The sequence below is a fragment of the Clostridia bacterium genome, from assembly GCA_035628995.1.
Classification (GTDB): domain Bacteria; phylum Bacillota; class Clostridia; order Lutisporales; family Lutisporaceae; genus BRH-c25.
This window is the reverse complement of record DASPIR010000008.1, coordinates 57,672-146,268: the sequence shown is the minus strand read 5'-3', so window position 1 is coordinate 146,268 and position 88,597 is coordinate 57,672. Positions and strand designations below refer to the sequence as shown.

General features: G+C 40.3%; 88 protein-coding genes and 3 tRNA genes (1 of these 91 running past the window's edge). 22 read left to right on the top strand and 69 right to left on the bottom strand.

The features are described from left to right. The 16 genes from VEB00_02340 to VEB00_02265 all read right to left on the bottom strand — a co-directional run. On the bottom strand, nt 1-171 hold a 171-nt coding region (locus VEB00_02340; GenBank protein ID HYF81854.1), incomplete at its 3' end, for a GTP-binding protein. Nucleotides 172-349: 178 nt separating this feature from the next. After that, nucleotides 350-426, bottom strand: a tRNA-Thr gene (locus VEB00_02335). Nucleotides 427-436: 10 nt separating this feature from the next. Continuing rightward, nucleotides 437-510, bottom strand: a tRNA-Gly gene (locus VEB00_02330). A 3-nt stretch (nt 511-513) separates the two neighbouring features. Further along, a tRNA-Tyr gene (locus VEB00_02325) sits at nt 514-598 on the bottom strand. A gap of 201 nt (nt 599-799) precedes the next feature. Continuing rightward, on the bottom strand, nt 800-1,444 hold the full coding sequence (gene sigH, locus VEB00_02320) for an RNA polymerase sporulation sigma factor SigH (protein HYF81853.1): 645 nt from the start codon (nt 1,442-1,444) through the stop codon (nt 800-802). Nucleotides 1,445-1,510: 66 nt separating this feature from the next. After that, entirely contained in the window at nt 1,511-2,032 is a 522-nt protein-coding gene (locus tag VEB00_02315; GenBank protein ID HYF81852.1) for an NYN domain-containing protein, read from the bottom strand. 37 nt (nt 2,033-2,069) lie between these two features. Beyond that, the gene (gene rlmB, locus VEB00_02310; protein ID HYF81851.1) at nt 2,070-2,861 is read right to left on the bottom strand and encodes a 23S rRNA (guanosine(2251)-2'-O)-methyltransferase RlmB; all 792 of its coding nucleotides are present in this window, start codon (nt 2,859-2,861) and stop codon (nt 2,070-2,072) included. Nucleotides 2,862-3,320: 459 nt separating this feature from the next. After that, complete coding sequence (thyX, locus tag VEB00_02305; GenBank protein HYF81850.1) at nt 3,321-4,082, bottom strand: FAD-dependent thymidylate synthase; 762 nt, start codon at nt 4,080-4,082, stop codon at nt 3,321-3,323. Nucleotides 4,083-4,172: 90 nt separating this feature from the next. Then, complete coding sequence (locus VEB00_02300) at nt 4,173-4,586, bottom strand: Mini-ribonuclease 3 (protein HYF81849.1); 414 nt, start codon at nt 4,584-4,586, stop codon at nt 4,173-4,175. A gap of 92 nt (nt 4,587-4,678) precedes the next feature. After that, complete coding sequence (rmuC, locus tag VEB00_02295; GenBank protein HYF81848.1) at nt 4,679-6,001, bottom strand: DNA recombination protein RmuC; 1,323 nt, start codon at nt 5,999-6,001, stop codon at nt 4,679-4,681. A gap of 24 nt (nt 6,002-6,025) precedes the next feature. Further along, nucleotides 6,026-7,414: a cysteine--tRNA ligase gene (gene cysS, locus VEB00_02290; protein HYF81847.1), complete on the bottom strand. Its 1,389-nt coding sequence runs from the start codon at nt 7,412-7,414 to the stop codon at nt 6,026-6,028. A gap of 438 nt (nt 7,415-7,852) precedes the next feature. After that, nucleotides 7,853-8,170 carry a hypothetical protein gene (locus VEB00_02285; protein ID HYF81846.1) on the bottom strand — a complete coding sequence of 106 codons (318 nt, stop codon included), beginning with the start codon at nt 8,168-8,170 and terminating at the stop codon, nt 7,853-7,855. A gap of 113 nt (nt 8,171-8,283) precedes the next feature. Then, on the bottom strand, nt 8,284-8,766 hold the full coding sequence (gene ispF, locus VEB00_02280; GenBank protein HYF81845.1) for a 2-C-methyl-D-erythritol 2,4-cyclodiphosphate synthase: 483 nt from the start codon (nt 8,764-8,766) through the stop codon (nt 8,284-8,286). A gap of 193 nt (nt 8,767-8,959) precedes the next feature. Beyond that, nucleotides 8,960-9,649 (bottom strand): 2-C-methyl-D-erythritol 4-phosphate cytidylyltransferase, encoded by a 690-nt coding sequence (ispD, locus tag VEB00_02275; protein ID HYF81844.1) that lies wholly within the window; start codon nt 9,647-9,649, stop codon nt 8,960-8,962. A 66-nt stretch (nt 9,650-9,715) separates the two neighbouring features. Further along, on the bottom strand, nt 9,716-10,810 hold the full coding sequence (locus VEB00_02270) for a PIN/TRAM domain-containing protein (GenBank protein HYF81843.1): 1,095 nt from the start codon (nt 10,808-10,810) through the stop codon (nt 9,716-9,718). Between the two features lie 188 nt (nt 10,811-10,998). Next, a complete protein-coding gene (locus tag VEB00_02265; GenBank protein HYF81842.1) occupies nt 10,999-11,475 on the bottom strand; it encodes a CarD family transcriptional regulator in 477 nt (158 codons plus the stop codon). Nucleotides 11,476-11,673: 198 nt separating this feature from the next. Here VEB00_02265 and VEB00_02260 point away from each other — a divergent pair, with 198 nt between their 5' ends. After that, the gene (locus VEB00_02260) at nt 11,674-12,069 is read left to right on the top strand and encodes a DUF1573 domain-containing protein (GenBank protein HYF81841.1); all 396 of its coding nucleotides are present in this window, start codon (nt 11,674-11,676) and stop codon (nt 12,067-12,069) included. Between the two features lie 49 nt (nt 12,070-12,118). Here VEB00_02260 and disA read toward each other — a convergent pair whose 3' ends face one another. From disA to fusA, 9 genes are all read right to left on the bottom strand, one after another. Next, nucleotides 12,119-13,198, bottom strand: a complete 1,080-nt coding sequence (gene disA / locus VEB00_02255) for a DNA integrity scanning diadenylate cyclase DisA (protein ID HYF81840.1) — start codon at nt 13,196-13,198, stop codon at nt 12,119-12,121. Further along, nucleotides 13,179-14,567 carry a DNA repair protein RadA gene (gene radA, locus VEB00_02250; GenBank protein ID HYF81839.1) on the bottom strand — a complete coding sequence of 463 codons (1,389 nt, stop codon included), beginning with the start codon at nt 14,565-14,567 and terminating at the stop codon, nt 13,179-13,181. Before radA ends, disA begins: the two co-directional genes overlap by 20 nt. Before the next feature lie 229 nt (nt 14,568-14,796). Beyond that, a complete protein-coding gene (locus VEB00_02245; GenBank protein HYF81838.1) occupies nt 14,797-17,232 on the bottom strand; it encodes an ATP-dependent Clp protease ATP-binding subunit in 2,436 nt (811 codons plus the stop codon). A 203-nt stretch (nt 17,233-17,435) separates the two neighbouring features. Continuing rightward, complete coding sequence (locus VEB00_02240) at nt 17,436-18,458, bottom strand: protein arginine kinase (protein HYF81837.1); 1,023 nt, start codon at nt 18,456-18,458, stop codon at nt 17,436-17,438. After that, nucleotides 18,458-18,970, bottom strand: coding sequence for a UvrB/UvrC motif-containing protein (locus VEB00_02235; protein ID HYF81836.1), 513 nt, complete (start codon nt 18,968-18,970; stop codon nt 18,458-18,460). Before VEB00_02235 ends, VEB00_02240 begins: the two co-directional genes overlap by 1 nt. A gap of 22 nt (nt 18,971-18,992) precedes the next feature. After that, nucleotides 18,993-19,454: a CtsR family transcriptional regulator gene (locus VEB00_02230; GenBank protein HYF81835.1), complete on the bottom strand. Its 462-nt coding sequence runs from the start codon at nt 19,452-19,454 to the stop codon at nt 18,993-18,995. A 164-nt stretch (nt 19,455-19,618) separates the two neighbouring features. After that, nucleotides 19,619-19,783: a hypothetical protein gene (locus VEB00_02225; protein ID HYF81834.1), complete on the bottom strand. Its 165-nt coding sequence runs from the start codon at nt 19,781-19,783 to the stop codon at nt 19,619-19,621. Between the two features lie 21 nt (nt 19,784-19,804). Next, nucleotides 19,805-20,041, bottom strand: coding sequence for a hypothetical protein (locus tag VEB00_02220; protein ID HYF81833.1), 237 nt, complete (start codon nt 20,039-20,041; stop codon nt 19,805-19,807). A gap of 341 nt (nt 20,042-20,382) precedes the next feature. Beyond that, complete coding sequence (gene fusA, locus VEB00_02215; protein HYF81832.1) at nt 20,383-22,470, bottom strand: elongation factor G; 2,088 nt, start codon at nt 22,468-22,470, stop codon at nt 20,383-20,385. Between the two features lie 384 nt (nt 22,471-22,854). Here fusA and hisC point away from each other — a divergent pair, with 384 nt between their 5' ends. Next, a complete protein-coding gene (hisC, locus tag VEB00_02210; GenBank protein ID HYF81831.1) occupies nt 22,855-23,946 on the top strand; it encodes a histidinol-phosphate transaminase in 1,092 nt (363 codons plus the stop codon). Nucleotides 23,947-24,058: 112 nt separating this feature from the next. Here the strand turns inward: hisC and VEB00_02205 are convergent, their stop codons facing one another. Next, nucleotides 24,059-24,661, bottom strand: coding sequence for a TetR/AcrR family transcriptional regulator (locus tag VEB00_02205; GenBank protein HYF81830.1), 603 nt, complete (start codon nt 24,659-24,661; stop codon nt 24,059-24,061). 166 nt (nt 24,662-24,827) lie between these two features. On the opposite strand from VEB00_02205, the gene VEB00_02200 reads away from it, so the two are divergent. From VEB00_02200 to VEB00_02185, 4 genes are all read left to right on the top strand, one after another. After that, complete coding sequence (locus VEB00_02200) at nt 24,828-25,517, top strand: ABC transporter ATP-binding protein (GenBank protein ID HYF81829.1); 690 nt, start codon at nt 24,828-24,830, stop codon at nt 25,515-25,517. 17 nt (nt 25,518-25,534) lie between these two features. After that, a complete protein-coding gene (locus VEB00_02195; protein ID HYF81828.1) occupies nt 25,535-27,922 on the top strand; it encodes an FtsX-like permease family protein in 2,388 nt (795 codons plus the stop codon). 25 nt (nt 27,923-27,947) lie between these two features. Beyond that, entirely contained in the window at nt 27,948-28,070 is a 123-nt protein-coding gene (locus VEB00_02190) for a hypothetical protein (GenBank protein HYF81827.1), read from the top strand. 101 nt (nt 28,071-28,171) lie between these two features. Continuing rightward, on the top strand, nt 28,172-29,320 hold the full coding sequence (locus tag VEB00_02185; protein ID HYF81826.1) for an aldo/keto reductase: 1,149 nt from the start codon (nt 28,172-28,174) through the stop codon (nt 29,318-29,320). A 147-nt stretch (nt 29,321-29,467) separates the two neighbouring features. On the opposite strand, the gene VEB00_02180 is transcribed toward VEB00_02185, so the two are convergent. Together VEB00_02180 and VEB00_02175 are read right to left on the bottom strand one after the other, a co-directional pair. Then, nucleotides 29,468-31,141: a hypothetical protein gene (locus tag VEB00_02180; GenBank protein HYF81825.1), complete on the bottom strand. Its 1,674-nt coding sequence runs from the start codon at nt 31,139-31,141 to the stop codon at nt 29,468-29,470. Beyond that, nucleotides 31,134-31,859, bottom strand: a complete 726-nt coding sequence (locus VEB00_02175) for an ABC transporter ATP-binding protein (protein HYF81824.1) — start codon at nt 31,857-31,859, stop codon at nt 31,134-31,136. Before VEB00_02175 ends, VEB00_02180 begins: the two co-directional genes overlap by 8 nt. Before the next feature lie 262 nt (nt 31,860-32,121). Between VEB00_02175 and VEB00_02170 the strand changes: the two genes are divergently transcribed. Then, entirely contained in the window at nt 32,122-32,340 is a 219-nt protein-coding gene (locus VEB00_02170) for a hypothetical protein (protein HYF81823.1), read from the top strand. 1 nt (nt 32,341) lies between these two features. Next, nucleotides 32,342-32,647 (top strand): spore coat protein, encoded by a 306-nt coding sequence (locus VEB00_02165; GenBank protein ID HYF81822.1) that lies wholly within the window; start codon nt 32,342-32,344, stop codon nt 32,645-32,647. Between the two features lie 29 nt (nt 32,648-32,676). Here VEB00_02165 and VEB00_02160 read toward each other — a convergent pair whose 3' ends face one another. The 5 genes from VEB00_02160 to VEB00_02140 form a co-directional block, all read right to left on the bottom strand. Beyond that, nucleotides 32,677-35,604, bottom strand: a complete 2,928-nt coding sequence (locus VEB00_02160; protein ID HYF81821.1) for an insulinase family protein — start codon at nt 35,602-35,604, stop codon at nt 32,677-32,679. Between the two features lie 80 nt (nt 35,605-35,684). Further along, on the bottom strand, nt 35,685-37,508 hold the full coding sequence (locus tag VEB00_02155) for an FAD-dependent oxidoreductase (GenBank protein ID HYF81820.1): 1,824 nt from the start codon (nt 37,506-37,508) through the stop codon (nt 35,685-35,687). Nucleotides 37,509-37,645: 137 nt separating this feature from the next. Next, complete coding sequence (locus VEB00_02150) at nt 37,646-38,512, bottom strand: DegV family protein (protein ID HYF81819.1); 867 nt, start codon at nt 38,510-38,512, stop codon at nt 37,646-37,648. Between the two features lie 201 nt (nt 38,513-38,713). Further along, on the bottom strand, nt 38,714-39,412 hold the full coding sequence (locus VEB00_02145) for a cyclic nucleotide-binding domain-containing protein (GenBank protein ID HYF81818.1): 699 nt from the start codon (nt 39,410-39,412) through the stop codon (nt 38,714-38,716). Nucleotides 39,413-39,503: 91 nt separating this feature from the next. Further along, nucleotides 39,504-40,766 carry an MFS transporter gene (locus VEB00_02140; protein HYF81817.1) on the bottom strand — a complete coding sequence of 421 codons (1,263 nt, stop codon included), beginning with the start codon at nt 40,764-40,766 and terminating at the stop codon, nt 39,504-39,506. Between the two features lie 418 nt (nt 40,767-41,184). On the opposite strand from VEB00_02140, the gene VEB00_02135 reads away from it, so the two are divergent. Together VEB00_02135 and VEB00_02130 are read left to right on the top strand one after the other, a co-directional pair. Beyond that, nucleotides 41,185-42,174, top strand: a complete 990-nt coding sequence (locus tag VEB00_02135) for a tocopherol cyclase family protein (GenBank protein ID HYF81816.1) — start codon at nt 41,185-41,187, stop codon at nt 42,172-42,174. Nucleotides 42,175-42,251: 77 nt separating this feature from the next. Continuing rightward, complete coding sequence (locus VEB00_02130; protein HYF81815.1) at nt 42,252-43,622, top strand: MATE family efflux transporter; 1,371 nt, start codon at nt 42,252-42,254, stop codon at nt 43,620-43,622. 22 nt (nt 43,623-43,644) lie between these two features. Here VEB00_02130 and VEB00_02125 read toward each other — a convergent pair whose 3' ends face one another. The 7 genes from VEB00_02125 to VEB00_02095 form a co-directional block, all read right to left on the bottom strand. After that, complete coding sequence (locus VEB00_02125; GenBank protein ID HYF81814.1) at nt 43,645-45,390, bottom strand: aldehyde ferredoxin oxidoreductase C-terminal domain-containing protein; 1,746 nt, start codon at nt 45,388-45,390, stop codon at nt 43,645-43,647. Continuing rightward, nucleotides 45,380-45,799 carry a 4Fe-4S binding protein gene (locus VEB00_02120; protein ID HYF81813.1) on the bottom strand — a complete coding sequence of 140 codons (420 nt, stop codon included), beginning with the start codon at nt 45,797-45,799 and terminating at the stop codon, nt 45,380-45,382. Before VEB00_02120 ends, VEB00_02125 begins: the two co-directional genes overlap by 11 nt. 194 nt (nt 45,800-45,993) lie before the next feature. After that, the gene (locus VEB00_02115; protein HYF81812.1) at nt 45,994-48,327 is read right to left on the bottom strand and encodes a YcdB/YcdC domain-containing protein; all 2,334 of its coding nucleotides are present in this window, start codon (nt 48,325-48,327) and stop codon (nt 45,994-45,996) included. Nucleotides 48,328-48,553: 226 nt separating this feature from the next. After that, nucleotides 48,554-50,140 (bottom strand): DEAD/DEAH box helicase, encoded by a 1,587-nt coding sequence (locus VEB00_02110; protein ID HYF81811.1) that lies wholly within the window; start codon nt 50,138-50,140, stop codon nt 48,554-48,556. Nucleotides 50,141-50,244: 104 nt separating this feature from the next. After that, nucleotides 50,245-51,171 carry an SPFH domain-containing protein gene (locus tag VEB00_02105; protein HYF81810.1) on the bottom strand — a complete coding sequence of 309 codons (927 nt, stop codon included), beginning with the start codon at nt 51,169-51,171 and terminating at the stop codon, nt 50,245-50,247. Nucleotides 51,172-51,191: 20 nt separating this feature from the next. Continuing rightward, complete coding sequence (hflK, locus tag VEB00_02100) at nt 51,192-52,229, bottom strand: FtsH protease activity modulator HflK (protein HYF81809.1); 1,038 nt, start codon at nt 52,227-52,229, stop codon at nt 51,192-51,194. A 401-nt stretch (nt 52,230-52,630) separates the two neighbouring features. Beyond that, complete coding sequence (locus tag VEB00_02095) at nt 52,631-53,626, bottom strand: zinc-dependent alcohol dehydrogenase family protein (GenBank protein ID HYF81808.1); 996 nt, start codon at nt 53,624-53,626, stop codon at nt 52,631-52,633. Nucleotides 53,627-53,737: 111 nt separating this feature from the next. Here VEB00_02095 and VEB00_02090 point away from each other — a divergent pair, with 111 nt between their 5' ends. Further along, nucleotides 53,738-54,199 carry a YbaK/EbsC family protein gene (locus tag VEB00_02090; protein ID HYF81807.1) on the top strand — a complete coding sequence of 154 codons (462 nt, stop codon included), beginning with the start codon at nt 53,738-53,740 and terminating at the stop codon, nt 54,197-54,199. Between the two features lie 2 nt (nt 54,200-54,201). On the opposite strand, the gene VEB00_02085 is transcribed toward VEB00_02090, so the two are convergent. The 5 genes from VEB00_02085 to VEB00_02065 form a co-directional block, all read right to left on the bottom strand. Then, the gene (locus VEB00_02085) at nt 54,202-54,405 is read right to left on the bottom strand and encodes a DUF6465 family protein (GenBank protein HYF81806.1); all 204 of its coding nucleotides are present in this window, start codon (nt 54,403-54,405) and stop codon (nt 54,202-54,204) included. Between the two features lie 94 nt (nt 54,406-54,499). After that, nucleotides 54,500-55,339 (bottom strand): GNAT family N-acetyltransferase, encoded by an 840-nt coding sequence (locus VEB00_02080; GenBank protein ID HYF81805.1) that lies wholly within the window; start codon nt 55,337-55,339, stop codon nt 54,500-54,502. Between the two features lie 26 nt (nt 55,340-55,365). Further along, entirely contained in the window at nt 55,366-55,905 is a 540-nt protein-coding gene (locus tag VEB00_02075) for a hypothetical protein (protein ID HYF81804.1), read from the bottom strand. A 20-nt stretch (nt 55,906-55,925) separates the two neighbouring features. Continuing rightward, nucleotides 55,926-56,429, bottom strand: a complete 504-nt coding sequence (locus tag VEB00_02070; protein HYF81803.1) for a GNAT family N-acetyltransferase — start codon at nt 56,427-56,429, stop codon at nt 55,926-55,928. 160 nt (nt 56,430-56,589) lie between these two features. After that, nucleotides 56,590-56,946 (bottom strand): DUF2512 family protein, encoded by a 357-nt coding sequence (locus VEB00_02065; protein ID HYF81802.1) that lies wholly within the window; start codon nt 56,944-56,946, stop codon nt 56,590-56,592. A gap of 254 nt (nt 56,947-57,200) precedes the next feature. Here VEB00_02065 and VEB00_02060 point away from each other — a divergent pair, with 254 nt between their 5' ends. From VEB00_02060 to VEB00_02050, 3 genes are all read left to right on the top strand, one after another. Then, nucleotides 57,201-57,575: a L,D-transpeptidase gene (locus tag VEB00_02060; GenBank protein ID HYF81801.1), complete on the top strand. Its 375-nt coding sequence runs from the start codon at nt 57,201-57,203 to the stop codon at nt 57,573-57,575. 216 nt (nt 57,576-57,791) lie between these two features. Next, nucleotides 57,792-58,346, top strand: coding sequence for a hypothetical protein (locus VEB00_02055; protein ID HYF81800.1), 555 nt, complete (start codon nt 57,792-57,794; stop codon nt 58,344-58,346). A gap of 21 nt (nt 58,347-58,367) precedes the next feature. Then, a complete protein-coding gene (locus VEB00_02050) occupies nt 58,368-59,102 on the top strand; it encodes a TVP38/TMEM64 family protein (GenBank protein ID HYF81799.1) in 735 nt (244 codons plus the stop codon). Nucleotides 59,103-59,121: 19 nt separating this feature from the next. Here the strand turns inward: VEB00_02050 and VEB00_02045 are convergent, their stop codons facing one another. Then, entirely contained in the window at nt 59,122-59,364 is a 243-nt protein-coding gene (locus VEB00_02045; GenBank protein HYF81798.1) for a hypothetical protein, read from the bottom strand. On the opposite strand from VEB00_02045, the gene VEB00_02040 reads away from it, so the two are divergent. Together VEB00_02040 and VEB00_02035 are read left to right on the top strand one after the other, a co-directional pair. Further along, nucleotides 59,254-59,592: a LysM domain-containing protein gene (locus VEB00_02040; protein HYF81797.1), complete on the top strand. Its 339-nt coding sequence runs from the start codon at nt 59,254-59,256 to the stop codon at nt 59,590-59,592. The genes VEB00_02045 and VEB00_02040 overlap by 111 nt on opposite strands. Next, complete coding sequence (locus VEB00_02035) at nt 59,549-59,704, top strand: L,D-transpeptidase (GenBank protein ID HYF81796.1); 156 nt, start codon at nt 59,549-59,551, stop codon at nt 59,702-59,704. Before VEB00_02040 ends, VEB00_02035 begins: the two co-directional genes overlap by 44 nt. A gap of 58 nt (nt 59,705-59,762) precedes the next feature. Here VEB00_02035 and VEB00_02030 read toward each other — a convergent pair whose 3' ends face one another. From VEB00_02030 to VEB00_01995, 8 genes are all read right to left on the bottom strand, one after another. Continuing rightward, on the bottom strand, nt 59,763-60,650 hold the full coding sequence (locus VEB00_02030) for a radical SAM protein (GenBank protein ID HYF81795.1): 888 nt from the start codon (nt 60,648-60,650) through the stop codon (nt 59,763-59,765). A 64-nt stretch (nt 60,651-60,714) separates the two neighbouring features. Then, on the bottom strand, nt 60,715-61,812 hold the full coding sequence (locus VEB00_02025) for an NAD(P)-binding protein (GenBank protein HYF81794.1): 1,098 nt from the start codon (nt 61,810-61,812) through the stop codon (nt 60,715-60,717). 355 nt (nt 61,813-62,167) lie between these two features. Beyond that, on the bottom strand, nt 62,168-62,554 hold the full coding sequence (locus tag VEB00_02020; GenBank protein ID HYF81793.1) for a DUF1801 domain-containing protein: 387 nt from the start codon (nt 62,552-62,554) through the stop codon (nt 62,168-62,170). 81 nt (nt 62,555-62,635) lie between these two features. After that, nucleotides 62,636-63,289: an HAD family hydrolase gene (locus tag VEB00_02015; GenBank protein HYF81792.1), complete on the bottom strand. Its 654-nt coding sequence runs from the start codon at nt 63,287-63,289 to the stop codon at nt 62,636-62,638. Between the two features lie 41 nt (nt 63,290-63,330). Further along, nucleotides 63,331-64,215, bottom strand: a complete 885-nt coding sequence (locus tag VEB00_02010) for a nitroreductase family protein (protein ID HYF81791.1) — start codon at nt 64,213-64,215, stop codon at nt 63,331-63,333. 39 nt (nt 64,216-64,254) lie between these two features. Then, a complete protein-coding gene (locus VEB00_02005) occupies nt 64,255-64,593 on the bottom strand; it encodes a cupin domain-containing protein (GenBank protein ID HYF81790.1) in 339 nt (112 codons plus the stop codon). Between the two features lie 238 nt (nt 64,594-64,831). Further along, entirely contained in the window at nt 64,832-65,218 is a 387-nt protein-coding gene (locus VEB00_02000; GenBank protein HYF81789.1) for a hypothetical protein, read from the bottom strand. A 149-nt stretch (nt 65,219-65,367) separates the two neighbouring features. Next, nucleotides 65,368-66,015, bottom strand: a complete 648-nt coding sequence (locus VEB00_01995) for a hypothetical protein (protein HYF81788.1) — start codon at nt 66,013-66,015, stop codon at nt 65,368-65,370. Nucleotides 66,016-66,286: 271 nt separating this feature from the next. Between VEB00_01995 and VEB00_01990 the strand changes: the two genes are divergently transcribed. Next, nucleotides 66,287-66,925, top strand: coding sequence for a hypothetical protein (locus tag VEB00_01990; GenBank protein ID HYF81787.1), 639 nt, complete (start codon nt 66,287-66,289; stop codon nt 66,923-66,925). 373 nt (nt 66,926-67,298) lie between these two features. On the opposite strand, the gene VEB00_01985 is transcribed toward VEB00_01990, so the two are convergent. From VEB00_01985 to VEB00_01965, 5 genes are all read right to left on the bottom strand, one after another. After that, nucleotides 67,299-67,637: a HepT-like ribonuclease domain-containing protein gene (locus tag VEB00_01985; protein HYF81786.1), complete on the bottom strand. Its 339-nt coding sequence runs from the start codon at nt 67,635-67,637 to the stop codon at nt 67,299-67,301. Beyond that, nucleotides 67,627-67,914 carry a nucleotidyltransferase domain-containing protein gene (locus VEB00_01980; GenBank protein ID HYF81785.1) on the bottom strand — a complete coding sequence of 96 codons (288 nt, stop codon included), beginning with the start codon at nt 67,912-67,914 and terminating at the stop codon, nt 67,627-67,629. Before VEB00_01980 ends, VEB00_01985 begins: the two co-directional genes overlap by 11 nt. A 223-nt stretch (nt 67,915-68,137) precedes the next feature. After that, entirely contained in the window at nt 68,138-68,581 is a 444-nt protein-coding gene (locus VEB00_01975; GenBank protein ID HYF81784.1) for a flavodoxin family protein, read from the bottom strand. Between the two features lie 92 nt (nt 68,582-68,673). Next, nucleotides 68,674-69,327 carry a hypothetical protein gene (locus VEB00_01970; GenBank protein HYF81783.1) on the bottom strand — a complete coding sequence of 218 codons (654 nt, stop codon included), beginning with the start codon at nt 69,325-69,327 and terminating at the stop codon, nt 68,674-68,676. 244 nt (nt 69,328-69,571) lie between these two features. Further along, complete coding sequence (locus tag VEB00_01965; GenBank protein ID HYF81782.1) at nt 69,572-69,754, bottom strand: hypothetical protein; 183 nt, start codon at nt 69,752-69,754, stop codon at nt 69,572-69,574. Between the two features lie 790 nt (nt 69,755-70,544). Between VEB00_01965 and VEB00_01960 the strand changes: the two genes are divergently transcribed. Both VEB00_01960 and VEB00_01955 read left to right on the top strand, forming a co-directional pair. Then, on the top strand, nt 70,545-71,177 hold the full coding sequence (locus VEB00_01960; GenBank protein HYF81781.1) for a 4Fe-4S binding protein: 633 nt from the start codon (nt 70,545-70,547) through the stop codon (nt 71,175-71,177). Between the two features lie 87 nt (nt 71,178-71,264). Then, nucleotides 71,265-71,834, top strand: coding sequence for a hypothetical protein (locus VEB00_01955; GenBank protein ID HYF81780.1), 570 nt, complete (start codon nt 71,265-71,267; stop codon nt 71,832-71,834). A 39-nt stretch (nt 71,835-71,873) separates the two neighbouring features. On the opposite strand, the gene VEB00_01950 is transcribed toward VEB00_01955, so the two are convergent. The 5 genes from VEB00_01950 to VEB00_01930 form a co-directional block, all read right to left on the bottom strand. Next, nucleotides 71,874-72,632: a transposase gene (locus VEB00_01950; GenBank protein HYF81779.1), complete on the bottom strand. Its 759-nt coding sequence runs from the start codon at nt 72,630-72,632 to the stop codon at nt 71,874-71,876. 262 nt (nt 72,633-72,894) lie between these two features. Beyond that, nucleotides 72,895-73,893, bottom strand: coding sequence for a hypothetical protein (locus VEB00_01945; GenBank protein ID HYF81778.1), 999 nt, complete (start codon nt 73,891-73,893; stop codon nt 72,895-72,897). 16 nt (nt 73,894-73,909) lie between these two features. Beyond that, complete coding sequence (locus VEB00_01940) at nt 73,910-75,802, bottom strand: DUF3696 domain-containing protein (GenBank protein HYF81777.1); 1,893 nt, start codon at nt 75,800-75,802, stop codon at nt 73,910-73,912. An 809-nt stretch (nt 75,803-76,611) separates the two neighbouring features. After that, entirely contained in the window at nt 76,612-77,484 is an 873-nt protein-coding gene (locus tag VEB00_01935; GenBank protein HYF81776.1) for an AraC family transcriptional regulator, read from the bottom strand. Between the two features lie 183 nt (nt 77,485-77,667). Then, nucleotides 77,668-81,963 carry an acyl-CoA dehydratase activase-related protein gene (locus tag VEB00_01930; protein ID HYF81775.1) on the bottom strand — a complete coding sequence of 1,432 codons (4,296 nt, stop codon included), beginning with the start codon at nt 81,961-81,963 and terminating at the stop codon, nt 77,668-77,670. Between the two features lie 237 nt (nt 81,964-82,200). On the opposite strand from VEB00_01930, the gene VEB00_01925 reads away from it, so the two are divergent. Next, the gene (locus VEB00_01925; GenBank protein HYF81774.1) at nt 82,201-82,833 is read left to right on the top strand and encodes a TetR/AcrR family transcriptional regulator; all 633 of its coding nucleotides are present in this window, start codon (nt 82,201-82,203) and stop codon (nt 82,831-82,833) included. A 53-nt stretch (nt 82,834-82,886) separates the two neighbouring features. Here the strand turns inward: VEB00_01925 and VEB00_01920 are convergent, their stop codons facing one another. From VEB00_01920 to VEB00_01900, 5 genes are all read right to left on the bottom strand, one after another. After that, nucleotides 82,887-83,144 carry a hypothetical protein gene (locus tag VEB00_01920; protein HYF81773.1) on the bottom strand — a complete coding sequence of 86 codons (258 nt, stop codon included), beginning with the start codon at nt 83,142-83,144 and terminating at the stop codon, nt 82,887-82,889. Nucleotides 83,145-83,243: 99 nt separating this feature from the next. After that, a complete protein-coding gene (locus VEB00_01915; protein ID HYF81772.1) occupies nt 83,244-85,469 on the bottom strand; it encodes a UvrD-helicase domain-containing protein in 2,226 nt (741 codons plus the stop codon). Further along, complete coding sequence (locus VEB00_01910) at nt 85,459-86,091, bottom strand: TetR/AcrR family transcriptional regulator (GenBank protein HYF81771.1); 633 nt, start codon at nt 86,089-86,091, stop codon at nt 85,459-85,461. The genes VEB00_01915 and VEB00_01910 overlap by 11 nt, the downstream gene beginning before the upstream one ends. A gap of 201 nt (nt 86,092-86,292) precedes the next feature. Then, nucleotides 86,293-86,652, bottom strand: a complete 360-nt coding sequence (locus tag VEB00_01905; protein ID HYF81770.1) for a DUF4363 family protein — start codon at nt 86,650-86,652, stop codon at nt 86,293-86,295. A gap of 18 nt (nt 86,653-86,670) precedes the next feature. Further along, nucleotides 86,671-87,384: a DUF421 domain-containing protein gene (locus tag VEB00_01900; protein HYF81769.1), complete on the bottom strand. Its 714-nt coding sequence runs from the start codon at nt 87,382-87,384 to the stop codon at nt 86,671-86,673. Between the two features lie 191 nt (nt 87,385-87,575). On the opposite strand from VEB00_01900, the gene VEB00_01895 reads away from it, so the two are divergent. Beyond that, the gene (locus tag VEB00_01895; protein ID HYF81768.1) at nt 87,576-87,782 is read left to right on the top strand and encodes a DUF1657 domain-containing protein; all 207 of its coding nucleotides are present in this window, start codon (nt 87,576-87,578) and stop codon (nt 87,780-87,782) included. Between the two features lie 13 nt (nt 87,783-87,795). Continuing rightward, nucleotides 87,796-88,597: the 5' portion of a DUF421 domain-containing protein gene (locus tag VEB00_01890; protein ID HYF81767.1), read on the top strand. The gene runs 59 nt beyond the window's last position; only the first 802 of its 861 coding nucleotides appear in the window; the start codon lies at nt 87,796-87,798; the stop codon falls past the right edge of the window.

The window sequence follows — 88,597 nt, the reverse complement described above, 5'->3', positions numbered from 1 at the left end:
CTTTTCTTCCGGTGCCTTGTCTATTTCATCATACTTTGTAGCTGTTGCACCGCCGAACTTTGAAAGTACTGTTGTTATTGCTGCTGTAAGTGTTGTCTTGCCGTGGTCAACGTGACCTATTGTCCCTATGTTTACATGGGGCTTGGTCCTTTCGTATTTTGCCTTTGCCATTTTTACTTCTCCTCCTCCAAGTTTCAAAATTGTGAGTTAAATGTATAGCTAGTCTGTAACTCTCTATACATCCCTCTAAATCACTTATATATTCGGGATATTCATTAGCGACCAGTTGGTCGCTTAATAATATCTCCGTAGAGTCCAGCAAACTCACCCGTGTGTGTCTTTTATAAGATGGAGCTCACGAGCGGGCTCGAACCGCCGAACCTCTTCCTTACCAAGGAAGTGCTCTACCTGCTGAGCTACGTGAGCATATTAAAATTGGAGCGGGCAACGGGAATCGGACCCGCATAGCCAGCTTGGGAAGCTGGTATTCTACCACTGAACTATGCCCGCAAATGGTGGAGAGAGATGGATTCGAACCATCGAAGTCTGAGACAACAGATTTACAGTCTGCCCCCTTTGGCCGCTCGGGAACCTCTCCATACAATATGATATTATAATGTTTATCATTGATTTTGTCAATATAGTTGGAGCCTTGTGCTATGTCAAATTTATTGGAATATCTGGTTCAATTTTTACATCTTCTCGTATTTTTCACCTTATGGTGCTTGTTTATGTATGTTTCATTTAAAGCGCCCTGCAATAGATAAAAAAGAATCTCTTCGAGATTCTTCTTGCTTTTTTATATATCTTTGATTTCCAGATACTTTTCAAGCTTCCTTTTTACTCTCTGGAGAGCATTGTCGATGGATTTCACATGCCTGTCCAAGTCACATGCAATCTCCTGATAGGATTTCCCTTGAAGATATGACATAAGTACCTCAAGTTCGAGGTCACTTAGTATCTCACCTATCTTGGCTTCGATTGATGCTAGCTCTTCCCTGCTGATTATAAGCTCTTCCGGATCTGTAATCTTACTGGCTGTGAGTATATCTAGAAGTGTTCTGTCTGATTCTTCGTCATAAATTGGCTTATTAAGTGAAACGTATGAATTGAGCGGAATATGTTTCTGTCTGGTGGCAGTCTTTATTGCTGTAATTATCTGCCTGGTGATGCATAGCTCTGCAAAAGCTCTGAAGGAAGACAGCTTATCGTTCCTGAAGTCCCTGATTGCCTTATATAAGCCTATCATACCCTCTTGTACTATATCTTCCTTGTCAGCGCCGATTAGAAAGTACGATCTGGCCTTTGCTCTGACAAAGTTTTTGTACTTGTTGATTATGTACTCGAGGGATGTCAAATTACCTTCTCTGGCACTAAGTACAATTTCTTCATCAAGCATGGTATCATAGCTTTCAACGAATCTTTTTTCTGCATTAGCTTCCACTCTATCGCCTCCAAGTATTTGACATAGAAAACCATAATATTATTATACATACATATATGGGCTTAGTCAAGTTTCGGTGTCCTCACGCCGCCATTTCTCTAGGGCGCTGCGGATTTTTGGATTTATACTGTTTTCAAGAAGATTCCTTTTATTTTCCAGCTTGTTAATAAACTTCTCATTCATAGCTTTCTTCATTGCAGCAACATCCAATATTAGCTCTCGTACCGGGAGTCTTACTGCTCCCAGTCCGAGCACCATTATCTGCTCCACCCAGTCTGAGGTGGCTACCGTTATATAGTCTTCTCTGCAAAGTCCGGCAATATAGCGTTCTATGTAGTTGTCAGCACTTTCGAACTCCTTGGTGTAGACAACCTCTATACTATTATACATTTCGTGCTTTTCCATGCTGTTCTTTACATAATGGGCATCAAACACGACTATGACAATTATATCTCTATAACCTTGATAGTCCGACATTATATCCAATAGCTTCTGCCGTGATACTTCCAGCGAGTGAACACTTTCTGCCTTAAGCTCGTCCCATCCGTTGATAACATTATATCCGTCTACTATCAGATACTCCTTCAATTCTTACCCACCCTCTGCGAAAAGTTGAACGCACATATTATGCTTTCTTAGTCATCCGCTGTTTTTGAATCTCAAACATTATTATAGCGGCAGAAACAGCTGCATTCAAAGATGAAATCTTGCCTTTCATGGGAATACTTACAAGGAAATCGCAGTTTTCCTTTATCAAACGGCCGAGTCCCTCACCTTCGCTGCCAATTACCAGTGCCATGGGACCTGTCATATCCTTACTATGATATGTTGTTGAACCCATTTCAGCACCTACAATCCAAAGACCTTGTTTTTTCAAATATTCCATAGTCTGGCTTATATTGGTGACTTTTGCTACTGGCACATATTCTATGGCACCTGCAGAAATTTTTGCCACCACCGGGGTAAGTCCTACTGCCCTTCTCTTGGGTATTATTATGCCATGAACTCCTGCTGCATCGGCTGTACGGAGTACTGAACCAAGATTGTTGTTGTCAGTAATTTCGTCCAGTATTACGATGAAAGGATCCTCTCCCTTTTCTTTAGCAGCGTTCAGTATATCATCAATTTCATAGTACTTGTACAAAGCTGCTGAAGCTATGACTCCCTGATGATTCCTAGTTCTTGAAAGACCATCAAGCTTAGCCTTGTCAACTTCCTTAACGAGTATCTTTTTCTCTCTGGCAATAGCTATAATCTGCCTTATTGAGCCTTCTCCGGCACCCTTTTGTACAAAAATCTTTTCAATTTCCCTGCCGGATTTAAGTGCTTCAATTACTGAATTTCTTCCTTCAATCAGATTGATGTTGTCCTCATCAATACTTTCTTCTCTCTGATCGGGACTATACTGTTCCTTCAGTCTGCTTCCCCTGCCGGCTGCATCCTTTTCATAAGGTCTTCCCTTTTCAAAGGGCTTTGCTTTATCATAAGGTCTTCCTTTTTCAAAGGTTCTCCCTTTGTCATAAGGTTTTTCTGAACTTCGTCCTGCTGCTGGGCCTTTGGAATATCTTCCTTCTTCTTTGCCAGCTCCACCTTCATCCCTCTTTACGAATTTCCCAGGTTTTCCTGGTCTGGACGGCTTTGAAAATCTAGATGTCTTTGGTCCTCTTGGGTTTTTATTAAATGCCATAATCCTCATCCTTTTGTCAAATATTTCCGTTCCGGGTTTCGCGTTTCGCGTTTCGCGATTTAAGTAATTCTTCGAAGCATTACTTAAACACTCGTAACTCGTAACTCGTAACTCGTAACCGATCTTTTATGGAATACCCAATATAATAGTTATTTCTTTATTATCTACATTTTTTTGAAAACAATTTATTTAGAGGTTTAAATATTTATTCCTCACCTCGTGCATTTTACCGCAGCTCATGGTTCCTTCGGGGCACCCCGAGGCAACACAGCCAGGTCCGGCATTTTTGAATAGTATAGGCGCCACGCCCTTCAACTGTCTCAGCATGTCCTCAGCCATCTCCCTGATTTCCCACTGTGCTCTGTTGCAGCATCTCTGTTTGAAGAAGTTCATCAAAGCCCTGGCTGACATTGTAAAAACAATCTTTGTCTCACAGGCATTAGGGAACACATAGCGTGCATCTTCAATTGCTGCCTTTTCAGCCATGCTCCTGGCCTGCTTCTCGGTTTTACCTTCGGCTGCATATCTTTTGAAATGCTCCTCCATGAGAAGCTCCACAAGCTCATTATATACCCTCTGGTCTTCTTCCATGACTGCTATGAATTTTTCCTTTGCTGCAGGTATTTTTTCTATTTCATGAGGTATTATATATTCAAACTGTTCAAGCTTGACATACCTCTGAGACTGCTGGGAATAAGAACATCCAATCCTATGCCTGACAAGCTGGTGAGTCAGCACTCTGCTTACTCCTTCTACCCCAAAGGTAAATACCACATGTTCAATAGGACTCTCATGGCCTAAATCCATCAGCATATTCAAAAACTTGTCAATCTTTGCATCATCCAAGCCGTCCATTATGTTCTCTACCCCTACCGCAGAATAGCAGAGCTTTGCCGCAGACGCTATGAGCTTTTCCGGCTCCGGAGTATGTTGAATAATCGTAACCTTCATCGACCCTATTCCCACCTTTGCAACTTTTTTGATAGAAATCCCCTATTTATACCATTTTAACCGTTAGCTGACTGCCATGTCCAGAGATTTCTACTGCTGCAACTTCATCTTAACCTCTACTACCATTTTTATTACCTCCATAAGCCTGTCAACCTGGCCTGTAAGGTACAAAAAGCCTATCAGCGCTTCAAAGCCTGTGGCATATCTATAGTCGGTAAGATCAGCATTCTTGGGTATGGTGGAAGACTTTGTATTCCTTCCCCTGCGCACAATATCTTGTTCATCAGCTGTCAGCATCTCTGTAATCTTTGCCAGAGTTTCCGCTTGGGCTTTTGCCTTAACGAACTCTATGGACATTTTGTGTAGCTTTTTAACCTGCCCATATCCTCCTGACACAAGCAGTGTCCTGACAAAAGTATCATAGACCGAATCCCCTACATATGCGAGTACAAGGGGGTTCAGCATCTTCACGTCAGATATCAGAAGCTTGCCGTTGTCCATCATCAGTTGATGAAGCTCCTCCAGCAGCTTTCTGTAGTTTTTATCTAAGTAATCATTTTCCATGTCATACCTACCATATATTCAAATTCGTCCTGCTATTCTTCTATCGAGGCAGCTATCTGCGAGGAGCCTGTATCATCAACATCCTCCAATAGTATGGCAGAATCATCCATAGATAATTCCTGCACATTCTTTAGCTTTCTTCCTATGCTTCGCGACTTTCTTGCTGCATCTTCTATGGTATTGCTTGCTTCCTGCAGCTTCTTCTGCGTCTTGTCCAAAATATCACCGAACCTGCCGAACTCGGTTTTAACTGCTCCCAAAAGGGTCCATACCTCGCTGGAACGCTTTTCTATCGCCAGGGTCCTAAAGCCCATCTGCAGACTGTTAAGCAGCGCTATCAGATTAGTAGGACCGGCTACTATTATTCTATACTCCCTCTGCAGGCAGTCACACAGTCCCGGTCTCCTAAGCACCTCCGCATAAAGACCCTCTGTGGGTAAGAACATTATTGCGAAGTCAGTTGTGCTTGGAGGATCTATGTATTTATCCCTTATATCCTTGGCAAAGCTTTTGATTTTAATCTCCATTGCTTTCGCTGATTCCTCCGCCAAGGTAGGATTTCCTTGTTCCTGTGCATCCATAAGCCTTTGGTAATCCTCTTGAGGAAACTTTGAGTCTATTGGCAGCCATACTACTTCCCCATTCTTCTCGTCCCTGCCGGGAAGCTTTACAGCAAATTCGACTCTTTCACTGGAATTCTTCTTTGTAGCCACATTTTTCGAGTATTGCTCGTTGGTCAGAATCTGCTCGAGTATGTTGCCAAGCTGAATTTCCCCCCAAGTTCCTCTTGTCTTCACATTGGTAAGCACCCTTTTGAGGTCTCCTACCCCTGAAGCTAAGGTCTGCATCTCCCCTAAGCCCTTATGAACCATTTCCAGTCTTTCGCTTACCAGTTTGAAGGATTCACCAAGCCTCTGCTCCAATGTGGCGCTCAGTTTCTCATCTACAGTTGATCTCATCTGGTCAAGCTTCTTGCTGTTATCCTCCTGTAGATGCCTCAATCTCTCCTCTATCGTCTCTCTCATCTTGTCTAGCTTATGTTCATTTGTCTGGGTGAGATTTGTAAGCTGTTTGGAGAATATATCCAGCTGATTCCGCTGCAGGCTTGATATCTCTGACATCTGCGAGGATATCATCCCATTAAAGTTCTTATTGGTGCCCGCCAGCTCTTCTCTATTTCGGAGCATTTCATCCTTTATTGTCCTATCCAGTTTGTCTATATTTTTGTCCATGGCTTCAAAGCGGGTCTCAAGCTTGATAAGCTTACCCGCCGAGCCTGTATTCATTATGATTATCAAAATAATCAAGTTTATGACAAGCAAACCTGTAACAACCATTAAAAGTACATCAGACATAACTTCTCATCCTTTGCATTAGCTTTATACCCTTTTCCACTTTACTCCCTCGGGAGCATCTTCAAGTATTATGCCCTGTGCCTTAAGGTCATCCCTTATCTTGTCGGAAAGAGCCCAGTTTTTTTCTTTTCTTGCCCTCTGCCTTTCCTCTATGAGCTTTTTAATTTCATCAGATATTGGTTCTGCCGATTCTTCCTTTTTTTCAACCTTATCAATATCAAGCCCAAGAATTTCATCCATTTCAACCAATAGCTGGAATAGCGCCTTTGATTTCTTAGGATTTCTGATAATACTCCATACTGTGCTCAATGCCCTTGGTGCATTAAGATCATCATTTATTGCTTCCTCAAACTCCTGTTTGAATATTTGAATAGTACCTGGGTCAACTTCATCAGTTCCATTCTTATGAGCTAAGGCACCCTCATACAAACGATCCAGTGCTGTTTGAGCAGACTGCAGTCCATCCCAGGTAAAGTTGAGCTTGTTCCTGTAGACCGCATTGAGGCAGAAATATCTGTATGCCAGCGGATTAAAGCCTTTAGCCTTTAAATCAGCTATTGTGTATGTGTTGCCAAGACTCTTTGACATCTTTCCATTATCAACAAGAAGGAATTCCCCATGAGCCCAATAGTTTACAGCAGGCTTACCAAGCAATGCCTCAGATTGTGCAATCTCATTTTCATGGTGTACCGGAATATGGTCCACACCCCCGGTATGAATGTCAAACACATCCCCTAAGTATTTTCTCCCCATGGCAGAACACTCGATATGCCAACCCGGATACCCCATTCCCCATGGGCTGGGCCATTGCATTATATGTTCCTTTGGTGCTTTCTTCCAAAGAGCAAAATCTGCCGGATGGCGTTTTTCATCATTTACGTCAACTCTGGCACCGGCCTGCTGTCCTTCAAGATCAAGCTTGGATAGCTTGCCATAGCCCTCAAATTTAGTAATGTCAAAATATATTCCATCACTTGTTTCGTATGCATAGCCTTTATCCATAAGCCCCTCTACAAATGCCAGCATTTCAGATATATGCTCGGTTGCCTTGGGAACTATTTCCGGGGTCTTAATATTTAATGCCTTAAGATCCTTCATGAATATATCTGTATAGTAGTCAGCTATCTCCAATGGTGTTTTCTTCTGCTCCTTAGCAGTTTTGACCAATTTGTCCTCGCCCTCATCAGCATCTGAAACCAAATGCCCCACATCTGTTATATTCATAACGCCCTTAAGCTTGTATCCGTTGTGTTTGAGAACTCTTCTGAGTATATCCATAAACACATAAGCCCTCATATTTCCTATATGAGCATAGTTGTAAACTGTTGGCCCGCATGAGTACATCCTTACTTCACCAGGTACAATAGATACAAATTCTTCTTTTTTTCTTGTCATTGTGTTGTATAGCTTCATTTCTAACACCTTCCTAAATTAATATTAAGCATTCCTTATGTAGTCTGGCACGTGGCTCATGTCAAAATAAACAAGCCCACCTCATAAAGAGGCGGGCAATTCCGCGGTTCCACTCTTCTTGGACATTCAATCATCTAACGGTAACCCGCCGAAGAATACTACGCATATATAAAAACAGTTTCCTCTTCGGTGCTCACGGGTGCAATTCAATCCCAAGTATCCTAAAACCCCTCTCAACCGCTGAAGGTTCCTCTCTGTAAGCCTTTCTGATTTACTCCTCCCGATCCACGCATCAAATATTAAATTGTATATGTATGAAAAAGCATCTTTTTCATATTTTGTATTAGACTTTCGATTATATATATTATTATTGTTAATAGATACTATGTCAATACTTATTTTTCTGCTAACCATACATTTTGAGAAATCCCCTTGGCACTATTCTTTCAGAACCACATACCGCCTATATTTCAGATATCCCTCATATATATATAGCTCCTCTTGAATGCTGATACCCCTTCGTGCAAGTATGATATATCCCGTCTCGTTGGCGGTTCTCTTCCTTGTAAACAAGAGGGGTGCACTTTTTATAGTCTCCATATAAACATACCTTATATTATTATACTGAATTATATCGGAATATACGACTTCCTTTTGAGGAGATATCATTCTGAACACATACACAATGATAAGTATCAAGATAATTGAAATGAATGTATATATATTCCCGCTTCTCTTCCTTTTAAACGTAAACATTCTTCCCCCCCCTTGAACACTATACCTATATAAAATGGCTAGAAGCAAGCAAGACAAGGCGTGCAAGGCGAAATGCCGCAGCACAACGCAGTATTGCGCCGCTTATCGCCATTTTAGCCCTTGAATATGTTCGCTACTGCATAAGCAGCAATCCCTTCGCCTTTTCCGGCAAACCCCAACCCTTCGGTGGTTGTCGCTTTGATACCTATGCAATCTATCTCAAGCTGCAGTATATCTGCTATTCTTTTCTTCATTTCATCAATATGCGGCGCAAGCTTTGGTCTTTCTGCCACAATAATGCTGTCGATATTCCCTATGGTATAACCCTTGGAGCAAAGAATATCTTTCACCTTTCCCAGCAAAACAAGACTTGATACTCCTTTGTAGGCTGCATCACTATCCGGGAAATGCTTTCCTATATCAGATTCGCCGCAGGCTCCCAACAGTGCATCCATGATTGAGTGAACAAGCACATCCGCATCTGAATGCCCCAGCAGGCCTTTCTCGTAGGGGATTTCAACCCCGCCAAGCATCAGCTTCCTACCCTCCGCCAGCCTATGCACATCATAGCCGTTTCCAACCCTATACTTCAACATCATATCACCTCATATTTTTATGGCATGCATACAGGTATTTTACCCCACATACATGCCATTTACTTCTTGTTTTCTATAGCTTTCCTTTTATATACAATCCAAGTTCCTTATCTGTCTTTTTGATGCTGTAACAGTGCAAGTTCACCGTACACTATTTATCGATATTATTCTACAAATATCTGCATATTCCTCCCTATTGAAAATTTTTGTTCATTATTGTTTCAGCAATAATAATGTCCTCAGGTGTTGTTACCTTAATATTCTCATATGTACTCTCTATCATCTTGACTTTTATCCCCATACGTTCAACCAGAAATGCATCATCAGTACCTGATATTCCTTCATTGCCTGCACTTGCATGTGCTTTCTTGATTATGTCCGGACGAAAGGCTTGTGGTGTCTGGGTTATCCATACCTTCCCCCGGTCCGGAGTGCATTCTACAAAACCTTCTGCATCTAGTATTTTTATGGTCTCTTTTGCGGGCATGCCGGCGGACACAGCCCCATAAGCCTTTGCACCTTCTATACACCTTTCTATGATGCCGTCCGGTACTATAGGCCTTGCTCCATCCTGAATAACCACAACTTCACATTCATCGTCCAGCTGCAATATGCCGTTATAAACCGACTGCTGCCGCTCACTGCCTCCCTCGACCAGCTTGTCCACCTTGTCAAACCCGAAGGCATCAATTATCTGCTCCTTGCAAAGCTGCAGCTCGTCCTTACCCGCAACAAGTATTATGCTGTCTATTGCTTTGCAGCTCTGAAAGGCCTCCAGGGTGTGTGCCAACAGCGGCCTGCCCTTTATATGTATAAATTGCTTGTTCATCCCCGCATTCATTCTGGCACCCTTGCCCGCCGCAAGTATAATTGCAGTATTCATAGCCCGACCTCCAAATCTCTGAAAAATATACCCTAAGCAAAAATGAATTTGCTTAGGGTATAAAACCTACGATACCTTATCTACAGCTGTTTTTGGTTTTACAAATATCATTCTGCCGGCTGCAGTTTGAAGAACACTGGTCACTACAACCTCAATAGTCTCTCCAATGAAACGCTTCCCGCCGTCAACAACTATCATTGTTCCGTCATCCAGGTAAGCAACCCCTTGGCCAAATTCCTTGCCATCCTTGATAACCTGCACTACCATCTCTTCACCCGGCAGTACAACAGGCTTGACTGCGTTTGCCAGCTCATTGATATTCAGAACCGGCACCCTTTGGAACTCTGCCACCTTATTCAAATTATAGTCGTTGGTAATTACCTTCCCGCTCATGAACTGTGCCAGCTTCAAAAGCTTGGTGTCAACCTCGGAAAGCTCATCAAAATCCTTTTCAACGATTTCAACGTTGATTGCCAGTTCGTTCTGGATCTTGTTCAATATATCCAGACCTCTGCGTCCCCTGTTTCTTTTCAATGCATCGGATGAGTCAGCAATGTGCCTGAGCTCCTCCAGAACAAATGCAGGTATTATGAGTGGGCCTTCAACAAACCCGGTTTTACATATGTCTGCGATTCTTCCATCTATGATAACACTAGTATCGAGAATTTTTGGCTGTACAACACTTTCTGTTTTTGCAGTAAGCCTATCCTTATCCTTCTGCCCTAATTTCTTCCAAGGAAGTAATAATCCTATTAGATCCTCCCTCTTTTTGGACGCTATGCTCACTCCCAAATATCCCAGGAGCAGATATATCATTATCGACAATAGCGTTCCTAACCATGCAAAAGGTATCAGTTTTATAGGACCACTGCTTATAAGATAAGCTATAATTAGACCTGTTATAAGACCCACTGCTCCAACCAGTATTTCGCTGGTAGGAACCCTTTGAAGCATTCTCTCAACTTTTGTGGTAGACTCCTTACCTAAATTAATAAGCCAAGAAGATATTAAATAAAATATTATTCCACCAATAGCCCCGCTAAATAAAAACAAAATATAAGAATTTGTACCTGAAACATCATAGCCAAAAATCTGTGTTACCCCGAAATATTTCGTAAGAAGATACGACATTTCCGAGCCTAGAACAACCCCCAAAATCATTAACACCCAAACAAAAACTTTCCTTATCAATAAGTTCACCTCCTTTTATAAGTATATCCAGTTTGATACTTTTTAAGCAATTTAAAACCAATTATATTATATCAAATTTCTAGATATTAAAAAATAACAATTACCGCTTATTTTATACCAAATATATAATTATATTAGTATCTTGCCTTTTTATGTCACTATTTTATCATTCCTTGCATAATTTCCTCCACTTTATCAAAGGGTTCATCCAAAATCAGCATGAGCTCACTTACCAGAAGTTGTCTGGCGCTCTCAAGCATCCGCTTTTCCCCTGTGGAAAGCTTCTTTTCACGGTCTATGACTGTAAGATTTTTTACAATCTCAGAAATCCCGAAAATATCTCCCTCTCTTATCTTTGTCTCATTTCCTCTGTACCTTTTGCTCCAATTCTTGCACATATAGCTTGTTTCACCTGACAGTATACTATATATATCGTCAATTTTGCCCTTTGTTGTTATATACCTAATGCCATGAGCTTCCATCTTATCTAGTGGCACCATGACCCTCATATCTCCCAATGCTATTCTTATAACGTAATACTTGCATTTCTCCCCTAGCACTTCCTTCTCCTCTATGCCCTCTATAACACCTGCCCCATGGCGGGGATAAACAACCTTATCTCCAATATTAAACATCAGCCTGCCTCCAATCATAATTACCATAATTTTCTATGACTAATAGAATGTCCACATTGCAATTATAAATTGACATTGGAATTCCTTATATTTATAATGAATATAGAACAATGTTGTTGAAATTGCTTATGGATAAATCAGTTTTACTAAAGATCCATACTATATTTTATGTTTACTTTTATATAGGAGTGATACATAATGAAAGATTTGCTTTACGATCACTTCCAGGACAGTGTTGGAGAGCTCTTAATACGCCATAAAAGCATTCTTGATGTGCTGACTAAGTACCAGGAGTCACAGTCAAGAGTTAACAGAGCTGTAGTAAAGGCGGTAACCTCCTGCGGGTGTATTGAAATCAATTCAAAGAAACAGTGTTGCGGTGAAGAAGTAGAATATCAGGATTTGAAGAATTATATGGATACTCATTTGACGGGTAACCTATGCGCCAACTGCAGGGAAGTTATTGAAAAAGAGCTGGGTAACAATCTTTTTTATATTGCAGCCTTATGTAATGTGTTGGACGTCAGCATGTACGATGTACTTATAAAGGAATATGAAAAAATGCATACTCTTGGTATTTACAACTTGTTCTAAAACGTAACGAAACCCTGTACAAGGCTTTAAGCCATTATACAGGGTTTTTTTAAATGTGTCTTTCAGTCTGTATCTGTTCATATACTCGTTTGAGACTATCTTTAATCATCCTTGCTCTGACTTCTCCTATACCCTCAACATCATCCAGCTCTTCTATGGAAGCCCCCAGAATTCTTTGCAGCTTTCCAAATTCCGCTACCAGATTTTCAATTATGTTAAGCGTCAGTCTTGGGATTTTGCTCAAAATCCTGTAGCCCCTGGTTGATATCGGTAAATCCAAGGTGTTCATATTGTTTCCCAAGCCAAGGATTTTAGCTACAGACGGCAGTTCCAGAAGATCCTCAGAGGACTGGTTCCTCAATGTCCTTATTACTTCCTTGTAGTTCTTTGTTTCTTCATTTGGCAGGTAATCCCTTATAAGAAGTATCTCTTCTTCCTTAAGACCTGACACCAATTCATCCAGCTGCATACTTACAAGTCTGCCTTCGCTTCCCAGCTCATGTATGTATGTTTCAACCTCAGTTACTATTCTAGTCACAATTTCAATTTTTTGCACAGCCAGAGCCACATCCAGAACAGTCGCAATATCGTCGAACTCCAAAGACCCCAAGTTCACCAATGTCCTGTCCAGTACCGACTTGTATTTGGTTAAAGTCTGCAAAGCTTGGTTTGCTTTGGATAATATTATGCTCAAGTCTTTAAGCACATATTTCTGATATCCTTTATAAAGGGTTATAATATTTCTTCTCTGGGAAATTGAGATAACAAGCTCTCCTGTCTGCCTTGCGACTCTTTCTGCGGTCCTATGCCTTATACCTGTTTCAGAGGACGGTATGGAGGGGTCAGGTATAAGCTGCGTATTTGCATATAATATTTTCTTTGAATCCCGACTAAGTATAATTGCGCCGTCCATCTTTGCCAGCTCGTATAAATATGCCTGAGAAAAATCCGAATTGATATGAAAGCCACCATCTACAAGAGCCATAACCTCTTTGCTGTCACTAAATACTATAAGTCCCCCTGTTTTTGCCTTCAGAACACTTTCCAAGCCCTCCCTCAATGAGGTGCCGGGAGCAATCATCCTGAGACAGCCCTGAAGGCCGTCATCTCTACTTACTTCGTCCCTCATTTGCTTTTCCTCCCAATATAGTGTCAAGCATTTCATTCACATTTGATACCCCAATGACCTCTATGCCTGATTTATCATTTAGCCTGCCAAGATTATTTCTGGGTATGATGCACCTTTTAAAACCAAGCTTTGCCGCTTCATTAACCCGCTTCTCCATGAAGTTCACTGCTCTTATCTCGCCGGCAAGTCCAACTTCGCCTATTATTACGGTGCCTTCATCAATTTCCTTGTCCCTGAAGCTGGAGGTTATTGCAGCTATTATCCCCAGGTCGGATGCAGGCTCATTGAGCTTGATTCCGCCTACAACATTTACATATGAATCGCTGCTGCCAAGCTGCATACCAACTCTTTTCTCAAGTACTGCCATCAGAAGCATGACCCTGTTGTAATCAACACCGGTAGCGTTTCTTCTAGGTACTCCGAAGCTTGTGTGGCTTAGAAGCGCTTGCACCTCTACCAGCATAGCCCTTGTACCCTCCATTGCGGAAATAACGCAGGAGCCTGACGCTCCTTTCATTCTTCCGGAAAGAAGCATTTCAGAAGGGTTGATCACCTCTGTAAGACCTTTGTCTCCCATTTCGAAAATACCAATTTCATTAGTGGAGCCAAATCTATTCTTTACAGCTCGGAGCACCCTGTATGACATATGGGTTTCTCCCTCAAAGTAAAGAACTGTGTCCACCATATGCTCCAATACCCTGGGGCCTGCGATTGCTCCCTGTTTTGTCACGTGTCCCGCTATAAAAGTAGCTATGCCGTCCTGCTTTGCTATTTTCATGAGTCCCAGGGTTGCTTCCCTTACTTGGCTTACGCTGCCCGGAGCTGATGATATCGCTGGATTGTACATTGTCTGTATTGAGTCCACAATCAAAATATCAGGCTTCATATCATTTACATAAACATCAACATTCTCGGTGTTGTTCTCAGATACTAGAAAGATATTCTCCGATCTTATGTCCATTCTGGAAGCCCTGAGCTTAATTTGAGCAGCTGATTCCTCACCTGATATATAAAGTACTTTCCGACCTTTAATCCCGATATTGTTTGATACTTGAAGCAGCAGTGTTGATTTTCCTATTCCGGGGTCCCCGCCAACAAGTATTAGAGAGCCCTTCACAATACCGCCGCCCATTACTCTGTCCAGCTCAGAGTTGCCTGTACTCACCCGCTCCTGAACATTATCCGAGATATCCATTAGCGATTCCGGCTTTGATAAAGCACCTATAAGCCGCTGCTGGGCTTGGGATTCCTTCTGCTCAACCTCTTCAACAAGGGTATTCCACTGCCCGCACTCCGGGCATTTCCCCATCCACTTGGGGGACTCGCTCCCACATTCATTGCATACAAATTTCGTCCTAACTTTCGCCATTTCAACACCTCATATCAAAAGCATATATGAAATCAGACGCGTTTACCCTCAATAATCATATCGGATGTTTCACATATTTTGTAAACCCTATATACAATCATTCCCAAACATTCGCACTTTTTTTCACTAAAACTTATTTCTATTATACTATATTTAAGAATATTATAAACACTTATAAGCTTTCAAAAAAATAATCTCCTGCAAGCATTATTGCTTGCAGGAGATTCGCTTATTTATTATTGAAAACCAGCTTATCATCCTTCGCGTCTATCAAGACATCAGAGCCAGGCTTTATATCACCTTTGAGCATTTCCTCCGAGAGCTGATCCTCCAGCATCTTTTGTATAGCTCGGCGCAGCGGTCTTGCTCCATACGCTTGATCATAGCCCTTTTCCGCCAATAGCGACTTTGCTTTATCCGTCACCTCAACGTTGATATTCATTTCCTTTATTCTCCCAAGCAGCGACTTAAGCATCAACTCTACAATCTGCTTGAGATGTTCTTCCTCCAATTGATGGAATACGATAATATCATCAACCCTGTTCAGGAATTCCGGTCTGAAGGTTCTCTTAAGCTCTTCCATGATATTGCCCTTCATCTTTTCATAGGCATCCTCCCTCTCATTGGTTGATGTAGCGAATCCAAGCACAGCTTGCTTCTTTATTGTACTTATTCCGACATTTGAAGTCATAATTACAACAGTATTCTTAAAGTCAACTGTTCTTCCTTTTCCATCAGTCAGTCTTCCATCGTCAAGTATCTGCAGGAGTACGTTGAATACATCCGGGTGTGCCTTTTCTATCTCATCAAGGAGTATTACCGAGTACGGCTTTCTCCTTACCTTTTCGGTCAGCTGGCCGCCTTCCTCATAGCCCACATAACCCGGAGGCGAGCCAATAAGCTTTGATACAGTATGTTTCTCCATATACTCTGACATATCTATTCTGATAACCGAATTCTCATCACCGAATAATGCTTCTGCCAAGGCCTTGGAAAGCTCTGTCTTACCGACTCCGGTCGGCCCGAGGAATATAAACGAGCCAACAGGCCTCTTTGGATCTTTGAGTCCTACTCTTGCCCTTTTTATTGCCTTTGAGACCGCCTGGACAGCTTCCTCCTGTCCTATAAGCCTGTTATGAAGTATTGCTTCCAAATTAAGAAGTCTCCTGGATTCCTCTTCCGCCAGCTTTGTTACCGGAATTCCGGTCCAACTGGATACAATAGCTGCAATATCCTCTTCAGTTACAACTGAATCCTTTGAACTAGTCTTATCCGTCCAGTTCTTTTTGCCATCCTCCAGCTGCTGTTTTATGCTCTGAATATTATCCCTTACCTGGGCCGCCCTCTCATAATCCTGAAGGCTTATTGCTTCCGACTTCTCTTTTTCCATAGCCGCAAGCTCCTCCTCAAGCTTCTTGACATCCGGAGGGGCAGTAAAGGTCTTTATCTTCACTTTAGAAGCAGCTTCATCTATCAAGTCTATCGCCTTATCTGGGAGAAACCTGTCTGCAATATATCTATCCGACAGGTCTACTGCAGCTTTTATAGCCTCATCGGTTATCTTCACCTTGTGATGTGCTTCATACTTATCCCTCAAACCTGATAGTATGAGGATGGCTTCCTCTTTAGAAGGCTCACCCACAGTCACAGGCTGAAAACGTCTTTCCAGGGCAGGGTCCTTTTCTATATGCTTGCGATACTCGTCAAGAGTTGTTGCTCCTATAGCCTGTATTTCTCCTCTTGCCAGAGCCGGTTTCAATATGTTTGATGCATCTATTGCACCTTCTGCTCCACCTGCTCCGATAATGGTATGCATTTCATCTATAAAAAGTATAACATTCTTTGATTCTCTAATTTCATTCATTACATTCTTAAGTCTTTCCTCAAATTCGCCTCTGTACTTGGAGCCCGCTACCATTGAAGAGAGGTCCAGTGTGACAACTCTTTTACCCCTTAATATTTCAGGAATATTTCCCTCAACAATTTTCTGGGCCAAACCCTCCGCAATAGCTGTCTTACCTACTCCAGGGTCTCCTATAAGGGCAGGATTGTTCTTGGTCCTTCTGCTTAATATCTGAATCACACGCTCTATCTCTTTTTCTCTCCCGATAATTGGATCCAGCTTTCCTTCCTTGGCCATATCAGTAAGGTCTCTGCCGAACTGATTCAAGGAGGGAGTCTTGGCATCTTTGGCCGGTGCTGCCCCGGATTTGCCTTTTGTTCTTTCATCATCAAGGGATGCCACTATTTCATTCCTGACATTGTCAAAGTTCAGACCCATTCCTACAAGTATCTGAGCAGCTATTCCTTCCCCCTCACGAATCAAAGCCAAAAGAAGATGTTCCGTTCCGATATAATTGTGTCCAAGGGTTCTAGCTTCATCTACACTCAGTTCAAGAACTGTCTTGGTTCTGGGTGTATAACCCATAATCTGCTCAACCTGCTGCTTCCCCTTGCCAATAACAGCTTCAACCTGCTGCCTGACTGCTTCCAGTGCAATACCCTTGCCTTTGAGCACTTGGGCTGCAATACCCTCTCCCTCCTTGACAAGGCCAAGGAGTATGTGTTCAGTGCCTATATAGCTATGATTCAACCTAATTGCCTCTTCCTGAGAATATACCATTACCTTCTGGGCTCTCTCAGTAAATTTATCAAAAACTCCCATAATCTATCCTCCTAATATTACCTTCCATTACATTAACTACATCTGATACTAACAGTTATTCTATACTCATGTGGCATGCCCTATATGTTGCGAGTTGCGAGTTACGAGTTGCGAATATGCCAGCAAGGCTTCGAAGTCTCAGCCTGAATCACGTAACGCGAAACCCGAAACGCGAGACCTCCCTTATAGGAATACCCATAATATTAACTATTTAACTTGCTTCTAACCATCTCTGCTCTTATTATATCTCTCTCACCTGCGCTTAATTCCCTCCCGCTGTGCTTTTGTACACTTGCGGTCTGAGTTTCTATCATAATTTCATTCAATAGCTGCGCAGGTATATTTTCAATTATGCCAACATCCACTCCCAGCCTTACATCCGAAAGCAGCTTCATGCATTCCTGGGAATTGAGAACTCTTGCATTTTTCATAATACCCCAGGAGCGCCATATCTTATCCTCTATCTGAATTCTATTGTTTTCAAGCAGTATTTTCCTTGCTTCCTTTTCCTTCTCAATTATCTGTTTTGTCACAGCAGTAAGGTTTTCAACAATTTCTTCCTCTGCTCTTCCAAGGGTTATCTGATTTGAAATCTGGAATATGTTCCCCATAATTTCGGTGCCTTCACCATAAAGCCCTCTTATAGTAAGACCTATATGAGCCACTGCCTGAAGTATCTTGCTCATATTTCCGGTGATGTTCAGCGCTGGAAGATGCACCATGACAGATGCCCTCATGCCTGTGCCAACATTGGTAGGGCAGCTTGTGAGATAGCCCCAATCCTCATTGTAAGCATACTCAAGGTTCTGTTCCAATACATCATCTATATTGCTGGCCATTTCCCATGACTTCTTGATCTGAAGTCCCGGAAGGATAGACTGTATTCTTATATGGTCCTCTTCATTTACCATTATACTAACCACACCATCACTGCTGATAAGCGCCGCCCCGCTTGTGCTGTTCTTTGAAAGTCCCGGGCTGATAAGATATCTCTCTACAAGAAATTGTCTTTCCAAAGGTGCAAGCTCCTGCATTATATAATCCTTGAATTTTAAGGGTGATTCAGTCTTCAGCAGACTATCTCTGACCATCCCTATCACCACTTTCGACCTATCAGCATCCAATCCAGACGGAAACGGCATATCTGCTATATTCCTTGCCAGCCTTATACGGCTGGTCAATATAATATCATTATGAGGTCCATTGCCCTGTATCCAGCCTTTCATCATGCCTCCCCCTTTTCTGCCCTATTGATTTCTCTTATTCTGTCTCTTATAGAAGCAGCTTTTTCATACTCTTCATTCTTAATGGCTTCATCCAACTGCTGCTTAAGCTTCTCGACCTCCCGCAGCACTTTTATTCTTCCTCCGGCCCTATTCGGTATCTTGCCGGTGTGGCTGGTATTCCCGTGCACTTTCTTAAAAAGCGGGTTGAGCCTCTCTCCAAACACCTTGTAGCAATTGCCGCAGCCAAACCTGCCTGTTTCCCTGAACTTGCCGTATGACAGACCGCAGACATCGCACTTGGTGTCCTCTATCATATCTGCCTTTTTAGGCGAAACTCCTCCTGAGTTTAATAGTCCTGCCAGCAGATCATTTACTGAAAAGCTCGTGCTCAAGCTTAGTAGATTCTTCTGCATAGCGCACTGCTCACATAAATGAATATCTGATTTCTTTCCGTTTTCAATTTTTGTTATGTGTACCGTTGCCGGTCTCTTCGCACATTCATCGCAAAGCATAATAATATCTACCACCTTCATCTTATTTTAAAAGAGCTGCAACAATGACCGCTTTTAGAATCTCCGCCCGAAGTTTATCCCTGTGCGGCTTTTCAATCATGGCTAATGTACTGTCATCAGTTGCTGCTTTAAGAATGTTTACAATCTTAGGTTCAATAAGCTTCTGTTTATATAGAGCTTCCACCAAGACAAAAGCTCCTTCCTTGTTGATGCTGTCTCCTATGCTTTTAGAAAGCATATTCAAAAGGTAATCATCCTCATCAAACTCCGCACGAGTGATTTTTATGCAGCCGCCTCCTCCTCTGCGGGATTCTATGAAATATCCTCTTTCAGTCGTGAACCTGGTCATCAGCACGTAGTTAATCTGAGATGGAGCGCAGTCGAACTGATTTGCCATCTCATTCCTCTTAATCTCGATTGCACCCTCGCTCTGTTCTATCATGTCGCTTATAAACGCTTCAATCAAATCACTTATTCTTGACATATCATCACTCTTTCTGACTTTGACTTTCTTTGACCTTTATTTATATTATAATAGAATATGTATTAATATTTCAAGTATGGAACAAAAATATTATTTCATTAGAATGCCTTCTGCTTTCGCAGAAGGCAAAGTTTAGACAGATACTTACAGTTCCACAAGCTGAATTAATACTTGATATCGTTTGACTTTCCTATAGATTGCAAGTGTTGTACCTTATTCTTCTGTTCTTCGGAGCTTACCCAATAGTGGAAGGTCGCTATAAACTCTCCATAGAGGCTGGCATCGTTAAGTTTATCTTCGAGTTCTCCATAATAATTATTTTGGTCCATGGTACTCCTCCTTATCGCAACTTATATTCTCTTCTTCGCTACGATGTAATAATCTCTGCCGTCATGTCCGCCTTTAGTGGACCATTCAAAGTTATTCCTTTCAAGTACCGAGAAAATATTCTGCACCTTGTACGAATCCTGACTATTCATTGATACCACCAATTGCTCATTATCATCCATCTGCTTAACTGTATCAACGATTCTTCTTACATCATTCAGAGTCACATAGCTGCCGACGCTAATCATCCTCTCGATCATTTACCTTCCTCCTATTATTGGGTGTATGAGCTATAAAATCTATGGGAGAGAAAGTCTGCATATTATCTCTACATAGATTAAACACTATAAAGCAATTTTGCTTTATAGTGTTTAATCTATAAATTTTTGCGCAAAACGTATTAGGCTAAATTGTATATTTATAGTTTATGAATCACTTAATTAAATATGCGCAATATCAAAGGCTTTTATTGACACATTCCAACAACTAAGGAAGCCTTTGATGAAACTCGTTGACGGAGCATGACAAATTAAGGTGGAATAGATGCTCCTACTCGTTATAAAAAAAACATGGCAAATCCAAAATTTGCCATGTTTGATTATTATTCTTTATCTTTTTCCCTTAGTGCATTAGCAGCATCTATTATCTTCTGAGCTGCCAGCGGAGGCACTTCCTCATATCTCGAGAAGGTCATCGAGAAGCTTCCCCTTGCTTGTGTCATGGATCTCAGGTCTGTGGCATATTTGAACATTTCAGCCATCGGCGCTTCAGCTGAAACCTTCTGAAGCTTTCCGTCCGGTTCCATTCCTAGTATTCTACCTCTCTTCTTGTTCAAATCCCCTATTATCTCTCCCATATACTCGTCTGGAACAAGTACTTCAACATGATATATCGGCTCCAGAAGTACAGGGCCAGCTGCAGCGACACCCTTCTTATATGCCATAGCAGCAGCAATCTTGAAAGGCATTTCCGCTGAGTCTACAGGATGGAAGGAGCCATCGTAAAGCTTACACCTTAGATTTACAACCGGGTAACCTGCCAGAACACCTTCCTCCAAGCATTCCCTGAGTCCCTTTTCAACGGCGGGTATATACTGTCTCGGAACTGCGCCGCCTACTATCTTATCAACAAATTCAAAATCAGCACTTCCATCAAGAATAGGCTCGAACTCAACCCATACGTGCCCATACTGTCCGTGTCCTCCAGACTGTTTCTTATGCTTGCCTTCCGCTTTAGCCGATTTCCTTATGGTTTCTCTGAATGGTATCTTGGGATCTGTTAGAACTACCTCTACACCAAATTTATTGTGCAGCTTCTTAGTAACAACTTCAAGATGCTGTTCACCCATTCCCGAAATCAGTGTTTGCTTTGTCTCGACATTCTTTTCAACCTTTAAAGTAGGATCTTCTTCAACAAGCCTCTGAATACCATGGCCTATCTTGTCTTCATCACCCTTTGACTTAGGTTCGATAGCCATTGAAATACTTGGTGCCGGAAATTTGGTAAGCTCAAACATCACAGGATTATTGGCATCACACAAAGTATCGCCAGTCGTAGTAAACTGAAGTTTTGCTACAGCGGCAATCTCTCCAGCTACAAATTTATCCATAGCAACCTGCTTTTTACCTCTTAAAAGGAACATATTGCTTATCTTTTCCCTTTTTTCCTTGTTGGAGTTGTATACTTCCATGTCCGCCGTCATTTTACCCGACATTACCTTAAACATGGATATCTTTCCAACGAAGGGGTCTGCAATTGTCTTGTAAACCTGAGCGCTGAAAGGTGCATTTACATCTACCGCTATCTTAACCTTCTGACTGCTCTTGATATTAACTGCATCTGAAGCTGCTGCATCAATCGGAGATGGCATATAATTAAGAACCATGTCCATGAGTACATCTATTCCAATATTTTTAGATGCAGCACCGCAAAGTACCGGTACAACATCTCCATTAATAACTCCAAGCCTTAAGCCTTTTACTATTTCTTCCTTTGTCAGCTCTTCTCCACCAAAGAACTTCTCCATAAGTCCTTCGTCAGTCTGCGCTGCTGCTTCTATTATCATATTCCTATATTCCTCAACCTCGTCTTTGAGGTCAGCAGGGATATCACCTTCAACAGTCTTATTTCCTTCTCTTATCTTTGCTTTCATATCTATCATGTCAACTATACCCTTGAAGTTTGCTTCCACACCTATTGGAAGTGTAAAAGGAACTACTTTATTTCCAAAAACCTCTCTCAGCTGCTCAACAACCTTTGAGAAGCTTGCATTTTCTCTATCAAGCTTATTTACAAAGAATATGCCTGCCTTCTTGCCTTCAACAATAAGATCCCAAGCCTTCTCTGCACCTACTTCAACTCCGCCAATGCTGTCAACAGCTATTATAACGCTGTCAATAACCTTTAAGCTTGCCACTACTTCGCCTACAAAGTCAAAATATCCGGGAGTATCGATTACATTGATTCTGTTTTCCTTCCACTCACATGGAGCAGTCGCTGCACTAATGGAAATCTTCCTCTTAACTTCTTCAGGGTCAAAATCTGTTGCAGTAGTACCGTCCTCAACCCTTCCGAATCTGTCTAGAACTCCGGTATTAAATAGCATAGCCTCTGTTATTGTAGTCTTTCCAGATCCACCATGACCAAATAATCCAACATTCCTTAGGTTTTCCGTTTTGTAATCTTTCATAAAAATTCCCCCTTTTATGTTTATTTTGTCCATCATTAGCAATTTTAAACATACTCGTAGTGAACTCAAATGCTCATACACTGTAATTTTAATTTTAGCTTTCCAGCAAATAAATGTAAAGAGAAAATATCACTAAAAACTGAATATATCGAATTTTTCGTGAATCCCTTGTCGAAACAGAATAAATGTTTACAATTTTTTTGTAATTGTTAAAAAAAGTTGATAAACATTCCAGAAAAAGGTACAATTAATATATATCGCGGAAATGATTTTATAATTAATGTTAAGCCTTTCGTGATGTGAATCAATGGAGAAAACCGCGAGAAAGTTGTATCTTTTACCCTGCTTGCATTGGTTATAATAAAATCAGAGGAGGAACGATTTATGCAGGTAAAATACAGGAAGGAATTAGATCTCATTCCTGTGTATGTGCCCGGCAAACCTATTGATGAGGTTAAAAGGGAGTTAGGACTTGATAAAGTTACAAAGCTTGCGTCTAATGAGAATCCGTTTGGCTTTTCACCATTTGTAAAAGAAGCTGTCTCAAAGGCTCTTGAGGAAGCAAACCTTTACCCTGACGGCAATGCAATCCTGCTTAAGGAAACAATAGCACAGAAATTTGGCATTTCGCCCGAAATGATATTGCCCACATGCGGGTCTGATGAAATGATAGACCTCATTGCCAAAACCTTTATCGAGAAAGGCAATGAAGTAGTAATGGCGGACATCACCTTCCCGCGCTACTCTGCCACATCTCAGATGATGGGTGCAGTTATAAAGAAAGTTCCTTTGAAGAATCTGGCTTATGATATCAAGGGCTTTAGAAATGCAATAAACTCAAATACAAGAGTAGTGTGGCTTTGCAACCCAAACAACCCCACAGGCACAATCTTCAGCGAGAAGGAGCTTATAGAACTGTTAGAGGCTGTTTCTCCAGAAACTTTAGTAGTCTATGATGAAGCATACTGTGAATTCGCTTCACATCCTGATTTCCCAAAGGATAGCTTCAAATTATTAGAAAAATATAAGAATTTGCTGCTTATGAGAACGCTGTCAAAGGCATACGGTCTCGCAGGCCTGAGACTCGGCTATACAATAGGGGACCCGGAGCTGATTTCAATAATCAACAAGATAAGAAATCCCTTTAATGTTACGCTCCTAACCCAGGCTGCAGCTATTGCTGCTATTAATGATGATGAATTCCTTGCAAAAGTAGTAGCCAATAATAATGAAGGCAAGAAATACATATACGAAGAATTTGATAAAATGGGCTTGGAATATACAAAAACAGAAGCCAACCACATAATATTCAACTCCAATCAGAACAGCAATATTGTATTCAATGCACTCCTGAAAAAAGGAGTAATCATAAGACCTGTTGGAGGCTTCACTCCCGAAACCTGGCTTCGCGTAAGCCTTGGAACCAGGTCGGAAAACAGAGAATTCATAAAGGCACTTAAGGAAGTATTGAGATAGAATGAAATAAGCACAAAAAACTGCCGACCAATATGCACATCGCATATCAATCGGCAGTTTTATTTTTCTACACATCCCTCTTATGCCATGGGACTGTTTTAGGTACTTTACCTCACACTTTCACAGGAAAATCGCTAATTATTGAATCAATACATGGGTTTATTAATTCCTGAAAATATTGATCCATCTGTGATGGTGTATATGACATTTTATTATTAACCCACCACTTGAGCAGGTTGATCAAAGTACTTGAAATGTGATTCGTCAAAATCGCTATGGGGACTTTGGGTTCCTTACCCTCAGGCAGCTTTGAAAGAAAATATTCTTCTATTTTTTTATTCCAATAGCTTTGTACCTTATTAAAGAATAGCTCTGCACCATCTGCTTTAATCAACCCTTTAATTAGGCGACTGTTTTCTTCTATATGCTCAAAAAGCTCGACAACCGGAATCAATCTAGGCTTATCCCCTCTATTTTCGATATAGCTCATAATATATCGGTTAAGCATCTCCAACAAATGTTCAGTACTGCTCAAAAACAATTCATCCTTGGTGGTAAAATGTGAATAAAAGGTTGATCGTCCTACATTTGCCCGGTCAATTATATCCTGAACGGTAATTTTGTTGTATCGCTTTTCATGCATAAGTGAAAACAGTGCTTCATGGATTGCTTGACGGGTTTTTACTGTTCTTCTGTCCTGTTCACTATTTTTCATTTCACTCCCTCATTTCCGAACAATTTTAACAAAGTGTTTCATAACGTACATTCCAGTGACATTGCTTATTTACTTCTATAATCAGAATCCATTATATTAAAACAATACAAAGTGTTCAGTATTGAATATATTATACACCAATTATTGAAAAAAGGAAGTGAAATCTATGTCTAAGGCATCAAAAGAGCAATCATTGATAAATTTGCGTGACATCAAGAAAACCTTTATAACCTCCGCAGGTACCTTCGATGCCCTCAAAGGAATAAGCCTTACTGTTGATAAAGGAGAATTTGTATCTGTAATCGGAAAGTCGGGAAGCGGAAAATCTACGTTGATGAATATGATTTCAGGAATTGACAAACCCTCCTCCGGAGAAATCCTCATCGGAGAAAGAATTATCCACTCCATGAGTGAAAATCAGGTTTCTAAATGGCGTGGAATAAATGTAGGGGTTATATTTCAGTTTTTTCAGCTCCTCCCCACCTTGTCCGTTATTGAAAACATTATGCTCCCAATGGATTTCTGCAATACTTTCCACGTATCCCAACGAAAGGAGCGTGCATTTAGTTTGTTGAAGCAGGTTGGGATAGACGATCAGGCATATAAATTCCCCACTGCACTTTCAGGAGGGCAGCAGCAAAGGGTTGCAATAGCGCGAGCTCTATCCAATGACCCTCCTATTATCCTGGCAGACGAGCCTACCGGAAATCTCGATACAGCAACTGCGAACGATGTATTCAGCATCTTCAATGAATTGGTCCGTTCCGGTAAGACTTTGATTATCGTAACCCATGACCAGGATATAGCAGGCCAGTGCTCTCGTACAATAAAGCTAGCTGATGGTCAAATCATATGAAGAAGGAGGTGCCCAACATGCTTAGTTCCAGATGGCACAAATTGATTGGAGACCTTTCCGTCAATAAAATGCGCACAGTCTTTGTAATATTGGCTATATGTATTGGAGTTTTCGGGATTTCTGTGGTTGCAAACTCCTATTCCATTCTTCTGCGGGAAATGGACAAAAATTATATGAATACCAACCCTTCTTCAGCAGTATTATGGACTGACCCGCTAAATGATTCATATATTCAAAAAATCAGAGATTTACCATATATCAAGGATGCAGAAAAAAGAGGAAAGGTAATTGGCCGCGTGCAGGTCGGAAGTAATGAATGGAAAGATATTTGGCTCTTTGTCATCAATGATTTTGATGATATCAGACTGGATACCTTTGCATCTGAAAAAGGGAAAGCGATTCCGGATAGCGGTGAAATTCTCCTTGAACGTAAAGCCCTGTCAGTAGCCAAAGCGGAAATCAATCAATCTATAAATGTTAAAATACCTGATGGAAATATAACTACCTTGAAGCTTGCGGGTACAGTCCATGCACCAGGGTTGGCTCCTGCATGGATGGAAGGCTATGCTTACGGCTACATTACTTCCGGCACCTTGAAGCTTCTTGGAGGAGAGCCAAAGAATACAGAATTGAAGATTATTGTTGCTGAGGATGGAATGAATACGAAGCACATCCGTGATAACGTGTATTTACTTAAAGAGTATCTGGAGAAAGATGGTATCAAGGTTGCACGCATCGACATACCAAGACCGGGTAAGCACCCGCATTATGACCAGATGGCAATCCTCCTGTTTCTGATGGAAATATTCGGTTTACTCGCCCTAATATTAAGTGGTATCTTAGTTGTTAACATTATTACTGCCATAATTGATCAGCAAACTCGTCAGATTGGAATCATGAAGGCCATAGGTGCCAGCTCGCTTCAAATCTCAGGATTATATCAAGGAATGGTTTTGATTCTTGCCTTTGCTGCCTTGCTTATCAGCATACCAGCAGGGGTTTATGCTGGACGCGGTTATGCTTGGATGGCTGCTGAAATGTTAAATTTCAACATTTACAGTTATAGTATTCCAGCATATATCTTTATAATAGAATTTGCCTTAGGCCTACTTGTTCCGCTACTTACAGCAGGCATCCCCATTGCAAGGGGCAGCGGGATCACAGTTTATGAAGCAATAAAAGACTATGGCATAAACCAGGAGAAGTATAGCAGCAGCACAACGAATAGACTCCCTAAAATACTCGGTTTTCTCCCCCGCCCGTTTTTACTGTCTCTTCGCAATACCTTCAGACGCAAAGGGCGTTTGATATTCACCATTTTGGTCATGGCTGCTGGAGGAACCGGTTTTATTGTTGCGATGAATATTTATGCCTCTATGTACTACACGGTGGATGAAAAAATAAATTCACTTTCCTATGATATTCAGGTTACCTTCGATAGTGCACAGCCGGTGAGTATCATAGAAAATGCCATAAGTGAGATCCCTGGAGCAGTAAAGGTAGAAGCTTGGGGCGGTGCAAGTGCATCCCATGTTTATAAGGATGGTACTACCGGAAACAGCTTTAACATTGTTGCCCCTCCATCCTCCACGAAGCTTATGTCAGCACCTCCTCTATATAACGGCAGATGGCTTGAGCCTAATGATAAAAACGCAATTGTTATCAACCAGAGATTGCTGACTAATGAGCCAGATATGAGGGTAGGAAATGAAATAATCCTTAGAATTAACCAAAGGGATACAAAATGGAAGGTTGTAGGTATCTCCAAAGAGTTGCTGGGGCAGCCTGCAGCTTATGTGAATTCGGAATATCTTTCACAAGTACTCCAAAAGGAAGGCTATGCCAGGAATGCTGTGATCGTTACCAGTAAGCATAGTTCTTCCTCACAATCGGAGATTGCTAAACTGCTTGAGCAAAAAATGGCAGAAAAAGGCATGCATGTAAGCTCCCTCATAAAAATTGCAGATTACCGGGAAGCCATAGAAAATCATCTGCTTTTCATTGCCACCTTCCTGATTATGATGTCTGTGCTTGTAGTTATTGTAGGGGGCCTGGGATTGGCGATTACCATAAGCATCAACACCCTTGAGAGGACAAGAGAAATAGGTATTATGCGTGCAGTAGGTGCATCCACAAATTCCATCACAGGCATCGTTGTAACCGAGGGGGTAATCATCGGTATACTAAGCTGGTTTATTTCCATGGTATTGTCCTGGCCCCTTAGCAGATTCGTCAGCTACAAGTTTGGGATGATATTCTTTGAAGCACCACTAGAATTTGCCGCATCTATATCAGGATTTGTGATATGGCTTGCGATCGTCATCCTCTTCGCCGCATTGGCAAGCTTCTATCCCTCATGGAAGGCTTCACAGATGCCTGTAAGAAATGCTCTATCATATGAGTAATGAAATCAGAAGGAGGTCGTTTAGTATGTGGAAAAAGAATATTTTGAAGGCTCTCATCATTATTAGCGTAATAATAGTAATTCTGTTACTGTTTCATCTGATTGGAGGCAATCTTATGAATATGGTAAAAAATCACTTAGGCATATAATCAGCGATAGGCAAATCCAATAAGCCCCTTGAAAATGATGGGATTATATAAGATACTAAAAGGGAAGCATATATAGAGAAAAATACAGGGGGTAATATACAATGCAGTACAGAAAGTTTGGAAAACTGGGGTTTGATGTCTCTATACTGGGATTTGGCTGTATGAGGTTTCCACTAATGCCAGGAGTGGACGGCAGTGAGCCGGATACCAAAAGAATTGACGAAGCAGAAGCCCAAAGGATGGTCAGGTTTGCCATTGATAATGGAGTTAATTACGTAGATACCGCTTACCCTTACCACGGTGGCAGTAGTGAGATCTTTGTTGGAAAGGCTTTAAAGGATGGCTACCGTGAGAAGGTAAAGCTGGCTACAAAGCTGCCTGTATGGCTTTTAAAAACCAAAGAGGATTTTGATAAATACCTTGATGAGCAGCTGGAAAAGCTTCAGACAGACCATATAGATTTTTACCTGTTGCATGCTCTCGGTAAAGAAAGATGGAATACAGTAAAAGAACTTGATGTGCTTGGTTCCCTAAAGAAGGCCATAGCAAGCGGCAAAGTGAAGCATGCAGGTTTCTCCTTCCACGATGATATCAGTTTCTTTAGGACAATACTGGATTCCTTTGATTGGGGAATGTGCCAGATAATGTTCAACTATATGGAGGACAAAGAGTGGGAGAAGCACATAAGCTACGCACACACCAAAGGAATTGCAGTTGTTGTAATGGAGCCTCTCTTGGGCGGCAAGCTTTCTAACACTCCGCCTGTGGAAGTGGCAAAAGTCTGGAAGGAGTCCGGATATGACAGGAGCCCTGCTGACTGGTCATTCAAATGGATATTCAATCATCCCGAGGTAACTCTCGCCCTGAGCGGTATGAGCACTATGGAACAGGTGGTTGAAAACCTGAAGATAGCTGGAAACTCCATGCCTAATGCCTTAAGCGAAAAAGAACTCAATGCCGTTAATAAGGTAAGAGAACTTTACACCAACCTGACAAAAGTGAAATGCACAGGCTGCGAATACTGTCTGCCTTGCCCCAACAATGTGTCCATACCGCAGATTTTCTCTTACTACAACGAGGCCGCAGCTTACAACATTCAAATGGAGTCAGCGAAAAACTATGCAGGCTTGAAGCAGTCAAGCAAGGATGCATCTTTATGCGTGGAATGCGGCAAATGCGAAGAGGCATGCCCTCAAAAACTGCCGATAATGAGGCACCTTAAAGAAGCACATGAATCATTGAACGGATAAAAGAACGGGTACCACTGAACACACGGAAATCCACGGAATTACACGGATGAAAATTTATTAGCTTACCGTGTGTTCAGTGGATTTCCGTGCAAATCCGTGTTACACGTTTCCCCGTAACCTCGTAACCTCGTAACCTCGTAACCCATTTCATACCTCTATCTTTGCAAAAAGCCTTACCCCTACTGTAGCGAGTATGTTGTACAACAGCAGATCCAGTATGCCGAACATTACTACTATCACGAGAAAGGTCATCCAGAGTGTAAAGTGGAGTGCTATACTGATAAAAATCGGTATACCTGCAATTATAATGCTAGCCAGCATGTTGAGCACCACATTGAAATTCTGCTTCACAGCCTTCTGCTCATTATCCCATATAAGCTTAGGGAAGTTAAGATCAAGAAGTATTCCCATAAAGGAACTGAAGGCTATTCCCAGGGCACTTACTGTGATACTAAGCAATATAAGATAAATCGGCATCGGTATAAATACTACTGCTGTCAGCAGCATGGACAGCATCCCCACGGCACCCATGCTCATGCCAGACAGTACCTTTGCCGTTATCTGAGTCTTGTAGCTTACCGGCAGATATTTACTCACAAATATATTGGTACCCTCCCTGGATATTGCCGAAGAAGTAATTCCATTGGTAGAGGTGAGAAATGCGCTTATACCGAAAGCCACGGCTAATATCACTGAACTTCCGCTTCCGCTGTTTGCAAATCCTCTAAGTCCCTGAAGCTCCTGCATTTCACTGGGCTGTACAAGAAAAGGAAGGATAATAAATACCGGAAAAAGAAAATTCATAAGGACGCAGTTCATAAAATAAACAGGAGTCCTGAATAGCAGCTTGAGTTCTTTCATTGTATATGACCATAAAGCTGATTTCTGCTCACTGGACTTTCTAAGCTCCGCTTCTGAGTATTTCTTCCTTTTTGCAGACGCTTCCGATATGCCTACCACACCTTTGAAATACATACCTTCGCCAAAGCTTAAGAATAGCAGCACAAAAAGCAGGCATATAAGCACGAATACACCTAAATTCACAAAACCCTTCAAGGCTTCACTATGCAATAGTGCCATTACTGCAAATCTGTTGTTGAAGAAAATACCTGACATTACTCCTACAAAGGAGTTATTTCCCTGTGCCAGCAGCTGTTGAAGCTCCTCGGCATTAAGGGAAGCACTGCTGAACTTAGTGATTACAGCATTCATTCCGACAGCTAGCAGCATTGCTATAATCCCGCCAACAATCTTGAATCTGTCTCTATTCTTCGCAAGATTTGTAAACCTCATCACTATTATGCTAAGTATGGATGCATATACAAGCGGCAGCAAGGGCAGCGACAGAAATATCAGAATGCTATACAGATAGTAAATAAATCCGGCTCTACTAGCCGCTCCATATCCAATAAGGACAGGAGCAAGGAAAACAATCTCGGTTAAATATTCATAGAGCAAAGCCACCGTAAGCTTTGCCGCCAATATCTCCGAAGGCTTTAAAGGCAGCGGCAGCAAGCTCTCAATATCTTTGAAAAAATAAAATATACTCATTACATAAAAAATACTGAAAAAGAAGATTGCCATACTGACTGCCGAAAAGCCAATCCCGAGGATTAACCCCTCCTGCTGGATTTTGGACAGCATATTATAGCCACTGTAGGATATACTCCCTATGCCAAGTACCATGGGTGAAAAGGCAGCAAATATAAGTATGGAAAGTAATATGCCCTTGATGCGGCTCTTACCAGGTTTGTCTGACTTTAACGAAAGCAAGTTGAAATTTTTCAGCATCACCTTGGTCAAAATTATGTATCTACTCATTTTCCGTCAACTCCAAAAATATTTTTTCCAAAGATCCATTGCTCTTGAAATGTTCTCTAATTTCGTCCATAGTACCGTAAAACAGCAGCTTTCCCTTGTTAACGATGGCTACCCTGTCGCATAGCTTTTCAGCAACCTCCAACACATGGGTGGAGAAGAATACAGTCTTGCCGGTGGCAGCATGATTCTTCATCATTTCCTTTAATGTAAAGGATGACTTCGGATCAAGTCCGGTCATCGGCTCATCCAGTATCCATACGCTCGGGTCATGGATAAGTACCCCCATTATAATAATCTTCTGCCTCATTCCATGGGAGTAGCTCTGTATCTGATCATTAAGAGCAGCCTCCATTTCGAAGCTTTCCGAAAGCTCCTGTATCCTTTTCCCTCTCAAATCACCAGGCACTTTATATATATCAGCCATAAAGTTCAAATATTCAATCCCCTTTAGGCGCAGGAACATGTCAGGGTTGTCAGGCACAAAGCCGAACTGCCTTTTTGCGTCAAGAGGTCTTTCCTTTACGTCTATCCCATTTATTATTATGCTTCCACTGTCAGCATTCAGTATCCCCGTTATAACCTTTATAGTGGTTGTCTTTCCTGCTCCATTTGGGCCTAAAAAGCCTACAATTTGTCCCTCCGGGACAATAAGCGTAAGGTCATCCACCGCTTTTACAGTACCGTTATAAGATTTGCTGACATTAATGAGCTCTATCATAAGTTTTCCTCCATTTGATTTTTTTGCGATTTTATTATAACATATTCGCACAAAAATTAAAGCTTCCTGAATAATATAACTTTATTCGGAAGCTTTAATACGCTGCTAGAAAGAACCTCTCGGTGATGCAAAGCTGAAAATAAGCAGTTCTTTGATGTTATACATATTCTTCCTTACATATCAGTCATACAATTGGGCATGCTGAAATTGAATAGGTATTAAAACCCTGAACACATATTAATTATGGAATGGAGGCAATGATATGAGAAGCCTGTCAGAAGCTGAACTACTGAATCTTAACAAGCTGCTTCAAGCAGAAGCTAGTGGGGTTACGAAAGCAAGGATGATGATTCCCGCTATTAATGATGATGAATTGAGACGGACGGCAGAAACGTCCATCTTGACATGTGAGGCGCGTATAAAGGGCATTCAGCAGTTCATAACCGAAAATAATATAATCAATACAGTGGAGGTACACTAGGATGACAAACATGGTCGATTCGATGAAGGCTATTAAGAAACAGATAGATGATCAGACTATTGCCAATGATATGCTGATGGCCTCAAAAGCCTCTACCAGTGGATATTTTATGGCAGTGCTGGAGAGCTCCACTCCAGAGCTGAGAGCAATGTGCAGAGATGCTCACAACCAGACCTTGGATGAGTATTCAGCACTTATGGAATTAGTCGTAAACCGTGACTGGCTTAAGCCCTATCAACCACTAGAGCAACAACTAGCAGAGTCTTACAGGCAGTCAGAAAAGGTAGTGACCTATCACAAAGGATAAGGCGTAGACTTAAGTCTACGCCCTTTTTTTCAGTTAAAAACATCCACCAAGCTGCCGAACAGCTCTTTATTCTCCTTGATTTTCATTTCACTTCCCAAGACACAGTAGCTTTGCCTCTTCATAAGTTCAAGCATCATGTCAGACAGTGCTCTCATATCCTGCTGCTTTGTACTGAGGATTTCTTCCCTTTCCTTCTGCAGGTCCTCGGGAGTAATTTTCCTCATATAGTTCTCAATAGCTCTCTCGCCCTTCATAAAGGGGGTCAGAGGCAAATCCAGCTTGCTTACTGTTCCGATAATGTACTTGGTCATTTCTCTTTCATCTATGTGGAAATCCTTCAGGTAGTCATGCATTTCTTCATAGACCTTTAATGTCTCTTTCAGGTTGGGGTCTCTGTAAGAGACCATGAACATATTGCCGTTCTTCTCAAAGCCTGAAAAAGCACCATAGGCTCCACCCTGAACCCTTATGCGGTTCCAAAGATAGTTGTACCTGGATATTGTCCTGAGCACCTGCAAGCTCCCTGTGTATGGATATCCCAACTTAATGAAGTTATACCCCTGAGCTACATACTGTACCTTGCCCTGGGTCATCAGCCCTTCATTCAGCGACTTTGTCTCAAATACATACTGCACAGATGGATGCTTCTCCGCACTTAACTCCTTCAGCGTCAGGCTTAAATTCTCAGCAAAGCTGCGATAATCATCCTTTTCACAGGTGACCCCTGCAACCAGACCATCTTTCCTGAATATCAGCGCCATGAGCTTCTGGAGGTTTCCCTTTACTTCTTCTATTCTGCTTTCAAAGTTCTTTTCTATATCAGCAATGAACTTGTAGTACGTCAGCCCTGTTATGGTCTCAAGATAGCTGCCTTCCGCCGAGAAATATGAGAATAATCTTTTGCAGGCAATTGTATATCCCTCATTGGATATCCTCATCTCAATCCTTGACTTATTCTCCTGTATGATTTCCTTGATTCTTTTCACATCATCAAACCTGGTTTTGGTTATTATCTCCCGCATAAGCTCAAACATCCTTGGAAGCTTGCTTGCAAGAGCCCTGCCACTTACAGAGAATACAGGATGATATTTATTGTCATCATTCTTTTCCCCGTAAACCTGCGAGCTGAATCTGATGCCTCCTGTATACATGTCAATTTCCTTTGAAAGATCTCCATAGCCATGGATTTCTGTACTGACCTTGCCAAGTATCCCTGATAAAAGTGTGATGTAAGGCAGCAGCTCCTGTGGCACAACAGTTGTATCGAACAGAAGGCCCGCATACACTATGTCATTAGTAAATACATGGTGGGCAAGCACCTTGATTCCCGCTTCCTCCGTCACCTTCTGGGACAGCACCTCGCCTTTCTGGGCGATATCCTGAATAGAAAGCATTGGTATAAGCTGAAGCTTCTCAGGAGTATCAGGGGTATTCTGCCAATCCCTCAGCTCCTTGGTCGACTTTACAAGCTGCTGCAGCTGTTCCTTGGTCAGTTGGGACTTAATGCTCTTAAGCTTATTCCGGGTCTCCTCGTCTTTGGCCTCTGACATGCCTTTTTTAGGTTTCAGCACCAACATCGAGCTGTGGTTATTTTTTAAAATATACTCTTCTATAAGCTTCTCAAAATATCCGTTCTTCATCTCAGCCCTTATTTTCTCAAATATATGCTCATAGCGCAGATGCATAATAGGATCCTTGTCATAAAGCCAGCTGTCCATGATTTTTATATTGTATATAAGCCCTTGGGGATAGCCTTCAAAATCTGCTTCCCTCAGCTGGAACTCCTTCAGATTGACCGCTGCCTCCACCAATTGACTGTCCAACCCATCGCGAACCAGCTTTCTCAAGGTTTCTAGAACTACCTTTACAAACTCATCTTGAACTCCTACATTTGAGTTCTTCACCACCACGCTGAAAACAGGCTGAAGTATGCTGTTGTCATATTTACCGAAAACATCCTTGCCCAGTCCGGCCTCTATCAGCGCTTTCTTAAGCGGTGAAGCCGGTGTTGACAGAAGTATATGCTCCAATATCTCCATTGCCAGGTACAGCTCTGAATCTGTGGACAATCCTGTCACATAATTCAAGCTGAGATATGTTTTATCATTTTCATCCTCCTGTGCGGATATGGGATATTCCAATTCGTACCTCTTCATCGAATCAAAGGCCTTCTGCACAGGTATGGCAGAAGCTACAGAAATTGCTTCGAAGTCCTTAAGGTAAGCTTCATCAATAAACTTCAAGCGCCCGAGCACATCCATTTTTCCATATAGGAACATATAGCTGTTTGACGGGTGATAATACCTTTTATGAAAAGCAAGGAATTCCTCTTGAGTTAACTCCGGAATTACCTCCGGGTCGCCTCCCGACTCATAGCCGTATGGCGTATCAGGGAACAAAGTCTCCTGCATCTTTCTAGAAAGCACAGACTCAGGTGATGACAGGGCTCCCTTCATTTCATTATATACAACGCCCTTGTATTTCAGCTCATCCTCAGTATTCTCCAGCTCATAGTGCCAGCCCTCCTGTTTCAGTATCTCTTCATGTTTATATATGTTAGGATAGAACACAGAGTCCAGATATACATCCATCAGATTCTCAAAATCCTTGTTATTCCTGCTTGCTACCGGATACATGGTCTTGTCTCCAAAAGTGAAGGCATTTAGAAAGGTATTAAGCGAACCTTTCACAAGCTCTACAAAGGGTTCTTTAGTCGGAAACTTTCTGGAACCGCAAAGTACTGAATGCTCCAGTATGTGAGGCAGCCCTGTACTATCCTTGGGCGGTGTCCTGAAAGCAACCGAAAATACCTTGTTATCCTCCTCATTCTCCATATAAAAGAGTCTGGCTCCGCTCTTCTCATGTTGGAAAAGCCTCACTATGGAATTTGTTTCCTTGACATTCTTTTCTTCAATTAATCGAAAACCGTGATAATTATCACCTATATTAAAATGCATTCCTTGCAACCCTCCAAATAAGATATAGTCCAAAACAATTATATTATACTATTACCATATTTTACAAATATTTATTTATGCTACCTTACATATAAATGGGTCTTGCGTGCAAAAGCTGTTCTTCTCCACCGGTGCCTGAGCCATGGCATCACATAATAATCCAAACCGAACGCCCTGCCTGCTCCTCCAAACATGGCAACAGCTACAAATATATGCCATAGAATTTCAGTCCCTGCCAAAGCAGACAGAATAAAATTAAAGCAAAGAAATATCGAGCCCAAGGAAGCAAGTACAGTGAACAAACCTGCAATTAGCGCAAGTCCTATAGCCACCTCCAGCAGCACCACTGAAGCCTGAAACAAATAGGCATTAGGCTCAATAAAGGTTTTTGTAAACCATTGATATATCAGCGGCGGCTGTTTCAGTATAGGCTCCGGGTAATACTGTGTTACCTGAGTTGCACTAGTTACGGCGTCAGTGGATTGCAGCGGCACATCTCCAGGCTTGGGCAATGTCACAATGAAGTTTTTACTCGGGTCTAGCCAGCCTTCCTTTATCTTTTTCACACCTTCGCCAATCCATATTACGCCAAGGTATATTCTGAGTATAGCCAGCCAGAAGGTAGGTGTCTTTGCAGACAAATGTCCGCCTAATATAGACCTGTTCTCCTTAACATGCATAAACTCATGCATAAAGTAGGTCCATATCCTGGCAAAGCCTCCCACTCCATATTGATAGTGAAAGTTTACCAGGTGCTTCAGCGCCATGGCAGAAAAGCCCGATAAGGATGTTTTTCCAATATTGGCTACTGCGTAGCGGCTGCCTATGGACACCATAATTCCATGGTAATTGGATTTAAAGGCCTTTTTATCACTCTTGTCTATCGATGCAATTATATTATGTGCTGCTGTCTCTGCAGTTTGCAGTGCAGCCTCAACAATCTGGGGTATGGGCTTCTTCTTGCCTTCTGCATCCGGCTCCTCATAGAATGCATTGTCACCTACTGCAAAAACATTATGATATTCTACCGACTGCATATATTCATCAACCTGTATCCTGCCCCTGCTTCCATGGGTCAGCTCTGTCTTAGCTGCAAAATCGCTCCCCTGTATGCCGCAGGTCCAAATCAAGGTTCTTGTGGGTATTTCCCTGCCATCTTTCAATACTATGGACTCTTTATTTACTGCAGTGATAGCCGCTGCTGTCATAATCTCAACGCCATGCTTCTGAAGAAATCTCTCTGACTTCTTTATAAGTCCCTCACTGAGTATCGGAAGTATGCTGCCCATAGCTTCTACAACTATCAAGCTCACTTCCTTCCTGTCAATCTCATAATCTCTGCACAGCTGTCTTTTCCACTCAACCAGCTCACCCATGGTCTCTATCCCTGTGAAGCCTGCACCTGCCACAATAAAAGTAAGCATAGACTTCCTTTTGTTGTGGTCTTTTTCTGCTCTGGCCTTGTCAAACATATCCTTTATATGTTCCCTTACCTTTATAGCATCCTCAAAGGACCATAGAGAGAAGCCATTCTCCTTTACGCCGGGTATACCGAAAAAAGCAGGCTCTGCTCCTGTGTCTATTATCAGGTAGTCGTATTCGTAGCTGTCTGAATCAGCCTGCAGCTTCTGCCCTTTAAAATCTATACCTTTTATTTCTTCTGTAACTACCTGAACTCCTGATGCGCTTAATATCTCCCTCAGGTCTATCTGTACAGACTCAGCCTCCACTCTGTTTCCTGCCACTTCATGCAGCTCTGTCATCAAGGTATGATAAGGCTTTTTATCCACCAACAGCACACTAATGTCTTTTCTTTTTGCAGCTGCTTTGCCTAAAAGCCTTGCAGCATGCACACCTCCATATCCGCCTCCCAGTATTGCTATTTTCTTGTCTTTTTTTCCCATATGTCAAAATTCACTTCCTTTAAGATATAAATGCATCATATAGAAGTATTCCACAAATGCCTGCTCAATATGAATTCAGGCAAAAAAATGAAGCAGGACATAAGCTATGTCCTGCTTTCTTCAAGTTTTATATTTAATTATCTTTTATTCCCCATAAAAAACAGAGCAACTGTGCCAGGGCCTGAATGGGAGCCTATAACAGGTCCTACCTCATTTATTATTACGTCCTTAACCTTATACTCCTTCAGTATCATTTCCTTCAGGTATTCAGCATCTTCGATGCAATCCCCATGGCTAATTGCAATTACCTGCTCCTCTGGGGACACTATATTCTCCTGAAGCATTTCAAAAAGAGTCTTCAAAGACTTTTTCCTGCCCTTAACCTTGGACACAGGTATCAGCCTTCCCTCATCATCAACCTGAAGAATAGGCTTTATATCAAGCAGTGTGCCTACAAAAGCGGCTGCCCCCGATACTCTTCCCCCTCTTTTCAGATGTCCCAGGTCATCTACAGTAAACCAATGATTCATTCTGAGCTTATTTGTCTCAAGCCAGCTTACTACCTCATCCTTGGAAGCCCCTGCTTTTAGCATTTCATTTGCATGATATGCCAATAGCCCTTCACCGAGGGAAGCACTTCTGCTGTCGATAACTGTGATATCCGCATTCTCAATCTCTTCACAGATCATATCCTTCGCAAGTAATGCGCTGTTAAGACTTCCACTCAACGCGGAAGAGAATCCAAGATAAATAATCGATTTTCCGTCTGTTGCATATTTTTTAAAGATTTCTGTATAGACATAAACATTAACCTGTGAAGTGGAAGGCATTTCACCATTTCTCACCGCAGCATAGAATTCTTTATAGCTGAGAGTTTTCCCAAAATCGTCCTTGTACTCTTGACCCTTGAAGTTGCAAACAAGATTTACAACAGGTATCTCATTCTTCTCCACATAACTGCGTGGAAGGTCTGTACAGGAATCAATCAAAAGCACTGTATCCATATTGATTATCTACCCCTCTACATTATTTATATATCTATAGTAACCATTTTGGCGCAATAAAGCAATCTGTAATTAATTAACAAACTACCTGCATAAATGCAGGTAGCGGCTAAATTCATCCGAATATTGGGGGTATGTGCCGGGAGTGAGCAATCCCGGCACCGATGATGTTTATTAGGTTCTATTATAAAATGCTCTAAATTACTCGTATAGAAGACCGCCGGAAAGCTCTTTCAAGGCTGCATAATCCAGCACAGATATATTTCCGTTCCTTTTTCCTACTATCCCCTTATCTGCAAGCTCCCTTATGACCCTATTCAGGTGCCTGTAGCTTGTGCCCAGAAGCGTCGCCATCTCAGTCATGCTTGTTGTCTTTATCTCATTTATACCCTTGGAGCTGCTTTCTTCACTTGAGATTGAGATAATATAGCTGGCAAACCTCTTTTCGAGGGAATACAGCAGGTTTATTGAGGTACTGTTGGATATCGTATATAGCTTATACCCCAGATTCTTAATTACATAGCTGAGAAAAACCGGATCGTCTGCTGCATATTTGCGAATGTCATCCAACCTTATCCCAATTAGATGGGATTCATTAAGTGAATCAACATTGCACTTTATCTTATAGCCTGACATGAACTCCACATCGCCAAGTATGCTTAAGGGCTTATTGAACCTAAGAAGCAGGGATTTGCCATTTTCCATCAGCGTATATACCTTGAGCTTGCCTTTTACATTGAAATAAAAGTAATTCAGCTCATCTCCGGTATTGCAGATGCACTCCCCTCTTTCATAGCTCATAAGGCTCATAAAAGGCCGCATATCCTTTTGGAACAATGAATCTAAGCCGAATTCCCCGATATAGGCTTCGAGTAGGTTCTTATCGGTGATCCTTTTCATGTTTTTCCCCCATTTTTATAATATAGTAAAATAATATCACATAAAAAGGACATATGTCCCAATTTGCAATATAAATTTAGAAATATATTTTCTATGCTTCCATTGCTTCTTCTGACTCTTCCACTTTAGCGCTGGCCCAATCGTCGTATTTTTCAAGGCCGAACATGAATGCGGCAGATATTGCAGTGAGTCCTCCCAATATGAGCCATGCGCTTTCCACACTTGAGTAATTAAGTATCCTGCCCATAGTCATTGGCCCGATTGCATAGCCCATGCCCATTATTGTAGGCAGCACAGCATTCATCCTGCCCCTGTGGGATGCCGGTGTATGGTTTACGATAAATGGCATAACGCTTATAGAAAGCAATATCTCTCCCAAAGTAAAAATGAAAACCGACAGGAAGAAGTAAGACAGTGTGTTGAGTACTCCTAACATTCCAAAACCTATGGCATACAGCAGTATCCCATAGACCATCTTCCTCATGCCCTTCATTCTTACAGTCAGCTTGGTGAGAATAGGTGTAAACAGTATAACCACCAAGCCGTTCAAGCTTGCCATCCAACCAAAATACTGGGCACCAAAGCCGCCAAAGTTCTGCATGGAATGTATCGGCATCAGGAAGGTCCATTGGGAATATGCGAAGTTATACCCGAAGGCAATAATAGCAAAATAAATTAGCATAGGTCTTCTCAGCAGTACTGATATTATCGAGCCTTCTTCTCTTCTTTCAAGCTTTCTGCTTTCGTCTGCTATCTCCTCTCTGGTCGTGCCTATGGTCTCTTTGACAAAGAAGAATATCAGGCTTATTGACATCAAGGCAGTGGCTGCATCTCCTATGAATACAAGGGGCAGGTAGCTTCTGTATAAAAAGCCTCCCAGCATTGGACCGACTGCAAAGCCTATGTTCCAGCCCAGATAGCTTAAGGCATATGCGCCCTCTCTATTCTCAGGAGTAGTCAAATCAGCTATTAGGGAATCATGTGATGGTCCGGCAACACTCATGCATGCACTTGCTGCCAGAATCACATATATAAGCGACATAGATGGTTCTATAAACCCGCAGGATAGATACAGCAGAGCTGCCAGCGTATCAAACACTATTATCAGGCCCTTTCTGCCGAAAGAGTCTGCAAGCTTTCCTCCAAGCATGGAAGCCAACGGAAAAACCAAGCTGTTCAAACTCAGGTAAAAGCCCGTAGTCTCCTTAGACAAACCTATTCTGTCAGTCATAATTATTGTCATCAGCGGCATAACAAAGCAGCCCATAGCATTCACTATTCGTGAAGCGAATATGATATAAATTTCCTTGGGTAAGCCCATGTAAGGACTTAGCAGATTTTTGATTCTAGACATGATGTAAAACCCCCTCATAAAGTAGTACAGATAAATCACTCAGAAAATAATAAAAGCCATGGAACATAAATATTCCATGACTTAGAACACTGAAAAACCTTAGTTTTAAAATTGTCACGGAGTCCCCTCTCTCAAAGCGACCCGCACAAAAAAACTGTCAATCAGTCCTCAAAAACTGATAAAGCAGGCCGCTGTATTAAATTGTTATAGTTTCTTTTTATTGCACTATTGATTCTCATATTCGCGACCTCCCTTTCCATTTTCTTCTTTTCTTGTAAATTATATATTACCAGTTTATGCCTGTCAATTGCCGAGTATGAATTGTAATATAATATTAATAATTGCGGTGTTGAATAAAGGACGTTGGTGATAGAAAACTTAAAGGTAATGAAAAAAACTATGAAAGGAATATGACCGCATGTTAAAGCTCACGAAAGTCTGGAAGCCTGAAGTATACCAAGGAAGGCAGCACCCTAAAAAGTATTTTGAGGGATGGTATTTCAAGATAGTTAATAAAGATGAGGACAGTATATATGCACTTATACCCGGAGTATCCTACGGAATTGACGGGAGCAAACCCCACTCATTTATCCAGCTCATTGATGGGAAAAGCTGCAAATCTCTCTATCAAACTTATGATATCCATGATTTTCACTACTCCAAAGACAATTTCAGGCTATGGATAGGTGCTAATTATTTCTCTTCTGGAGTGGTCGATATAGATTTAGCTGCGGACAGCTTTAGCTTAAAGGGGAGGCTTAACTTCGAAAATTCAGCCCCTTGGCCAGTTTCTCTCTTTTCCCCGGGCATAATGGGCTGGTACGCCTTTGTACCCTTTATGGAATGCTATCATGGCATAATCAGCATGAAGCACGATATAAGCGGCAGCCTTGCAATAAACAATAGAAGTGTGGATTTTACGGGTGGCAGAGGCTATATGGAAAAGGATTGGGGAAGGTCCTTCCCAAGCTCCTGGATCTGGATGCAGTCTAACTATTTTGAAAACCCCAATGTTTTCTTCACAGCATCAATAGCACGGATACCTTGGTTTGGCAAGTTCTTTACAGGTTTAATTGCGGGCCTTTCAATCAATGGAAAGCTTTATAGATTTGCTACCTACACCGGGGCACGGATAGAGCAGCTCTCACATCAGTCGGGCAACATCCGCATCCGCATCAGTGACAAACATATTTATCTTGAAATACATACCCGCGAGTCAAACTCAGGAAAGCTTTATTCACCACGCAACGGTTCAATGGAGGACGTCATCGACGAAAGCATGTCATCGGAAATCAAGGTTACCCTTGGGCAGGTCGCTTACGGTAATAGGAAAATTATATTTGAAGGTACAGGACGTAATAGTGGCCTCGAAATAGTCGGAGATATAGCTGAGCTGCAGCCGCATTAATTTTCGTCATTGCTTCAATATTGCCCTTTGATGATATATAATTAAAAGGATACGTGCCAAATGCATCGGAGGTATATATGAAGCTTGCTAATTTGTTCAATGACAGACATTTCTTTTCGCAGATGTTTAGGATAGCTCTGCCGATAGCAGCACAGAACCTAGCGCTTTCATCCCTGAATCTGGTTGACAATATAATGATAGGGGGTCTGGGCGAGACTGCTATCGCAGGTGTAGGACTTGCAAACCAATACTTTTTCCTCCTGAATCTTCTGCTTTTTGGTATTGTCAGTGGTTCATCCATTTTTACAGCGCAGTTCTGGGGCAGCAAGGATATCAAGAATATAAGAAAGGTCTTGGGGCTTTGCATCATAACCGGAGGAACAGGTGCGTTTCTCTTCTCTATAGGCGGTTTCTTCTTCCCTACTGAAATACTGGGGATATTCTCCAAAGATCCAGGTGTAATCCAGTTGGGGACTGAATACTTAAGGATTGTACTCTTCAGTTATGTTATCACCGCTGTTACCTTTGCCTACTCCTTTATTTTAAGAAGCACAGGCAATGTAAAAACTCCTTTGGTTGTCAGTGTTATCGCACTGGGAATCAACACGGTTCTAAATTACCTGCTTATATACGGCTATTGGGGATTGCCCCGGTTGGGAGTGGCTGGGTCAGCAGTTGCTACGGTCATTGCCAGAGTTATAGAACTGACTATGCTGCTTTGGATTGTATATTCAAAAAAGGATGTGGTAGCCGCCTCCATAAGAGAAATGACTGATATGACAGCTGGCTTTGTAAAACAGTTCTTCAAGGTTACTTTACCGGTAATTCTAAATGAGTCAATGTGGGCTTTGGGAGTGACAATGTATGCAATCGCATATGCGAGAATGGGTACAGATGCAATTGCATCAATCAATATATCCAGTACCGTTGAGAGAATTGTATGGGTAATATTCATGGGCTTCGGTAATGCCTGTGCTGTAATGATAGGTCATAAAATAGGCTCTGGGGATGATAAGTTAGTTTTTGCATATGCAAAACGTTTCGCAATAATTGGACCTGCTGCTGCCATGCTGGCCGGATTCTTTGTCATACTAATTTCCCCATGGGTGCTTACTCCATACAAGGTATCGCCTATCGTACTGGAATATGCGCAGAGAAATCTTATAGTATACTGCCTTTTCATGTGGGCCAAGGTATTCAATTATATCAATATAGTCGGAATATTAAGAAGCGGTGGAGATACAACCTTCTGCCTAATGCTGGATACCGGCGGGGTATGGCTGGTGGGTGTGCCGCTGGTGTTCCTGGGTGGACTTGTGTTCCACCTTCCCATATACTGGGTCTATGCACTGGTTCAAGTAGAAGAGATAATAAAGCTGATAATCGGAATTCCGAGATTGGCATCTAAGAAATGGATAAACAATCTGGCAGTAAATATGAATAAATAGAAGATGGCCTTTCGGCCATCTTCTATTTATTGGTGAATTCCTTTAACTTCTTGTCGTACATATCAATTAACTCGTACGCGATTCCTTCGTCCAGCTTGCCCCACAAGCTTGGCGTCTCGAAGAGTCGTTTCGGAAGCCTTACCTTCATCAGGTCGAAGCCAAGCATATCTTTTATACGGAGCTTTGTTTTGTAAACCCTGTCAGCTATGGCAGTCAGATCCTCGTCTTTAAACTCATACCCAATTGCATTTAAAGCCGAGAGTATTGTTTTTCTATCATAGACCTTCCTTGCAAAAAGGCAGATGGTCAGAGAGTTCAACATGCACCTCTCTTTTTCTTCATCGAAAAGCCCATCAACTATCTTTTCCTTATCTATTGCCCCTATGGTCTGGTCTATCGAATAGCCTGCATTGCATAGGTGCGAGTGTCTTGCGCCTACGACCGCTCCCACTAATGCACCGTAGCCTGTATGATAGCCCGGCATTTCATTTTTTGCAAAGGTCATTGCATAGTCCTGCCCGCCATATTTCTGAGATGCTTCGTAACATCCCTTGGATAAAGCTTCATAGAAGTCGTTTTCCTTATTTGCAAGATATTCAATGGCCTTTATATAATTCTGAGCGTTCCCAAATTCAAGCGGTACTATAGTATCACTGTCAGCAACCAGTTTTCCCATATATGCTTCGGTTGCCCAGCCAAGTACAACCCCTGTGGACATGGCATCCAGTCCCTGCTGCTCCACCACTTCTATAAGCTGCAGTATTTCATCAGTGGACTTTATACCCAGGAAACTGCCTAAAGCGAATATAAGCTCATAATCATAACCAACGCTTACTGACTCGTAATCATGACCCTTATCAAATTCCCTTCTGAACTGGCCTATGTGTATGCACCCAACAGGGCAGCCAGTGCAGGCCATTTTCCTGACCAGATTGTTCTTTACAAAAGCATCCCCGGATATATCCTCAACATGTTCAAATCTGTTCTGTGTAAGATTCTTTGTCGGCAGCCCGCCCATTTCGTTCAAGGGCTCAACATTTACGGGAGTCCCGGCATCATGATACTTGGACATTATTTCGGTATCCGTCACCTTGTTGTAGATTTCCTGATAAACCTTGAAGTATTCCTTGAAGTTCTTAATAGGTATGCTCCTGTCCCCTATAATAGATACAGCCTTAAGGTTTTTACTTCCGAATACTGCACCCAGTCCGAGCCTTCCAAAATGCCTATAGGTGTCCACGCATACGCTGGCGAAGCTCACCATATTCTCTCCGGCAGGGCCGATTCTCAGAATGCTCCTCTTGCCGCCTCCGGGCTCCCTTTCCCTTATAACTCTGCCTGCTTCATCAGAGGTCATTCCCCACAAAGCCCTTGCATCCTTGAATTCAATGTTATTTCTATTTAACGTTATATAGGTGGGTTTATCCGCTTTCCCTTGTATAACAATTGCATCGTAGCCTGCCAGCAGCATTGTAAGTGCAAGGCGCCCCCCTGCATAGGACTCTCCGAGCTCCCCTGTCAATGGCGAGTAAAACATTGCTACAGTCTTTGTCACTACCGGATAAATGGAGGAGGCGGCACCAATGGCAAGAATTATCGGCTGTTCTTCATCAAGAGGGCTCAGGTCAGACTTTATATTCTCTTCTAGAAGCTTTGACGCCACACCTGCTCCACCCAAGTATTCGCACAGGTCTTCTCTCTGCTCTATTCTAATTTTTTTATTTTTCAGATCAATATATAACACTCTTATATATTTCTCATATATCATTGTCTTGCTCCTCCATTCTCAGGCATTCATGGGGACAGAACCTTGTGCAGACTCCGCAGTGTTTGCAGATTATAGGCTTGCCTATGGTGTCATCGAAAAATACCGCACTTACTATGCAGGCCTCCACACATCTTTTACAGCCTATGCACTTTTCTGCTTTAAGGAGGACTCCTCCTCCCTCCCTTGCTTCCAGAGCGCCTGAGGGGCAGGCCTCCGCACATGCTCTCTCATCATTGCAGGCTATGCATACATCCGCAATGAACTTGCCTTTCAAACCTCCGCTGGTTCTCACTTTTATTGCGCTTTTGGAAATCGAATGGTTCTGCCTGTTCACACCCGAACATGCAAGCATACAGGTGAAGCACCCTATGCATTTGTTCATTCCATCAGCTTTTAATACCTTCGGCATGCTATCACCCCATTGTTTTAGGACCATCTTTCAAGGGCCCATTAATAATTTATCCCAATTATATCGCAAAAACCAATCTGTATCCAGCCAGTTAATATTATATTATTAGCCCCAATGATGTCTCAGATACAATATAAGTATTAAAAGCCTCGCAGCATCCACTGCGAAGCTTTCATATCACTTATATCCGGCTTCTATTTTATTTCTCTCATACTGTCCAATGCCCTGTAAATAATCAAAGCTGCTTCCTGCATTTTCAAGTTTTCCTTGGGTCCGAACATTTCCGAAGTCCCATCGATTATTCCCAACCCCTTGGCTATTGCAACATGACCCTTCAAATCGCCGTTTATCTCATCAGCATCCTTATAATCGAGCACAAATATGCCCTTTGCCTTTGCCAGCTTTTCATATTTCAGCAGCTTCACTATCCATTCAGCCATTTGCTCTCTTGTAACCTTTGCATCCAGCTTCAATTCCACCGGTTTGTTTTCAATGATTCTATACCTTACGGCCTCCATCAAGTATGGATAGTTCTCACTTTTCTTGTCAACATTCTTAAACTGCAGTTCAAGCTGGTCTCTTGTTGAATAAGGTCGGTAACCCTTTACATTGACAAGCATCCTCAAGAGCTCCATGTACGTTATCTCGCTATCCGGCTTGAAGCTCCTGGTATCGATAATATTTTGGAAAGCCAGTATGCTTAGCTCCTTTTCTGCAGGGTTGCCCTTGATTGTTTCGTAAAAATTATTTTGTACTGCACCCAACTCATTGCCTTCATAGTCCAGGAGCTTTCCTGAAAAAGCATCAATGTTCCTGCTGCTGTTTTTCTTCTGCTTATGCTCAAGGGTATATACAATTCTATGATTCGGCAAGTAATCATTCTGATTGACCTTCTCATTATATCTGGAATAAGCAAGCTTGACATCAAATTCCTTGAAAAACTGCTCTTCTGCTTTTTCTTTGTCGATTATACCTTCAGCCTTAGGAAAGCTGAGGGTTTTACTCCAGTTATGGTACAAATCGTTTACTTCTCCTGTCTGTGTATCAATAGATATATTTATTGAATTGTTGGCATACATGATTCCATTCACAAGTCTGGGGAAATTGAAATATATCATCCTGTCAGGCATCAGCTTTCCATTAACCTGATACAGGTTTTCCTGATAAATCTGCTCAGTTCTTATATCTCCAAGCCTATGAGGATAATATTTCCCCAGTAACTCTGCTGCTTTATCATAAGCCTGCTCCCAAGTGATCTTCCTCTCGTATTCCTTTCCATACCAATCCTCGAAAATATATCTTCCTATATTCAGTATTTCTCCCGATGTACTGTCTATTGAAATAGTGCCCTTGCCCTGATATGCTTCCGGCTTATCCTCCATGACTTCTGCAGTCCACGTTTTCCTGCTTCCCTCATTCATTGCCATCTCATTTTCTGAATAGCCCAGATTTTCGGCTTTATAACCCGAACCGAAAAATTCCTTTACCAGACTGTTAATGTAGGCTTCTGCCTTTTCGCTGGTCAACTCGCCAGATCCTACGGACAGCTTGGATTTACCCTCTGCCATTTTATTTTTCTGCTCTTGTGATATATCTCTTTTTTTGAGAGTATCAAGCTTCTGATCATTGTAGCCCAATGCCTCCCCTGTCTTTGCATCTATGACTACACCGCTGTCAGGGCTTGGCGTATATACGAGTTTTGTCTCTGTAGGTGCCATATAACTTGTAAACCTGCTCCTTGCAGATATATAGCTCAAGTCCATACTGAACTTGTCTTTGAAAATTCTCAGAGCTTTTTCCTTATCCACCAAACCTTCTAATGCCGGCAATTTTAAATCATACTGCCAGTTTATGCTGTAGTTTACTATACTCCCGTCAGCGCCATTTATTCCAAGCATAATGTAATTGTACGGATAGCTTAAGCCATTGACTTCTCTGGTAAAGTTAAAATTGTAATTTGGTCTTACCCTGCTGGAGTATAAAATTTCACTTCCGTAATCTTCAAGCTTTACTTGTTTAAATTCTTCCGGGTTGATTTTCTTAAGGAACTCTTCTGTCAGCTTACGGGCTTGATCCTTTGTAATGTCAGCAACTATCACCTGTTCTTGATTCCTGTAGCTTTGACTTCTGTTGAACCCCAAAAACTTACCCGTAGAAGCATCAATAACTGTGCTTATATGTGTAAACATGTCACTATTGCTCATATTCCAGTTAAGCTGCCAGGTATAACCTTTCCCAATTTCATAGCCCGGAGTCAGCTGCACCATCTCCTGGTATTTTTTCTCGTCAATTTCAAGCCCAAAATGCTTCCTCAGCATTTCCAAAGAAATCTGCTTTGCTTCCTCCTTTGTTACCTTGACATTCTTTTCTTCAACCTGATTTCCTGCTACTGCAGTTGCACTTGCTGAATTGCTTGGTGCTATAATGCTAATGCTTGAAGATACACTTGTGCTATCGGCAGCAGCATTAAATACCCCTCCCAATGCAAGCAAAAGCACAATTACTGTAGCAACAACTTTTTTCCACATTTCATAAAACCCCTTTCAGTATAATTTCCACACATTTCCATTATATTATCTAACATTCTTTTTTACAACGAAAATGACAATTTGTAACCGAATTGCAAACTAAGAAAGGAAACAGGTCATCTGAATGGCGAATGTGACTCCAAACACATAAATAATAGGAGTCAACCTCTTTCGGCTGACTCCTATTTCACTAGTCAATAACTATTTCTTTATTACTGCTCCCCTGCTAGTGCTTTGCGTTGGCTGGCTCTATGTTAATTCTCTTGCCTTTTATCTGATTGTCTTTCATAGTCTTTATTACATCATTGGCGTATTCTCTCGGCACTTCAACAAAAGTATATTTGTCATAGATATCTATACTGCCGATGAGCTTGCCCGGAATACCTGTTTCTCCAGCAATGCCTCCAACAATATCCCCAGGTTTTATGTTCTGGTTTCTGCCGATATTTATGAAGAGTCTTACCATTCCAGGTTCTCCCCCAGTATTTTCGAAGTCCTTCTCTTCAGGCTGTGCTTCTCTAGCCTTGCCGCCAATAGCCATTTTCAAAAGTGCGGCAGCAATGTCAATTGAGGCATAATCTTCTTCAGCCAAACGTTCTATTGAAGCAATATATGGGCTGAGGTCTCCCTCTTCCATGACTTCCTTTATCTTTTCCATGAACATATTGCTTCTGACTTCTTCTACATCCTCAGAAGACGGTGCTTTCTTAAGTGTGATCTTAACTTTGGCATACCTCTGAATATCTCTCAGCTTATAAATTTCTCTGCCAATAACAAAGGTAAATGCTCTGCCTTCTCTTCCGGCTCTGGCTGTTCGGCCTATCCTGTGAACATAGTATTCTTCATCCTGTGGTAAATCATAATTGAATACAGCCTCTATGTCGTCTACGTCAATACCTCTGGCAGCTACATCAGTAGCAACAAGAATATCTACCGCTCCGCTCCTGAATTTAGCCATTACCCTATCTCTCTGCACCTGCTTCAAATCTCCGTGAAGTGCATCAGCGAAATATCCTCTGCCCTGCAGATCCGCTACCAGTTCATCAACTTTTCTCTTTGTGTTGCAAAAAACCAGTGACAGCTTCGGATTGTACATATCAATAAGTCTTGATAATACTTCCGGTTTAGTCTTTTCTTTTACTTCAAAGTATACCTGCTCAACCTTAGGTGCAGTCAGTTCCTTATGAACTACCATTATATGCTTTGGGTTCTTCTGAAACTTCTTTGTGAGGTCCAAAATCTGCCTTGGCATAGTTGCAGAGAACAACAAGGTCTGTCGTTCGTCTGGAACAGACTTTAGTATAGTGACTATGTCATCTATGAAGCCCATATCCAGCATTTCATCCGCTTCGTCCAGAACTACCATTTTGACATGGTCAATTTTCAGAGTACCTCTTTCCATATGGTCCATAACTCTGCCAGGTGTTCCTACAATAATTTGCGGCCTTCTCTTCAAAGCTTTCATCTGCCTGTCGATAGGCTGACCACCATATATAGGGAGAATCTCTACTCCCCTTTTGAACTTGGCAAGCTCCCTGATTTCCTCAGCGACCTGTATGGCAAGCTCTCTTGTCGGACATAACACCAGTGCTTGAATTGCTTTTTCTTCATGACTTAGCCTTTCAAGCATCGGTATGCCGAAAGCTGCTGTTTTTCCAGTTCCGGTCTGAGCTTGGCCAATTACGTCCCTTCCTTCCAGTGCGTAGGGAATTGCTTGCGCTTGTATCGGAGATGCCTCTTCAAAACCTTTATTCTCTACTGCTTTAAGAATTTCACTTGATAAATTTAAATCTTCAAATTTCACTGTTTCCATTCACTACCATCCTATCTTTTTTATGTAACTATTTAACAATACATTTATTATGCTCAGTTTGCAACAAAATTTTTCATACCTAAAAAAAAAGATAGGTTTTTTGCCTATCTTTTATATCCATTCAGATAATCCATGAAGTCATTGTCCTTATCCACGAATACCGTTGTATCCTTCATTTCCTTATAGGTGTTCGTCCTCTGTATGAATCTATAGAACTCTAAATCCTTACTTAGAGATTCCTCATATATTTTAATCGCTTGCGTATCAGCAGTAGCTTTGATATTTGCCGAATCTTCTATGGCTTTAGCAATTACTTCTTTCTTCTGCCTTTCTGCTTCAGATACGTCCTTGTCATATTGGGACTGGCCTTCTGCCTTAAGCTTTTCACTATCCTTTCTTATCTCTTCAATCATTTTATTTTGTATTGACTGGATATTGGCTGTCGGGAAGTTTCTTCTGTGTATCGCAATATCAGCAACCTCAACGCCATAATCAAATAGGAGCTCTTTGCTCAGCGCTTCTGTTCTTGTCTTCAACACTGACTCAGTCTTACCCTTATCGAAAAACTCATCAAACCTCAGGGTATTGGCTGTTTGAATTACAACAGGATATACCCTGTCATCCATAAGCTTGTTGAGGTCACCTTTGCCATAGCTTCTCATATTTACCAGCACCGGGTTTACAATCCTATACTGGGAATACATATTTATATCTATCTTTTTTCGGTCAGAAGTATTAACAGTATCTCTTACAGATATATAAGTAAGATATTTAGTTGTATACTCTGTTACATCGTCAGCTATAGGAAGTCTGAAGTTCAAGCCCTTCCGGTCAGTGACTTCTACATTATAACCCTTATCCTTCAAAGCTTCCCTTACATTTTCCATGTCCTGAGTATTCACTATTACCTTCTGAACCTTGCCCCACCTTTTAACAAGAGCTACTTCATCCTCGGCCACAGTGTACGGCACTGTCAGCAGTCCGAATATGAACAAAGCTGCAGCACCCCATATAATTATCTTCTTAATCATTATTTTCCCTCACTTCCTACTTACTGTGCAACCTGCTGTTTTACCGCACCTTGATCCATGTTGTAGAATTTATACATCTGCCCTTTATCTGTAAGATCCACTACAACCTTGTTATTCTTTATAAACTCCCTCATAGCTTCCACGTAGTACTTTTCTCTTACAACATCCGGGTTCTTCTTGTACTCTTCATATAAAGAATTGTACTGGGCTACACTCGCCTTAGCATTAGCTACAGTTATAGCAGCATCTCCCTTGGCACCCTCAGTAAGCTTCTTAGCCTCTGCTTCGGCTTGAGGCACCAACATATTTTTCATTTTCATTGCTTCCTGTATCTTGCTGTTCTTGAACTGGTTGGCTTCTTCAACCTGCTGATATGCTTGATCAACCTCCGGCAGCAGCTCAGTATTCTGAGTTTTTACCTCCACAACCTGTATTCCGGCATCATATTGGTTCAACACCTTCTGAAATTCCGGGAATATCTCATCATCTATTATGCTTTTATTGGTCAAGGCTTCATTCAGAGTGAATATTTGAGCCGCATTTCTCACGCAATCTTCCAAAGCAAGCATCATTGTGCCTTCCAGATCATCAACCCTATATAAATATTTATAAGGATCTATTATACGATACCTAACCACAATATTAGTCAGTACCACCGAGCTGTTGTTGCCTTTGGCGTCGACTATGACCATTGCTTCATCCATAACATCCTGGTATTCAGGATCTCTCCCGTTGTCGCCTTCCCGCAGTGTCCGGTATCCATACTCAAGCTTCCTTATCTGCTGCACATTAACCTTCTGCAGATTGTCTATAAAAGGCAGCTTTACATGTAGTCCGTCTTTTGTCTCGATTTTCACTACCTTGCCAAACCTGGTTATCACGCCATTCCAGCCAATATCCATCTTATACACTGTACCAAACAATAAGTTTAACGCCACCCAACCGAGAATCACAATAATGGCGACCTTCTTTATGATTTTGCCTGCTCCTGGCCCTGCGGCTCCGCCTTTTACGGCATTAGCAAGTCCTCCCAGGATACCCCCTAATTTATCTGACATTAGCTACACCCTTTCTTTTTTTATTCCTATTTTTATACATATTCCATTTCTGCAGCTTCGATGCTTGTCTATTCAAATCCTCCAGTTCTCAGTTCCTTCTTTAACGTCTTGCAAATATATTTGCTATTCTGTCTATGTGGCTAATCTTATCATCAACACCTATAAAACACAAAGGCACATTTTGACTTGTTTATGCCACTATAAATTGATTTTGACTCAAAAACAAAAATAGGAGCACAGCAGGTAGTGCAGGTATGCATCACGCCACAGGGCTCCTCCAATCGCAGTTTATGTAAATTTTCATTATTCCAGAATATGTCTCTAACGCTTGATATATCTCTCGTTTTCTTCGATATCCATTTTAATATCAATGTTTGAGATTTTTTTATCTACAGCACTGATTATATATATGGACTGAGAAGTGCTATTTTACCTTCGGCTTTTCCTGATTCCAGGTAGCTATGGGCTTCTCCCGCTTTTGTAAACAAGAACTCCTTCTCTGCTTTCAATATCTTTAGCTTGCCGCTCTCAATAAGTTCTTTGACTTCCTTCAATATTTCCCCATGTCTTTCCCTATCTACCCCATCCACCAATGCTATCAGTATGAAAACACATCTCAGGCTGATTGCCTTCCTGTGCATCATCCCCAGGTCCAAGCTCACTCTGGAATTGGTAGTGCATACTGTCCCGTTCAGCCTAACTGCCTTGAAGCTGTTTAAAAGGTTTTCCCCTCCCACAGTATCAATCACCACATCAAAGCCTTTACTGCCAGTATACTGCTTAACGTATTCCTCCACACTTTTTTCCCTGTAGTTGATAACTGCATCTGCTCCAAGATCAAGTGCGCTCTTGCCTTTGGAGTTTCCCGATACGGTACCGTACACCTTCGCGCCCCTTATTTTAGCCAGCTGGAGAGCAATATGCCCCACCCCTCCTGCTATTCCATGTATTAGCACTTTATCCCCTTGCTTTATCTGTGCCTTCTCCAGCAGTTCATAAGCAGTTAAACTTACCAGGGGATAAAATGCAGCCATCCTATGATCGGTATTTTGCGGTTTATGCCCTATGAGCTTAGAGTCTGCCAGCATATACTCAGCTAAGGCACCACTTTCATTAGCGGCTCCCCCCGCGCAGCCAAAAACCTCATCTCCAACTCTAAAGCCTGCAACTTCTTCCCCTACCCCGACAATAACTCCTGAGAAATCTCCGTTAAGTACTGCCGGAAAAGGTGGCGTTATAGCAGGAACAAGACCTGCGCGAATCTTTGTCTCTATCGGATTTACACTGCTTGCATGCACCTTCACAAGCACATAACCAGCCTTCAGCTTAGGTACATCAAGCTCCTCCTCACGAAAAACCTCTGGTGAACCAAATCGGTCAATGACCATTGCCTTCATAATCAATCACTCCTTGATTAATATTTTGTAATCCTGTCGAAAATGATATAATACCATTAGAATAGCATATGCGCTTAGAGATTTCGATACAAATGAAAGGAAGTAATTGTAATGAGTTTGGAAAGTGTAAGAAAGTTTTTTATCGAAAATGGATATATGGATCTTCATATACTTGAGCATGATGGAAGCACTGCTACTGTTGAGCTCGCTGCAAAGGCCCATGGTGTGGAGCCTGCGCTTATCGCAAAAACCATGGCATTTGGATTAAAGGATAGAGAAATATTGATTGTTACAAAGGGTGACGCCAGAATTGACAACCGCAAGTACAAGGATTGCTTCCATGAAAAGGCGACAATGCTGAACCATGAAGAGGTGCTGGAGATAACTGGGCACCCCGTGGGGGGAGTATGCCCCTTCGGCCTCAAGAATAGCTTGGATGTTTACTTGGATATTTCAATGAAAGAGTTCGAAAATGTTTATCCAGCTGCAGGCTCGGTGAATTCTGCCGTAAAAATATCTCCTGAACGCTTGCAGGAAGTGACTGGCGGAACTTGGGTAGATGTTTGCAAATAAGTCTACCCTTCTATCGGCACCATACCCGAAAGAGTGCCATTTACTACATAGTAGCATGCATTTTCTTCAACCTTGAAGTAAAGAGCTATGCTTTCGATTTCTTTAACAATATGACCTTTTTGCCTCCAAACTTCCTTTACCTTCTTCTCCAAGTCAGCTGTAAGAATTTGCTTTCCATGATACTGCACATAAGTGTTAATCTTCATATTTCCACCTCCTTATTATTCCATAACAGTATATTTAAACCACTTATTAAAGAGATTATCCTCTTTACTTTTATATTTGTCAAATCAAAAATAATCAGTCGCAAAAATCGTAGACAATGAAATCAGCAACAGGGTTATATCCGATTTTAGTATATATATCGTTTGATGTGGGATTTGATAAATCAGTAAAAAGACTGCAGAACTTATAGCCATCATCCAGGAGCTTCTGACTCAGTGCTGCAACACAGCTTGTTGCATAGCCTTTACCCCTAAGTGCAATAGGAGTATAAACCAGATTGAGTACAATGCCATTCTTTGTAGACCTTGCTTTGCTTGCTATAGAAACCGGAACTCCATCCTCCCATAAATACAGTATGGCATTCCTGATGCTATTCTCCGCATGTGCAGTCGCCGCTTCCATCGATATACCCTCAAGAGCCTCCTCTGAAAAATCATATGTCCATTCTGCTGCTGTACCCGAATCTCCTGATGCAGCGGCTCTGAACCTTCCCTCACATACTTTTACTTCATTAACTTTATCTAATCTATATAGCCTTTGGTTCATCCTAACCTTAATACTTGATTTGGTCACTTTCTCCCATTGCTCTGCAAACCTGGTGGCTATCTTAATTGGTCCAATGACGCCCGGAATTTCAATTTTATTCTCTATAATATAGGCAACAGCTTTGTTGATGACCTTGTCAAGCTTCGGCCCCTCACCGTAGACCACCAAATTCATAGTTGTCCTAATCATGACAAACAGAATCCTATTTTCATCTTCAATCAATGCAAGCAGACTATCAGTGTTCTCCTTACTCTCAGCGAGTGAATATATAATTCCAAGCGGGAGAATATTCAAAGCCTCATCCTTTAAGAGGAAGGCTTCAACTCTGCCTAAATATTCTTTTGCATTGTGAAACTGTTTTATAATCATCGTGCTGCCCCCTTTTGTAGAGAATTTTAGTAACTTGGCATTGAACTATAAATCCAGCAGTCATCCTCTGATTTATATAGAGGTTCCTCCCTAAATCCATTCTTTTCTTTATCAAAAGCATAGCCCATCATGCTAAAGCTTGCACCTTCTGCTACTATTACAGTGATATTCTGTGTTGGCTCCTCACCGCTGTTAGATACGGTGAAATAAACCACCCCTAACTGCACATACTGAGATAATAGAGGGTAGGACTTATCCCCATCACGGACCACCAATACCCAATCCTGGCCATCGTCCCACCCCATTTCTCCCTTTTCATCTCGTCCCGCAGCTGTAAACAACTCTATCTTCTCTTCAATATTATCCATGTCTATATCATTGGAGAACTCCCCGAGCTTTGTCATCCCCTCAGTATTTATCGAGTCGCTTGCCACCGCCTCAATCAGTTTAGTATCAGCTTTAATCTCTGGTTGAGGCTGCACATCGGACTGCTCCTTACTCTGACATCCAACCAGAGTTAAAAGTAAAAAGGCAATCACTATCAATGCATATCTGCTGCGTTTCACTACAAACACCTCCGTTATAATTAGTCCATGAATCTTAAACTTCTCCATTCTTCCCACCCAATCTTTATTCCGGGATATGCAACCCTTTTGAAATGCCACACTTCATCCAGCCACTTCTGCGCTGTTTGAAACAAGTGCTCTTCCAGCCCTCTTTCAAGCTCACTCTGCCTTACCCATAGATATACTTCTGCATCATATTCCTTTACATGGCTTGGGTCAATATATACACAACCCAGGCATTCACTTTCATCCAAAGACATTACAGTATATGCGAAAGCTATTCTTGCCAGGAATTCACTTTGATGTCTTTCCAGATCTCTTAAGTCCTCTTCAATAGTCATATCTTCTCGTGGCCATATACCGCTTGCATACGGATCACATAAGCTTTGCAGATGTTCTATACTCGTCATTACCGCCTCATAGTCCTTCACAACATCATCAGTAGACAGCATTCTTAATCGCAGCTTTTCTGTTTCAAGCTTCTCAGGAACAATAAAATCATCCGGTACAAGCTTTTCTCTCATATCAACCCCACCTTTCTTCATTGCAATAAACAGTTAGTACAATATATTCTGCACTTGTAATTTATTTCCTTTAATAGCTAAGTGAAATTTATAAAAACAAAAAACACCCTATCCAAGGTGTTTCTTGTTTTTATTGATTTCAAGTTAGTTTTGGCCGCTCCTATCTGCGGTAACGTACTGCAGGGGGCGGTGATATAATCTTATGAAATACCCATTCTCCCAAGGCTAATCCCACTGCAGCCAGCAATGCATCGAAAAATGAAATGGCCGCCCAAGGATAGACCCAGTTGAACACTAAAAGGACAACTAATGATAAACCTGCATCAGCGGTGGTCGCAATAATATTATTCGTTTTAGGAAGTATGCCCAAGTCTCCAATCAAATAGGCTGCAACTGTTATTACCGCTGATATCGTCAGTATATTAGAAAAAGTAAGATTGGTAGTGTAAAGAAGTATAATTGATAGCACCACTGCAACCATAATAAATTTTATTAAAATTGCACTGACATGTTTCATATGTTTTCACCTCATTTCAATACTAGTATAAACAAATTTTATGCAGATATGCTTCATATTACTGTATTCCCACATATATATAGTTCTGAACGACAATATTTTCTAAGAACACATTACATATCACATTCATTTTGCATATAAATCGCAATAGAAGGTGACGTGGAATAGCTGTGATTTATAACATCAATGAAAACGTTTCGCACTATTGAAGAATTATATTAGTGATTTAGTGCGAAGCATATAGGAGGAGTATTATGTATTACTGTCCTTTTATGAGAAGCCCTGAGTATTATCGTGTAAGCTACAGCATAACTGTAAATACCAAGACACGTAAGCTCCATTTGCTTAAGGATGGAAAGTGGTTCAAGTCATACCCTATAGCTACTGGAAAAATCCTGACTAAAACTCCAACAGGCACTTATAGAATAATCAATAAACAAGTGAACCCGGGTGGCCCCTTCGGAGCAAGATGGATGGGACTTAACAGAAAGGGCTATGGAATACATGGCACAAATAATCCTTCATCCATTGGGAAGGCTGTATCTCACGGATGCATCAGGATGTACAATAAGGACGTTATTGAACTGTTTAATTTGGTGGGCGTGGGTACGAAAGTCAAAATTGTATAGTTAATTTTTTTATTTTCTAATCAGCAAAAAAAAATAACGATAGCTTGTTTGACGCAAGCTGTCGTTTTTTTCGTCTTTACCTATATATGTACCCTGTAAGAGCACTATCTAATTGAATTCTAATGTTTCTTTAAAACTACTGTAAGTATTAAAGTCTAAAATACATTATAGGCAGTAATGCTGCTTTATTTGAACTGTTAGGAGTGGTAATGGCATATGAACAACAGATATATTTATTTAGTTTTTTCAAAAACAGGTACTTGGCTCTCCAGGCTGATTTCTGCCTTTTCCGATATAAGGTATCCTCATGCATCCCTCAGCTTTGACAGTGATTTTACCGAAATGTATTCCTTTGGCAGAATTAATCCCAACAATCCTTTTTCGGGAGGTTTCGTTGTAGAAAGCCTCCATGGCGGGGTATTCAGCAAATCTGCGAGCTGTGAATGCATGATTCTAAGAGTAAAAATAACAGATGAACAGTATTATGCGCTTCAGGAATATATTGAGAAGTTTTCAAAAGAAAAAGATAAATATAAATACAATTTCTTAGGTTTATATGGAATCCTGCTTAATAAACCGCTAAAAAGGAAAAACTATTATTTCTGTTCCCAATTTATATCTGAAGCATTGATAAAAAGCAATGTGCTGGAATCCGAGAAAGACCCTGAGTTAACAAGAACAGACGATTTATACTCTATAAAAAACAGAGAAATCCTATATGAGGGGTTTGTAAATGAGCGCTACCTTTTCCCAGTCTTTATACAGGTCTGATTTATGCGAGGAGAATAATATATGAATAGACAAAAGCTAATACAACTATTAATCAGAGTAAGCTTGCTGCTGCTTTTTATTTCCGCCGTAGCAATTACTGCTTTAAAGTATTCAGCAAATATAGTATACATGGCGTCAAATCCCGGTGCTTTCAAAACCATACTGTCGTCCTACGGTGCAACAGGAATTATTGTATTTATAGGTGTACAGACTCTACAGGTCATAATCGCAGCCTTGCCGGGAGATCTGACCCAGATTGCAGGGGGATATATCTATGGGACACTGTTTGGGTCCATCTATTCAATTATAGGGATCACACTTGGCTCTATCATTGTTTTCTTCGCTTCCAGACTTCTGGGATACTCCCTTATTAATCTGTTTACGCCAAAAGAGCTGCTTGAAAAGTTCAGCTTTCTCATAAACAATCCAAAGTCTGAAATTGCGATGTTCATCTTGTTCCTTATACCGGGCATGCCCAAGGATGCTTTGAGCTATCTGGCAGGGATTACCCCTGTAAGACCTATGACGTTTTTTATGATATCTTCAGTTGCACGTATACCCGCCATAGTTGCATCTTCCTATATTGGAGCAAATCTGCAGCAGGGCAATTATGCAGTTGTAGCCATAGTCTCTGTATTCGCATGCCTGCTTTTGCTCACAGGTTTTTTCATGAAAGACCGCATCATAGCCTTTCTGCACAACCTTCTGTATAAGAAAAAGGATGATCTGAGAGTAGATCCCGAGATTGTTAAATAACCGACCAATTAGTGTAACATTAGCCGCCCCTATGGAATATTATGTAAATGCATTCTTTTTGGGGGTGATTAATATGACTAACGGAGCATACAGACAGTGTCCAAGCGGATCCGTCCCTTATATCGTCAGGTCTGGTGACACACTTGGTAGCATTGCCTTTTTCTACAATACAATCGTCAGCGACATCATAAAAGCCAACCCGGGCATCAGTCCGAACCAACTGCAAGTCGGCCAGCAGCTTTGTGTTCCTATGAAAACTCAATTATATCCTGCCTGTCCCACAACAAACTACTATGTTGTTGCTTCAGGTGACACAATGGAATCAATAGCCGAATACTTCGGCATTTCCTCTCAGCAGCTTTTGTACTCAAACTACGGAATTGATCTAAACGACCTATATAAAGACCAAGCAGGTCAATCCTGGGGGGCCTTATGGCACCAGGTGGATGGGCTTAACAGCACCCAGCTATGGAATCCATGGCACCAATAATCCCGCTTCCATTGGCACAGCAGCTTCTAATGGCTGTGTCAGGATGTTCAACAAGGATGTGGAAGATCTCTTCAACAATGTAGGTGTTGGCACGGTGGTAAGGATATTTTAGTGTATCGATAAAAAAAACAGGCTGTACAATAGATGTAAGACTGTTTTTGTTCTATGTGTTAATCAAATAGTGAAAGCTGAGTATTCCCATATCCCTGCTTGTAACTCTTTATGATATCTCCCATACTATATAGTATGCCATATCTGTCACATTCCTTCTGAAACATCTGCCGCAACATCTCCGCTTTTGGCGAATGACACTCATAGGAATTGCCAAACTGCTGTATGTACTTCTGCTTGAGGGTAGGAAACTGCTCATCAAGCTTTTCATAATACCAAGCCCTTTGGTTTTGCCTCAATGTTACACCAAAAGCGGGATAAATAAATTTTGCCCCGCTCTCATATGCATAACGTATGATGTCTCTTATATTTTCCTCGTTATCCTCCAAAAATGGCAATACAGGCATGAGTAGGATGCCTGTAAATATACCCTGATCGGAGAGCTCTTTAACCGCAGCAAACCGCTTTGATGATACTGCCACATTAGGCTCTATCTTTTTACATAGTTCATCATCCCATGTGGTAACTGTGATCTTAATTAGTACAGGAGAATGGCTTTGTATTTCCTTTAGAATATCTATGTCCCTTGTAATCAAATTACTCTTTGTAGCAATGGAGGCACCAAATCGGTAGGTGTTGATAAGTGATAGCGCACCTCTTGTCAAACGGTATTTATTTTCAAATGCATTGTACGGATCACTCATTGCACCTGTTCCAACCACACCAGTTCTGCGTTTGGATTTTAGCTCACGCTCAATTATGGCAAGAGCATTCTCTTTCGCCCTTACCTCATCAAAGTTCTCTACATGATAGCATTCACTGCGGCTGTCACAGTAGATGCAGCCATGACAGCAGCCTTTGTAAATATTCATATTATAGTTGCAGCCAAACCAGGAATTATTGTCCATATAGCCTGAAATGATTGTCTTTGCCGGAATATACTTCATATTTCATAATCCTTTTCATCATATTATACAACCAGTATAACATGAGTAACATGACAACTGTGTGTCATATTTTAGTCTTTTGCGCTATGGGTCTTTTTATAAGATTCCTAGAGCGAATGGCTTTTGCTGCTATGCCTAAAACGGGTAAATTGGTATTGGCTGCAAGTTTGCTAACCATTGGTAGACTAAGAAAAGAAACCAATCTATCTAATCCTTTGTTATCCATGTTGTCTACATATTTTCTTAGTATTAATTCATCTGCATATTGTTTATCAAACCATGAAGTCAATTTATTGTAGTCTTTGCCTGTAATTATTGACTCAGCAGCATATACACCACTTAATATTGATGGAATTTGACCAAACCCCATAAAAGGTAAAACAAACCCTCCTGCTGCACCAATAAGTAGTTTCTTTCCTATTCGTCTGGTCGAGACCCTTCCCATTTTATATTCTTCATACTTAAATTCAGTCTTGGGTATAGGTTCAAACTTCAGTTCTTCTATTGTTCTTGACCAAAGGGTATCCAGTTCCTCTGGCGAAGAGGGAATTGCTACTGTACAATAGCTGGCTTCATTTGCATCAAAGGGTGCAAAATACACCATGCAATTTTTGCTTAATTTAGTATTCAACCAGATTTTTGAAACACCCAGGTCGAATTTGCCCTTGACGATACAGCCCTTCAAAAATGCTTCGATATCTGTCCTCCATACCTTAAGTTCTCTTGATATAGTGGGATCTCCTGTAGCAATTATAACCCAGTCAAAATCCTCTTCAAGCTCCTGCCAAGTGACCGTAGAATTAAAATGAATCTTTGCTTTAATTTGCCTGGCCAACTGACATTCCCAAGAGCGGTCATCATGGCCGCGTATTGATGTATATCCTAAGTTGTAACCTGTAAAAGTTGCTTTATGATTAGGAGAATATATTTCTATTGTATGTACTAATCCTGTTGGCATCAGATTAATGTTATACTTTTTATTTATATAGATAACCGGGTCTTTCATCGGCCTATGTACTAATTGCATAACTGATTCCATATTGGGAAAGCGCTCACCGACTCTTTCACGTTTTTCAAAAATTACTGGTTCTATATTATTATCCTCAAGATATTTCGCACATGACAGCCCTGATAGTCCTGCTCCTAATATTGCAACTTTCATTTTTCTTTACTCCTCCTGGTTTTCTGGCAATATTATATTAACCAGGATATTGGAATAATAATCATATGAAATAGGGTTCTGTCTACTCCCACACCAATTGCCATGTGACACCAAACTTATCGGTCACCCAGGCGACCTTTCGCAAGTGATAAGTATAATAACCTAATAACCTCGAAGTCTATCCCTCATTCTTTTTCTGTTTTCTATAATTTATAGTATTGCCATAAAGAACAACAAGCACAGCACAAAATAGTGCAACTGCACCCTCCATTGGCAGTCCTTTAACACTTGAATATATTTGAATCTCCTCCTACTCGCTTTCTCTGAGGCTTAATAAAATTTTCACCAGATTTAATTATATTTTTCTGGTATTCTTCGCAGGCTTTCTGCGATTCTCTTCAACTCTAAATTCAACTATTCTTCTGATTAATTCCATAGGTAATGGTTGATTCAGAGGAAACTGTACTGACCCTTTCCCTCTTTTATACTCTTTCAATTCCTGTTCAAATGCCTCAATACCACTTGGTATCGGATAAAATCCGATATGATCTTTAAACGCAGCAAAATGTACCAAATTCCCGTTTAAGTAAAATGTAGGCATCTGATAGCTTATTTTTTCTTCTGCATCTGGTGCTATCGCTTTTACTGCAGCTCGTATCTCTTCCAACTTTTTTTGGATTTCAGAGGGGAAACATCTCACATATTCATCAATGGTACTGTATTCCTTTTTTTCGTTTTCCACTATTATCTCCTTTCGTATATAGAGTTATATTTTGGATTGTGCCTCGTGCAATTGCTTGTATGAGTATTCAGTTCCTTATCCCTATGCTTCAATTATTTTTAATAATTCCTGCGGTCTATCAATAATATAGTCTGCACCTTCCTGTTCCAAAACCTCTCTATCCCGAAATCCCCATGTTACACCTACAAACATAATCCCAGAATTTTTAGCAGTTTTAGCATCCACTTCTGAATCACCTACATATACCGCTTTATCAGCAGCAGAACCTAATTCCTCAAGTGCTTTTATCACAGTATCAGGTGCTGGCTTCTTAGAAACACCTTCTGCTTCTCCAATTGCCACTTTTATATATTCTCCAAAATAGACTTCGTTAAGCTCTTTTACTGCTTTATCAAATTTGTTTGATACAATTGCCAGCTTATAATTTTCTTTTGATAATTCTCCTAAAAGCTCCATAACTCCTTTATAAGCACCAGTTTTGTTTTGCAGATTCCCCGAATAATGGTTGCGAAAATCTGCAAGACATTTTTCATAATGCGGATTATCAAACCCATCACATATGGAAAGTCCCATTAAATTAGCTACGCCATTACCGACAAAACTCCTGACCTCATCCATCCTTCTGCATGGAAAGCCATACAATGCTAACACATAATTGACACTATCTGTAAGGTCTTCAAGAGTATTAAGCAACGTCCCATCCAAATCAAATATAACAGTATCATACTTTTTCATTTGTCTCACCTTTACTTATGTAATTATTTCTTCCCAGCCATTTATAGTTTTATTTTTGCTACTATGCGATACTCCTTATTGTTTGAATCATCTTTGATAAAATGCCATTCTCCTGGAATTCCTAAATCTTTAGCCAAGCCTTCCAGGGTGTACATCATAATGCCTGCATCAGTATAGCTTGCTGCATCTTCAGGATGTAGAATTGCGAGATCAATTTCTCCGTCCTTCAATATTAATCTGCAGGGCTGCAAGTTTTTATAAGAAGGTGCGTTTCTGACATAGAAGAATATATCCGCCACGCCTCTTCTTTCCAACTCCTCATAGGTCGCTTGTTTTCCCCATTCATATAAATATACTATCTCACCTATGGAATGCCTTGATCTGTCAGAGGATGCAGCCTCATTAACCTTTGTTCCATAGGGGTTTTGTTTATATTCAGGCGTTGTATTTGTTACAGTCATGTGTGGAGTCTTCTGTTTAATAGCTTCCTCATCTGCAAGTCCGAGCGCCAATAGATAGTTGATGCTTCCTTCATGGTTTTTCAACAGCTTCGATTTTAAGTCGTGAGATATGCTTCTTATATTTATCCAACAGCTGCCTATATTCATATCGTACAGCTTTTTGACTGCTGCCTGCATATAATATGCTCCCAAAAATTCAGCTTCAGTATCTTCTTTGGTAGTAGTAAGCGCTATGTAATGCGGACTTTTGATCATAATGCCGCTGTAGCCGCCAATACCCTCTAAGTCATCGAAAACCTCTTTACCATTTATGATCATAATAAGTGAAAAACCTTTTTCTCTGCCAATACCATCATTAATTTTTCTCAAATATTCACTGATATCAGCAAGCTCTATCCCTCTTAAGCGGGTTTCCTCGTAATCCCTGATTGATAGAATATTTGCCGTGAATTCTCTAAAACTCATAATTCTGCCCCCTTATTTTATAAATCTATTGATTGAATACTAAGGTCTAAACACCACAACTAAAAGCATTTTAAATTGTTCACTAGCCAGTAGTGCATGAGATATTCCTGCCGGCATTACAATAGTTTCACCTTTTTTCAGATGAAAAGTCTTTTCACCAATTGTTACATCCGCTTCTCCATCAAGCAAATACACCATTGCATCTCCACTAGATGAGTGAGAACTTATTTCTTCCCCTTTGGCAAAAGCAAATAAGGTTAAGCTTAAATTTTTTCCTTGAGCTAAAGTCCTGCTAATTACTTGTCCTTCTTGATATGTAACCAAAGACTCCATTTCCAGCACCTTCGAAAGTTCAATGTTTTTTATAAATTGTTCCATTATTAATCCTCCTCATATTAACTTATTTCATCCAATATATTATCATTTAGATAATAATAACTTACATATATAATATATCATTTCCATATTTCTAAATATGTGATTCTTATCACATATTTAGAAATATAAATTTGAGTATATCCATAAAAATAATAAAACCGGTCAAGATGAAATTTCATCTCACCGGTATATAATTATTATCCAATCTTACTTACCGTATAATGCACCATATAGCTCCTTAACTCCATAACACTTTCTGCCATTCCACCAATTCTGCTTTATCTTTACTAATATCCTTAATATCAATGTTTCGAAACATGTTAAACTCTTTTCTCGTTTGAACTGCCATTTTTAGAACATCATTATTTTTCGTTGTTGATGTTCCTCTAACGATCTCATATAAAGCAGCATCATTAATAATAATGACTATCTCTTTACCCATGTACTTTTTCAATTTCCTTAGGAGTGTTATCAATGCAATTTGTCCTACAATTGCTGGCTTCTTGTATTCCATCACGATAGATTCATTGCATAAGAGCGCTTGATCCTCATAGATACTATATCGAACTTCTATATTCTCTCCCTCATATAGAGATTCAACCCCTGCTAAATAAGCTTTAATCATTAGAATTCCTCCCATAATTTATGAATTGTTTTTCGAGTCTGCCTGGTCTTTAAAACTTCTCATTTATTATTGTCCCGATTATAGAGGATATGCGGTTATTGTGAAGCGAATCAAAAATAACCACTTAACTGCTGTACCCGGTACACATTTTATTCATCTGCCTTTTTGGAGTCTGTAAAATTCTCAATAGACATCATAAGGAAACCACAGAAAGCCGCATTATCAAAGTGCAGTGAAGCAGCAACTTCCTCTTTCATCTGATTGATTTGTTCCCGATAAGCCCTATAAAATCCAAAGGTTGGATTAGGGCTGTATTTGAGTCCTTCCAATTCAAAGTACTCAATAACGCCTTTTGCGGTGGTAGGTTTGATGAAAACTTCCACACTCGGTCTGTAATAGACGGGGTATACTGTTAACAACGGCCATTTAGCCAGCTTGTATTCTCTGAGCAAGTCAGACATCAGCTTAAAGCCAGACTCCTGATCCCCATGTAGGAATTCCTTCAATCCAAGAGATAGACGTTCTTTTTCATTGTCGTCGATGGCTTTTACCAGGTCTCTAAATTTGGGTTTTTCAAAAATTGAAACCATAGAAGACTGGCTGACAATCTTGCTCATGGAATCGGCAATTTTGTTTGAACTTTCAAATTGTTCAATTGCGAAGCTATCCTGTGCCAATTTGTTCATTTTCTCTACTTTATGCTTCTTCGCAATTTCGAGCATCAATGGATCAGAAAAGCCCCCGGGGTATCGCGCAAGAAATCTTTCTTCGGCTTCTTTGAGCTTTGTTCTATTCAAAACTTCATCTCCTTTATTTTTATTAGATATTGCATAATTTTGGGTACAAGATGCAAAGGCTAAAGTTTCTCTATTTCTTTCTTTAGCAGTTCTATTGGATATGCACTACACATCAATTTGTTTGAATAAATCTAACGCAATAATGGAACCATAAATTTCGAATATTTAAATAATGTTCAATCAAATAATAAATCTAACTTGAAAGGAGAATGACATTATGGGTTGGGTATGTAATCCTCAATGACCGAAAAACAAAGCTACCGGTGGTAGTTTGTCTGGCTTGCGGCCTTTCCCCGAAGCCGATATACTCGAAGATCAAGCTGCGAATGACTTAATGAAGACCCATATATTAAAAGGAACTATTGAATCCTTAGAGGGCTTATCACTCATCTTTTCTATGTTCGCTGAGGATGACAAGCACAATCTGCCCCTTGCTGCAGAAGCTGCAAAGTCTGGGCGATTGAAATGCATTGAAGCGGCGCTTGCGTTTAACAGAGCAGGGAACCTTATTGAGACCCATAAAGTTCGACAAGACGTCGAGGAACATGTGAAGTCACTAAATCTTGATTCTACAATACAGGATTGGACTAAACGTGGAATAATAGCTCCCGGAACTGAAAATCTGCAACTTCATGCAGACCAAAGAACGCTCACTGAACAGGTCAATTTTGCAAAACTTGTGCAAAGTTACGCTGAAAAATATGACTTATTAGCAAATTATCTTGAATGGCCTGTGGAGAATCTTGTATCTAACCGGTATCCATTCCGTGATGACATGATGAGAATTTTCTCAACAGTAAGTCTCGTCATTCACGAAGCTTCTTTCTTGTCTCAGTTGTTTTATGAAATACCTGGTAAAGACCGAAGTCATCACATGAATTGGCTTAACGCTCAACCTTCTAATCCATAATTGTTTTCGGCAGGTTGATTAAAAAGGAGAATCTAAAGGGACATAGGGGACAGGTACCTTGTCCCTAAGTTCTATTTATTACACTCTTTGATATTCCTGTAATCCTGGATAATTGTCTTATTGTTACTCCGTTCTTTATTTTTAGTCTCTTCAGTATTTAGGTGCCTAGTGCAAAGGTTATTTGGTTACTGAAACCAATAAGTATAATAACCTAATAACCTCAGAGCCTGGCACGTAATTCTATTAGTAACCTCAGAGCCTGGCACGTAATTCTATTAGTACATTCTATCAACATAGGCTTGTCTCCTTTTAATCCTCATTAATTTTCATAATAAAGGAAAAGGATAGCATGTGTTGAATTGCTATCCCTGAATTAAATATTTTTCAATATATCATTCAACTGCATTTTAAAATTTGGAATATCATTTGCTAGGGTAATCCATACGTCACCCATCTTCAATGTTTGATACTTATGGGCAGTAATGTCTCTCATACCGGCTATTCCTCGCCATGAAATTTGGCCAAAGGACAGTTTGAATTCTTCGGTGAGACTTTTAGTAAGCTCTCCTATGTTTATAAGTGTCATACAAACTGCTCTCTTTGTGCGTTCGTCACTTATAAACTTTCCTAAGTCAAATCCCTTTATTAGTTCCTCAATTATATCAATTTCCAGCAATATCTTTTTTATTATCTGATAATCTCTATTGTTCATAGATATCAACTACCTTATTTATTTCTATTAATGAATACTCATCTACAGGAGCATGTATCAAATCTACTTCCCTATTCAATCTTGACTCGATCTCATTTTTGATGTCTGAAAGCAAAAACAGTGAGACATTAGGAGATAAAAACTCAACTAGAATATCTATATCACTTTCTTCGCTTGCGCTACCATCTGCATATGACCCGAATAGTGATATCTTCTTTATTGGATATTTTACCATAATATCACTTATTGAATTTTTGATCTTATTTATAGTTAGCATTTTGACATCACCTCCAACAAATCAAACAAAATCCCTAACCTAATTATATCATAATAATGTGTTTTATAAACATCCTATTTCTGCTCCCTCTCCACCAGAAATCAAGTGCCAGGCACGACTGCTAGACGGTTATTGGCACAAATTTGTATTTAGGGTAAAGAATTCGGTATCAGGGAAACTGCTAAAAAATGACCATAAAAATTGAAGTATGTAGTAAATTGACTCAATTTAAAAGAGCCTTTGCAAAATTTCGTGCACTTTCTATATCCTTACTATCCGGATGTCCTTTAGCAATTCCACCTATCCATTTGAATATACCATAGGTATCAAAACCCTTACATGAAAAACTGTTCTTAACTAATGCACCATTAGATGTAAGATGGTCTATGAGCGATTTATTATATTTATTATTTCCTGTTCCGCTCGTAGAAAATACAAAAACACTTTTACCCTTGATTTTTGCTTTCTCAATTGTTTGGTATAATTTTGCATGATGCTTCCCATTAAAAATACCTGAACCAAAACCTATTAAATCATATTGTTTTAATAAATTGCTTTTCACCTCATCTGTTTGGAGTAAGTCCGCTCCAAGAGTTTCTGCTATTACGGCAGCTATTTTTTTTGTATTTCCATGGTGAGTAGAAGAATAAATAATTAATGATTTCATTAAATCACTCCTGCTTTTTTGTTAATATCTTACTTTATTTTACGATAATGATTGCTAAATGTCTAATAGAATTACGTGCCAGGTACAGCACTTTATTTATCAATAGCTTTTGAAAGAATATCTTCACATTCCTTTAGCATTTTTTGCAGTTCTTCCTTTATATGATCATCAATTGGTAAATTGCTGATTTCACAATTCAAGCCTTGCATTAAATCTTTGACAAAAGACTTAAAGTCAACCTTCCCGGTAGCTTCACAAAATGGTAATTGATAGTCTATTCCAGCGAGAATAGCCGTGCCATTCATTTTCGCATAAATAGGTATTACATTATTAACAATTTCAATCGCTTTTTCAAATATATCCTGCAACTTATCGCTATCAATTTTTGCATCCTTACTGCATGGTCTCAATCTGATAAGATAGTATGCTTTCCCCCCATCCCCTTCGACGTTATCCAAATAAGTCCTAAAAAGCTTATACTCTCCGCATTCAAATAAATGTTCATACTCTTCATTATATGTAACATCTTCAAACACAGGTCCTGATAAGGTCTTTAATTTATCCAGCAACATAGGAGGAATTGAACTTGTTCTTCTGCTGTTGTTCAACCTGTCGCTTATTCTTTCTTGCATTTGTTTACTAAGTGCATTCGTAAATTCGTCTTTATAACTTGTGTTTTTATCACTCTTTACGTTATTGAAACGATAAGAGAATGTCTGCATGTCTATAGAATTAGTAATATTCACATCAATACACTCCTTTAATTTGGGTCTAAAATATTATCGGCAGTATATTGGGAACTTTTAACTATACCCAGCTAGCTTTTCGTAATTACTTGTGGTACGGTTAACCGTAATATGGTTAATTCTAATACTTTTTATTTAGGTCTTCCCATAAAAAAACCTCCCGATACAATACTGACTCCAGCATATCAGAAGGTCAATACTTTTAAATAACTCTCTAAATGTCGGGCCTGGCACCTATTCTACATCACTTATGCTTATGCTCTGTAAGAATTTCAATGTCAAATATAAGGCTCTTCAGATCCTTCTGTTTTTTCTCAAGCCGCTTCCGCCGATACTCGTAAAGCAAAGCAATGGTCAGAATGGCTGACTGTACTGCTATGAAAATAAGTCCCTCTCTAATGCTGCTGAACCTAAAAAAACCGTACATACCCTATACCTCCTTGCCCCGCAAGCTGAATGCAATTAGGACCTTTTATCATATATTTCCCCTCCTTATCTTCTTTAGGAGGGGAAATTGAAAAAGTGCATATGCAGGTTTTATCCCACACATGCACTTTATGTTATCATTCAGATCCCCGGCATCCATGCAAATTACAATGCAAACACACTGTAACATCAATGCAATGGAACGGTTCTTGAAATTACTGTAAAAATAGACTATAATAACATAAGGTTGCTGTGGCAGCGAAAGCTGCGTTTGTGGGTGGTGTTTCACCTGCATGAGCCTGTAAGTGTTCGAGCACTTACAGGTCATGGCGACCTTTTTCAATTCCCCTACAATAATTATAGCCTTATATTTTCCAATGCGCAACAATTTTGTATTTTTTTGTTTGTTGAATTACGTAAGAAATCAAGTGTCAGGGAAAGCACTGTTAGACGGTTGTTATTAGCTTTTTCTTAAATAACTGACTAAACGTCGGGCCTGACACCTACCCTCTTACCCGGCTCCTTGGCGACTACCGGGACCGGACTTTCACCGGTTAGCACAGTCCAGCTTCGCTGGACACGCAGTTGACAGACTGGCATCTAACTCTGATCTACCAAGGCGGCATTCCCGAGGTAGATGAGGTCATTAAAAAATTTCATAAATAGAAGATTTCCCATATATCGTAATATCGTAATATCATAATATATGAATTGACAAATATATCTTATGTCCGTATAATATTGAACATACCCCATACGGGTATAGTCAATATTATATTAGGAGGATACCAATGATTAGAAATACAAGGGGAATTGTGCAATTATTATTTTTAGGCTTTTTTCTGTTCGTCATGTTTACAGGTAAAGCACAACTGTGGATGGGTTTCATATTCCTATCTATTATCCTGGCTGCCTTCTTCGGAAGATTTTACTGTGGTTGGGCGTGCCCAATCAATACACTCATGAAGCCTGCGGTCTGGTTAAGTAAAAAACTCAAACTGCAGAAAAAGCAAATTCCGGGAATCCTTAAAACAGAGAAGCTCCGTTGGATCGTATTCAGCTTATTTCTAATTGGTCTTGGGTATACCATTTATACGATTACGCAGGGACGGAAATTCCCATTGCCTTTAATCATCATACCATTGGGCCTTATTACTGCATTTTTTATTAACGAACGGTCATGGCATAGGTATTTGTGCCCATGGGGCGTTTTATTCAGCTTGACAGGCAGGTTTTCCAAGCTTGGGATTAAAGCCAGTGGCTGCATCAGCTGCTCAGCTTGCGAACGTGATTGTCCCGGTGATGCCATTAAGATAGAAAAGGAAAAAGGCGTACAAATTGATCCGACACATTGCCTTTTGTGTATGAATTGTACGCAGATTTGCCCTGTAAAAGCAATAACTTATAAAAAAGGCTTTAATTAAAGTATTTTGAAAAATTAAGGTGGAACAGATACGCCTACTCGTTATAAAAAATGATGATCTTAATTTAGAGAAAAGGACGTGCTTTATATGAAGAAAAATTGGACGAATTATCTATATATCCTCACACTATTGTTTTTTGCGCTTGGATTTTTCAATATCATTTTTGCATGGGTCGGATTTGCATGTATCATCACACCGTTTATTCTGCTCGCCAAGGATAAACGTAAGACCTGGTGCCAGGGTTATTGCCCTAGAGCCAATTTGTTCAGTGTACTATTTCAAAACAGATCCTTAACGGGAAAGCCCGGTCCGAAGTGGCTGATAAACGGCAGAGCAAAATGGATCATGCTGGCTTACTTTCTGTTTAACTTCTTTGTCTTAACAATGTCGACGATTATGGTATTCGCAGGCAGAAGACCTTTAATGGATAAGGTAAGATTTATGATTGCTTTTCAGATACCGTGGGATATGCCTCAATTCCTCAATTTTGGAGTTTTCCCGGATTGGGCTATACAGTTATCCTTTAGGATTTACTCAATGATGTTTACAACTACTGTTTTAGGGTTGATACTAGCTTGGCTGTTCAAGCCTAAAACATGGTGTACCATATGCCCCATTAATACGATCTCCGACCTGGCTCTTCGAAAGAAGACATAGGGGACAGGTACCAAGACATAAGGGACAGGTACCTTGTCCCTAAGTTCTATCTATTACACTCTTTGATATTCCTGTAATCCTGGATAATTGTCTTATTGTTACTCCATTCTTTATTTTAAGTTTCTTCAGAATTTCATCTCTTTTGCCCTTTTCTAGCTGTCTTACTTCTTTCGGATCCATTATATCCAGTTCCTTGAAATACTCCTTTATTTTACTATCTGATACCCTTGATTTTTCCTCATCTTCCAAGCACATATCATTGTTCCTCTGCATATTAAAGTTCTGGAATAATTCTATTGCTCTTTTTCTATCAGATGAATACATATCCAATGCAAAATCTACATCTACTATTTCAGTTTTTCCAATATACTCTTTATAGCTATTCCATTTATAATCATGAATGTCCTTAACTATTCCCGCTTTCACCGGGTTCTGATGAATATATCTCAGTACCGACAAAAAGTATTCATCACTTTCTACAGCTTCGCTCCTGAACCTCTCCTGAAACATATGCCCACACCGCTCATACTTCTTATTGTACCAGAATACATAACTGCTGCTTATCCGCTTGATTATATTTGAAATGGATTCTTCAGTCTCTCTAATAAGCATATGAATGTGATTGCTCATTATACAGTAGGCAAATATTTCGAATTCACTCACTTCTTTATATTTCTTTATTGTTTCAAGTAATCTCTCTACATCTTCTTCATCCTCAAAAATATCTTGTTTGTTTATTCCTCGAAGCATTATGTGGTATATTCTGCTTTTACTTCTAACTCTTGCATCTCTTGGCATGTCCATCACCTCAACAAAAGTATATCAATAATTTACGTAGGGACAAGGTACCTGTCCCCTCGTCCCATTCCTCGAAGCATTATGTGGTATATTCTGCTTTTGCTTCTAATTCTTTCATCTCTTGACAAGTCCATCACCTCAACAAAAGTATATCAATAATTTACGTAGGGACAAGGTACCTGTCCCCTCGTCCCACCCTCGTCCCCGTATCTGGCACTTAATTAATTATTTTCTTCATTTAGATCTAAACTCTCTATTTTAATTATTGCTCTTTTGTAATTGCTACATTTAACTCAAATAGCTTGTCCAATTTATCTAAGCTTATAGCTTTACCAAAATAACTCTTAAAGCTACTTGCATATTCATTTCCAATCTCGATACTAACATCCTGACAATGCTTTTTGACTCCTTTCCCTCTCAAAGTACACAGTAACTGTGTACTTTTATCTTTTTCGACTACTTTATCTATTTCTAATATGGGAGACCCAACAGCAGGTAACGTCTTTTCGAATGAAAGAAATGTAAGTGATTTAACGCAACCTGTGTTTATCAACTTTTTAATCAACTCACGCTCTAATGTAGGAATATCGGTGATACATTCAATGCTGTTACCCCACATAGAACTATGTGTTCCAGTACCAGCACATGGAACTACATGAACATTATCATTAGTTAAAAGACCAAGAATAAATCTGAACATATTAACTTCATCAGAATCACTTAAATACTCTAAGCTATCTGCGATGCATAAGTTTTCACTTATTCCTTTATTGCCTTTTAATAAAGCATACTTACTTTTAAATATGGTCAGCCTTCTAGACTTTAAAGTACAATTCGGCAATCTATTAATTACAACAAGGGCTGCCATATCTCTCCAATGCAAATAAGTATCTGTATTATATATTGGTAAAGTTTTATCTACTGAAATTTCTTCAAAGTCAATTTCTATACCATGATCTCCATACTTATGTACAACTTTTGAATTGAGCTTTAATTTTTTGCTTAAAACTTCAATTGCTAGTTTTTCCAAAGGAGTATTACCTCCATATATACTTATTGGGACAGAATGTGCAAATATTTCTCTTAATTCTTTTGTAACTGCAATAGCAAGCTTAAATTCTATAAGCTTATCAAACATAGCTGATACTTCTCTAACGAAAGCTTTAAATTCATTTATTTCATCTGCTTGGTTTAAAAATTTAGTATTACTATATGCAAGGTCAAAACAAAGATTAGAAGGCTCTATCAATACTGGAATCAAACCTCTCCCCCCCATTCTAGAATATATCTTCTCTTTCTAAAGCTGCATTTAAAATGTCATCTAAAAGCTTGTTCGTTTCATCAAAGAATCCTTTGGGCCAACTGTCAATAGCACCAAACTTATCAATATTAACTTTGATAATATCAGATTTTTTAGCTTCATTGTCTCTTTGAGCAAAGTAAACATTTATATCTTCACTAATATTAATATTTCGAGCTGCTATATGATATCTCATTCTGTGAATTAAATGTTCACTATGAGTTTCCGCAATTATTTGCTTTCCTAACTTTGACATTGCAATGAAGAAATCAGCAAGACGGCTTTGCACATATGGGTGTAAATGGAGTTCCGGTTGTTCAAATATTAATATTGAGTCTATCGGAGCTGCTAAACCCATAACAATCAATGGAAGTACTTGGCTAACACCTACCCCAACATTTGTTAAGTCAGCATCTTTGTCTCCATATATGTTAGCACGAAGACTAAGTCCAATTTTCCCCATCTCTTCTACTTTTACATCATTTGCTATTCCTATATATTTCAACCATTCTTTCACTGCAATACCTAACGTTTTCTGTTCTATAATTGAATTCTTAGGTTCATAGCGATTGTCGCCTGGTAGTATTGTTGTTATTATTCTATTATTATAATATTTAAGCACAAAAGCGACATTTTCTCCCTTCTGTCCAACATACATTGGGTCTGTAGAGCCAGAACGCCTATAGAATACTTTAGGTTCTTCTCTTAAGGGACCTAGATAGTATATTTTATTAAATGCATTTACTATATAATCATTAACATCTCCAAAAGTAGCGGGAACATTGTTATTACACAGCCTTAGGTTTTTAGCAAGTTTTAGAGCCAAAGTCTTCCTCGCATTTCTGGCTTCATTAATTATAGACACATAACTATCAACAAAACATTTAACTTCTTTCAATTCATCTATTTCTAGTTTTGAAAGAATCGAATTCATATAGCTCTGAATTTCTTTAAAATGATATTCTGCATAATCACTAATCAAATTTTCCAACAATTGTAATATTTCATCTTTTGCGATTATTTTAGCTTCATCAAATTCGTTACTTTCTTTTTTGCGTCGATATTTAAAATATTTGGCATGTACAGTTCTTATCATATAGTATGGTTTAAGTCCATTTTTTGAGAAATCATTATTATCTGATATAACACCAATTAATTTATCTAATACCATGGTAAATTTTTCAAAAAACTTGTCTTGTATCTCAATTAATTTTTGATTTTTAGGATGAAACACAATATCTGGTAAAAACTTGTTCATCTTTACGGCTTCTGGTTTCGGATCAAACTTTCTCGGCTTATCTATATCAAATATCATTCCTATATCATCAAATTTAAAATTATTATCTAAATCATAATTTTGATTAAGTTTTTCTATAAGATTAATATTTCTCACTATATTTAAGTCAAATTTCTCTTGATCTATAACACTAGATATATTAGCTCTTTTTAGTTTTAGTAAATTACCCCTTTGCTCTTCATTAATCACTTGAGTATCAATCTCAATATTAAGGCTTACTTCCTTAATGTTATTCTGCATTAATAACGGATATTTAAACATATCTATTTCATTAGGTCCTTTATTTATAGCGCTAGTATTCTTCAATTTTACACCAAATTCGATTGAATCACCACAATCTGCTTGACTGTTTAAAATATCATAATATTCACCGAGTGAAACATATGCTCCATTTAATATAAGTGGTTCTTCCGAAAATGGACTTTCAAGGGTTTGCTTAAGAACTAATAGCGCTTGTATTAAAGTACTCTTTCCACTACTATTTTGCCCAGATAGCAAAGTAATGGGTGTAAGTTCAATATCCTTTGTATCAACAAAGCTCTTGAAATTCTTTAACTGAATAGACTTTAACATTCTTAATTATACCTCCTTAGTATATATGGTTTTTATTCTATTTAATAATATATTGACTCACTTTTTCAGTTAATTTGAACAAATAGCAGGAGACAGACGCAAGTTCAAATTAGAAGTAGACATATTACCTTTTTAATTCCATCTAGATAATAATAATACTACATGTCCAGATATACAAATATCTATTGCCACATCTTAATTAGTTATTCTCCTTACCTACATCATCTTTACTATCCACAGTCCCTGAAATATATCCCCACTTGATAAGCCAAAATCTTTGAACTTGAATATGATAGAATAGCATATTCTTGTATCCTCCATTACGTGCCTTTTGAAACCTCATTTCAATTACAATTTGCTATATGATGGCTTGTACACCTAGTATCTTTTTAGAAATGCACCTCAGGTACTGACCTGCTCATGTTTCAGATTTCAAATACCTTTATAGAAAGCTTTTATTATGTCGAAGTTTCTATAAGTCGATTATCTATGCTACCTTATCCACTCATATTTTTAGCCTCATGATTATGAATCAAAACAGTTAATATACAAAATTAGTCTGCAAAACTGATATTTGAAATTGCAGTACAATAATTAATCTCATGCCAGCTTACTATTATATACATTATCCACAATACATTTAAATTAGTACTATACAATAATCACATAGAATGCATTTCGTTGTTATTATATTATAAGTTCTACTATTTATCCAAAACTCCTCCACAAATTCCAATATATTCCGGATGGTAGCAAAAAAATAAAGAAGGCAGCAACTCGTGCTACCTTCGCTAACGTCTATCAATTCCCTACTTTTTCAAAACCGGTATCCATATCTCACTTCTAAACTTTGGTGAAGTTACATCTTTATTCTCATTCCACAAAATCTCCGGGCCTTCTGTCTGCTCGTAGCTTGAGGATGGGAACCATTCGGAATAGATGCGTCCCCAGATATTTTGCAGTGTATCGGGGAAGGGTCCGACTGCTTCAAATACAGCCCAGGTTGAGGCGGGGACTTGGAGCTGTGTCAGGTTATCTGGGCACTCCTTTGTTGTTGCCACGCCTATATAATGATCAAGCTCGCCTTTTTCCTCCATTCGGCCTTCTGAAAAGTTCGTGGATGCGCTAAGCAGTCCCAATGGTTTGACATTAGAAAGACTCTTAAGTTTATTTATTGTCTCATCATTCAGACTTTTCCACATAGAGGCAATCTCGGGGTTAACTCCGTTGAATATTATAGGAACTCTTTTCTTGATGCCGACTATGCGGAATGCCTCTTTTTCTTCAATTCTGTAGTTCATTTCACTTCCTCCTTTAATTGATAGCTGAAAGGTCATTCGTGGATAGGCTTTTAGTGATTGACCATTGTTCCTGGCTTCTGATGGTGTTATCCCATGCAGGCTTTGAAAAGCTCTTGTAAAAGAGTCCGGTGAGTTGTATCCATATTTAATCGCCACATCAATTATCCTTGTGCTGCTATCGTTAAACTCAAATGCTGCCATAGTAAGGCGTCTGCGGCGGATGTACTCCGATAGTGTAATACCTGCAAGGAACGAAAACATTCTTTTGAAATGATATTCAGAGCAAAAAGCCAGCCTTGCTACTTCTTTATAGTCAATATCATCAGTAAGGTTTTCTTCAATATAGTTCAGTGATTCATTCATTTTTTTAAGCAAATCCATTTTTATGACCTCCTCTCATCAATAGAATAGCAGAAATTGAATGCAACTATCCGACTTTCCGTGCACAATTATGTAGGCCTAAATGATATTATAATCCGAATGCCCTAAATTATAAAGGAACGGTGAGACACCGTTCCCTACGTTAGGTATTTTAGGTGGGCGAACAATGTTCGCCCCTACATTTTATATGCTCACCGTCCCATGCATCTGTCCATAGTCCTTCGGGACAAAGGATTTTACTTTATGGGTCTTAAGCCCTTCGATATTTTCAAATGCTGTTGAAATCATAAGTTTTATCCTGTTCAGCTGATTTACTTCGCTTGCGCCCGGGTCATAGTCTATGGCTACTATATTGGTTCCGGGGTAGACTCTTTTTAGTTCTCTCATCATTCCTTTTCCGGTTACGTGGTTTGGCAAGCAGGCGAAGGGCTGCATGCAGATGATGTTTTTGACTCCGCTGTGTATAAGCTCAACCATCTCACCTGTCAGGAACCAGCCTTCTCCGGTCTGGTGGCCCAAACCCACAACTGAGGAGGCTCCTTCTGCTATTTCTTCTATTGTTTTTGGAGCATAGAACCTATAGCTGGTCGATAATGCATCTCTATAGGCACTCCTAAAATATTCTATAATCTTGATAGCTGCGTTGCCGAATATCTGAGACATTTTACTTCCTGACAAGTACTTATACTTATAGTCCAGACCATAAGCGCTATACAGTAGGAAGTCAGTGAGTCCGGGCATTACTGCTTCTGCACCTTCAGCCTCCACCAGGCTTACAACATTATTGTTTGCTGTCGGATGGAACTTGACGAGTATCTCCCCGACCAAGCCGACCTTAGGCTTAACCTCATTGATTATCTCAAACTCTTCAAATTCCTTTACGATCTGCCCGATGATTTCCTTGAAAACCTTTCTATTGGCATAGCTCAGGGATTTTGTACATATTGCAGCCCATTTTTCATATAGCTCATTGGCAGAGCCTTTGATTCTTTCGTAGGGTCTGACTCTATAAAGTACATTCATTAACAAATCGCCATATACAAGTCCCATCAACGCTTTATTCAACAGGTCCATGGTAAATTTAAAGCCTGAGTTCTTCTCTATACCTATAGCATTTAGGGATATCACAGGGATTTTTTCATACCCGGCATCCTTCAGGGCTTTTCTCAAGAAGCCTATATAATTGGTAGCCCTACAGCCTCCGCCAGTCTGAGATATCATGACTGAAGTATTGTTCAAATCATACTTGCCGGATTTTAATGCTTCTATAAGCTGCCCTATGACAATTATCGCAGGATAGCAGGCATCATTATTTACATACTTCAAGCCTTCATCTACAGCTCCGTAATCTGTTGATGCCAGTATCACCATATTGTAGCCGGATTGTTTGAATGCCTCTTCTAAAAATTGAAAATGCATAGGAGACATCTGAGGTACCAGAATAGTGTGCTTTTGCCTCATGGCTTTCGTAAACTCCACTTTCTTATACCTGTTGTCTATCTTCTTAAGCTCAAAGCCATTTTTCTCTCGTTCTGACATTGTAGCCTTTAGGGAACGAAGTCTTATCCTCGCCGCTCCCAGATTGTTTCCTTCATCTATCTTAAGAGTTGTATAAATCTTCGAATTTCCGTGCAGTATCTCCTGCACCTGGTCTGTCGTAACAGCATCCAGTCCGCATCCAAAGGAATTCAGCTGCACCAGCTCCAAGTCCTTCTGCTTTGCTGCAAAGCTTGCTGCAGCATAGAGCCTTGTGTGATATGCCCACTGATCCACTACTCTGAGGGGTCTTTCAATGCGTCCCAGATGAGATACTGAGTCTTCCGTCAGCACTGCCATACCAAGGGAATTTATCATATCCGGTATGCCATGATGTATCTGAGGATCTACATGATAAGGCCTTCCCGCAAGTACTACTCCCTTGAAGCCCTTCTCTCTCATAAGCTTCAGTGCATCTTCTCCAGCCTTTTGGATATCCTTTTTAAAAGCTTCCTGCTCCTTATAAGCCCTGCGCACACATTCTCTGATTTCCATTTTGCCGATATTAAATGCTTTGAATTCCTTGTGCAATCGGTTTATCAGCCTGTCTTCATTGTCAAAGGGAAGGAATGGCTTCATAAACAATATATTTTCTTCTCTTAAAACATCCATATTGTTTTTTATAACCTCAGGATATGAAACCACTATAGGGCAATTAAAATGATTGTCTGCCTCCTTCTGCTCTCGCTGCTCATGTGTGATGGAAGGATAGAAAATGAATTTTACGCCCTTCTCAATAAGATTCATGATATGCCCATGCACCAGCTTGCCGGGATAGCATACAGACTCTGAAGGTATTGTCTCAATGCCCTTTTCGTACAGCTTATTTGAGGATCTGTCGGATAATTCCACTCTAAAGCCCATCTCAGTAAACATTGTGAACCAGAAAGGATAATCCTCATACATGTTCAAAACCCTTGGGATACCTACTATACCCCTGCGTGCCTGTTTAATATCCAAAGGTTTATATTTAAAAATTCTCTTATATTTATAATCAAACAGATTTGGCAAAGAGCCATGTTCCTTTTCCTTACCTGCTCCTCTTTCACATCTGTTCCCTGATATAAAGCTTCCGCCATTTCCAAACTTGTTTATGGTTAGCAAGCAGTTGTTTGAACACAACCCGCACCTGGAAATACCTGTATTAAGGTCAAAACCATTCAGCTGACCTTCATCCAGCAAGCTTGTGTTATGTCCTTCTTCATATCTTTCTCTTGATATCAAAGCCGCTCCAAAGGCCCCCATTATACCTGCGATGTCCGGTCTTATGGCTTCTCTGCCCGATAGGATTTCAAAGCTCTTAAGCACTGCGTCATTATAGAAGGTGCCACCTTGGACGACTATTTTTTCTCCAAGCTCTTCCGGGCTTTTGACTTTAATTACTTTAAATAATGCATTTTTTATTACCGAATAGGATAAACCTGCAGAAATATCACTTACTGATGCGCCTTCCTTCTGAGACTGTTTAACCCTTGAGTTCATGAATACGGTACATCTTGAGCCAAGGTCAACAGGTTTCTCTGCTGCTATTGCTTCTGCCGCAAACTCTTCTATGCCCATACCCAGCGAGCTTGCGAAGGTGTCTAAAAACGAGCCGCAGCCTGAAGAGCAAGCCTCATTCAGGAGTATGCTCTCAATTACGCCATCCTTTATTTTCAGGCACTTCATATCCTGGCCGCCAATATCCAATATAAAGTCTACTCCCGGGCAGAAAAACTCAGCGGCTTTATAATGGGCGATTGTTTCTATTTCACCGATATCTATATTTAAGGCTGCTTTCAGCAGGCCTTCTCCGTAGCCTGAAACAGTTGAATTTACTATCTTCGCTTTTTCCGGTAAAAGACTGTAAAGCTCTTTAAGTGCTTTTATTGTGGACTTGAGAGGGCTTCCTTCATTGCTCCCGTAATAAGTGTGCAGAAGGGCACCTTCGCCGTCTACCAGGGCTATCTTTGTAGTTGTTGAGCCCGCATCTATTCCTAAAAAGCATTCTCCCTCGAAGGTTGACAACTCTCGTCTTTTTATAGAATTCCTGCTGTGTCTTGATTTGAACTCCGAATATTCTTTCTCGTCAGAGAAAAGCGGTGCTAATCTATTTGTTTCGCCATTGGAAATGCTTCCATGGTTTTCTAAATTGCTAAGCAATGACTTAAATGATACAAATGCCTCATCTAAAGAAGATAAAGCTGCTCCGATTGCTACATAGAGCTGTGAGTTTTCAGGAAAAATTATCTGCTCCCCTTTCAGTTTCAAGGTATCAATAAACCGTTCCCTCAGCTCTGAAAGGAAAAACAGCGGCCCGCCCAGGAAAGCTACATTCCCTCTGATAGGTCTTCCGCATGCCAGCCCACTGATAGTCTGAATGACAACAGCCTGAAGTATGGACGCTGCAATATTCTCCTTTGCTACACCCTCATTTAAGAGTGGCTGCACATCAGTCTTTGCAAAAACTCCACATCTGGCCGCTATAGGGTAAATGACCTTATGATTCTTGGCCAGCTCGTTTAGCCCCATTGCATCTACTCTAAGCAAAGAAGCCATTTGATCTATAAAAGAACCTGTGCCCCCTGCACAAGTACCGTTCATTCTCTGTTCTATTCCATCAGTAAAATATGTAATCTTTGCGTCTTCCCCACCCAATTCAATTGCTACGTCAGTCTGGGGATAATAGGTTTTGATTGCCTTTGTGGCGGCTATAACCTCTTGGGTGAAAGAAACTCCCATATTTTTTGCAATATTCATTCCGCCGGAGCCGGTAATCATTACAGTTAACTGCGCATCGGCCATCCTTTTATAGGCATCATGAAGCATATGCTGAAGCTTTTTCTTAATATCAGCGAAATGCCTCTCATATTTACTATAGACTATCTCTTTACTTGCATTCAAAATTACTACTTTTACTGTTGTAGATCCGATATCAATACCTACATGGAACAGCTTATTCATTCAACGCACAGCAGATACGCTGCACCCACCTCCATGGCCTTCAATTTATCACTGGATATGCAACTATTACAGCACATATTATGGACATCATGTTGATTAAATGCTTATATGCATATTATAATGTTAATAAAGTATAACGCAATAGGCAACACATTTTATAGTGTTGATTACTCAACATTATAAGCACATATGTTCATTATAATTTCCAAATATAGCTAAAAAATGGGGGAAATACGAATGCTAAAGTCACCAAATGACAGGCGAACTATTCGTACAAAAAAGCTGATAAGAAATGCTTTATCAGAGTTAATAGAAGAGTCTGGATATAACAATATATCAATTACCGACATTACTGCAAAAGCCGATATCAACAGAGGAACCTTTTACTTGCACTATGTTGATAAATATGACTTGCTGGAGAAGATTGAAGACGAAGTCATACAGGAGCTGCGAGAGGGTATTGATAAAGTAACTAATCTGGATACAGTAAACGCAGAATATGTAACTAACGTAGATTCTGTAGATAAGCCTATGCCCTTCATGATAAAGGTCTTCGAATATCTCAAAGAGAATTCAGCATTTATGAAGGCTATTTTAGGTCCGAAAGGGGATCCGAAATTTCATACCAAAATTAAAGAGCTTATAGAAAGCAGCCTATTTGAGAAGAAGCTTATCAAAGCATTTAAGAAAGAGAATATGCTGGTTCCCCAGGAATACTTTATCTCATATGTACTATCTGCTCATTTGGGAGTCATTCAACATTGGCTGGAAACCGGCATGGAAAAATCTCCGGAAGAAATGGCGCTGATCCTATCAAAAATGTTCCTGCTCGGACCCTTCAAAGTAGCAGGGTTTAAAAAAGAGAATTAGAATAGTATTAAAAATGCAGGCTGTACAACTATTTGTACAGCCTGCATTTTTCTTTACTTCAAGCCTGCCGAGATTTTAATATTTGCCTGATGCACAGCATCAATCTCGCCATCCACATGCTTGGTGCTGTTCAGAAAATGTATGTCAAAATGTCCATCCATTTCGTTATTCTTAATCCAATCAAAGTTAGTTCCTGCTCCATAGTTGTCGCTTCTCCAGTTTGTCCATGCTCCAGCCGCAGCACTGTCGTTCCCTGCATGGGGCATACCGGACATGCTCGCCGCAATTTTTCTTCCGCTATATTTTATCAATATGGGCTTTTGTTATTCCGAATTACTAGGTTTACATAATATTATTCGACACTAGCAGCAAAAACCATTTATGTAAATTCTGGCGGGAGGCTTACTGTACTAAATAAATTGGCTCTTATTTCCGCTGTGGTATAACGATAACCTGTGCAGCGCTCTTGAGCAGGCAATGTATAGAAGCCTTCTATCCAGCTCGCTGCAATAGTTTTCCTCTGAAGCGTCATGTACTATGACCGCATCAAATTCCAAGCCTTTTGCCATGTATGAAGGAATCACCACTGCCCCCTGCTCTATCTGATCCTCCTCTTCTGATATAAGCTTTATATCCACAAGGTCCTTGATTCTGCTGTACAGCTTTCGAGCAGCCTCTACAGTTTTGCAGACAACCGCAATAGTTTCAAACCCCTCTGCGACATACTCTTGAATACCCTCAACTATAGCAGCCTCCATGCTTCCCTCATCCTCCTGAGAAGAGATCAGAGGCTCCGCGCCATGTCTTTCAAAGGAGATAGCGTCTTGAGCTTGCTTCAGTATACGTTGTGAAAATGCACTAATTTCTTGGGAAGACCTATAGCTCTTATTCAGGAAAAGATGAACGGACTTCTTTTTCCCGAGAATGCTGTCCACTTCATCATACAGTGACAAGTCACCCTCTGTATCAATAGCCTGTCGGATATCACCAAGAACAGTAAAGCGGCTCTTTCCAAACAGCAGCTTAAAAATCTGATATTGCATAGGCGAATAATCCTGAGCTTCATCTATTACCACTTGCTTTACTTCATTAAATTTTTCATTTCCTTCAAGACATAGCTTTAGATACAGAAGCGGAGCACAGTCCTCGTATTCGATAAAGCCTTTTTTGAGATTGTCGCAGGTACTCTCCAGTATTGCCCCAATATCCTGCGGCAGCTCCAATCCATGAGCCAGCTCAAAAAATACATTTTTATCATTAAACAGCAATCGGTAGATTTCCATATAGTCGACCTCAGTGAATTTCCTCACTCTTTTCTGCAGTTCGGTCGATTCCTTTATGGAAAGCAGTCGTCCGAAGGCCTTGTAATCAAATTCGTGGCCTTCCATCTTTTGTACTCGCTTCACAATTTTTTGAACTCTTTCCCTCTGTATGGGATGAACTCTATCAAATATGATTTTTTCAAGTCTCTTCAATCTTTCTGCTGTTTGTCCGATTATTTTTCCATTGAGGAAAAAGTTTCTCAGGAATTGCTTTGACTCAATCATTTTTCCATCATAATATACATCCTCAAATACATGTACCTTCTGCTCATAATGCTTAATCGCCCTGTACAGTATCCTCGCAAATGCATTTGAACCCTTGAACTCCATACTTCTGCTTTTCAAGGAACTTGCAGCCTCGTCAGCTCTGATAAGGAATTCAAGCTGCTGGCTTCTTTTTTCCATAATTCCCCTGCCACCAAGCAAGTTATGACAAATCTCCCCAAAGGTTATTTGCAGAACATTTTCTTCCCCCAACTCAGGTATTACACCCGCAATATAGCTGCTGAATACCTCATTGGGTGAGATAATAAGAATATTGTTTGAGTTCAGCTTGGTGCTTAAACCCTGATAAAGCAGAAAAACAATACGGTGCAGTGCTATTGAGGTTTTCCCGCTTCCTGCGACACCTTGTACAATAAGGAGCTCATTTTCAGTATCTCTGATGATGAGGTTTTGCTCCTTCTGAATGGTCTCCACAATATTCCTCATCTTTGGGGATGAACTGCGACCCAAGGCTTGCTGCAGCATTTCATCATCTATCTTAAGACTGCTGTCGAAAAAATAAAGCAGCTTGCCACCATTAATCTTATACTGCCTTTTCAAAAGCACCTTGCCTGTTTCTTTGCCTTGAGGAGAGCTGTACTCTGCGTCACCCAGCTCATACTCATAATATATGCTTGCTATGGGCGCCCTCCAGTCATACACAATTATACTGTGTGATTTCATATCTATCAGATTGTGAATACCAATGTATATTTTTTCGCATTCCTCCGATTCTCCTTCAGAAAAATCGAACCTTCCGAAGTAAGGAGAGGACAGCAGCCTTCTATACTTTTCAATTAGCTTTAATGTGCCGTCATAGCTGGCTGTCTGACTTTCAAGAACCGAAAGGTACTGGTTTACCTCTGTCAGCTTTGCAAAGTCTTCAGCGTTGTGCGATGTATTCTCCCACATTTCTTTTCTCAGCTTGATAAGATCCAGCTTTTTTCCATCCAGCAGTTCAAGCTCATTATCAAGCTCCTGATTGATAAACTGAATTGTATTCTCCAAATACTCCTGCTCTTCTATATAATCCTTATTATCAATATCCATAAAGCTCCCCCTTATTTGCAACAAACCCGCTAATTCCAAACATATGATATGTGTTGACTGCACGCAGGCATCTTCTTGCCGTTTCAGAGTCCGTAGACTCCTCCATAATGCCTAACACCATATCAATCAAGTTTTTATAAATGATGCCTGCAGTAAAACTATCCAGGATCCTTATTTCAGAAGTCCCCGACTGTGCAGCCATGCTTTTTCTCACTTCCACAAGAATGAATTCAACCAGCTCACTTTTAGCTTTTTCATATTTTGTACCTTCACTTTTTTCAAATACAATAATCAATTTACGGCGATTTTCTACCATGAAGTCTATTACTTCCTCGTTGACAAGCCAAAAGCTGTCCTGCTGCTCTTCCAGAAGACTATCCCGCCCCTCAGAAGCTTCTATCTTCTGCTTAAGCAGCCCTTTGGTATCTTCTATGAAGCTCTCGCTGATAATGGCGTAAAATATATCATCCTTGCTGCCATAATACCTATAGATATTGCCCACTGATACTCCTGCTCTCTCCCCTATATCAGAGATTTTGGCTCCTTTGTAGCCCTTCTCTGCAAATACTGCTAATGCAGCAGCATCAATTTTCCCCTTTATCTCATCCTTTTTATACTGCAATTAATTTACCTCCATTACAAAAGCGAATATATCATTCTCTTTTATTATACGCCCTTGCTCCTAAAAGTAAACCTTGCTGCGCAAAAAAAGATGGGTCTAAGACCCATTGTTAATCAATGCTTGTGAGTATTGCAGCAGATTCCTCGATTGCTTTAATTTTGTAGTTCTTCAACTCAGCTGTTTCTGCCGATACATATGCCCTTACAGAGATTCAATATCTTCCCACGTTTCTTGAATTAGCAGCATGTTTGCCAATGCATCCGCCTGTTCTTCAGTATCGATATACGCTTCCAATTTAGCGAGATTCTCTTCAATTTGATGCACATAATCATGATCAATCTCAACTTGAATATATGGCTTCAGCCTTTTCCATGCTTTCTTTGCAGCTTCGAGGTTTTCATCTGCTTTCTCCCAGTTTTCATTTCGAATATCATTCTCAAGCTGTGACAGCTGCTCAGAAAAATGTATATTCTTATCAAGAGGCTTCACTAGCAGGGTACAAGAGCATAAGGCAATTAATACTGTTGTTATCAGAGTAAAGATGACAGATTTCTTTATCATGTGTAATCCTCCACGCTTCTAATTATTCGTAGAAATGATGTAATATTGCTTATCGCCTTTCAGATCAACATAGAGATTCCCCATTGTGTCCAATTGGGCTAATGATATATCGCTCATATTATTAATATTCTGCTTGTTCAGCTGATGCTTCAACCAAGCCTTGGACAGCTTGAGAGACTGAAGGGCATCGACTAATAAAATTCCATCCATTATCAGGTTTGTAGGTAAACCTTTATACTGGGTAGTAATACTTAAGTCTTCAGGAGTAAGTGGCTGCTTTGGGGACTTTTTTTGTATACTGAGCTTGCCACCCGGCTCAAACAGGGCAAATTCAACATCAGAGATATTAAAAACCCCCTGAGTTCGAAGTTCGGAAATAAGCTCATCCATTGAAATGCGAATCCGACTAAGGTGTTTTTCAAGGATTTTACCATTTTCGATAACCACCGTTGCCTCCCCTTCTACGACCTTGCGCACCCATACGTTATGCACGCCTAGATACGCGAGTAAAATAGCAAGTGAAGCCCAGACCCCCATACCCACCAAGGTAGCAGTAGTATTTTCATCTACCTGTACTGAGAGCGTAGATGCAATAGAGCCGATTGTGATACCTACCGCATAATCAAAGAAAGTGAGCTGAGAAATCTGTTGTTTACCTATTAATCTTACAAGTAGTAATAATGCAAAAAAAGATAAAACGGAACGAATGATAACAACAAACAATATCGGCATCGGCAACCTCCTAATAGGCAAATTTTATAATATTGAATGCACCAATATAGTATCTCAAATAAATATTCATTTACTCTATAAATCAAGAAATAGCAAAACTATATCTGGTTACTTGAAAATATTTACAAGTAATATTTAGTATAAACGACACTCCAAAAGAGAAACTAATACCTGAAACGGAGGAATTATTTATGACGGTAGCATCTCAGGTCAAGCAAGTTCTTGCTACTTTAAAGGGCAGTCAAGGAACTATCAGGCTTTATGCAGCCCAAGCTAAAGAAGAAGAAATCAGGGCAGTATACGATGAAGCTGTGGAAACAACAACAGAAATTATTAATGACCTTGAAAAAAGATTGTCGTTATTAGAGTATCAGGAGCCGCAATACAAAGGAAACTAAATGAGGTATCAATATGGAGACATGGGTACAAGTTCTAATCAAGTCAGCTTTAATATTTGTTTTATTACTAGCTGCAGTACGATTCATGGGTAAAAGAAGCATAGTACGGATAACTCCTTTTCATATGGTGAGCTATATTGTTATAGCCGTGCTTACAGCACTTGTCTCAGCAAATGTCATTACAAACCCCGTCCTGGGGCTTATCCCTCTCGGGGTCTGGGTTATAAGCACCATTGTCCTGGAGTATCTGGCTCTAAAAAGCAAATGGATACATGACGTAATTTATGGTAAGGAAACAGTCTTGATCAAACACGGCAGGATTATGGAACAAAGCCTTCTGAAGGCAAGATTGACAGGTGATGAGCTTCTGAGGGCGCTCCGGACGAAGAATGCATTTTCTTTAGCCGATGTTGAGTTTGCCGTACTGGAAACTACCGGGGATATCAGCGTATTTATGAAGTCTGACAAAAACCCGGTTACAGTTCAAGATCTGGATATCAAAGTCTCTCCATTGACAGAGCCGCAGACGGTCGTATTGGACGGTAATATCCTTTATGAACCGCTGGCCTCTCTGGGCCACAACAAGGATTGGCTAAAGACTCAGTTTGAAACGCTGGGTGTATCCTTGGACAATGTCTTTATTGCACAGGTGGATTCGTCCGGGGAGCTATACGTGGACCTTTTTGATGATTCCATTGAGAATCCGAAACCCAAGGTAAAGGAAATGCTTTACGCCGGCCTGGAAAAAAGCCAGGCGAATCTTGAGACATTTGCTTTAGAAACACAAAATGAAAATGCAAAGGTTATGTATAATA

Coding starts and splice junctions, on each gene's coding strand:
- thyX (HYF81850.1), bottom strand. CDS start 4,082: ATGAAGGTTACGATTATTCAACATACTCCGGAGCCGGAAAAGCTCATA.
- VEB00_02300 (HYF81849.1), bottom strand. CDS start 4,586: ATGATGGACAACGGCAAGCTTCTGATATCTGACGTGAAGATGCTGAAC.
- rmuC (HYF81848.1), bottom strand. CDS start 6,001: ATGTCTGATGTACTTTTAATGGTTGTTACAGGTTTGCTTGTCATAAAC.
- cysS (HYF81847.1), bottom strand. CDS start 7,414: ATGAAGCTATACAACACAATGACAAGAAAAAAAGAAGAATTTGTATCT.
- VEB00_02285 (HYF81846.1), bottom strand. CDS start 8,170: ATGTTTACGTTTAAAAGGAAGAGAAGCGGGAATATATATACATTCATT.
- ispF (HYF81845.1), bottom strand. CDS start 8,766: ATGTTGAAGTATAGGGTTGGAAACGGCTATGATGTGCATAGGCTGGCG.
- ispD (HYF81844.1), bottom strand. CDS start 9,649: ATGAATACTGCAATTATACTTGCGGCGGGCAAGGGTGCCAGAATGAAT.
- VEB00_02270 (HYF81843.1), bottom strand. CDS start 10,810: ATGATTTTGGGGGTTGTTCTAGGCTCGGAAATGTCGTATCTTCTTACG.
- VEB00_02265 (HYF81842.1), bottom strand. CDS start 11,475: ATGTTTAATATTGGAGATAAGGTTGTTTATCCCCGCCATGGGGCAGGT.
- VEB00_02260 (HYF81841.1), top strand. CDS start 11,674: ATGAAAGATTTGCTTTACGATCACTTCCAGGACAGTGTTGGAGAGCTC.
- disA (HYF81840.1), bottom strand. CDS start 13,198: ATGAGGGACGAAGTAAGTAGAGATGACGGCCTTCAGGGCTGTCTCAGG.
- radA (HYF81839.1), bottom strand. CDS start 14,567: ATGGCGAAAGTTAGGACGAAATTTGTATGCAATGAATGTGGGAGCGAG.
- VEB00_02245 (HYF81838.1), bottom strand. CDS start 17,232: ATGGGAGTTTTTGATAAATTTACTGAGAGAGCCCAGAAGGTAATGGTA.
- VEB00_02240 (HYF81837.1), bottom strand. CDS start 18,458: ATGAAAGGCTGGATACAGGGCAATGGACCTCATAATGATATTATATTG.
- VEB00_02235 (HYF81836.1), bottom strand. CDS start 18,970: ATGCTTTGCGATGAATGTGCGAAGAGACCGGCAACGGTACACATAACA.
- VEB00_02230 (HYF81835.1), bottom strand. CDS start 19,454: ATGTCAAGAATAAGTGATTTGATTGAAGCGTTTATAAGCGACATGATA.
- VEB00_02225 (HYF81834.1), bottom strand. CDS start 19,783: ATGGACCAAAATAATTATTATGGAGAACTCGAAGATAAACTTAACGAT.
- VEB00_02220 (HYF81833.1), bottom strand. CDS start 20,041: ATGATCGAGAGGATGATTAGCGTCGGCAGCTATGTGACTCTGAATGAT.
- fusA (HYF81832.1), bottom strand. CDS start 22,470: ATGAAAGATTACAAAACGGAAAACCTAAGGAATGTTGGATTATTTGGT.
- hisC (HYF81831.1), top strand. CDS start 22,855: ATGCAGGTAAAATACAGGAAGGAATTAGATCTCATTCCTGTGTATGTG.
- VEB00_02205 (HYF81830.1), bottom strand. CDS start 24,661: ATGAAAAATAGTGAACAGGACAGAAGAACAGTAAAAACCCGTCAAGCA.
- VEB00_02200 (HYF81829.1), top strand. CDS start 24,828: ATGTCTAAGGCATCAAAAGAGCAATCATTGATAAATTTGCGTGACATC.
- VEB00_02195 (HYF81828.1), top strand. CDS start 25,535: ATGCTTAGTTCCAGATGGCACAAATTGATTGGAGACCTTTCCGTCAAT.
- VEB00_02190 (HYF81827.1), top strand. CDS start 27,948: ATGTGGAAAAAGAATATTTTGAAGGCTCTCATCATTATTAGCGTAATA.
- VEB00_02185 (HYF81826.1), top strand. CDS start 28,172: ATGCAGTACAGAAAGTTTGGAAAACTGGGGTTTGATGTCTCTATACTG.
- VEB00_02180 (HYF81825.1), bottom strand. CDS start 31,141: ATGAGTAGATACATAATTTTGACCAAGGTGATGCTGAAAAATTTCAAC.
- VEB00_02175 (HYF81824.1), bottom strand. CDS start 31,859: ATGATAGAGCTCATTAATGTCAGCAAATCTTATAACGGTACTGTAAAA.
- VEB00_02170 (HYF81823.1), top strand. CDS start 32,122: ATGAGAAGCCTGTCAGAAGCTGAACTACTGAATCTTAACAAGCTGCTT.
- VEB00_02165 (HYF81822.1), top strand. CDS start 32,342: ATGACAAACATGGTCGATTCGATGAAGGCTATTAAGAAACAGATAGAT.
- VEB00_02160 (HYF81821.1), bottom strand. CDS start 35,604: ATGCATTTTAATATAGGTGATAATTATCACGGTTTTCGATTAATTGAA.
- VEB00_02155 (HYF81820.1), bottom strand. CDS start 37,508: ATGGGAAAAAAAGACAAGAAAATAGCAATACTGGGAGGCGGATATGGA.
- VEB00_02150 (HYF81819.1), bottom strand. CDS start 38,512: ATGGATACAGTGCTTTTGATTGATTCCTGTACAGACCTTCCACGCAGT.
- VEB00_02145 (HYF81818.1), bottom strand. CDS start 39,412: ATGAAAAGGATCACCGATAAGAACCTACTCGAAGCCTATATCGGGGAA.
- VEB00_02140 (HYF81817.1), bottom strand. CDS start 40,766: ATGTCTAGAATCAAAAATCTGCTAAGTCCTTACATGGGCTTACCCAAG.
- VEB00_02135 (HYF81816.1), top strand. CDS start 41,185: ATGTTAAAGCTCACGAAAGTCTGGAAGCCTGAAGTATACCAAGGAAGG.
- VEB00_02130 (HYF81815.1), top strand. CDS start 42,252: ATGAAGCTTGCTAATTTGTTCAATGACAGACATTTCTTTTCGCAGATG.
- VEB00_02125 (HYF81814.1), bottom strand. CDS start 45,390: ATGATATATGAGAAATATATAAGAGTGTTATATATTGATCTGAAAAAT.
- VEB00_02120 (HYF81813.1), bottom strand. CDS start 45,799: ATGCCGAAGGTATTAAAAGCTGATGGAATGAACAAATGCATAGGGTGC.
- VEB00_02115 (HYF81812.1), bottom strand. CDS start 48,327: ATGTGGAAAAAAGTTGTTGCTACAGTAATTGTGCTTTTGCTTGCATTG.
- VEB00_02110 (HYF81811.1), bottom strand. CDS start 50,140: ATGGAAACAGTGAAATTTGAAGATTTAAATTTATCAAGTGAAATTCTT.
- VEB00_02105 (HYF81810.1), bottom strand. CDS start 51,171: ATGATTAAGAAGATAATTATATGGGGTGCTGCAGCTTTGTTCATATTC.
- hflK (HYF81809.1), bottom strand. CDS start 52,229: ATGTCAGATAAATTAGGGGGTATCCTGGGAGGACTTGCTAATGCCGTA.
- VEB00_02095 (HYF81808.1), bottom strand. CDS start 53,626: ATGAAGGCAATGGTCATTGACCGATTTGGTTCACCAGAGGTTTTTCGT.
- VEB00_02090 (HYF81807.1), top strand. CDS start 53,738: ATGAGTTTGGAAAGTGTAAGAAAGTTTTTTATCGAAAATGGATATATG.
- VEB00_02085 (HYF81806.1), bottom strand. CDS start 54,405: ATGAAGATTAACACTTATGTGCAGTATCATGGAAAGCAAATTCTTACA.
- VEB00_02080 (HYF81805.1), bottom strand. CDS start 55,339: ATGATTATAAAACAGTTTCACAATGCAAAAGAATATTTAGGCAGAGTT.
- VEB00_02070 (HYF81803.1), bottom strand. CDS start 56,429: ATGAGAGAAAAGCTTGTACCGGATGATTTTATTGTTCCTGAGAAGCTT.
- VEB00_02065 (HYF81802.1), bottom strand. CDS start 56,946: ATGAAACATGTCAGTGCAATTTTAATAAAATTTATTATGGTTGCAGTG.
- VEB00_02060 (HYF81801.1), top strand. CDS start 57,201: ATGTATTACTGTCCTTTTATGAGAAGCCCTGAGTATTATCGTGTAAGC.
- VEB00_02055 (HYF81800.1), top strand. CDS start 57,792: ATGAACAACAGATATATTTATTTAGTTTTTTCAAAAACAGGTACTTGG.
- VEB00_02050 (HYF81799.1), top strand. CDS start 58,368: ATGAATAGACAAAAGCTAATACAACTATTAATCAGAGTAAGCTTGCTG.
- VEB00_02035 (HYF81796.1), top strand. CDS start 59,549: ATGGGCTTAACAGCACCCAGCTATGGAATCCATGGCACCAATAATCCC.
- VEB00_02030 (HYF81795.1), bottom strand. CDS start 60,650: ATGAAGTATATTCCGGCAAAGACAATCATTTCAGGCTATATGGACAAT.
- VEB00_02025 (HYF81794.1), bottom strand. CDS start 61,812: ATGAAAGTTGCAATATTAGGAGCAGGACTATCAGGGCTGTCATGTGCG.
- VEB00_02015 (HYF81792.1), bottom strand. CDS start 63,289: ATGAAAAAGTATGATACTGTTATATTTGATTTGGATGGGACGTTGCTT.
- VEB00_02010 (HYF81791.1), bottom strand. CDS start 64,215: ATGAGTTTTAGAGAATTCACGGCAAATATTCTATCAATCAGGGATTAC.
- VEB00_02005 (HYF81790.1), bottom strand. CDS start 64,593: ATGGAACAATTTATAAAAAACATTGAACTTTCGAAGGTGCTGGAAATG.
- VEB00_02000 (HYF81789.1), bottom strand. CDS start 65,218: ATGATTAAAGCTTATTTAGCAGGGGTTGAATCTCTATATGAGGGAGAG.
- VEB00_01985 (HYF81786.1), bottom strand. CDS start 67,637: ATGAACAATAGAGATTATCAGATAATAAAAAAGATATTGCTGGAAATT.
- VEB00_01980 (HYF81785.1), bottom strand. CDS start 67,914: ATGCTAACTATAAATAAGATCAAAAATTCAATAAGTGATATTATGGTA.
- VEB00_01975 (HYF81784.1), bottom strand. CDS start 68,581: ATGAAATCATTAATTATTTATTCTTCTACTCACCATGGAAATACAAAA.
- VEB00_01965 (HYF81782.1), bottom strand. CDS start 69,754: ATGTACGGTTTTTTTAGGTTCAGCAGCATTAGAGAGGGACTTATTTTC.
- VEB00_01960 (HYF81781.1), top strand. CDS start 70,545: ATGATTAGAAATACAAGGGGAATTGTGCAATTATTATTTTTAGGCTTT.
- VEB00_01955 (HYF81780.1), top strand. CDS start 71,265: ATGAAGAAAAATTGGACGAATTATCTATATATCCTCACACTATTGTTT.
- VEB00_01950 (HYF81779.1), bottom strand. CDS start 72,632: ATGCCAAGAGATGCAAGAGTTAGAAGTAAAAGCAGAATATACCACATA.
- VEB00_01940 (HYF81777.1), bottom strand. CDS start 75,802: ATGTTAAAGTCTATTCAGTTAAAGAATTTCAAGAGCTTTGTTGATACA.
- VEB00_01935 (HYF81776.1), bottom strand. CDS start 77,484: ATGGATTTGCTTAAAAAAATGAATGAATCACTGAACTATATTGAAGAA.
- VEB00_01930 (HYF81775.1), bottom strand. CDS start 81,963: ATGAATAAGCTGTTCCATGTAGGTATTGATATCGGATCTACAACAGTA.
- VEB00_01925 (HYF81774.1), top strand. CDS start 82,201: ATGCTAAAGTCACCAAATGACAGGCGAACTATTCGTACAAAAAAGCTG.
- VEB00_01915 (HYF81772.1), bottom strand. CDS start 85,469: ATGGATATTGATAATAAGGATTATATAGAAGAGCAGGAGTATTTGGAG.
- VEB00_01905 (HYF81770.1), bottom strand. CDS start 86,652: ATGATAAAGAAATCTGTCATCTTTACTCTGATAACAACAGTATTAATT.
- VEB00_01900 (HYF81769.1), bottom strand. CDS start 87,384: ATGCCGATATTGTTTGTTGTTATCATTCGTTCCGTTTTATCTTTTTTT.
- VEB00_01895 (HYF81768.1), top strand. CDS start 87,576: ATGACGGTAGCATCTCAGGTCAAGCAAGTTCTTGCTACTTTAAAGGGC.